The sequence below is a fragment of the Legionella erythra genome, from assembly GCF_001467615.1.
Lineage (GTDB): Bacteria > Pseudomonadota > Gammaproteobacteria > Legionellales > Legionellaceae > Legionella_C > Legionella_C erythra.
This window is the reverse complement of sequence record NZ_LNYA01000001.1, coordinates 57672-167585: the sequence shown is the minus strand read 5'-3', so window position 1 is coordinate 167585 and position 109914 is coordinate 57672. Positions and strand designations below refer to the sequence as shown.

Here is a 109914-nt window from a genome sequence, read left to right as displayed (position 1 = left end):
ATATTGTCAACACTATCCAGCGCCGACAGATTATATACTATGACTAATTACACAAAATTATTTACAGACCCTGGTCCTGCTGACACATTTGAGGTGTAGGCAGTGTCATTGGCTATCTCGGCCAGTGCTTCTTTAAAGTCCTGAGTACTGGTCGGCCTGCCATCGAATTCGTTAATGGCTTTATCCACTGCGCTTTGAAGATTCTTTAATACCCTTTCAGTTGCACTGTAAAATTTATGGGTATACCCCTCTTCTTTTAATCCTTTAATTTTCATATCGATATCATCTCTCAGTGCAATTAAATTATCTTTGCTTGGGGTATTTAAATCTTTAAGGGCAATTTCGAAACCTTTAAGTACGCTGATTTTTACCTGCAACGCCTCTATCTCTTCCGGGGACAATCGGCCTCTTTTTTGACCGGCATCCAATTCTTCTTTCAGTTTTACATGGCGGTTCCTGACGGCATCCACAGCGACTGTAATCTCAATTTCTGACGAGGTTTTAATATGAGGACGGATAATGACTTTTTTACTGTAATCTTCAAGGCTTAACTGGCTGTCCAAGAGATTTTTCTTATCCCCCTCACTTAACCGCCCTGCCTGCTTGTCATAGAGCCATTGTGAACTATTCGCCTGCAAAAATCGCCATTGGTCATAGACTCGCTGAGAAACCAACAACGCGCCCTGATCATGGATGGAAGCGGCAAGCCATTGTCGGGGGTTTTCTGGATCTTGTTTTAACCGAATCAAATCGTCAGGGCGAGTCACTTCCCTGCAAAAGGTTTTAAAATCCAGGTTTGCATAATATTTATCAGCAATGCTTAACGAGCGTCCATCGTCCACCTCCTGTAAAGACTGCCAATAGTGAAAGACCCGCTGTGAAATCAATTCCACACCTGGTTCGCCGGGTTCCGCCTCCTGCCATTGCTGAGATCCAGGCGGATGTTCCCTCACCAGCATCAAGTCATTGGTAATGGTCATTGAAAGCTTGTCTTTGCTATGCCGCTTAAACCATTTTTCCGCACCCTCAGATCCTTTCACACCAAAACCAAAACCCCGCGCACCATACGCTTTGGATTCGGATATGCGTTGATTATTCAAATCAAGATCGGGCTGTTGCTCAAACCCATCACGTTTCCAGGCCCGCCTGTTACCCATAAAATTGACAATTTTCTGGAACAAGGAGGGTTCTTCACCCACCACACGGCTAAACAGTTGTTTGGTTCCAGGCAAGGTGTCGATTTTTTTCATCAAGTCATGGATTTTATGAAAAGGGATACTCCACGATGAAAACGTTTCAGGAATAACAAACCCCAAATCGGATTTCATCACCGCTTCGCGCATACTATCCTTGGCTTTTTCAAGAATAGAACTGTGTTTGTGCAAATCCTGAATGCCTGAGAACCCTTTGTGATTAGCAGCCTGAATAACCAGTTTGCGCATTTGTGAAACCTCACGCGCTTTACCCCCGTCGATGGCGACAACATCGTTACCGGAATAATCCACGGGCTCGGCTTTTGGTAGAAAGCGTTTTGCCTGCTCAACAGCCGCCTGCGTGGCTACGGTTTTACCGCTGGCTGAGGGGCCGGAAACAATGATAGCTGGTCTTTCTGCCCATTTTTCTCCGGGATAATGTTCAGTGGAGGCATGGAAAAGGGCGTTGCGGTATTCCCTGCTGTTTAATTCCTCTTCAAGGGCCAGACGATAAAGTTTTACCCCTTCATCACCCAAAAAATCCTGCATGGAGATTGTAGCCGAAGCAGGATCGAGAGCCCGTTTACGCGCATCGCCTTTATATGACGGTTCTTTGCCGGCCTCAATGGCAGCAATGTGAGCAATGAACTTTTTTCGAAAATACTGCGGATCATATTGACCACTGTCATCCGCAGGCGCCTTGGGGTGATGCGCATCAAGCGGAACGCCACGGTATAATTCAGCCTGCGCGTCCTCATTCAATCGCCTACTTACGAATTGTTCGGTATCAATGTCAGTATAATGACCAATTTGTGAATTTAATCGTTGTTGAATGGTCTGTTGGTCTTCATTCAACACGTCACGCAGCTTGTCTTTATCAACGGCCAAAGTAAATCTCTGCAGCAGCACTATTGTATAAATATAGACCAATATGAAGTAAAAAAGCGGCCAACAAGCCGCTTCATTATCGTTTGAATCACGCTAACGGAATAATCGAATAGTCGGTAAAACGGTATGGATTAAACCAAAAAATTGCAGGATATAAAGAATTAATATAATTAACACCAAGACATTAAGCAGGGTTTTAATCGCGCCAGGCATGGGAATAAATACATTCACAAGCCACATCAGCACGCCGGTAATAATAATCAGTGCTATTAAATTGAGTAGTTCAGCCATGATAATTTCCCAGCAGTGAAGACATGTAAAGTATAGCAAAGATAAGCTACCGCGTCTAAAAAGGCAGTTATTCCTGGTCGTGAGCAAAGGGACCGGCCTGGCATGCAATAAATGGATTGTTGATTAATCGGATGAGTGGGTATCCTTGCGACTCAGCAAGTCGCGAATTTCGATTAAAATGGCCGCTTCACGGCTCAGTTTTTCCGGCGCTTCATCCTGTTTTTGCTGCAACAAATTAATGAGCTTAATAACTACAAAAATAGCAAAAGCAATGAGGGTAAAATCAATAACGGTTTGTAAAAACGCGCCCCATTTAACAACGGCGTCACCAATCTGAAAGGATTTATTGGCTACATTTATACCGCCTAACAGCAAGCCGATAAGCGGCATGACAATCCCATCAACCAGTGAAGAAACGATTTTTCCGAAAGCAGCGCCAATCACCACGGCCACGGCGAGATCAACCACATTACCACGCATGGCAAACTGTTTAAATTCGGTGAAGAAACCCATTATAAAATCCCTTTAGTCATGGACGGCCATTTCATCCATTAAATGGCCGAAACAGGGTTAAAGAGTGGCTGATTTCTCAGCATCCCCTACCATATTTTTAATTTCTGCCAGTTTGGCTGTCAAATCAGCTGGCACCGTGCCGCCTCCCTGGGCCATATCGTCACGTCCACCGCCCTTGCCGCACAAGTGCTTAACCAATAAGCCCGCACTGGGCACCTGGCCTATGAGATTTTTGCTAATTCCTGCCACCACATTCATTTTATCCTGATCAATGGCATAAAGCAGGATGACAGCATTGTCCAATTTGGATTTCAATTGATCCAGGGTCGTGCGTAAGCACTGGCTATCGGCATTGTCCAGCTTTTTAACCAAGAGGTTCACTTTGCCGACTTTAACTGCTTCTGACAACAGATCGTCACCGGATTTTGCAGCCAGCTTGGCTTGCAGGCGAGCCAATTCTTTTTCCTGCTGTCGCGTCTCATTCAGCAATTGCGTGAGTTTTTCAACTGCCTGCGGCGTGGTGGTTTTTAATTTCTTAGCCACTTCATCCAGGCTGTCTAACTGGCTATTAATCCAGTTTAAGGCATAAGCGCCCGTCATCATGTCAATGCGGCGTACACCACTCGCAATGCCGTATTCCGCGATGATCTTGAACACACCAATGTCACCCGTGCGGATAGCATGTGTCCCGCCGCAGAGCTCTTTGGAAAAATCACCCAGAGACAGCACCCGAACCTCGTCACTGTATTTTTCACCAAACAAGGCGACCGCACCGCTGCTTTTGGCTTCCTCTATGGTCATTAATTCAGTGACCACGGGATGATTGGCACGGATCTGAGCATTGACCAGGCATTCAATACGATGAATTTGTTCCGCTGTCAAGGCTTCATAATGAGAGAAGTCAAAGCGGGCGCGCTCCGCGTCAACCAGCGATCCTTTCTGCTGGACATGGCCGCCAACGACCTGTTTTAACGCGGCGTGCAACAAATGGGTGGCGGTGTGGTTTAAGCGAATGGCACCGCGACGCAGCGAATCCACTTTTGCTTCAACCGATTGACCAGCCGTGAATCTTCCCTTGAGCACCTCACCGTAATGAACAATGGCAGACCCGACCCGCTGCGTATCCTCGACCTGAAATAACGCGTCCTCACCCAGCAATTGCCCCTTGTCCCCGACCTGACCCCCGCTTTCAGCGTAAAAGGGTGTCGCGGCAAGAACAATAGCTCCCTTCATACCCGCCACCAGTACCTCCGTTGGCTGACCTTCGTTTAGCAGGGCCGTCACCGTACTGGTCATCGCTTCGACCTCGTAGCCATGGAAAGTGGATGTTTCCTGCAATTGTGCGGATTGAGAGTAATCGGTGGTAAACTGGCTAGCCGATTGGGATTGTTCCCGCTGTTGCTGCATACAGCGGTTAAACCCTTCAATATCGACCGTCAAATCCTGCTCACGGGCAATGTCTTGCGTTAAATCCAGAGGAAATCCGTAAGTATCATAAAGCTTAAACGCCACCTCACCACGGAGTTCGCGCCCAGCCATGGTTTGAATCTCGCCTTTAAGTAAACGAAGCCCCTGCTCGAGCGTACGGGCGAACTGATTTTCTTCCTGGGTAAGCACCCGCTCGATTTGTTCACGTTTATCCATTAATTCGGGATATGCATCGCCCATCACGTCAATTAAAGGAACAACCAGGCTTGAGAAAAACGGCGATTGCAACCCCAGTTTATTCCCATGCCGAACCGCACGGCGGATGATGCGCCTTAACACATAGCCCCGTCCTTCGTTGCCGGGCAAAACGCCGTCTGTAATCAGGAAGGAGCAGGCGCGAATATGATCAGCAATGACTTTAAGGGATGGGTGATTGGCTGCCGTAGACGGCGTTAATTTCTGTATGGCGCAGATAATGTGCTGGAAACTGTCGATTTCGTAATTGGTGTGGACACCCTGCACCACGGCGGCAATGCGCTCAAGGCCCATGCCCGTATCCACAGAGGGTTTGGGCAGAGGATGCAATTGGCCCTGTTTGTCGCGATTGAATTGCATGAAGACGAGATTCCAGATTTCGATGTAGCGGTCGCCATCGGCATCCGGACTCCCTGGCGGCCCGCCAGGGATAGACGGTCCATGATCATAAAAAATTTCGGTGCAGGGGCCGCAGGGTCCTGTATCGCCCATGGACCAGAAATTATCTTTTTCACCGCATCGGGAAAAACGCTCAGGCGATACCCCCATTTCCTTTAACCAGATATCCGCCGCCTCATCGTCGTCTTCAAACACGGTTACCCAGAGTTTTTCCGCAGGAAGTTTCAACACCCCGGTAAGAAATTCCCAGGCATAACGAATGGCTTCACGCTTGAAATAATCGCCAAAGCTGAAATTACCCAGCATTTCAAAAAAAGTATGATGCCTGGCCGTGTACCCGACATTTTCCAAATCATTGTGCTTACCGCCTGCCCGCACACAACGCTGTGAACTCACGGCCCGCGTATAGGGACGCGGCTCGAGACCTAAAAAGGTGTCTTTGAATTGCACCATGCCGGCATTGGTAAATAACAGGGTGGGATCATTACCGGGAACCAGGGAACTGGATTCGACGGCCTGATGACCTCGTTGGGCAAAATACTCAATAAATGCTTTTCTAATGTCTGAACTGTTCATGCTCTCACAACGTTTAAATTATCTTTAAAAACTCGAGCGATAATATCGCCAGGGAATCCGCGGTACAGTAAAAATCGTTGCTGTTTCTTAAGTTCAGCAAACGAGGCAGGCACACGGGCCTTAAATTTTTTCAGCCAGGCAGCCTCTGCATAACCTGGCCAATTGTCTTCTTCCTCGGCCAACACCGGGGCCATAATGTCCTCACTGATCCGCAGCGCCTCCAACTCCTGTCGAATACGCAAAGGCCCATATCCCTGATGGATACGGGTGCGGCACAGCTGCTCGGCAAAGCGGGCATCGCTTTGCAACTGGTGGTGTTGGCATAAACGAAGCGCTTCGTTGGCGTCGTCCCGGCTATGCCCCTTCTGAATTAACTTGTCAAACAACTCCTGCGCACCGTGCTCCCGCCTGGCCAGCAGGCGCAAAGCACAATCGAACGCCTTAGTCATCAGCCGTCTCGACCTCTTCTTCCATTGTAGTCACCGGCAGTTTCTTCACCAGCAGTTCAGCCCGGATTTGTTGTTCCAATGTCTGAGCAATGGCAGGATTTTCTTTCAGATAAACGCGAACGTTATCTTTACCCTGACCAATTTTTTCCTGTTTGTAGCTGTACCAGGCTCCGGATTTCTCAATCAGGCCTAATTGCGTGCCCAGATTGATGATTTCACTTTCACGGGAAATCCCTTCATTATACAGAATATCAAAATCCGTGGTGCGGAAAGGGGGAGCGACCTTATTTTTAACGACTTTAACGCGTGTCTCGCTGCCAAGCACCTCTTCTCCCTTTTTAATGGAGCCGACACGACGAATATCAAGGCGCACGGAAGAATAGAATTTCAAGGCATTACCACCAGTGGTGGTTTCGGGGTTACCGAACATCACGCCGATTTTCATGCGGATCTGGTTGATGAAAATCACCAGCGTATTGGAGCGTTTGATATTAGCTGTCAATTTACGCAGCGCCTGCGACATCAAGCGGGCTTGCAAACCCACATGAGCATCCCCCATTTCCCCTTCAATTTCTGCCTTGGGCGTTAAAGCAGCAACCGAGTCGATGATGATGACATCCACCGCCGCAGAACGAACCAGCATATCGGTAATTTCCAGCGCCTGCTCACCGGTATCGGGTTGAGACACCAGAAGCTCATCGACATTGACGCCCAGTTTCGCGGCGTAGCTGGGATCTAAAGCATGTTCCGCATCGACAAACGCGGCTGTACCGCCCATTTTCTGGCATTCGGCGATGACTTGCAGGGTCAGTGTGGTTTTACCAGACGATTCCGGGCCATAAATTTCAACGATACGTCCTTTAGGCAAGCCACCAATACCCAAGGCAATATCCAAACCTAATGAACCCGTGGAAATCGCTTCAATATCGCGTTCTGCGCTGCTGTCGCCCATGCGCATCACGGAACCCTTGCCGAACTGGCGCTCGATTTGAGCCAATGCAGCACTCAGCGCTTTTTGTTTATTATCTTCCATAGTTAATCACCTAGTATTCAAAGGGCAAATTATCACACAGATGGCCACTGGCAGCAAACGTCGCGATTACGTTTGAGGATAGGCTTGATTCAACAAAAAAATCATGCCATGCAGAGCCTCGACACAGGAAAGAAAACGAATCTGGCTGCGTGAAGACGGGGAATATAGACAGGAACGGGATTGCATCAGGCCTCCCCGCTCAGCAAAAGCGAAGCAAACCGTCCCGACCGGTTTTGCCTGTGTGCCGCCATCCGGCCCGGCAATGCCCGTGACCGCCAGGGCTACATGGGCATGACTATGCGTTAAGGCGCCTGCGGCCATGGCTTCCGCCGTTTGCAGACTGACTGCACCGTATTGCGCCAACACGACGGGATTAACCCCCAGCAACTCCTGTTTGGCCTCATTGCTGTAAGTGACAAACCCGCGATCAAACCAGGCCGAGCTGCCCGGCAATTCCGTCAGCAGGGAAGCAATCAAGCCGCCGGTACAGGATTCAGCCGTGGTAATGATCAATTTTTTTTCACGCAATAAATCGGTAAGGGATTTCAGCAAAGGCTCTATGACTTCATTCATCGTTTCTATGCCTTAAAAAAAACCCCGCATCATTGCGGGGTTTCTCATTCTTAAAAACCATTACTCAGGCTTGGAAGCATCCGTAGCTGCATTGTTATCCGTTGGCGTTGTCGTGGTTTGTTGGTTAGTGTTTTGATCAGCAGGGGCTGGCGCAGGCGTTGTGGTGGTTGTTTGCTCAACATTCGCAGCCGCATTGTCTTCCGCTTTCTTCTCAGCATTATCTCCACATGCAGTCAGTAATACCGCCAGGAATGAAGATACAGCCAAAAGGGCTAAACGTTTCATAGTTATTCTCCGTGTTTTTAACATTATTGTTGTTCTAGATCACCAGCTATAGTCTAGCAAAAATTTACCTTAAGTGAAGAAGTTAGCGTTGATTTACCGCAAATATGTTCATCTTGGCAGTGGTTCGACAATTTGCGGTCAGGCAAAACTGTTTTTATTATTTAATCTTGGGTTAAGAATAACGCATTAAAATGGCTGCATGATTCCAATGGTATTTAAACATGCATATGCAGCCTCCTCTTAATCAAGGCAAAATTATTGCTCATCTCAACCGCTACCGGTGCGCATGAATAAATCCGGGGTTTGCAATGGTTTGGCCGCCGGGTATATCAAATATGCGCTGCAAGGACAAATTGATCAATTCCAGACCATTTTAAACACCATTGCCAACCTGCCCCCCAACGCCGAATGGAATGAGGATGTTTATTCCTTCGCCAAAGACGTGGCGAAAAGCTTCATGCCCGAAGAATATGATAAAACCTTAAATCAATTAAACAACCTGGCCACCCTGGATATTGCAGGCAAAAAACTCGCACCCGCCTTTGATTTGGCCATGACGACCAGTGATACCAACTGGACTCAAATCTTAAAAGAGATTGCCCTGCGAGACGATGAAGCCATGATTGTGCGCAGCGTCAATCATGCCGTGGCCATCAGTAAAAAAGCAGGGAACTACATCATTTATGACCCTAATTACCGGGGCGGTTTCAAAGCATTCCGAAGTGAGCGGGAGGTCATTCATGAATTGCATTTTAATGTGTTTGGCTACACCGGCATGCTGGGATTTGTCACCGATTCATTGGATCTAAGCGATGCGCTTAGCCCCATAGCAGTCCCGCTTGAACTGTATGGTCCTTTAGGCCTGCACGTGCAGGTCGTCAGGCACCCGGAACAGAGCAACACCCCACGGTCTTTTCCTGACATAGGCGGCTTATTTGAAAAATACCTCAATACGGACCAGGCCGCATTAAGCAGCGCCGGCAATTATGGGATTACCAACATGTTCTGGGCTATTCTTCTTGACAACAAGGATGCGGTCAATGCCCTGTATGCCAAAGGATTTAAAAATGACAGGCATTTAATCAGCGCCTGCATGGTTGCGGCCGCCGTGAATGCAACCCGGGTATTGCCTCTTTTTCTTTCCCAAATCAAAAAAGAAAGCGACATTTCGCATCTGCCTGAAGTCTTCATGGAGGCATTAGGTGAAGGGCGTCAGGAAGCGCTGGCTATCCTCTTACAGGATAGCAATGGCAGGACGTGCTTTGAGGACATTATCCTGATGCGCGGCAATGCCGCTACTTACCTCCATGGTGCCGCCGCCGGCGGTAACAGGGATGTATTGCAGTATATGCTTGATGCCTACCAGCAGGAAGGAGCCCCACCACTGAATGAGAAAGCCATTGCTGAAAAAATTCTTGCCGGCAATGCCATCGGGGCGGCCATAGGCAGCAAGTCCGTCGCCTGCGTGAACCTGCTTTACCAACAATTAAAAAAAATTCCCGGCGAGATCGATGACCTGGTGTTACTGACCCATTTATTGCAGGCCATTCGCGCCAACCAACTGCCCATGGTCGAGTTTTTTATTGCAGAAATTCACAGGCTCCCCGAATGTCAGGAGCTTCTCTTTGAAGCGGTTAAATTAAACCCCAGCCTGGTTGCAAAAACAGATATTTCCATTTTGCGGCTTTTGCAGGCAAACCATGTCCATTTTTCACCGACTGCTCAAGCAATTATTGATAAAAAAGAATCCCATCCTGCTTCCTCCTTAAGCTTCCTCGACAGTTTGATCTATGAAATCACGGATTTCATAAAAGAAGTCCTGCTAAAACGCGACGAGACAGAAGAAAATATCCATCGTTTTAAAACCATGAAAAGCGGGTTATTCAAGCATAAATCCCCTAAGGCTGACGAGGCAATCGAGCATTCGCCTTTACCCCCTTCGCCTGAAATCGGGCAACCCTGTTAAATAATTGTTTTACAAAGCGCTTATAATTAATGCAAATGACAGCGGGACTTTTACTGACTTGCCGTGGTGCATTTGTTAAAATCGCACTATTTACCGCTTCGGATTGCCCATGTCAGCTACCCATACTCCCATGATGCAGCAATATTTACGCATTAAGTCCGATTACCCGGACATGCTGCTTTTCTACCGTATGGGTGATTTTTATGAATTGTTTTTTGACGACGCCAGGCGAGCCGCCGAGCTTCTTGATCTTACCCTGACCCATCGTGGTCAGTCGGCTGATAAACCCATTCCCATGGCCGGCGTCCCCTATCATGCGGTTGAAAATTACCTGGCCCGCTTATTAAAAAAAGGGGAATCGGTCGCCATTTGTGAACAGATTGGCGATCCGGCGACCAGTAAGGGACCGGTTGAACGGGAAGTCACCCGCATCGTCACCCCGGGCACTATCACCGATGAGGCCTTGCTTGAAGCACGCCGCGATAACCTGCTGTTAGCCATTTACCGGCAAAAATCCCAATACGGGCTCGCCTGGGTGGACCTAAGCGGCGGCCGTTTTCATTTAATGCAGGTGGCAGATGATTCTGCACTTGAGGCCGCTTTAGGTCATTTGCAGCCCGCGGAAATCTTGATTCCCGAAGAGAGTCAGTATGGCGGTTTAGGTCATTATCCGGTCAAAACCCGCCCCGCCTGGGAGTTTGATTTGCAACAGGCCTACCGCCTGCTTTGTCAACAATTTGCTGTCAGCCACCTGGAGGGAATCGCCGGCAAAGACTACCTGATAACCTATCCAGCGGCCGGTTGCCTTTTAACTTACTTAAACACGACCCAACGGCAAGCCTTACCGCATCTTAAGCACCTAACACTGGAAAAAAACGACGACTACCTGCAGGTCGACGCCGCCACCCAAAAACACCTGGAACTGTTTGAAAATTACCAGGGTGGGCAGGAAAACACCTTAATCGATGTTCTTGATCACACCAGCAATCCCATGGGCAGCCGTCTGTTAAAACGCTGGCTGGGGCGGCCTTTAAGCCAGCACGCGCTAATCCAGGAACGCCAGAACGTGGTAAAGGAATTCATCCATAACAAACAGGAAGCCATCCTTAAACCCCTGTTGCGGCAATTGGGCGATATTGAGCGCATTGCCTCACGCATCGCCTTAAAATCCGCAAGGCCGCGCGACCTGGCGCAATTACGCCATGCGCTTCGTTTATTACCTGATCTTCACAGCACCCTGGCCAACAACGCCTCGCCGCTTGGTGTCAGGATTCGTCGGGATCTCACCCCAAAACCGGCCTTGCTGGCTTTATTAACCCAGGCATTGGTTGATAATCCCCCCATGCTGATTCGCGATGGCGGCGTGATTGCAACTGGCTTTGATGATGAGCTGGACGAGTTTCGGCTGCTCAGTGAAAATGCCAACAGTCAATTGGCCGAACTCGAACAGCAGGAAAAAACACGCTCAGGCCTCTCTTCCTTAAAATTTGGCTACAATCGCGTGCAGGGATATTACATCGAGTTGTCCCGTTTGCAGGCCGAGAAAGCCCCAACTTATTACCAACGTAAACAAACCTTGAAAAATGTCGAGCGCTACATCACGCCTGAATTGAAGCGTTTTGAGGAAAAAGTATTATCCGCCGAGGTAAAAGCCCTGGCTCGCGAAAAATGGCTCTATGACAACCTGCTTGAAGAAATCCTGAATGATTTACCTGAACTGACAGCCCTGGCGGCAAGCGTTGCCCAACTGGATGTTTTAACCAATTTTGCCGAGCGCGCCGCCAGCCTGTCCTGGTGCTGTCCCGACTTGACCAGCGACGATATGATCGACATCGAGGATGGACGCCACCCAGTCATCGAGCAGGTCTTGCAGGAACAATTCATTGCCAATGATCTCAAGCTTGAGCCTCAGCAATCGATGTGGCTCATTACTGGCCCGAACATGGGCGGCAAATCGACATTCATGCGGCAAAACGCCTTGATTGTCCTGCTTGCGCATACCGGCAGTTTTGTCCCGGCGAAAAAAGCGCGCCTTGGCCGTATTGATAAAATCTTTACCCGCATCGGCGCCAGTGATGATCTGGCCTCAGGGCGCTCCACCTTTATGGTTGAAATGACTGAAACCGCCCGCATCTTAAGGCAGGCGACAGCCCATAGCCTGGTTTTAATTGATGAAATTGGCCGCGGCACCAGCACCCATGACGGCATTGCCCTAGCCTATGCCGCCTGCTCCTATCTTGCGGAAACCATTAAAGCCTACACGCTGTTTTCCACCCATTATTTTGAATTAACCACCTTACCTGAACAGTATCGGGGTATTCGCAATAAACACTTGCAGGCCGTGTTAAGCGCCAATCGCATCGCCTTTCTCTACCGCGTTGAAGACGGTCCAACCGACCGCAGTTACGGCCTTGAAGTTGCGCGCTTAGCCGGTATGCCGGAGGCAGTGTTAGGCATTGCCGCCCATCACCTGCAACAGGCGACGAACACCCTGGCCGCCCCGGCTGCACTGCCGCCCAAAGCCGCCCCCTCGCCGATGCAAGCCCTGCTCGCCTCGATTAACCCCGATGATTTGTCCGCGCGGGAAGCTCTGGATTTGATTTACACACTGAAAAGCATGGAGGAATCCGCCTTTGCAGTGAATAATCAGTTGACCATACCATGAAAAAACTGGCTTGCCTTTTACTTTTCGCTGGCAGCCTGACGCTGCTTTTTGCCGCCAAAGGACCTGACTCTGTTCAAATTAAAGGGGTTCGCGGCAAGGTATTGGAAAATATTCAGATGCGCCTGCTGGAGTACGCCAAATCCAAACCCTTACTCAGTGAAACCAATGAAAACCTCGAAAAGCAGGTCGCTGAGGCCGTTTATGCTTATGGTTACCTACGGCCGGTGATTCATATTAACCGCCGAGCCAATGGTAATTCCTTGATTATTAATGTCAACTTAGGACCTCCCTTATTGATTACCCGGCTTTCCCTGCAACTGCAGGGAGAAGGGGCTGATAATGCAAAAATTCAACGAAAACGCCATCATTTAACCATTCAACAAGGCAAGCCGCTCAACAGCGTGAAATACGAAGAAAGTAAGCAGATGCTCATTGATGCAGCCGAACAGGAAGGCTACCTGCATGCCAATTTTCAAAAAGCTGAAATCTTAATTGATCAAGCCAGCTACACGGCAGTCGTCACCCTGATTTTTGATACCGGCCCGCAGTTTTATTTTGGCCAGGTTCGTTTTGAGCCGACTTATATTTCACCGGCGTTGTTGCGCCGTTATATCCCCTTTGATTATGGCCAACCCTATTCCACGGAAAAATTGCTTGAGTTAAACAACAGCCTGGCCGGCAGCGGTTACTTCAGCCAGGTCAATGCCAAACCAGCGATGACTGGCAACCGCACTATTCCGATTAATGTCTACCTTAAAGCCGCAGCCAGAATCAATTATTCTCTGGGTTTAGGCTTTGGCACCGACACCGGCATTCGCGGGCGCCTCGGTTACCATGTGGTGCCGGTTAACCGTGCCGGTCATAAATTCAATGCCATCGCCTTAGGCTCTTTCAATCAGAATACGCTGCAAGCCCAGTACATTATCCCGGGTAAAAACCCGCTGACCGATGAATACGACATCACCGGCAACCTGTCGAATCTTGACTATGGTGCGGGTTACAGTAACTCCCTGCTGCTTTCCATGGGACAACGGCACAATAAAGACCGGTTTCAACGCATTCTCACCATAAACGGCCTGTATGAACGCTTTAATTATGATAATGCCCCCAAGCTTGAAAAGCTGACCTTTTTCCCCAAAGCGACGCTGGGATGGAAAAATACGTCCAACCAGCTTTTTTCGCCAACCGGCTATCACATCACCTTAAACGGTTTGGGCGCCAGCCGTGCGGTGCTGTCGGAAGTCAGTTTTGCCCAGGCATCCATCGATGCCCGCGCAGCCCTCACCCTGCCTTTTATCCGCACCCGGTTTTATGTTCATACCCTACAAGGGATTACCGATATCAATGATGTGAATCAATTGCCGCTGTCTTTGGCCCTGCTGCTTGGGGGATCGGACAATTTGAAAGCGTTTACCTTTAACTCCATCGGACCTGGTAAAATACTCACCTACGGCGGGTTTGAAATTCAAAAAGAAACAGTGGAACACTGGTACCTCACCGGCTTTTTTGATAGCGGCGATGTATACGATCCCAGCCCCAGGGTACTGCAAAATGATTTGGGCATCGGGTTGATGTGGGTTTCACCGGTAGGCCCTATTAAAATCGGTATTGCCCAAGCTGTGGATAGTCACTTTAACCGCATCAAAGACAGAAAACCCCGCTTTGTTGTTAATATGGGACCCGATTTATGATGCGCTTTCTAAAGAAACTCAGCAAGTCTATCCTATACAGCCTGCTTCTTGCCTTTGTGCTGCTAACCAGCATTGTTGTTTTTCTATCAACAACAACCCCGGGTCTGTACCTGACTGTTAAACTGGCCCATACCTTTTTACCCGGACAACTTCATATTCATCAGGCGAGCGGGCATTTAAGCGGCGCGTTGACCATTGACCAGTTAACCTATGAGAACAGGGGTCTGCTTATCCAGAGTCAGCATGTAAAAATCCGTTTTTCGCTCAGGCAATTGCTTTTTCATCACCGTCTTCTGTTTAAGACTTTGCAAGCAAAAGAATTCCTCATTCAATCCAAATCCGCAACCGGAACGGCATCCGCTACCCCGGTTATGCCACAACTTCCGATTCTTATCGTTGCAAAGCAGGCGCGCATTGACCAGCTGGTCATCCGCAGTCCCGCTGGCGACCAGGTGCTTAAGCAGGTTCAACTTAATAGCACGCTATCGGATGACAACTGGCAAATCAGCCGTTTTGACTTTCATTATGAAGGTCACCAATGGCGCCTCACCGCCAAGGTAAGCCCTCGTTTTCCCTACCCGCTGAATGCCCGTATTGAATTGAACCCCTTAAAATCAGACCAGGGATTAACCGGATCGCTTGGAATAAAAGGCAACCTCACCGCCTATCGCTGGCAGGGGCGGTTTCATGGCTTAAGCACCATCGACCTTACCGGCACGCTCAAAAATGGCCAGCGATTGGAGAGCCAACTTCAATGGCAATCATTACGCTGGCCACTGGCCGGCTTCAGTCAACCCGTCTCCAGTACCGAAGGTAAATTGCTCATCCAGGGGACTCTTCCGGATCTTGATTTGCAAGTCGATAGCCAATTCACAGCACCCTTGCCCTCTCACCTGAGCTTAAAAGCCCACGCCACGCGCGGAGAACGGCTTGACGGGACAGGTGTCTTTACATTCCCCCATCATCAGGTGCATTTTACCGTGGGTATTGATACCCAACGTACGCCTAAAATGAAGGGCAATCTCAGCGCCCAATCCCTCCCCGACAGCGATGCTGATTTTCTGATGCAACACATCAATGCCGAGGCCTCTTTTACTGGCGACACCGTCAAGGCATTGGCCGCAAGTGGTTGGCTTAGCGCACAATACAATGCCAAACCGCTCAAACTGACTGTTAATTATCAAAATCAGGCACTAAAGGCACAACTTCGTCTGGCTAACAATCAGCTCAACATCAATGGCTCGCCCTCATCGTCCTGGCAGGCCACAGCCACCATTCCCAATCCCGCCGTGCTTCACCCCGCACTAAGTCACTTACAATCGACTGTGTCGCTAACGGCTGAACTGAACAAAGGAGACAGCGGCCATCTGACTCTTAAGGTGGGTAAGGGACAATACCAGGATCCCGCATTGCAACCTCTGATGTTTAAAGGTGGCGAGTTAACAGCCGCACTGAATGCCCATGAATTGAAAGCCAACGGCCGGTTTATGATTGATGCGGATAAAAATGCCGCCTTCACCTTTACCTTACCGCAATTTAAATGGGGAAAGGTCATGGCCGGCCAACAAATGCTTGACAGTGCATTGACCATCAACATCAACTCGCTGGATTTCCTGAAGGATATCAACAGCGCCCTGGCCGAACCCGCCGGCCAGTTAAAAGCCCATTTACAGGCCAGCGGCTTGTTGCATCGCCCAATCTTAAAAGGCCAATTGTCGCTTAACCACGGCCGGGTGGCTTTACCGCAGTTGGGTATTCAGCTTAATCCCATTGATCTCACCATGGAAACCCATAATCAGCAGTGGGTTATCAACGGGGCTTTGTACAGCGGCAATCAACCGCTGCACGTCAAAGGCCAGGGGCAATTTGCACCGCATTTCACCGGGGCGCTTCATTTCAATGGCGACCATGTGCAAATCCTCAATCTCGATGAATACAAAATGGACTTATCGCCCAAACTGACCTTTGACTTTAAACCGTCATCCCGTACTTTAACCGGCGATCTGCTTATCCCAAAAGCCAGTATCAAACCGCATACCTTCGACAGCAGCGCCAGTTTATCGAGCGACGTGGTCTTTTCCGGGCAAAAACAAGCCGAACCCAATCCATTCCATATTGACAGTAATGTGCGCCTGGAGATGGGCGAGGACGTGAAAATCGACATCAAAGGTTTAAAAGGCTACCTTGAAGGCAGTCTGCAATTACGTCAATTGCCCTCAGGCCCCATGCGGGGAACCGGCGAGTTGAATGTGCGTGATGGAAAATACCATGCCTATGGCCAGGATTTGCTGATTCAACAAGGCCAGCTTATCTACACCGGCAGCCTGATTGACAACCCCGACATAAAAGTACGGGCTATTCGCCAATTTAATAATGCCAGCGCCTCTTTTGCAGGCTCCAACCGGTTATTTGATTTTAATACTGCAAACCTGCAATCCTATGATTTTGGCAACAAAACCACCGTCGGCATTGAAGTCAGCGGCCATTTAAACCGGCCAAAGACGCAGCTTTTTTCCATCCCATCCAACCTGTCGCAGGCCGATATCCTATCCATGCTTCTTTTGGGCAAACCAGCGAGTCAGGCCAATAAGTCCGGGGGGCAGCTTCTGCTTGCCGCCATTTCATCGATGAACCTGGATTCCGGCAGCAAGGGGACACAACTTCTTGAGCAATTGAAAAATACTCTTGGCTTTGATGTCAATGTGGAAAATAATACAGAATATAATCGTAAAACCAACGAAACAACGGACATGACGTCATTTGTCGTTGGGAAATCATTATCCAATCGCCTGTACTTGAGCTATAACATGGGCTTTTCGCAAGGAAGTAATAATTTGTTAACCCTTAAATATTTGCTAAATAAATTTTTCAGCATTCAAGTCAGCGCCAGTTTGAGCGGTAGCAGCGGCGTTGATCTTCTTTACACCCATCAAAAGGATTCGGAATGACTATGACAGCTTACCATTTACCCCTAAGACTTAAACGGCTAAGAAAAACGGCGGCAGCGCGCGACATGTTACAGGAAACGCGTCTGCATCCCAAACAATTCATTGCTCCGCTGTTTGTCAGCGAAACCCTGCCACAGAAAAAAGAAATTAAAAGCATGCCAGGCCAGTACCAACTGCCCCTGAACGCCCTGACCGAAGAGCTTGACAACCTCAGTACACTGGGTATTCCTGCTGTTCTACTGTTTGGTCTCCCTGCCCACAAAGATGCCAAAGGCAGTGGCTCGCTGAAAGACGATGGCATTATTCAACGCGCCGTGCAAAGCATTAAGCGCAGCCATCCTGACATGCTGGTGATCACAGACGTGTGTTTTTGCGAATACACGGATCATGGCCATTGTGGCATACTACACGGCGAGCAGATTGATAATGACGAGACCCTGGATTTGCTCGGTCAACAAGCGGTTAGCCATGCCAAGGCAGGTGCCGATTGGGTGGCGCCAAGCAGCATGACGGACGGCATGGTTTTAGCCATTCGTGAAGCCCTGGACAGTGAAGGGTATCAGGATACGGCCATTTTAAGTTATGCGGTAAAATACAGCTCGAGCTTTTACGGGCCTTTTCGTGAAGCCGCTGAGGGCTCACCGAAATTCGGCGATCGTAAAACCTATCAGATGAACCCGGCCAATTCGGCAGAAGCCCTGCGCGAAGCCGCCCTGGATATAGAGGAAGGCGCCGACATACTGATGGTTAAACCGGCGATGAATTACCTCGATATTATCCACCAACTCAAGCAGCATTACCCCGAAATGCCGCTTTGTGCCTATCAGGTCAGCGGAGAGTATTCCATGTTGAAATCAGCGGCCAAACAGGGGTTAATTCAGGAAGAACCGGCGATGCTTGAAAGTTTAATCGCCATCAAGCGGGCAGGCGCCGATTTGCTGATTTCCTATTTTGCCAAAGATTTTGCCAAATTATTTAACCGCCTATAAAAGCTTGAGTCCCAGGCAAGCTTCGCCTATAGTGTCATCGGTTGGTTGGCTTTGGACGACTCAATCAACCGATAACTGGTTGTATCTTAACAACTTAATCAATTAAGGAGTGAAATGTGAATGCTTTATTAAAAGGTGTAGCGGCAATGACCTTGGGCCTAACCACCGCAATCGCCTTTGCTGCCCCAAGCCATCTGACGACCGATAACCAGACGAATTATCAATCCAATGCGTTTATCAACGGCACCGTGCAATCCCCCTACCCTACGCCTAAAAAGACTAAAAAGAAGCTTTTGTGGTCTCTGGTACAATTGGCCTGTGCACCGTATGTCGACAGCCAGAAGCAATGTGGCGCTTTAATCAAAATGGCTACCGACACATCAAATCCCATCGAAGTAGGCTGGCTTAAAATGAACATGAGCACGGGCGAGATTACACCGAAAGAGCTCAGTGCCAATGGTTTTAAGATTACCGTAATTAATGCGGGAGAAGTCATCATTACGGAAGACAAAAACTGAGTACTTAAAGTAAAAAAGCCACGCATTGCGTGGCTTTTTTATTTGCAGCCGATTATTTACCGGCTCGGACAGGAGCAGGTTGATCAATCATCCACACCAGCTGCGCACCGATGAGATCGGCACGGGCTTTGCCAGTAGCGTTGACGTTAAAGGTGCTGCCTGGGCCAGCAGTGACTGTTTTGTTGATGAGCACATCATCAGCAAACAGATGGGTATAACCCACATCCACACCCAGATTCGGACGCCATTGATAATGAGCACCCACGGACAAGGCCCAACGATCCGCATCCGGCAAGCGAATGGTACGGAACGCATCTTGAGTTGGCGTCTCGTCATAACCACCACCCACTCGAATCATAAAGACATCGTTGACGTGATAGTTTGCACCGACAGCAAAACGCCAGGCATTGTCATAGTTCTCAACAGACGTAGAATTGACCAGTACTTGTCTTCCCAGATCCAGGGAGAACGCGGCGATATTATTTAACTGAATGGTTCTTACTGTATGCCATCCGGTATAAACCACAGACGCCAGTAAATCGACTTTGTCATTCAGGTGGTGGAAACCTGAAAGGGTCACCACATCCGGTAACTCAATGGGATTACTGAACAGGATGTCGCTGGTGAAGGAGGCATTATGGTTATTCAAAGCCGGACCAGACGCCAGGCGACCAGTCAACGTACTGTAGCCGTGGAATTCGTGACGCATAACCGATTGGTAGTTCAAACCAATGCGGGTGTTGTTGTCATTGAACATCCCCAACGCCCCCACGTGGAAGCCAGTACCGAATGAATCACCTTTATTATATGAATAGGAATCGAACAACATCGGGTTAGCACCGATAAACTGCAGGAAAGCCGGTGCACCGATAATGCTGTTGAATTTTACACGGGCATATTGCAGATCAACCCCGGCACCCAAAGCAAAATGTTCAGTGATTCTGCCGCCGATTTGCGGGGAAATATTGGTGGTGATCAACTCCGTGAATGTCGCCGCATAACGGGTGGGATAAAACGTGCTCCAATCGGTAGCCAAACCATAGGGAGAAGTCACACTGACACCGAATGTCGCGTTGTCGCCTAAAGGCAGCGCATAGTGGAAAGAGGGAACAAAGGCATCAACTTCACCTTTAATGTCACTGAATGATTGCCTGTAAGTCGATGTTAACCCCGGTGCAATCACCGTAGCAAACGTCGTGTTACCGGTTAATTTGGCTCCGGGAAATACGCCGACTCCGCCAAAGACAGCCTGTTGATCACGAATTAATACCAGCCCCGCAGGGTTATACCAGCCAATCGATGCATCGTAACCTTCAGCAGCAATACCTGCAGCGAAGTTACCTGTTGCCGCTGCGCTGCCCTCTGTGTACAGCGAAAAGCCCGCAGCATGCGCTCCGGTAGCCATTGCACTGAGAATGGCAGCACTAAGAATCGATTTCATGGGTTTTTGCATACCTTTCACTACACACTCCTTACTTTTTAAATGCACCCAAATGTTATAAATCAAGATGATAATAAATGAATTAAACGTCTTTTCAAATGAAATTAGAGAAAAATTTATCAATAGAATCAGATATTATCCATTCAAAATCCACTGTGAACATGCCATGTACAAATTGACAATTTGGCATCAGCAATCGTTCGCAGCTCCCTTGTATTAACCTTGCAGTCCATGTTAACGTGTTCTTTTTTTGTTCGGGTATTTTATGCAACAGCTCATTACCAAATTTGGCGGTACCAGCGTCTCATCCCGGCAAACCTGGGATAATATCGCAAAAATTACCAGGCATCACATTGACCAGGGTGCACAGCCAGTTATTGTTTGCTCGGCCATGACGCAAATATCCAACAAACTGGAGCAGGCCACCCATGCCGCTTTGCTCAATCAGCATCAAAATATCTACATGGATATCTGCAACAGCCACTATGAACTGGCAAAAGCACTGGAAATTTCCGATGAAATACTGACCAGGGAACTCACGCAACTCGACCAATTATTAACAGGCGTCGCCCTGCTTCGGGAAGCGCCGGCCAAAACACGCGCCCAGATTATGAGCCTTGGCGAAATCATGATGACGCGGATGGGTCATGCCTTTCTTCAAACCAGGGGCATTCAATGCCACTGGTTCGATGTAAAGGAAGCACTGGTCTCCACCCCGATTGCCGGGGGCGATTCCATCAATTATCTAGCCGCACGCTGCGACAGCCTCCCCAATCCCGAGCTGAGCCGCCGCCTGCTCAATACGGGGGCGGAGGCCATCATTACTCAGGGTTTCTTTGCGGCCAATGAACAAGGCGATACGGTCTTGCTGGGTCGCGGCGGCTCCGATACCTCCGCCGCCTTGCTAGCTGCCATCCTCGAGGCCAGCCTGTGTGAAATCTGGACGGATGTCCCCGGGATTTACACGGCCAATCCCCACCAGTTGCCTCATGCCCGTCTGTTAAAGCAGTTAAACTACGATGAGGCGCAGGAAATTGCCTCCATGGGCGCTAAAGTACTGCATCCCAATTGTTTGCCTCCGGTACGCAAAGCCGGCATCCCCATGGTGGTAAAGTACACCCGCATGCCCGAACACTCGGGTACGCGCATCTCCAAAGAAAGCGATGACAATGCGCCGCCCATCAAAGCTATTGAGGTGAAGCACAGCATCATCCTCATATCCATTGACACCTTGAATATGTGGCAGCAAGTCGGCTTTTTGGCCGACGTGTTCGCGGCGTTTAAAAAACACGGTTTTTCAGTGGATTTGCTGTCGTCTTCCGAATTCAACGTCACCCTGTCCTTGGACAGCAACGCGAAACTCCATGATCGCCGCACCCTGGGTGCCTTGATTGATGACTTAAACGGTTTTGGCCGCGCCCGACTCATTGAGCCCTGCAGTGCGGTGAGCCTCGTCGGCCATCATATCCGAACGGTGCTGCCGCAATTAGGTCCTACGCTTGAAGTATTTGAAGCCAAACAGATTTACCTCATGTCGCTCGCATCCAACGATTTGAATTTGACCTTTGTCGTTGATGAATCACAGGCTGAAAAGCTGCGTCAGAAACTTCATAATTTACTGATTGAAAGCAATCCCCAGAGTTTTTACTACTCCAAGAGCTGGCATGAGGAATTCGGCGAGCCGTCGCTTCGCCCCGCCCCCTGGTGGGAAACCGAACGCGAACCATTACTTCAACTCGCACAAACCGATTCCCCCTGCTACGTTTACCATCGCCCGACTTTAGCTGCAAAGGCGGATGAATTAGCCAGCATGCAATCCATCGATACCCTTTTTTATGCCATGAAAGCCAACCCGCATCCGGATGTATTACGCACTTTTTACGACAAGGGTTTAGGCTTTGAATGTGTCTCGATTAACGAACTGCAGTGCTTAATCGCCCTGTTTCCTGACATCGACCCCAAGCGCATTCTGTTTACGCCCAATTTTGCTCCCCGTTTCGAATACGAGTTTGCCTTTAAGCTTAAATGCCATATCACGGTCGACAGCCTCTATCCCTTGCAGAACTGGCCTGAACTGTTTAAAAAACAGTCTGTCATTTTGCGCATTGATCCAGGCAGCGGTGCCGGCCATCATAAATTTGTATCCACTGCCGGAAATGAATCCAAATTTGGCATTCCCCAAAGTGACCTTGGCATTGCCGTGGAATTGGTCAAAACGCACCAAATCAAGGTGATTGGTCTGCACTCCCATTCCGGCAGCGGGATTTTAACCACCGAACTCTGGCAAACCACCGCCCTGATGCTGACTGAATTAATTAACCATTTCCCGGATGTGCAGATTATTAATTTGGGCGGCGGCATCGGCATTGCCGAAAAACCGGGGCAACAACCGTTTGACATTGCCGCGCTGGATTCATCGCTACAGGCGGTTAAATCTCGCTTCAATCAGTTGTCTTTCTGGCTTGAGCCGGGACGTTTCTTAGTCGCCGACAGCGGCGTCATTCTGGCCAAGGTGACGCAATGCAAGGAAAAGGGTAAAGTCCGTTTTATCGGCATCGAAACCGGCATGAATTCCCTGGTACGCCCAGCCTTATATGGCGCCTACCATGAAATTGTGAACTTAAGCCGTTTGCATGAGGAAAAAATAGGCTTTGCCCATGTGGTGGGTCCTATTTGCGAATCAAGTGATACACTGGGCTATGATCGTCCTTTCCCACACACGGAAGAAAACGACATTCTGCTCATCGCCAATACCGGTGCCTATGGTCATTGCATGAGTTCTCATTATAATTTACGCCCTGCCGCCCGTGAAATTATGGTAGGTTAAAGCGCATGCTTGAAGATAGCCTGCAGCGCAGCTTAGCGACTGATCCCACCCAATCATTTATTGTTCAGGCCCCAGCGGGGTCTGGCAAAACTGAAATTCTGACGCAGCGTTTTTTGCGGCTGCTCGGCACGGTCAACGCGCCTGAACAGATTATCGCCCTCACCTTCACGCGCAAGGCAGCCAGTGAAATGCGCGAGCGGATTCTTGCCGCCATACAACAGGTTGCCGACAACAGGCCACCGCAGTCGCCCCATCAACGCCAGACATTTGCATGGGCAGAGAGTGCCTTAAAACAGGATGAAACCCTTGGCTGGCAACTCCTGAAACACCCGCAGCGTCTGCGCATCATGACCATTGACGCCCTGTGCCAGAATCTCACGCAGGCCATTCCTCTGCCTGAGAAGCAATTTCCCTATGCCGCCATTGCTGAACAGCCGCAACGTTATTACGAGCAAGCCGCACGCGCCTGCATAGAGCACGCGTTGTCAGATGAGCGGCTGAAACCAAGTCTTGCCATTTTATTGCAGCACCTTGATAACCGTCAGGACAGGCTGTATGAGCTATTAAGTGAGCTACTGGAAAAACGCGATCAATGGCTTGAGATCATCTTCGGCGCTAAAACGCAAGACCGGGCCTTGTATGAACAGGGGTTAAGCCTGATTGCGGCTCATGCCCTGCAGCGATTAATCCGAAGCATTCCGTCTGATTTGGCTGACGAATTACGTCAGCTTTGTCAGCAACTCGCCCAAACGGAAAACAACCCGCAATCACCCCGCTACCCGCTTCATGACTGGTCTTCCTTTAAGCAAATGAATAGCCAGCAGGCAGTGGCGCTGGCTGGTGTTTTGTTAAAATCAGACAATCAGTTGCGTCAGGGATTTGATCATCACGTGGGTTTGCAAAAAAGTGCTGTAAGCCCCACGCTTTACCGTGAACTCAAAGAAAAAAGCAAAGCCCTGCTTCAGGCCTTGCAAGACATCCCTGACTTTCGCGAGGCCTTATTGCGGGTCGCCAATCTTCCCGATCCGCATTATGATCCGGAACAATGGGCCGTGCTCCAGGCCTTAATGACCCTGTTGCCGCTTTTAGCGGCTCACCTGCAACTGCTTTTTAAAGAAGCCAATGCCTGTGATTTCACCGCCATTACCGAGCAAAGCCTGTTGGCCTTGGGCGATGAAGACAATCCCACGGATTTAACCCTGTATCTGGATAATGCTATCCACCATTTGCTGGTGGATGAATTCCAGGATACCTCCATACAACAATACAGGCTGCTGGAAAAACTGACCCAGGGGTGGCAGCCGGACGATGGTAAAACCCTGTTTGTAGTGGGCGATCCCATGCAATCGATTTACCGTTTCAGGCAGGCTGAGGTCGGATTATTCATTAAAGCCAAACACCAGGGAATTGGTGCAATCAGGCTTACCCCGCTGGAATTAAGCTGCAATTTTCGCTCATCAGCAACCATCGTCAACTGGGTAAATACCCGGTTTCAATCCATTTTTCCCGCTGTGGATGACATGGAATCGGGCGCTATTTCTTTTCATGCGTCAACACCTGTTCATGCTGCAGGCGAAGACAGCACCATTACCGCCTGGCAATGCGCCAATCGCCTGCAGGAAGCAGACAAGCTGCTGCAATTGATTGAATACGAGCTTTCGGCCTATCCTGAGGATGACATCGCTATCCTGGTGCGTTCACGCAGCCAGTTGAAAGACATTGTGAGCCTGCTCTCCCGAAAAAACATCCCGTTTCAGGGGGTTGATATTGAGCAATTAACGGCCTTACCCCATATCCAGGACATTGCCACGTTGACCAAAGCCCTGCTTTGTCCCGCCGATCGCATTGCCTGGTTAGCGCTGCTGCGAAGCCCATGGTGTGGATTGCCCTTAACCGATCTGTATTACCTGGCCAATCAGGACCGCAAACAATCGATTTATCAAGCCTTACAACATCTTCATCAGTTGCCTCAATTAAGTGAAGAAGGGCTGCTTCGCGCCCGCTATGTCGGTCAGATCCTGACACAAGCCCTGGAAAACCGTCACCAGCAATCCTTGGTAGACTGGGTTCGCGATACCATGAAACGCCTGCATGCCGAACAAATCCTGAATGCCAATCAAAGAAATGATCTCGAACAATTCTGGCGTTTGCTGGAAAGTCACTGTGAACAGGAGCAACTGCTGGATATGGGCCGCTTCGAAACAGCCATGAATCAATTGTATTCCAAGCAGTCCAGTCCCTCCCGACTGCAAATCATGACTATCCATAAATCCAAAGGCCTGGAGTTTGACAGCGTCATCCTTCCCGGCCTTGGCAGTAAAGCCGTCAATTCCGATCAACCCTTGCTGCGATGGCTTAAGTTGCCCAGTGAGCCTGATAACCTGCTGCTTCTCTCCCCTCTGCGCGCGGCCCATAAAAAAGAATGCCGTTTGTATAATTATCTCGCTTACCTTGATGCGGAAAAAGACGACTACGAATTGCAACGCCTGTTGTATGTAGCCGCCACCCGCGCCAAAAAACGCCTGCATTTGCTTGACAATCAGTCAAATGACAGCCGTAAATCCACATTCAGGGCACTGCTTGGTCAACAGGAATTCAGTGTGCAGGAAGAGGAATCTTACAGCGATCCGCTGGTGAAGCCACCCCCGCCCCTGACAAGGTTGCCGCGCCATTATTATCAACAAGCCATTATTGAAGAAAAAAAAGACAGAAATGACATTCATTTTCCTGAAACCAGTTCCCACGCACGACAAATCGGCCTGGTCGCCCATGAACTGCTGCAATGGATTTGCACTGTCCATCCGCACACCCTGGACGAATTACCCTGGCTGTTCGCAAAAAACCAGCTGTTGCTGGCTGGATTGACCTCTGTGCAATGCGAGGAAGCGATCCATCGGCTTCAGCAACAGATTCGCCTGGTGTTCGAACAAGACACCATTGCCCACTGGATTTGCAGTGCCCATGCCCAGGAAAAAAACGAATACGAGCTTCTCGCCAGGGAGCAAGGGCGCATCCGCACCTACATCCTCGATCGAACGTTTATTGCTGAAGGGTACCGCTGGATTATTGACTTTAAGACAGGCAGTGAGGATGAGCTGGCTCGCGAAGCACACCGTAAACAAATCAACACCTATGCCATGCTTCTTGCACACGAGGAGACACTACCCATTCGTTGCGGCGTTTATTACCTGGCCAGTGGCAACTGGCTTGGTTGGGACTTTCAACCGCAAACTCTGCCTGCCTAAGCAGGTCCTTGCGCTTCAGGCAACCACGGGGCAGCGATACGGCGCTGCGACCATTGGTAAATCAGGCGGCCAATAGCCAATCCGCCCGCCAGCAATCCGACAAGCCAAAGTTCATATTGCAGGATATGCGCCGCGTTCATATCCGAAGGCGGAATAAAACCAAACGCGAATGCAATCAGGCAACTTGCGCTCCCTACGACAACGACCAGGCTCATCACCCAGGGTTTGTGACCCACGCGAAAAGGTCGGGGGCGATGCCTGTGGTGATACCTTAAGCGCCAGGCCGTCATGAAGATAACCACATAATACAGCAAGGCGCATTGTGCCGCCGCGGCGGAAAACAGCCAAAAGGCGCTATTGACGGAAGGCAGGAAGACAAAGGCAAACGACAACAGACTGAACAACACCCCTTGCAGCATCAGCAGGCGAATAGGCATCTGTTTACGGTTTGCCTTTTGCAGCAAGGGTGGCAACGAGCCATCCTGCGCGGCAAGGAGTAAACAGCGGGAACTGGCCAAAAACCAGCTAAAGAAAATGCCAAAACTGCCTATCGCCACCGCCAGAATAACCAGAGGTTTGAGCCAGGCCAACTCAAACGCATTCAAAAAAGCGGTGAACGCGTCAATGACGCCCGATATCAGGCTGATGTCTTTCGCCGGCACCACCATCGCGATGGCGAGCGAGGCCGGGATAACCGTCGCGAGAATAATAGCGGCAGAAATCAACAAGGCGCGCGGAAAGTTTTTTTGCGGCTCGTGCACATCGCCGGCATGAGCGGCAATGATTTCCATACCCATCAAACTGTACAACAGGGTGATGAACAGCCGCAGCTTATCAGACCAGGCCATCGAGCCGCCACCAACAGCCGATGCGTGCATTTCGGAGGGATGCCCGGTTGCCATCCAGCCGATGGCCAGGGCAATAAAAAACAGCATGGGCATGATGACACCGATAACCGCACTGACGCTACTCAAACGGCTTGATACGGTTAATCCCTGACTGACCACCAGAATAGCCCCCCAATGCAGCACCTGGATGGAAACAAAAATATAAAGGGGATTAACGGCCAGTTCCGATGAGACAAGGTAAGCCAGGGTCGCGCTGATAAACGACAGGATAGCCGGGTACCACGACATGGCCATCAGCCATTGCATCCAGACGATGAGAAACGCCGCCCCCTTGCCAAAGGCTTCCCTTACCCAGACATAAATACCGCCGGTCTGAGGCCAGGCAGTGGCCAATTCAGCGGTAACCAACGCCGAGGGAATAAAAAAAGTCAGGGTGGCAAGCAGGTAGAAAATAATTAATTCAGAACCATATTGCGCATTGGTTGGCAGGTTCTTCAAGCTGTCAATGGCCACCACCGTCATCATAACAAGCTTAAAGAGGCGTAAATCAGCCTTGGACTGACTCATGGTATTTGGTCTTTCACCGTCAATAAAAGGTAACCATAGTTCACTACAATCTGCCTGCCGTCAAGCCGCATTTTTTATTTTAACGTTTGCGAATAGCGAAAGGTAGGCTATCATGACGCGATTTAATTGGTTTATTGCCTATCATGACTATCCACGACACTGTCATTGCCACGCTTGCGCCTTTGATTGACCCTTTTTCCGGACAAAGTTTGGAACAACTCGGCTTTGCGGCCGACATTGTCCCTGATGAATCAAGATTAACCATTGAACTGACGGCCGGGTTCCCCACCCATCCGCTGAAAGAAGCCCTGCTGTTAAAAATTAATCAGGAACTGTCCCAGGCATTACCCAATACCCTCATCGATACCCGCCTCGATTTTTTTATTCGCGCACACCGCACCCAATTGCCCGGGCGAGGATTGCGCGGCGTTAAAAACACCATCGCCATTGCATCGGGCAAAGGCGGGGTAGGTAAATCCACGGTAACCGTTAATTTGGCTGCCGCACTGGCCAAAGCGGGTGCCCGTGTGGGCATACTGGATGCCGACATTTATGGCCCCAGTATCCCCATGATGCTTGGGGGAAGCCAGGACGTGGCATTCAAAGACGAGCGGTATGTCCCGGTCAGCGCCCATGGGCTACAGGCTATGTCCATCGGTTATCTGACTGACAGTGAAGAAGCACTCATCTGGCGAGGCCCCATGCTGGCGAAATCCCTGCTGCAGATGCTTGACATGACCGCCTGGGATGAATTGGATTATCTCCTGATTGATTTACCGCCGGGCACTGGCGATATTCAATTGAGTCTTGTCCAAAAAATCCCCCTTACCGCGGCCATTGTGGTCACTACCCCACAGAATATTGCGACGCTGGATGCACAAAAAGCGATTAAAATGTTTGCCAAAACCAACATTGACGTGTTGGGGCTGGTCGAGAACATGTCCCTCCATTGTTGCAGTGCCTGCGGCCATCAGGAAGCCATTTTTGGTGAGGGCGGCGCCCAGAAATTAAGTGAAACATTCAATATTCCCCTGTTAGGTCAATTGCCTTTAAACAGCGAAATCCGAAGCTTGGCCGATGCGGGTTCCCCCATCGCCCTGCAAACCACCGCAACAGGCCAGTTGTTTATGAAAACAGCCATGCAGGCTGCCATCGCCCTGGCCAAAAAGCCCCTCAACTACGCCGACAAATTCCCTCCGATTGTGGTTGAGTAATTCGCATGCCGCCTGTGAAAAGCACAGACGGCAGATCCTAAAGTCCTGTTAATGCCGCGAAGGCAGGAACCGTCGTTCGTGCCTCTTAAGGAATGGGTCCCCGCCTGCGCGGGGGGTGACAGAGAAAAGGCGGAGATGATAGATACGCAGGTCTGTGGTGGTGGCCCAAAGTCCGCTTTTTTATGGTAAAATGGCAAGTTAAATAAACCTGAAGCGATCGATAATGACTGAAAATTACACAGCTGAAGCGATTGAAGTTTTAAGCGGTCTTGAACCGGTACAACGCCGTCCCGGTATGTATACCGACACGTCTCGCCCCAATCACCTGGCGCAGGAAGTCATTGATAACAGCGTCGATGAAGTCATCGCCGGTCATGCTACCTCCATTATCGTCACGCTTTTTGAAGACGGCTCCGTTCAGGTTGAAGACAATGGCCGCGGCATGCCCGTGGATTTGCATCCACAATTAGGCTTAAGCGGGGTGGAGGTCATCATGACCCGACTGCATGCCGGCGGCAAATTTTCTGACAAGAATTATAGTTTTTCCGGTGGCTTGCATGGGGTAGGCGTCTCTGTGGTCAATGCGCTTTCCGAGCGCGTCGAAGTCACCATTAAACGCAATGGCATTATTTATTACATGACGTTTGCCAACGGTGACAAACAGCAGGAACTCAATGAAATCGGTACCACCAAAAAACGTGATACCGGCACCATCATCCGTTTCTGGCCCAATGCCAAGTATTTTGATACCACCCGCATTTCAGTCAAACAGTTAATGCACGTCCTGCGTGCCAAAGCCGTCCTGTGTTCCGGGCTGTCCATGACCTTTATTAATCAGGCGACCAACGAGGAAACCCATTGGTGCTATGAAAAGGGCCTGACCGATTATTTAACCCAGGCACTGCCTGCAGACTATTTGCCAGAAGAACCCTTTACCGGTGAATTCAGCAGCGACGAAGGCACCGTGGATTGGGCACTCGCCTGGGGTCTCGATACCTCATCCGCCAGTCTCAGTGAAAGCTACGTCAACTTAATTCCCACAGCCCAGGGCGGTACCCATGTGAATGGCCTTCGTTCGGGCCTTTTTGATGCCATGGCCGCCTTTTGCGATCTGCGCAACCTGTTGCCCCGCGGCGTAAAACTCACAGCCGATGATTTATGGGAACCCTGCCAGTACGTGCTGTCCATCAAGATGAAAGAACCACAATTTGCCGGACAAACGAAAGAGCGTTTAAGTTCCCGCCAGACCGCCGCCTTTGTCAGTAATGTGGTTCGTGATGCGTTCGCACTGTGGTTAAATCAGCATCGCAATCAGGGCGAGCAAATTGCTGCTCTAGCCATCGAACGGGCTCACAAACGCTTAAAGCAGGCCAAACAAGTCGCTCGCAAACGGGTAAGCCAGGGCCCTGCCCTGCCCGGCAAACTGGCTGACTGCCTGCAACAGGACTTAAATCAGGCTGAATTATTTTTAGTGGAAGGCGATTCCGCCGGCGGTTCCGCCAAGCAGGCACGCAATAAAGATTATCAAGCAATTCTGCCTCTGCGCGGCAAGATCCTCAATTCCTGGGAAGTGGAGTCCAATCAGGTGCTTGCCTCCCAGGAAATTCATGATATTTCCGTCGCCATTGGCGTGGATCCCGGCTCCGATGATCTCACCGGGCTTCGTTATGGCAAAATCTGCATTCTTGCCGATGCCGATTCGGATGGCGCCCACATCGCTACCCTAATCTGCGCACTGTTCCTGCGTCATTTTAAACCGCTGGTGGAAGCAGGCCATATTTATGTCGCCATGCCGCCCCTCTACCGTATTGATCAGGGAAAAACCGTTCACTACGCCCTGGATGATGAAGAAAAAGAAAAAATCCTCGCCCATTTAGGCAAAAACAACAAAGGCAAACCCAATGTTCAGCGTTTTAAAGGATTGGGTGAAATGAACCCCATGCAACTTCGCGAAACCACCATGGATCCCGACACCCGTCGTCTGGTGCAGTTAACCCTGGAAGACAACGAAGGCACCATGGCGTTGATGGACATGATGCTGGCTAAAAAACGCGCCGCCGATCGTAAAACATGGCTTGAGACCAAGGGGAATCTGGCGGAGGTTTAAGAATACCAGCTACACTTATAGCCATGGACTGTGTGGCCTCGATCACAAACCGCTAAATCAAACGCTTCCGATTTTAGCTGCAATCCAGGCCACTCCTGATGAAGGAAAAACATGGACAAGCTTTTTGGCTGGGAAGGCCTGTTGGATTATGGTCTCTACATTCGCGCGGTGATCATAACCTTGTACGCCATCGTGTTATTTCGCACTACCTCCTCCCGTTTATACGGCCAACATTCGGCCCTTGATTTCATCATTTTTATTATCCTTGGGGCGATACTTGGGGAAGCCATTGTCAATAATATTCCCATGCTCGCCTCCATGCTGGCCTGTGCGCTAATTGTGGTTATTCATCGCTTTTTGGCGTTCCTTACTTACAGGAATCACTGGATTGGCAAATACATCAAGGGCGAGAAAATCTGTCTTATCAAAAATGGCCGCTTTGTGCACAACAATCTGCGCTGCTGTCGCATTACCCGCCATGACATTGAGCAGGCTTTACGGTTGCAGCATGGCACCCAGAAACTGAATCAGGTGAGAGAAGCCATTTTAGAACGCGGCGGGCAAATTTCTTTTATTTTAAAAAATTCATCGAAGCCCGCAGAATAGCGCGGCGTTCCTTCTCGGAAGAAGGGACGCATCCAGACAGAATTAGTGCGCGGGCATAAAGGAGAATGGTGAAGTCGGTTTAAATTGCCGAGACACCTCACCAGCATAAATTTGCCCTTTATCCAGAGGTAAGGACATAATCGGTGTGCCTTCCGTCCATTTTAATTGATCCAAAGAAACCCAGAAGGTATTGGGGCGGGTGGCCGAATCAAAATAGTAAATACGGTTTTTTTGATCAGCCGCAGTACGCCAGATGGTGGAGGCGATATTTGGTTCACCCGGTGTGGTAATACCCAAAGGCACACTCACTGCCCGCATAAGACTCATGACACTGGCAACAGCCTGGTAAGCGTAAGATTGCTCCGGCACTCCCTGAATATAATTTTTATCCAAGGACATCGGCAAAGCGCCGAGGAAGAAAGACGCACGCGCGAAACGATCGGCTGCCCGGTTGGTTCCCGGTAAAAACACAGTACCGCCAATGCTTTGCCAGTACTCATTCAAGGCCAGTTGTTTACTATAAATCGGTGAGTTGGTCATGATTTGGTATTGTTTGCCATGATGAACCACGAGATTGCCTTTGACGTATTCAAAAATGGCAGAATCTCCGCTGGCATCCGAAATGGACAAATGGATCGTGCTGGCTTTTCCATTAGGCAAATTGGGAGCGATGAGCTGCAAGGGTTTTGCTTGCAAGGCATCGACAGCCTCCTTGACCGTGGCGAAATTATCCAGCACATACTGCCCCCACAAACTAATTGACATGGGAGGATGGCCTGATTGTGGCTGACCATAGTCACTTTCTGCCAGATACAGCATATTCATCACCAGGCCTTTTTCATTCATGCCATCGGCACTGGCCAGCTGATACACGGAAGCCACCACGCTGCCGTATTTTGATTTCCACACAGGCGTTCCAGTCCCGGCCAGGCCCGAGCGTTCAATGCCGCGGGGGAAAACCCAAAGATTAGTCTGCATATCCTCGACCCAATCCATGGAGCGGCCAGTAATCACGGTTTCGTCACTGCCCACATATAGAGCCCTGCTGCAGCCATGGCTTTGCGGCAAACACAAAGCAGCTAAGGTAGCGAACAACAGCAGTTGAACCTTGTTCATGGACAATCCTTTCTTATGACACGAATAATTAACTTTTTAATCTAGAATAATTTTTCCCGCTTCACAAGCATTACTTTCTTAAAAAATTAGATGGATTTGTAATACACCCTTCGGTTGATGGCATGATGCGGGACAATTCCTTTATCTTAAACAAGGAGACCCCTCATTAGGGCATGTTGACAATTAGCCCCCACGCCCTAATCATTAAACGCATGCGAATTGCCTGGCTTTTTCCTCAGTTACAGCATTCGTCTCATCCTTTGAGGAGTGCCTTGACGCGGCCTGTACAAGCGCTTGTGCCTCCCCGGTTTCTGATTGTCTCAACAAGGTCTTCTCTTTTGCCTTTTTAAACTCAGGTTTTCTTTTGGTTGCGATCAGGCACTCTTGAAATGAAACAAAGGGGTTACTGTCGCTTAAGGTTTTCATTTCCTTAAGCAGTTGCTCATACTGAGCCATACACCGTTTGTGTGCTTTTTCTGAATGTAATTTCCTTGCTTCCTGACTCAGCTGCATCACGTCTATCTGCAAACTAACGGTCGCTACCGTATTTTTAAGCAGAGTCAGAATATTGTCTTTCAATGTTTCATAATCTTGTTTTGCTAAATCCAGAGCATCAACAAATGCCTCAAGACCCGCCTCCAATCCCGGTGTTAATTCCAGGTTTGCTTTGACCCGGCACTGTTTCGACAGCTCAAACATATGCTCGACATTCATGTCCAGCAATACCCCCAGTTTCTGAAACTCAGGCTCCATGTTCAAGCGCTTAATAACTTCATTTTTATCCGAATTAAGCAGATTGCTTGAACATTGATGGGCCAATTTTAAACCCGGGACATCTTTACAATGCTGCAGGATCTGAATCTCGCCCGACAATTCCACGAGGGCAGTCAGGATTAAACACTTCTCTGTGCTGTGAAACTGGCCTTGCTCAAGATAATTCATCAGTAGACTGGTCATGGGTTTTAAAAAGGAAAGCGAGTTGAGCAGGTTCTGCTCACGCAGCACCGTTTTAAACGGGTGGTTGCCAATTAATACAGGGACAAGAAGCGGTATGCCGCGTTTGTCGACAGCGAGGGGAGAGTGCCCGTGCTGAAGCAATAGGGCAAAACAACCTGCCAGGGACGGTTGACTGCCGCTTCGTGCGATGCAGGCATGAACAGGGGAAACATAGGTATGCTGCCCCAGGGTAATCTCCTGCTCCATATCAAAATCAGCATGGCGAAGCACAAATGCAAGGCGTTGTTGATCCCCCTGATGCAAAGCCAAGGCAAGATAGGTTGGGGTAATGCGGTGATAAAAGGACGGCATTTGCTCAGCCAGATCGAGTTGCCCGCTTATAAACGCCCGTTTGAAAAGGGAATCGCCCAAGGTAAATGCTTTTAAACGGAAATCCTGCAATTGCCTTAAACAATCCAAATCAACGACGTCCTCTTCATGCAAGAGGTTGAAATCAGCAATAAGCATTAATAATTCTTCAATTTTCTTTACCTGCTGCGGCACGTCCTTTTCATTTTCCAACGCATAAAACACGGCTTTAATGCGTTCGAACTCCTCTAACGGATCTGAATATCCATCCTTTTTATGGTTTTGAGGATTCTTGGCATGGCCTTCATGGAGTAAAGGTGGCGCTTCTGTCGATTGATTGGTTTCTTCCTCAGCCAGAGATGGCGATACTGGCAATGAATTAACGGCTTCAAGTAAGGGATGGTTACGATCCTGCAGTGATTTTTGCATGGTTTTAAGAAATCGATGGTCCTTAAGCAAATGATTTTTGTGGACCAATGGCATGAGCTCGGTTAACCATTGCAACGCATCATTCACCAAACACAGCATGCCCTGAAGACTGGTTTCCTCAAATAAAGCTTTATTGAGCGTGACCATGCTGGTTTCGTACACGGTCTCCAATTGCTTGACGCACTCGCCTTGTTGCTTCTTTAATGCCTCAATCAGCGGGTAAGTGAAACGAATGGCTAAGGCCGTGAACTGGTTTTCGAGTTCCGAATGATTGATTAGATTTTGATAATGACCTTGCCCGGCATTTTCCAGTATTGGATTTTTAGCCAACTGATTATTGCTATCAAAATACACGTGCAAACGATAAGTAGCACCGCTGACATCATTCAAATGGGCCGTGTAGTGATACTGGCTTAGGTTGGGGTTTTCCTTGTTTTCATATTCATACACACTGACATGGTGATCGGTGAGCATCAATCGTTTATTGCCCAATTCAAACCTTAACTTCTCTTTCACAGGCAGTTCAAGGCGGTAGTAGGCATTGTTATTGCTGTTCGTGCTGAGAACCCTGTCTTTTACGTCAGGCAAAGGGCTATTTTTTTGCCGCGATAAAAAATTAAATAGCGTATTTTCCGTCATGAGTATCTCTAAATTTAAAAACCCAGCACTATAGCATAGTCACTCGAGACGGAAAGATTTAAATCAATTAGCGTATTTATCACTTAGACATTGGCACTTGATGCCTTTTTGTTTCCTCACCCCCATCATGATAGAAAACAAATGCCGGGAGATGGTCACCTGTTGTGACCATCTCGCAGGAACAAGTCGCAGACCGTATAGCTGACCAGTCAATAGGTCCCCAAGCATTAAGAGAAAAAATTAAGAACAGGGCCTGCGCAATCGTCTTGTTCTTGTTCTGATGCCGGGAACGCGACGTCATCGAGTTCCTCCTTCGCCTGTTCGGCTGAATCTTCCGTATCAGGGTTATCTGAGGAGTCAAGCAATTCATCCTCCTGGGACATTTCAATCGCTCGCTCAACTGTTTTGAGCAAATTCATCATTTTTTCCAGGTCGCCTGCGAGTTCTTTTATTCCCTGCTGTATCTTGAAAAAAGAACCGTATCCCAAGGTCGATTGCGACCTGACCTCCTCCAATAATTGAATAAATGGATTTGATTGGCTAAGTTCCTTGATTTCACGCAGCAAAACGTTCTGTCTGTTCGCTGCTTTTTTTACAGCTTTCGAGCCGCTATAAGCCCCTTTATTGGTCGCGGATAAGGTTAATAACTCATTCTTTTTGTCGAGGATGGCTAATGAATTTTCAAGCATCGACATGACATTTGACTTTAATTCCTCATACGTGAGTTGGCTTAAATCAAGTTCATCGAGATAATCTCTTAAGCCTTTCTCCAATTTTGAGATGTCTTTTAAATTAACACTTAATTGATAAGGATTAGTACGCTGCAAAACACCTTGAGCCGCTCCCTCCAATTTCATCTGCAAAAGGGCAATTTCAGGTTCTTGTCGAATTTTTATGATCAATTCATTCTTGTTCAAGCGGTCAAACGCAGCATGACTATACTGTCTGAGACTTCGCAAACCTGGCGTCCATTTCATCTTCTGCAAGAAATTGATATCACCAGTAAAATCCTTAATTAATCCCTGGATTAATTCCCTCTCCTTGCCTGCAACTTGATGGCTCTGAAGATAGTTTTGCAGCACACTAACCATCGATTTTAGGAAAGGAAGGCAATCAAGGGTTTTGTCTCTAGCGGCCAGCAATGATTTTTTAAGGGGGTGATCACTGTCAAGCAAGACAGGAAGGATAACGGGTTTGCCCTGGTCATCAAGGGTCAGCAAGGATTGATCGTATTGAATCAATAACGAGAAACAATCACCCATGTCTTTATTACTGCTCAACGCGATGCAGGCATGCACGGCAGAAGCATAGGTTTGTTTACCGATACCAAGTGCCTGATGGCTGATATCAAAATCAGCATGACGCAATACAAACTCTAAAAGCGATTTTTTCTGCAGTTGCAAAGCCAATGCCAGCATAGACGGCGTTATCTGGTGATAGAATGACGGCATCTTGATGGCTAAATCAAATTGCTCTCCAATAAGCACTCGCTTAAACAGCAGACTTCCTGTTTCATAAACCCTCAATTTAAACGTTTGCAGCTGATTTAAAACATCCAAATCAACATGTTCCTTGTGAAGAAGAATAAAATCGGCAATAAGCGACAGCAAGGCTTCCATATTTTCAATCTGTTGCGGGGTATTTTTCTCTTTATTCACCTGACAGTATAAGCTTTTAATTGCTTCAAAGTCCTGAACATGATTAGACGAATGGTCTTTTCCATCGTGTTCTGGCGTGTTGTTATTGCTGATGTGAACGACAGGCTCCTCCTCATGTTCTGTTGACGATGAGTCCTCTTCCAGCTGAACCCCTGATAATTCAGATTTGACTGGTTTAGGCCCTTGTTTGGCGGATTCCTGCAGGGATTTATGCATTGCTTCGAGGAATCGATGTTCTTTCACCAGCGTATTGCTATTGACCAAGACGATCAGTTTGGCTGACAAGGCCAATGCGGGCATAATAAGAGCCTGCATGTCTTTAGAGGTTAGATGGGGGTTAAACCAGACCTCATTTAATTTGGCCATGCGGCTATCGTATTCATCGCGCAGTTCTTTAATGCAATCCTGCTGTTGTTTTTTTAAAGCCGCAATAACAGGGTAGGCAAATTGCATGGCCAACGTGGTGAACTGCTTTTCAGCATGGCTGATATCAATGGCTTTATTGTTGAGTGACAACATATCCAGACTTGGACTCCTGGTCAATTGGTTATTGTCGTCGAAATAAACGTGCAGGCAATAGTCGCTACCGCTTTCATCCTGAAAATAGGCCGTGTAGTGATACTGGCTTAAATTAGGATTGGCCTTGTTTTCATTTTCATAAACGCTGATGTGATGCGCCGTTAATGATAAGGACGCTTTATCAAGTTTAAACTTGAGTTTTTCGTTAACGGGCAGGTCAATGCAATAGTAGCGACTATTACTGCTGTTAACCCTTAAAACGAATTGCTTCAGATCGGCGCCTGAGGTATTTTTTTTCAGATGGGTTATGAATTGGAATAAGGTATTTTTGGGCATACTACTCTTCTATATTTGAAAAATTGACCAAATATAACCAAAAAAAATCTAAATGGAAATATTTGGATCATTTTTTCAATGAGAAATACATTCAGACGTGAAGCGAGGGCGCAGACTGCTGCTCCTCACCCTCTTTCAGGGTATGCAATCTGTCTTTCAATGATTCGAAACGACTTCGTATCCCCTGGCGTTCTTTGCAATTCAATTGCCTGGGCTCTTTTTCAGATTTAAAATTAAACAGGTTAATCAAAGCCTCCAATCCCCTCAAAAAAGAATTGGAATGCGAAAATTGTTTAAAGCTTGTTTCCGTGGATGTGATATGAATATTAAGGAATTGCTGCTGACCGGTTTGCAGTTCGTAGTTCATTTCCAATTCCCGTTGCGCTATCCTTAACAAATTAATATTGTTTTGTTCGCCCTTCGATAATTTTTTCCCGGCCCGCTGCTTAATTCGATCAATCTCTTCCGCATAATAATTATGCAATATGTGTATATTATTTTTAAAATCATCCTTGACCAAAGGCTCCTTGTGGGCCTGCTGCAGGGTAGTGGCAACCCGATTCATTTCCTGAGCGCTAAAGGTTTTGAGGTAATCGGCCAAGACAACCCTCTGTTTTTTTACTTCATCATAATTAAATGAAGCAAGGGCTTTTTTGATGGATTTCAATGAAGCAGCCAAGGTTTCATCGTCGACAATTTTTTCCGCACTGCTGATTATTTCCTGTAATTTTTTATCATAAAAACCTTGATTGAAGGTGCCTTTGTTTTTCACCACCCGTTCCGGATCCAAATCTTTTAAGGCATTCACCACGTTATCAAGATATGTCAGTTCCTTAACCACAGCCATGGGGTTTCCCTTGGCAATTTCCTGCCCAAGATCGCGAAGCAGGGTATCCGGTGCAACGGTATCCGGGTAATTATAGTTCTTGTCTGACAGGGATTCAGCGATTAAGTAGGCCAGGTAATCATAACCCGCAAATACCTTGGCCACGCTATCATTCAGCTTGGCTGCCTGTTGAAAATTTTGCCGTTTATCCGCCTCATCATTTAATAACTCCGCTTCCAGGCGGTAGGCTATTCCCACCTCCTTTTCCTTTAATTGTTGCAATATCGGCAAGGCGTTCTTTTTATAGTCAAAATCACCCTCTGCCGCGTTCAACACCCAGGAACCATCTGCTCTGGCATTCACATCGATGAAAAGGTGGGCTCGTAAGGTTTGAACCAGCACAACATCCTCCTGTTCAAACCGGTCGAGCAAATCATCCATTTTTCCCTTTAGCTGATTGAGTTTATCTTCAAAAACTGCTTTTTGCGCATCCCGATCAGGCAAAGCAAAAAAAGCATTTTCTATCGCTTTTCTATCGAGTTGCAATGTAAAATACTGCCGCAGCAAAGGATGGGTTGCAGGCGAAGCAAGAAGTCCACGCATGGCTTCTTCATGCCTGGATTCAGACATCAGCTGCTCCAGTAAACTAAATCGCTCAAGATTAGCCCGAGTTGGCAGTGTCATGATTATCTCCAATGCGTCAATACGCTCAGTATAGGTTATTCCATGCTGCTTTGGATGTCCTCTTGGATTTTGGCGCTACCCAGGATTTCCTGCGCGCGCTGCTGATCAAAAACCCCCTGCCATTTCGAAATGATAATGGTTGATATGCTATTGCCTATCATATTCGTCAGCGCACGCCCATCAGACATGAAGCGATCAATGCCCAGGAGTAGAACAATACCTGCCACCGGCACATGACCCACAGCCGCTAAGGAACTCGCCAACACAATAAAACCGCTGCCGGCCACACCGGCTGCTCCTTTGGAACTGACTATCATGACCGCCAGCAGCGACAACTGCTGCCAAAACGTTAAATCGGTATTGGTTGCCTGAGCAATAAAGAGCGCGGCGAGCGTCAGGTAAATGGCTGTGCCATCAAGATTAAACGAATACCCCAGCGGCAACACCAGCCCCACCGTTGATTTTTGGCAACCCAGTTTTTCCAGCTTTTCGAGAAGATTGGGTAACACGGTTTCGGAGGAAGACGTGCCGAGGACGATTAATAATTCCGTTTTTATATAGGCTAGCAGTGTAAATACATTAATCTGACAATAAAGTTTTAGAATAATGCCTAAAATCCCCACCACAAACCCAAAAGCGGTGACATAGAAACAAAGCAGTAACTCGAGCATGTTCAATAATGGCTTTAACCCGTACTGTCCAACGGTAAAAGCCATGGCAGCAAACGCGGCCATAGGCGCCAGGTGCATAACCAGGTGAATCATTTTAAAGAAAATTCGGGCAAGCACCTGCACACCCTCTACTATCAGCTTGCCTTCCTTACCGGCATACATTAACCCAATGGCAAATAAAATCGCCACCAGCAAGACCTGCAGGATTTCCCCTTCAACAAAAGCACTGAAAAAGGTCTCAGGAATAATATTCAATAAAAATTCGGTGGGCGTTGCTGCCGTCGTCGATTTACCCAGATAGGGCTGCGCTGTTTTGATGTCCAGCGTGGCCGGATCAATATGCAAGCCGGCGCCGGGCTCAACAAGATTGCCGACTATCAGGCCCATCAATAAAGCAAACGCCGTGGTGACGATGAAATACAACAAGGCAGCGCCCCCGACCTTGCCAACCGTCTCCAGGTTATTCATCGCCGCTATCCCCGAAACTAACGACAGAAAAATGATGGGGGTAATCAGCATTTTGATAAGTTTAATGAAGGCATCGGATAAAGGTTTTAGGGATGAGGCGGCATCCGGTAGGTATAGGCCAAGGATGATGCCGAGAAGAATACCAAGAAGGACCTGCACATATAATGGTTTTATATAGTTCATCAAACTCTCTCAAGTTGATCAAACTGCGGTCTTATAGTCCACTATAGGCGAAGTTACATCCAAGGTAAACCACCGTTCTTTTTCCATGGTATTGATTTGCTGGTATGATGGCAAGCATTACACCCATAGGAGCTTACCTGCAATGAACTTAAGGAGAATGGCGTTAAGTTGTCTGTTTGTTTCGCCGGTTTTTGCCGCACCCCATTTTGTGGAGGAATTACCTTCCACCAAAAGCCATTATCAAGTCGATGGCAGAGCCCTCTGTGAAACCGCCAAACAAACGCTGGCTTACTTGAATCACGAACCCGGTTACGATCCGCAGGTACTGCATGAGGGACAGGTTTTACCCATCCCGATGTGGCGAATCAAGGCCACCCTGGTTTTTATCTGCAAACATCAGGCTGAACTCAATAATCCCGAGTTCGTTAAGAAGAATTTTGAGTTTGTCCGCTGGCTGCCGGATATCAAACATGCTCGCCGCTACAGCAGCAAAGCCAAATTACGTGGTATACCGGATAACCAGATCTTAATGACGGAATATTATGTTCATCTGGCCAAAGCCTCAACCAAACCCACACCATTGATGCCTTACGCCATTTACGGGCTTCCTGGCGATGAACAATACCTGACGCTTGAAGAAGCCAATGCCAAACCCAAACTGACCCGTTTTCAATACGGTAAACAGGCTATCCTTGCCGGGGCCCTGAAGGATAAGCAGGTACCGGCTCTTGCTTATGTCAGCCGCACCGATCTGGAAGCCGCCCTGTTGCAAGGGACGCTGGTGGCTGATTTTGGCCATGGTAAACCCCGGTATTTTAATGTGCACCGTCATAACAATATTCCCTATAACACTGTCCAAAAGCCGGAAGATCAGGAGCGGTACTGGTATTTTAAGGAAGTAGACGGCGTCAAGGGTTATGGCAAAGATGCCGATCATAAAATCACTGTCAATTATGAAGTCACCTTTGCCGCTGATCTGGCGCAATTCGGATTAGGCAAATTGCTGTTGATCCAATACCGTGATAAGCGGGGTCAGGACATCACCCGCATGGGCATTATGGCCGATACTGGCGGTGCCTTTGCCGATAATCTCTACCAGATTGATTTTCTAACCGGTGCCTACACCGGTAAAGACACCTTTTATCAAGCCAATCATAACTTGCCTGACTACGTGAATGCTTATTTTATGGTGCTTAAAAGCAAGGAAAAAACAGAGAAGAAAACCTTGGCCGGCCTGTTTAAACGGGACAACACTCACCATTTCAGCAATGACACGATGTTTGAGTAATTGTCAGTCCATAAGATGCTTTCATTCTCTGTGACAAAACGCCAGCCCTCCCGGTTCATCAAGGACCGGGCCAGCGGTTCATTCGCTGTCAACAAGACCCACTCCGAAGGAAATTTACCCGTTTTGGCGTCTCCCGGGTAAACCGTATGCAACACCATCAAATCCAGTGATCTGCCTATGCCGTTTAACACCGGTAAAAGCCTGACGTGACGATTACTGATATTCACCAGGATAATCCCTTCCTCACGAAGTTTGCGTTGGTATAATAAAAACGCTTCCTGCGTCAGTAAATGCGTCGGGATAGCATCGGATGAGAACGCATCAATAATGACTAAATCAGCACGCCTATCCTGCTTTTGACCAAGAACCTGCCGCCCATCCCCTTCGCTTAGGGACATATGCGGCGGGCAATCCCTCAGGTAGGTGAAAAAGCGGGTATCCCTGGCAATATCAATCACCTGGGCATCGATATCAATGATATCGACTGAATCACTGGCCCTGAATTGGCAAGTTAACATGCCGGTTCCAAGACCAACCAGGAATGTCTGCAAGGCGGGTTGTTTTTCCTGCAGGGCCTTAAGCACCGGCTGCACCGGGGCATAATAAGCCATGGAACCGCTACTCACGCTCAAGCCCCCTGGGGATTGGAAACCATGAACCGTATTTTGACTGAGCAGCGCATAAACGCCTGACATAAACGTCACTTGTTTCACACCATAAAAATTACGCTGCAAATCAAGCGCCGGCAGCATCTTAAACCAGGGACTGAACAGGAAAAGGAACAACACGGCGAGGCTTGCGAATAAATTGATTTTCTCCTTGCCAGTTAAAATGATAACCACCAATACCCCTATTTCCACCATCCGATTGGTGCGAACCCACGCATACCAGGGGTAGGCGCTTAAAAAATGATTGGCCGTCAACACAAAAACCAGAATAAACGGCATCCACGTAAAGCGCTTGCTCACAGCAAACGGGATACACAGTGTGGCCAAAGCAAAGGTAATCGGGTATTCATAAGCCCCGTTAAACAGCCGAGGTGCCAAAAGCCCGTTAAACAGGCCCGCCAACACCCCGCCCAAAGCCAGGCAAAAATAAAAACTGGTCAGTCGGTTAGCGGGTGGCCGAAGCCTGACTAATTCGCCATGGCACAACAAGGCAAACATCATAAAGCAGGCTAAATGAAATGCAATCAACTGCCAGGCAGACAACAGGTTGGCGCCGAAAATAAACCCGATAACTGGAAAGATAATAAAAAACAAGCTGTTACGAATCAGCCAATCCTGTGCAATCAGTGGCTTTTTTGCAAAGGTCATGACAAACGAGAGCAGGTACAGGGCAAGCGGAATAACCCAGAACAAAGGGGTCGACGCAATATCGGTCGAAATATAAAAAGTAACGCCCAGCATCAGACTGCAGGGGATGAAGCTGTAGCCTATCCATAAGGCTTTCGTTTGCCAGGGGATAGAGGCTGATTGATATCTGTCCGCCCATGTCAACCGGCGGTAAGGCAGGCATAAAATAACAGCCAGTAACAGGCAGTAAACAGCAAACAAATCATTCCAAACCCCAAACTGCTGCTTAAGTCCAATCCATCGCTCAATAAACCACGGATAACATAAAAGAGCGGACAAACTGCCGATGTTGCTGGCTGCGTATAAAAAATAGGGATCATGCGCCTGCTTTCCTAGACTTTGGCTGTAGGCAAACTGCAAAAGAGGAGCGGAAGCGGCTACCACCAGCAAAGGCAGACCCAATTGGCTGGTCAAATCGCGCAAAATGCCGAGATCAGGCGCATCGGCGGCATGAACGGGAATGAAGTTCAAAGGCAGAAAAAACCAGGCGGCTATGACCAGGCCGGTGTGCACGAAACGCCAATACCTACCGCAAAAATAACTGAGTACCCACGCATACCCATAGGCTATTAATAGCAGAAATTGGAAAAAAAACATGCAAACAGTCCATACTGCCGGTGTACCGCCATAAACCGGAAGCAGCATTTTGGCCACCATGGGCTGGATCACAAAAAGCAGCACAGCGCTTGCAAATAAGCTGGATGAGAAAAGAATTTGAATCACAAATGATAGCCTGCCTGCGTTCCGCCGATTGATTCAATCAGCAGAACGTTCGTTGATATTCCTTTTCGATTGTTAGCGCTCCGCAGAGGCTGCCAGCATCCAGTGGGCTTTTTCATGGGCTGCAATTCGATCCCCGAGCAAGGTCGCAGTCCCTTCATCATTCTGCTCCTGGGCAAGCGCCAACGCACGATTCAAGTCTTTTACCAGGGTGCTGTGATCCTGGGCCAATTCAATCACCATCTGGTTGGCGTTCAGGCTCGAATCACCATCCTTGATGCGTTTTAAGCGTTCAAACTCTTTAAAGGTAGCCGGGGCTTTGTTGCCGGTAATTAATAAACGCTCTGCTACTTCATCCACCGCCTGGGCCAATTCCGTGTACTGCATTTCAAATAACCCATGCAGGGACTTAAATTGCGGACCACGTACATGCCAGTGGTAGTTTTGTGTTTTTAAATACAGGGCGTAGGTATCGGCCAGAATAATGGATAATTCGTTCGCTATACTCATGTTCATTCCTCCTAATCGGTTATGCTTTTACCTTAGTCGAAAATTAACGATTTTTAAAATCAATCGTTTATATTGAAATGATTGGTTTAAGCTATGATTGCCTGAGCGTTACTTATCATTTCCAAAATAGCACGAATACTTGGTAGAATCGATGAGTTTTTACTGAAAGAGAAGACCATGGTGAAACAGCTTTTTACTGTAGACACGGCGGCTTTAAGCCATTTAGACGCCCCTACCCGGCAAGCGACCCTGTCTGCCCTGGAGTCCGGGCAAGTTGTTTTTCTGCCGGGGTCTTTTTACAGTTCAAAAGAGGGTCTTGAGCGGGAGTTGTTATCGGACGCTATCCTTGATAGTAAACATAAAAACGTCAGTTTTAATTTTAAAACCCAGACCCTGGGTGTCTACAATCAACAGGGTATCAATCCGGATTTATCAGACAGATTAACCGCTTTTATGCGCGGCTATGCCCTTTATGCAAAGGACTTGATAGACACACTGTTTCCCTCCTACCAACCGCATTTGCTTTGGGGAAGAACGAGTTACCGGCCCGCTGAAATTGAGGGCCGGGTTTATAGTAAGCGCAAGGATGATACCCGCCTGCACGTCGATTCTTTTTCAGCCTCACCCGTTTACGGACAACGGATTTTGCGTGTCTTCTGCAACATCAATCCGTCTGGCCTGCCGCGAGTCTGGCACCTTGGCGAACCGTTTCCTGACGTCATGGCGCATTTTTCCAAACGCATTCCCAATTACAGCTACCTGAAAGCCTTGATCCTGAAATGGGTAAAAACCACTAAAACCCTGCGTTCCGCCTATGATCATTATCAACTGCAATTGCATGACCGCATGAAGCGCGATGATCAATACCAGGAACGTGTAGAAAAAATTCGCTTTGATTTCAAGGCCTTAAGTACATGGGTCGTGTTTACCGATCAGGTGTCTCATGCCGCATTGAGTGGGCAATATCTTCTGGAACAAACATTTTATTTACCCGTCTCAGCCATGGCTAAACCAGAACTATCACCGCTTAAACAATGGGAAGCGGAGAAAAAAAGACAATTAGTCTAGGACGTTTCAACGCTACCGCCCCGTGTGCCGCTGCTGTGTCCGCGGCAGAACAGTCGGTAAATCGAGAAATTCGCTGTAAAAAAACCCGCCATTCGGCGGGTTTTTTACAAGGGAGCAGGGGCAATTACATCATGCCCATGCCGCCCATACCGCCCATGCCGCCCATGTCGCCGGCACCAGCGCTTTCTTCTTTCTTAGGCAGTTCAGCAACCATGCACTCAGTCGTGAGCATCAGGCTGGCAACAGACGCTGCATTTTGCAGTGCTGTACGGGTTACCTTGGTTGGATCAAGAATACCCATCTCAACCATGTCGCCGTATTGGCCAGTCGCTGCGTTGAAACCAAAGTTGCCTTTGTTTTCTGCGACTTTGTTGACGATGACAGAGGACTCATAGCCTGCGTTAGCAACGATTTGACGCAGCGGTGATTCAATAGCACGGCGCAGGATATTGATACCCATTTCCTGATCAGCGTTATCGCCTTTCAGAGCATCCAGTGCTTTTTGAGCACGAATCAGGGCAACACCACCACCGGCAACGATACCTTCTTCGACAGCAGCACGGGTTGCGTGCAATGCATCTTCAACACGGGCTTTCTTCTCTTTCATCTCAACTTCGGTTGCAGCACCGACTTTGATCACAGCAACACCGCCAGCCAGTTTAGCCACACGCTCCTGCAGTTTCTCGCGATCGTAGTCAGATGTCGTTTCTTCCATTTGAGCACGGATTTGAGCAATACGATCGTTGATGTCTTTCTCTTTGCCTTCGCCATCAATAATCGTGGTGGTTTCTTTGGTGACCACAATGCGTTTTGCAGTACCGAGATCATCTAACGAAGCACCTTCAAGGTTCTTGCCCACTTCTTCAGAAATGACCTGACCGTTAGTCAGAATAGCAATATCCTGAAGCATGGCTTTACGTCGGTCGCCAAAACCAGGGGCTTTAACGGCACATACTTTAACAATACCACGCATATTGTTGACAACCAGAGTAGCCAGGGCTTCGCCTTCAACGTCTTCAGCAATGATCAGTAAAGGACGTCCGGATTTGGCAACGCCTTCCAGAACAGACAGCATGTCGCGAATGCTGGAAATCTTTTTGTCAACCAACAGGATGAATGGATGCTCAAGCTCCGTGCTCATGTTTTGCTGGTTGTTGATGAAGTAAGGGGAAATGTAACCGCGGTCAAACTGCATCCCTTCAACCACAGACAGTTCATTTTCAAGGCTGTTACCGTCTTCAACAGTAATAACACCTTCTTTACCCACTTTTTCCATGGCTTCAGCAATGATGGAACCAATTGCTTCATCAGAGTTGGCAGAAATAGTACCAACCTGAGCAATGGCTTTGCCGTCTTTGCAAGGCTTGGACATGGATTGCAGTTCTTTTGTGATGGCGATAACGGCTTTATCAATGCCGCGCTTCAGATCCATCGGATTCATACCGGCAGCAACCGCTTTGTGGCCTTCAACCAGAATAGCGCGGGCCAGAACAGTCGCAGTCGTCGTACCATCACCGGCTGTGTCAGAAGTTTTGGAAGCCACTTCTTTAACCATTTGCGCGCCCATGTTTCTGAAACGGGACTCCAATTCAATTTCTTTGGCAACGGAAACACCGTCTTTAGTGACCGTTGGTGCACCAAATGATTTTTCCAGTACCACATTACGGCCGCGAGGACCCATGGTGACTTGTACGGCGTCAGCCAGAGCGTTGACACCAGCCAGCATTTCCTGACGAGCACTGTCGCCAAAACGTAATTCTTTAGCCATTCTTACTATCTCCTTCGATTCGTTAGATTACTTCTCAATCACACCCATGATGTCGTCTTCACGCATCACAACCAATTCCTGACCCGCTACTTTCACCTCAGTACCAGAATACTTGCCAAACAGAACAGTATCACCAACTTTAACAGCCAGGGCACGTACATCGCCGTTGTCTAAAACTTTGCCAGCGCCGACTGCAATGACTTCACCGCGCATGGGTTTCTCAGTCGCACTGTCTGGAATTAAAATGCCACCGGCTGACGTTTTCTCTTCTTCCATACGGCGGACAACAACGCGATCGTGTAACGGACGAATTTTCATACTTGTTTTCTCCTGGTTATTTATTCATCAATCAATAGTCAGAATTCTCTGATGATTCGGGCATTCAATGCCTGACAATGAATACCGATGTCAGGCATATGGGGACGGCAAATCAGGTTTCAAGGGTTTTCACAAAAAAAAATTTTGGTTTTCTTAAGCCTGGTTCTACAATGCAAATATATAGAGGTAATTAATCAGGTATTGCATGAAAAAGTGGGCTCTCTTTCTGGCGCTGGCATTCGCCTTTTTAACCGGCCATACCGCCCCTCCCCCTGCTGCGGATGTGTTTGGCGTGTCAGTAAAGACTATTGACCCCAATACGTTTGCCATCACCTGGCTCATCAAACCGGGCTATTTTCTCTATGCTGATCGCATCAAACTCGATGAAAGCCCCGACAGCAATGTGCATATAGGGACCCTGCGCTTTCCGCAGACCTTAAGCAAAACCGACAAACAAGGCCGCACCTACCGCATTTATCGTAACGACATCACTCTGCCGGTCGCTATTCTTGGCAAGGAAGCCGGTGAATCGCTATTGACCCTGCACTATCAGGGTTGTGCAGACGATGGTTTCTGCTACCCACCGGAAACACAGAAGATCAAGTTAACGATTGATCAGCAACTGGCCCTGGTCAGTACCACCCTGGAATCGGACGTGGCCGCAATCCCACAAACTGCGGCGCCTGAACCGGACAGCGCGAAGGGACTGTTTGACCAGGCGCATTGGACCATGATCATGCTGAGTTTTTTCAGCTTCGGGTTATTGCTCTCGTTTACTCCCTGCGTATTGCCCATGGTACCCGTCCTGTCGGGCATCATTGTCGGCCACAGCCACACGATGACCACCCGCAAAGCGTTTCTCCTGTCGCTAAGCTATGTGCTTAGCATGGCCGCAACCTATGCCGCAGTAGGCGCTATTGTGGCTGTTTTGGGCAGTAATCTGCAGATTGCCATGCAGGCACCGCCTGTCATTGTTCTATTCAGCCTGGTTTTTGTCGTGTTGGCTTTGTCGATGTTTGGTTTTTTTGAATTGAAACTCCCGGTCAGCTGGCAAGCCGCACTGGCCAGGGTCAGCCGCAGTCAGAGCAGTGGGCACTACCTAGGAGCCGCCATCATGGGCTGTCTGTCGACGTTGATTCTTTCCCCCTGCGTCACCGCCCCCCTGATTGGCGCCCTGGGTTATATCGCCCATACTGGCGATGTCGCCTTGGGCAGCCTCGCCTTGTTTTTTCTGGGTTTAGGTATGGGAACCCCTTTGCTGGTTATCGGTACATCTGCCGGTAAATGGCTGCCGAAAGCGGGCGGCTGGATGAATGCCGTTAAATCATTTTTTGGCGTTATGCTGCTCGCGGTAGCTATCTATCTATTGAGCCGCATCATCCCGGGTGCGGTCAGCATGAGCCTGTGGGCCGCTCTGCTGGTCTTTTGCGGCGTCTTCATCGGCGCCTTCCTGCCGGCTGAAAGTAAAACCGCGCAATTTCACAAAGCCTTGGGCATCCTTCTCCTTGTCTATGGCCTGCTGATTTTAATCGGCGCCAGCATGGGTGAAACCAATCCCCTGCAACCATTGGCACGCTTTCAAATGACGACCGTGAGCCATGACAGGGCGCCGATTACACTGGTTAAAACGATCGAGGACGTCAATCTGGCGGTGAGTCAGGCACAGGGTAAACCAGTCATGCTTGATTTTTATGCCGATTGGTGTACGTCCTGCAAAATCATGGAGAACACGACATTCAAAGATCCTGCCGTGTCCAAAAAACTCAAACAATTTATCCTGTTAAAAGCCGATGTCACTGCCAACAATCAGGCTGACCAGTTGCTGATGAAAAAATTTGGCGTGGTTGCGCCGCCCACCTTTGTTTTTTTCAATCCAAATGGCAAAGAATTAACCAACCTGCAATTGGTCGGCGAACAATCACCACAGCGTTTCTTACAGCAATTGCGACACATCATGACCGGTGCAAATTAGCATTTAAAATTAGACAAATTGCCCTGCACAAGCGTATAATTAGCCCACTTTTTTTACAGTTAGCCAATTGCCTATCAGCTTGCCTTGGGAAAAGGCAACCTTGTCACACAGTATTGAGGAATAAACATGAATCATCGCGTGGGTTTTGTCAGTCTGGGTTGTCCCAAAGCCTTAGTGGACTCTGAACGCATCATCACCCAGCTGCGGGCGCAGGGCTATGATCTGGTATCCACCTATGAAGATGCCGGCGTCGTTGTCGTTAATACCTGCGGTTTTATCGATGCGGCCGTGACTGAATCGCTCGATACCATCAAGGAAGCCATGGCCGAGAATGGCCGGGTGATTGTGACCGGTTGCCTTGGGGCCAAGGCAGATTTAATTCGTGAGGCCTGCCCTGACGTGCTTCACATCAGCGGTGCCCATGCTTATGAGGACGTGGTTCGTGCGGTCCATCGCCATTTGCCGCCTCCGGCTGATCCCTTTACCCAATTGGTACCCCCGCAAGGCATCAAATTAACCCCGCGCCATTATGCCTATTTAAAAATTTCAGAAGGCTGCAATCAAAAATGCACATTCTGCATTATCCCAACCATGCGCGGCAAATTGCAAAGCTATCCCCTGGCTCAGGTTTTATCGGAAGCGAAACGTCTGAAAGAAGCCGGGGTTCAGGAATTGCTGGTGATTTCTCAGGATACCAGTGCTTACGGTGTCGATACCCGTTATCAGGCCGTTGAATGGCAGGGCAAAAGCGTCCAAACCCGTTTTTATGACCTCTGTCAGCAGTTGGGTGAGTTAGGCTTGTGGGTTCGCCTGCACTATGTTTACCCCTATCCTCATGTCGATGACATTATTCCCCTGATGCGTGACGGGCTGATTCTTCCCTATCTCGATATTCCGTTGCAACATGCCAACAGCCGGGTGTTAAAAGCCATGAAGCGGCCTGCCAGCAGTGAAAATACCTTAGCCCGCATTAATGCATGGCGGGACATTTGCCCAGACATTACCCTGCGCTCCACCTTTATTGTCGGATTCCCCGGTGAAACCGAGGAGGAATTCTCCGAGTTGCTCGATTTTCTCAAGGAAGCCCAGCTGGATCGCGTGGGTTGTTTTAAGTACTCCCCCGTCGAAGGCGCGAAAGCCAACCTGTTACCCTCTCCAGTACCGGAAGAAATTAAGGAAGAACGCTACCACCGCTTTATGCAGGTTCAGGCGGAGATAAGCCGCAGCAAACTTGAAGCCAAAATCGGCAGCCGCCAAACCGTTCTGGTGGATCGCGTTGAAGACGATGGGATTATTGCCCGCAGCAAAAGCGATGCCCCCGAAATCGATGGCCTGGTTTACCTGCCCGCTAACGAATCCATTCAAGCAGGAAGCTTGGTCGAGGTCACCATTGTTGACAGCGATGATTATGATTTATACGCGGAATTCGATTAAGCCGCAGCGCCCTGAGGGCGCCATCTACACTTCATAAGCTGACGTAATCGTGGTTGCTCCGCAATCTGTTTCAACTTTTGAATCGCCGGTGTTGTGCGCCGGTTGATAAAATAACAGACCGGGAGCGCTTTCGGATGTCCATTTTACACCCGTCGAGTTCGGACTAACTGTTAAAAACTCTTTTTCAAAGGCGAGTTTATCGTCCGCTTCAAGAAAAGGACCAGGTCCCAGGGTTTTCATAATGGCCTTTATCGAATGATCTGTCATTACATGCAATTGACTGGGTTCGCCTTGCTCTAAATTGGTTTGAATAGAGAACACGGGTTGTAAGATATGAACGCAATGAGCCACCTCTTTTTGCGTTTTTAAATCACCGATACTATGGATAATATTGGATGGATAAGCAACAATGTCCATATCCTGATAAACGTTTCGAATGTGGCGAAACGTGGCTTCATCTCCCCAGCTTTGCTTGAGAATCAGAGCGTCAGTGACTAACTGCTTAAAACGCAAAAACCCGCATTGATCAATAAGTCCAAGTAAAAAAGGATGTAAGTCCTGAGAATCCCCGTCCATGGAAAATTCATTGGATTTATTTTTCTGTAACATCTTGCAAAACCCGTTTACAAATTGTTCGGGTTGGGTTTCTGTACTGGTCTTAAAATAAGCTTTAATCAAATCCCAACTCCTGGCGACCTGATGGCTCAGATCAACAATAACCACTTGTGGCGGGGTACTTAGTTTTTCTCCTAAATGACCAGCAAGGGCAATGGCGCCAAAAATAGAGGTTCCAACCAATACAAAAGGTTTAGTTGCCTGATAAGGGCTAAAGTCGAATTCCTGGATTGGGTCATTACCCATAAAAAACGAAAAGCAATCCATCAGTTCATCCTGCTGCAATTGCTTAATCGTTGATAATAGCTGTTTGCATCTGATTGCCTTATCAACACTAAGAATGCCCGAAATGTTGGATGCAACACTCATATCAATAGCTCATTCAATCAACACAGAACACATATTATAAACTATTTGATCAAAAAAAGATTATAAATTCGTTGAAAATTTCTGGGCTTTACGTAGCAGGCAAATTCCGTCCGGCTCAATCAAGGATTTAATTTCGATTTATAAATGGCCGCGCTGATTTTCTGCACGCGTTGTTGATGGTTTGTCAAATGTTTACTGTCAACATGCAATCCGAGTAATTGATGATGCAGCAATTTGTGATAGGCTTTGTAGGCCTCTTGAAGCCGATTAAAACGATGGGGGCTTATTTTTTTGGCAAGGGCCAGTTGTTGAAGAAGCTGCAGGGTGTTCGTGTAGCGCGCTAAAGGCGGCTGCGCACTGCATAACACTAAACATTGCACCACAAACTCCAAATCAATCAGCCCTCCCTGAGCATGCTTGATGTCATTACCCCCCTCTTTCGCCAGATTGCGGCTCATTTTTTCCCGCATGGCTTGTACTTCCTCCGCGGTTTTCTGACGCTCGCGCGGCAGAAGCAGGATGTCCTTTTTTAATTGATTAAACAATTGTCGGCTTTTTTTATTCCCATAGATTACACGGCTACGAATCAAGGCCTGATGCTCCCAGGTCCATGCCTGTTTGCGCTGATATTCCAGAAAAGCCGTCAAGGGGCTCACCAATAATCCGGCAGAACCGGAGGGTCTAAGGCGCGTATCCACCGCATATAGAACGCCAAATTGGGAACGCGTCGTTAACATGTGAATGATTTTTTGCGACAGGCGGTTAACCAGGCCTTCCTGTTCAAAAGGGACATCATGGACAAATACCAAATCCAAATCGGAATTGTAATTCATTTCCATACTGCCGAGTTTGCCATAAGCAATCACATCAAAACGGTTTTTGATACTGGCCATTTCCGGATAACGCAGGCTCAATTCGCGGCAGGCATGATGAAGGACCTGAACCACAATCACTTCCGCGACATCAGCCAGGAAACGTCCGGCCTTGACGGCATCCATGCGGCCATCCATTTCAGCCCGGGCAGCAAGCAGCCATTGGGTTAGCTTAAATTGCCGCAGTGCATCCTCCTGTGCGTCAATTTCACTGGCATGACTCAATTGAATAGCCAATTGTTGAGCCAATTGATTACGGCTCGGCGCACGCCAATCACGCTCTTTATCCAGCAACACTTCCATTAAAAAAGGATGATTCACCAACAGCGCGGTAATAAAAGGGCTCTCTCTGAACCAATGCAGTAATTCCTTTAAAGCCTGAGGATTTTCAGTCAGGAGCGCAAGATAAGCACTTCGACCGACAATGTTTTCAAGCAGATGCATGACCTGCAATAAAACGGTTTCGGCATCAGGAACCTGGGTTAATTCCTGCAATAGCAACACAATAAAACGATCAAGCCGCATGCGCGCTGCCTGATTAAGACGCCGGCATCGCGGCGAATGACGGAAGGCATGAACCATCTGATAGCAGCGTGCTGCGTTCTGATAGCCTAAACTGGATAGCAGATTCACCGCCATCCCGCTTTCAATATGCCCTTGCCAAAGACTCATCAATTGATGGCTGAGCAACCGTTCGCCATCGTCATAAGCATCCATACGGCCTAAGGCCGTATGAAACGTGGTACTGACTATCCGTTGAAATTGATGCAGGCGACTCAGCAGATCAGTGAAGCCGGCATAACCCATCGCCAGAGCAATTTGCGCCTGTTTAAGCGGGTTAGTGGGTAAAGCATGGGTCTGTTGGTCATTTTCACTTTGTAAGCAATTTTCCAGTTTGCGCAAAAAAAGATAGGCTTCACGTAAAATGCCCGTGCGCGGCAGCAGCTTGCAACGCCGTAAAGCCTCCAGGGCTTTGAGCGCATTCTGCTGGCGCAGGGGCGGCAGGCGTCCACCGCGAATGAGCTGGATATTCTGAATCACAAATTCAATTTCGCGAATCCCGCCTAAACCCCGCTTAATGTCATTGAGTCTGGGGTTAAGCTCGATTTCGCGCTCGATTAAAGCCTTCATGCTGCGCAGGGATTCGATGACGGAAAAATCCACATAACGACGATAAACAAACGGTATAATCAGACGCTCAAACCAGGCCGGGGGCTCTTCATTTGGCCGAGCGATAACCCGCGCTTTGGCCATGGCATAACGCTCCCAATCCCGCCCCTGCTCCTGATAATAGGTTTCAAGCGCCGTCAGAGAACTCACCAATGCCCCGCTTTCTCCATTGGGACGCAGGCGTAAATCCACACGAAACACGAAGCCTTCAGGCGTTGGCTCCTGAAACAATTGCATAAACAGTTGCACTACTTTGGTATAGTACTGCTGATTACTGATTGATTGCGGTCCATTCGTATAGCCGGACGCCGAGTAAGCAAAAATCAAATCAATATCGGAGGAATAATTGAGCTCCTGCCCACCCAGTTTTCCCATCGCAATCGTATAGAGGCAGGCTTGATTGCCAGCGGGATCGCAGGGGAAACCAACCCGTGGTGCCAGTTCCTGATAGCAAAATTGCAACGTGATTAAAACCAGAGCATCCGCACAATGAGACCAGCTGCTCATGGTGCTTTCCGTGCTGGCAAGACCTGCATACTCACGCAGCATAAGACGCAGAAAATGCCGGTGGCGGAACTGGCGAAGCTGGCGCGGGAAGGAACCAGGCGTTGCTTCAGGCAGCAATTCGTTGGCCAGGCGGTGATAATCCTCACAGGATAACTCATGAAGGCCATCATCGGTTTTTAATAGCTCAGTCAGTGTATCCAATTGACGGCAGGCGTAATCGCTGACCACCAGCAATTGACAGACAGTGGTCCGCAAAGGGTGATTGAGCGAAGCAAAATGCCGCTCAAACAAGGCTGCCCGGTTGTGCAGTAATGGAGAAATATCGCCTGGAAGCAAGCTGCCTGCATCCACGCTTAATCCATCTTTTTCATATCATTCGGCATGGCGCTCATGTCCATGTAGAAGGGCTCCCAGACATGGCCATCGATATCCTGAAAGGCGCGGCCGTACATCCACCCCATATCTTGCCTGGGTCGATATTCCTTACCGCCGGCAGCAATCGCCTGTTTCATCATGGCATCCACGGCTTCACGGCTTTCCAGGGACACAGCCACCAGCACTTCCTTGCTCAATTGTGCATCGGCAATCTCATGGTGCGGTGTAAAACCCTTGAAAAATTTCTCCGTCAACAGCATGGCAAAATTATGCTTGCCAATCACCATACACGTCGCGTTTTCATCCGTAAACTGCGGATTAAATTCAAATCCCAGTTGTTTGAAAAAGTGGATGGTTTTAGACAACTCTTTAACCGGCAAATTAACAAACATCTGGCGTTCCTGATTGCTGTCCATTGCGCCTGCTCCTTATTTTCTGCATTCAAAAAGAATCGATGCATCGTTTTGACCCGGTTTTTCATTGCGGTCATAAGCCTTCATCATTTTAATTTTTTTAAAGCCAACCTGCCTTAGAATTTCAATCAAAATGGACGGATTATCATAAAGCCTGAGTTTAAATTCTTCTATTTCAGTGTGGATAATCGAATTCATTTCCACCAATTCATAGCGGCCAACGGCATGGCAGATGGAATTGTTGAGATTGACAAGCTGGCTTGCAATGATGGTGTTGCCATCCGGTCTTTCCCATATTGAGCCGCGCCAAATGCCTAAAGGCGGCAGGGAAAAGGACGTTTCCACTTCAAACAGTAAAATACCTTTGTCTTCGAGGTGTTCATACAGGGTCTTTAACGACCGCTCAATTTTATCAATGGGCGTAATCAACCCAAAGGAGCCAGTGGGTATAAAAATAAGGTTGTACTGGGTCGGACGCGACAATGTCTCGACAAAATCCATCCAGACAAATGGTTCGAGATTTTTAATTTGCGCCTTGGTATTTAACGCAGTCACCATGTGTTCGCTGGCGTCAAATCCATGGACATTAAACCCTTCCTCTATCAGAGGCAGTAAAAAACGACCCGAACCGCACATGGGTTCGAGAATAAGCCCTTTGGCTTCTTTCACATAGGCACGGTAAAACTGATAGGCATCTTCAGGGGGAACGGGTCGGCTTAAATCATAAAATTGCGTGCAAAGATTCAGGTAAGCTTCACGGTTTGATTTTAGCATAAATTCCTTGGTATCGGTTGCAGTTCGCCTTGCATTTCAGCGAAAAATGATTATTGTAAACAAACAACAATTTACAAAATTGTTCTGGCAAAAATCAAGCGCTTGCAGGATTTTTATTTCTGTCACAAAGACCGCATTATTGCCGGGTACAGGATAAACCCCCACGCCCGATGAGGCGATTTTTCAATCGTTAAGCCCACCAGGCAAGTCCATAAAATCAAGGCATTCGTCTCCTGAGTCATGGTTGTTTTTAGCTGACGTTTCACATGGTACAGCCTTTAAGATAACGCTATACTGACTAGATGGAACAGTCAATGGAGTTTAAAACAGATGATAGCCCGACTACTGCTTACCTTTTTGCTGTTGCTGGCATTGCCTGTGCACTCGGCAGGGCCGCCTTTGGTTGTCGCGGTTGATAATTTTTCCCCACCGTTTGTGCTTCGCGGAGCCAATTCGCAATTGTATGGTTTTGATATAGCCATGATGGAAAATATTTGCCAGCGCATCAATCGCACCTGCCAATACAAACCCATGCCTTTTAATCGTTTATTAGATGCCGTCGAAAGCGGCCAGGCGGAAGCGGCGGTGGGATCCATCATTATTACATCCGAACGGTTGACGAAAGTGAATTTTTCTATCCCCTACCTCATCAGCGAGTCGCGTTTTTTAGGCCGTACCGAACTGGCAAAAGAACCGTTTCAAATTTCCCTGTTTAAAGATCGTAAAATTGGGGTCGAGGGGGGAACCGTATTCCCGGATGTGCTGGCCAGCCTGATAAGCAACCCGCAAATTGCTCTCTATGATAATTTGGATGATGTCATTGTCGCTTTACATGATGGCGAGATTGAATTGGCTTTAATGGATGCCCCAACCGCCCTGTATTGGCAAACTCAGTCTTCGGGCGCCTTGACAGCCTTGGGTAAACCGTTTGCCTATGGTTTTGGTTTAGGTGTCGCCGTGAATCGCAACAACTTGGTATTATTAAATGAAATTAATCGGGCAATAGCGGACTATGAGGCAAGCGAAGCCTTCAAGAGTGATTACCAAAAATACATGGCGTTTTTTTAGGCCGGCCTCAGGAATTCGCCGCGACGGCACAGTGTAAAAAACTGTGCCTCAAAAGCCTGATCAATGCACGGTTTGCCCCTGAATCAGACAACGGGTAATAACCTGACGGGTGACAAAATCACCCTGCGTGTCGCCATAAAGTGATTTAAAATGCTCAGCCAAGGTTAATACCCAAGCGGATAAACGAAAATTCATCCGCTTTTCTTCCTGATTTACCACCAACTCAAATAAGCCTAATGAGTCGCTGTTATGCTCATTGGCATATTGTTCCATGATTTGTTGCGCAATATGCATGTCTCGGTCGCGCGTGGGCCAATCTTTATTCATATTTACCTCTTGAAGCCATTGAACGCAAAAGCATTCGCCCCCTTTATCTACTCCCTACATGGGGGTTAGCGTATAAAATACAAGGGGCTGATGTTAACTGTTATGCCTGACGTGCGTGCAATTCCTGAGGCTCCTGCCACAAGGTGATGAACAGCACCATGATCATTGGTCCGATGAATAGTCCCAACAGGCCTAAAGTTTCAACCCCGCCGAGAATACCAAAGAGAACAGCCAGAAAGGGAAGCTCGATTGCTCCGCCTATCAATACCGGTTTAACAAAATGGTCTGCGACAAACATAACAATGGTTCCCCAAACCAACACAATAATTGCGCTGATCATGCTGCCGCTGGCAATTAAAACCAAGGCCACAGCCACAAAGACCACCGGAGCCACAAAAGGAATCATCGCCGCCAATGCAGTAATAAAGCCAATGAGTGTCGGGGCAGGGAAATTGACCAGTTCATAACAAATACCCATTAACACACCCACGCCCAATCCCACGACAATTGTCCCGTTTACCGTTCCCCTGAGTGCTGACGGCAGGCGAGCTGAAAAACGAAACCAGCGGTCCCCCAGACAGTATTCGCCAATATGGCTAATCTGTTTATATAATTTGTCTCCATCACGGAAAAAGAAAAACAGAGTCAGCAGGGTAAACCCAACCTGAAAACCACGATGCGCCAGATTAATACCAATCTGCTTGATGTAGTAGCTCGCGGGGGTAAGCGACAGATGCATGTTGGACAACAGGTTTCGGACACTGCCGGGTTTGCCGATCTTATCATTCCAGTAAGCTGTCAAATCACTGCCGATGATTGGAATCTGCCTTAGCATGGCCGGTGCTTCGCCGCCCTCTTTATTTAACGTCTGCAGATAATTGATGAATAATTGGGACTCCTTGACCAAAAGGCTTACTAACCAGCTTAATGGCAAGATGAACAGCAAGGCCAACAACGTCGTAAACAGCAAGGCAGCCCAGGTATCCTGGGAAGCAAAAAAATGGCGCCAGCGTTTATAGAGGGGGTAAGTGGCAATAGCAATGATGGCGGCCCAGATGATGGATGGAATGAAACGGTGAATAATAAAGAGTGCCAGCAACACAATACTGATGGTCAAGCCAATACTGATTAATTCTTTATGGTTATCATTCATGCGTTAAATACCCATACAAGCGCCTGCATCACCAGCCAGGCAGGAATGGCGGCCAGGGCATCATCCAGCATGACGCCGAAACCGCCTTTAATGCGTTCATCAAAAAACCGGATAGGCCATGGTTTTAGGATATCAAACAGACGAAACAGCAAAAAGCCGGCAACAATCCAGTAAAATCCCACAGGAACTGCCGTCATGGTGAGTAAAAATCCAACCACCTCATCCCAGACAATACCACCAAAATCATCAACGCCCAATTCCTTTGAAACGATGTCGCTAACCCATACGCCAAGCAGAAAGGCCAATACGGTAAACCCCAAATAAATCCCCAGTGAGGATGACGCGGCAAGCAGATAAACCGGGATGGCCGCCAGCGTTCCCCAGGTTCCCGGGGCAACCGGCATCAGCCCGCTGCCGAAACCAAAGGCGATGAAATAGGCGGGATCCTGCCAGACTTTGTTGCCAAGTTCGATTCTATCCATCCGTTTTTCCTTAAAAATGACTATAGCCGCGGGGTGATAATGCCACGCATTGTCCCTGCCGTTGCGCATAGAGCCCCTCGCCTTGCTCAATTACACCAATCGGGAAACAGGCAAGGCCCGCTTGCTTCAGTGCGTCGTTAAAGGCCGTTTCATTTTCCCTGGGCACCGTGAAACACAATTCATAATCATCGCCGCCACTCAAAGCAAAATCAATGGCCTTGGCCTGCTGATACTTTACTACCAAAGGATGCACGGGTATAGCGTCCAAGTCCAGTACAGCACGGACACCGCTTTGGGTGCAGATATGATTTAAATCCGCGCTTAAGCCATCGGAAATATCAATGGCTGCCGACGCATAAGTCCGTAGCCATGGCGCTAAATCCACACGCGGCCTTGGATGCATCAGAAGATGCATCAGGGTTTCTTTATCCTGCCTGTCAATGCGGTCATTGTTTAAAAAAGCGACTGCCTGCGCCGCGGCTCCCAGCATGCCGCTGACAAAAATCCGATCGCCAGGCTTGGCCCCTGAGCGCTTAACTGCCTTGCCTTTTTCGATTAACCCATGGATGGTTAACGTCATGCTCAAGGGGCCACGCGTGGTATCCCCGCCAATCAGCATGATGTTGTATTGTTTTAATGAATCATGAAACCCTTTGGAAAATCGGGTTAGCCATGCTTCATCCAGCAAAGGCAGTGTTAAGGCGAGGCTCATCCAGCAAGGGTCTGCTCCCATAGCTGCCATGTCGCTGACATTAACCATAACCGCCTTGCAGGCGATATCATAAGCATCCCATTCGTTTAAAAAATGAACACCAGCAACCAGAGTATCGGTACTGACCAACAATTGACAATGATGAGGCACCTCCATGCAGGCTGCATCATCGCCAATACCCACTATCACCTCTGACCGGCCAATAGCGGGCTGCTTGAAATAAACATCAATGAGGGAAAATTCATTCATTGCCAGAATTGATTTCAATCGCTCTGACTTGCCGTGCCAGCCCGTTCAGCACACCGTTAACATAACGGTGGCCATCCTGCGAGCCAAATTCCCGAGCTAGGGAAATGGCTTCATCCAGCACAACGCGGTAAGGAATTTCAAGGCAAAAAAGTAATTCATAGGCACCGAGACGCAACACCGCCAGTTCAACCGGATTTAATGTGGTCATCGGTCTGTCCAAAAAGGGCGCAATAGCAGACTCTATCTCAGTGATTCGTTCAGGAACCCCGTATAAAAGACGACAAAAATATTCGCTGTCTACTTTGTCCATGTTGTTAGCCACACGGAATTGGGTTTCTATTTCTGAACGTTCATGGCCTGACATGGACCATTGATAGAGCGCCTGCACGGCTAATTTTCGGGCGCGTCGTTTACCGCTTATTGATTGTTTGTCCACAACTACCTCATGACGAATGGTCGTCTTTCATTTCATCGATGGTTTGTCTGAAATCACTGACATCTTTAAACCGTTTATAGACGGAAGCAAATCGGACATAAGCGACATGATCAAGTCGATACAGCTGCTTCATGACCCATTCACCGACCTGGCGGGAATCAATTTCCCGCTCCCCGCTGCGGCGGATGTCTTGCATGATGCTTTCTACCGCCTCTTCCAGCGCATCGACACTGACGGGTCTTTTTTCCAGTGCCCTGAGCATCCCTGAGCGCAGATTATTGATATTGAACGGCTCCCGCCGCCCATCACGTTTGACAATCAACGGCATGATCAATTCCGCCGTCTCAAAGGTCGTAAACCGCTCGTGGCATTCAAGGCACTGGCGTCGCCTGCGTACCTGAGCGCCATCGGCGATGAGACGCGAATCGATCACTTTGGTTTCTTCTGCCTGGCAAAATGGACAATACATGATTAACGATACACCGGGAATTCATGGCATAAATGAATCACTTTTGATTTCACCAGCGAAATCAGGCTTTCGTTCTGAATGTCGTCCAGAATATCACAAATCCATTCCGACAATACTTTGATTTCCCTTTCTTTAAAGCCGCGCGTTGTCACAGCGGGTGTTCCTAAACGCAGGCCGCTGGTCACAAAGGGTGAGCGAGGATCGTTGGGAACCGCATTTTTATTGACCGTGATGTTGGCGCGACCCAATGCCGCATCGGCATCTTTACCCGTGATGTCTTTGCCAATCAAATTGACGAGCAATAAATGATTTTCCGTACCGCCCGACACGATCGGGTAGCCGCGGCTCATCAATACCTCGGCCATGGTTTTTGCATTCGCTAAAACCTGTTGCTGATAGGCTTTGAATTCAGGCTGCAACGCTTCTGCAAATGCAACCGCTTTGGCAGCAATCACATGCATCAAGGGGCCGCCCTGCATGCCTGGAAAAACAGAAGAGTTCAATTTTTTTTCAATTTCTTCGTTGGCTTTGGCAAGAATCATACCGCCGCGAGGACCACGCAATGTTTTATGGGTGGTCGTGGTCACCACATCGGCAAAAGGAATCGGGGAAGGATAAAGTCCGACCGCAATAAGCCCCGCCACATGAGCAACATCAGCCATCAGGTAAGCACCGACTTTATCAGCAATAGCCCTGAAACGCGGCCAATCAAGAATCTGGGAATAGGCCGAAAAACCGGCAATGATCATTTTCGGTTTATGGGTGAGGGCAAGCTGCTCCAGCGCATCGTAATCGATCAAGCCCGTATCAGGGTCAAGGCCATACCCCACCGCTTCATAAAGCTTGCCCGAAAAATTGACTTTCGAACCGTGCGTCAAATGGCCGCCATGCGGCAGGGACATGCCTAAAATCAAATCGCCCGGGTTAAGCAGTGCCATCATCACCGCTGCATTCGCCTGCGAACCCGAATGAGGCTGCACATTAACATAATCCGTGCCAAACAACTGTTTGGCACGGGCAATGGCTAAACTTTCCGCCACATCAACAAATTCGCAACCACCGTAATACCGTTTACCGGGATAGCCTTCCGCGTATTTATTGGTGAGCACCGAGCCTTGCGCTTCAAGGACACGCGGACTGGCGTAATTTTCCGAGGCAATCAGCTCAATGTGATCTTCCTGACGCTGTTTTTCGGCCTGGATGGCTTGCCACAGTTCCTCATCAAATCCTGCGATAGTAAACTGGTTATCAAACATTCGTTGTCCTCAATATTAATGATTAGACTATTATAGCCGCTGTTTTTTAAAGCACCTATGCCTCATTCACTGCCCTGGGTATTTTACCCGGTTGAGACTGAATTTTGCGACAAACCCATTACAGACCATTATTTGACAATAATATCGTTTCGTACATGCCTGACGCCATTTAAGCTGTCGGCAATCTGGCCAGCGCGCAGTTTCGTCCGTTGGCTGTCAACAAAGCCGCTCAACTGCACTTCATCTTTAAAAGTTTTAACCTGAATTGAAAACCCTTTGGTTCCCAACTCATCAATCAAGCTGGCTTTTACTTTGGCTGTCAATGCTGAACTATCCAGGTATTCGCCCGTGCTTTCGCTGCCAGGCGTCGAAGAGCAGGCGACAAGCATTGCTGCAGAGAAAGCCAGGATCAGTTGTCGTGTTGTCTTAAACATCCATTCCTCCATTATCTACAAACTACAAAAGAGTACCACACGGCAATGAACTAGTCATGGCCGTGAATGGTATTTCCCTGATTGTCATTTGCCGGTGAAACTACAGCCTGCTTAATCTGCCCCTGGGCATTGCCTGCAGCCTGCGGCTGATAGCCTCCATAAGGATTCCAGGCTCTGCCGCGGGATCCGCGCACGCTTCCCTGACTGGGATGGCCATGGCTATTGTCTGCCTGACCCTGGCTGGGATGGCCGTGGGTATTATTTCCAGGCTGTGCCTGGCTGGAATGACCATGCACGTTGGCAGGCCCCCGGACATTGCCTGGTGTTTGTACTATGACAGGATTGTTATTGCCATAGTGTCCATGATAACGGCGATAAGCGCTTTGATGACCGTGATAATGGCCAGATCCTTCATAGCGGGGAGCAGCATAGTAGGGTGTTTCCAGACGAGCCTGCGGCGGCGGATAACGATAATCATACATATAATAATCATCTTCAATGCCACATGAACTGAGCACGGGCAACGCCAGTAACAACAAAAATGAACGCTTCATATAACCCCCTGCTTTAAAAAAGAAAGGCACGATTAAGTCATCATGCCTTTCCGATACAACATAAGAACCTCAGCTTAGTTGGTGCTGATTTCAGCCTTGATTTGGTTCTTGAGATAAGGAACCACGCGAATTGTACTGTTGACGGGTGTATAACCGGCGTAAACAGAGTAACCGCTGAATGTTTTGATATACAGGTTCATCCAGGCATGGCAATAACCATAATAATACAGGCTCACATAGTGAGGCGCATCAAAACGGTAAATGTTAAAGCCGTTCAGATAACTGCCATCATCGAACTGGCCAAAAACCGATAGATTGTCGTAACTGTCGTTGATGATTTCAATTTCGCAATACCCAGGGAGCATCGCGTTTTTCGCACCGGCGACAGCTTTGACATCAGCAGGCTTGGCTTGCGGATGAACATGGCGATTTTGAGCAAAGGCAGAAGACAACAAACCCAAACAACAAACGAACAGCAATGATTTTAACTTCATGGTAACTCCATTCATGGATTGGAGAGCAAATGGTAACAAAGGATGGTATTTAGTCAACAGGTTTTTTTAATGTTCATGACCAACGTGTCATTGACGGGATTAACGCATTATAACCGCTCCGCTCTATTGCCATTTTTTCTTGTCGGGGCGAGAATTGATCGATTATACGGGGTAACGCCGTAACTTTAATCACAGGCTTAATCGACATCAAGCTTCAGGGGACACCGCATGAAAAAACGCATGACCATAATGATTACTGCCCTCGTCATTGTTTTCGGAGGTATCGTTGCGTTTAATCTATTTAAAAACTTCATGATTAAACGCTTTTTTGCCACCTATGAACCCCCTGCTGTCAGTGTGTCCTCGGTCACGGCAGTGAAACGGGAATGGCGTCCCACTATCCCTGCCGTCGGAAATTTCGTGGCGACCAACGGGGTAGAGGTCAATTCGGAAGCATCTGGCAATGTGGTTAAAATCCATTTTGAATCCGGGCAGTATGTGTCCGAGGGCAGCAGCCTCATTGATATTGATGACAGCGTTGATCAAGCCACCCTGAAATTTAACAAGGCACAACTGGCTCTAAGGCAGCTCAGTTATCAGCGTCAGGTGGATTTGAATAAAAAGGGCGCCGCCCCTGTGTCCAATGTGGATGAAGCAAAGGCCAATCTTGAGCAAAGCGAGGCAGACGTTGAAAAAACCGAGGCGCAAATCCGGCAAAAACACATCACCGCCCCCTTTGCGGGCAAACTCGGTATCCGGCAGGTCAACCTGGGCCAATACATTACGCCGGGCCAGACCTCCATTGTTACCCTGCAATCGCTCGATCCGCTTTACCTGCAGTTTTACCTTCCTGAGCAATACTACAAACGCTTGCACATCAATCAAGGCATTGAATTCAGTGTTGAAGAATTTGAAGGCCTGGTCTTTCAAGCCAAGATTACAGCCATTAACGCCAAGGTCGATCCTAACACTCACAACGTGCTGGTGCAGGCAACTTTGCCCAACTGCCCGTCCGAAGCGTTAAGCGATTTGAAAAACTCGACCCTGGTCAAGACGTCCAAAGATATCGATACTGGTGAAACCATCGTCACCTGCAGCACGAAAGACAATTTAAGCAATCATATTTCGCATTTTGTTTTCATTCCCGGTATGTTTGCTTCCATTGCCGTTGAACAACCGTCGGTCTCGGATGTTATCGTCCTGCCCTCCACCGCCATTTCTTACAGCTTGTATGGGAATTCCGTTTTTCTAATCCAGAAGGGTACCAAGGGAGAAAAGGATGAAAACGGTCAGGATAAACTCTATGTCAAACGCGTTTTTGTCACCACCGGGGAGCAGTCAGGTAATTTCACTGTGATTAATTCCGGCGTCAAGGAAGGCGATGTGGTCGTCAGCTCCGGTGAGTTGAAGCTGCAAAACGGCACGCGCGTCGTGATTAATAACAGCGTCAAGCTCAATGCCGTCAGCAATCCTGACACCATGGGACAATAATACTGGTTTGTGTGAAGCAGCCTTTACGCTGGCTTCACACGCATCGCAATCGTCAGCAGGTATACTATGAAATTTACTGATATTTTCATTAAGCGGCCCGTTTTAGCCACTGTCGTGAGTCTGTTAATTTTCCTCTTTGGTCTTAACTCAATCATGACCATGCAAATCCGACAGTACCCTAAAATGGATAATACGGTGATTACCATCACCACCGCCTATCCCGGCGCGGATGCAAACCTGATTGCAGGCTTTATCACCACACCGCTTGAATCTGCGGTAGCCAGCGCGGAAGGCATTGACTACATGACCTCATCCAGCACGCAAAGCTTAAGCACCATCACCTTGACCATCAAATTAAATTTTGATCCACAAGTCGCATTTACCGATGTCATGAGTAAGGTTCAGCAAACGCTAAACCAGTTGCCGCCGGAATCGCAACAACCCGTAATTGTCAAAAGTTCAGACACCTCGACGCCATTGATGTACATCAGCCTTGACAGTACCGCCATGACACCGCAACAGATTACCGACTACGCGGTGCGGGTCGTGCAGCCTCAACTTGAAACAGTCGATGGCGTGGCCAAGGCTGAAATTTTAGGCGGGGCGACTTATTCGATGCGTATATTCCTTGATCCCATCAAAATGGCGGCGTTGAACATAACACCGGCGGACGTTTCCGCCGTCCTTGCCCGCAACAATTTCCTAACAGCGGCCGGCAGCACCAAGAGTGAATACGTGGCCATCAACATGACCGCAAAAACGGATTTAAACAGTGCTGAAGAATTCAGCCGCCTGATTGTCCGCAGCAACAATAACTCGATTATCCGCCTGCGTGACATCGGCAAGGTTATCCTGGGTTCACAGGATTACAACACAACCGTTACCTTTAACGGCAAAAAGGCGGTCTTCCTCGCCATCACGCCCACCCCAACAGCCAATCCTCTAACCGTGATTACCGACGTCAGAAACATGTTCCCTTCGGTCAAGCGTGAATTTCCCCCCTCATTGACAGGCACCATTGTCTATGATGCCACTGACTTTATCCGCGCCTCCATTAATGAAGTGATCACAACCATCGTTGAAGCGGCATTAATCGTGATTGTCGTTATTTTCCTTTTCTTGGGCTCTGTGCGTTCGGTCATTATTCCAGTGGTTACCATCCCTCTGTCGCTCATTGGCGTCTGTACGCTGATGATGGCTCTGGGCTATTCCATCAATTTGCTGACCTTACTCGCGTTTGTTCTTGCCATTGGTCTCGTGGTAGATGATGCCATCGTCGTGGTCGAAAACGTGCATCGTCATCTGGAGGAAGGTAAAACACCCTTTCAGGCCGCCCTCATCGGTGCGCGTGAAATTGCCCTGCCAGTTATCGCCATGACCATTACGCTAGCGGCGGTCTATGCCCCCATTGGCTTCATGGGTGGGTTAACCGGTGCCTTGTTTAAAGAATTCGCCTTTACACTAGCCTCTGCTGTCATTATCTCAGGCATCATCGCGCTGACCTTAAGTCCCATGATGTGTTCTAAAATTCTTAGCGCCGACACCGACAGCAGCCGCTTTGTCCGCTTTCTTGATGACAAATTCGCCAAGCTTAAAGATCGTTATAAACGAAGCCTCCACAGTTTACTGAATACCCGCATCATCATGCTTGTCTTTTCCGCCGTGGTTTTGTTGATGCTCCCCTACCTTTATAGCACGACCCCCACGGAAACAGCCCCAGAAGAAGATCAGGGGTTTTTCTTTGTGATTGCCACAGCGCCTCAGTATGCCACCATCAACTACATTGAAGCCTTTACCAATGAATTTAACAAAATTTACAGCAGCTTCCCGGAAACTGAATACTACTTTGCCATTAACGCCAGCACGCCAATGTCAGGCATGGTATTAAAACCCTGGGATGAGCGCCAAGGCAGCCAGTTTAAAATGAAAGAACCCTTGCAGAATAAGCTCAATATGGTCACAGGCCTTTCCGCTTTTGCAGTCATACCGCCGCCTTTACCGGGTGGGGGTTCAGGTACGCCGATTCAATTCGTCATCAAAACCACCAATGATTTCCAGACTCTGTTTGACGTGTCTAACCAGCTTATCGAAAAAGCCAGACAAAGCGGGCTGTTTATTTTCCTCGACAACAGCCTTAAATTTAACCAACCCGAAGTGGAGTTTCAGATTAACCGCTCCAAGGCGTCTGATCTGGGCCTCGACATGCAGGCCATTGGCAGCAGCCTCACCAGCGCATTGTCAGGCAATTATGTCAATTATTTTAACCTGCAGGGACGAAGCTATGAGGTTATTCCGCAACTGGAACGGCGCTACCGCCTGACGCCGGATCAACTGGGCCAGATTTATGTGAAAACCATCAGTAACGAAATGGTCCCCCTTTCGACCGTGGTGACGCCAAAAGCCATCACGCAACCGAATGCGGTCTCCCACTTTCAGCAGCTCAATTCCGCCACCATTCAGGGGGTGATGATGCCCGGCGTGACCTTGGGTCAGGGTATTGCTTACCTTCAACAACAGGCGGATGAATTATTACCTCGCGGGTTTACCTATGATTATGGCGGTCAGTCGCGTCAGTTTATTCAGGAAGGCAATGCGCTGATTTTTGCGTTCTTCCTCGCGGTCATCGTCATTTTCTTAGTGCTTGCCGCCCAGTATGAAAGTTTCAGGGATCCGCTTATCGTATTGATCAGCGTGCCCATGTCGATTTGCGGCGCGTTGATTCCATTAAATCTGGGCGCGGCCTCGATTAATATTTATACCCAGGTTGGATTAATTACCCTGATTGGCTTAATCAGTAAGCATGGGATCCTGATTGTTGATTTTGCCAATCAGCTGCAGCGTGAAAAAGGGCTTGATCGACGGGCAGCCGTTGAAGAAGCAGCCTCCATTCGCCTTCGCCCCATTCTGATGACCACAGCCGCCATGGTGTTTGGCGTATTCCCGCTGCTTATTGCCACCGGGGCCGGGGCTGTCAGTCGCTTCGATATCGGCTTGGTCATTTCAGCGGGTTTGCTCGTGGGCACCTGCTTTACTTTATTCGTTGTGCCAACGATGTACACTTACCTGGCTGCTGATCATCGCCATGATCGGGACAATGAAAAGGCGGAAGCAAATGAAGAGGAAGCAGCCAAACCGCGTTAACCGTTTTTCCCTGATTCGCCTCGCTAAAGTCAACTTCAGCGAGGTGAATCAGGAAGCAGTTGGACATACCCTTTTGATTAGAGCAGGCTCGCCAAAACCTTGTCCAGATTATCCACCAGAATATCAGCTTCCTCGCAACCAAAAACCAGCGGCGGTTTAATTTTTAATACATTATGATAAGGGCCATCGCTGCTTAACAGCACGCCCTGCTCTTTCATGCGATTGACAACTTTGCCAGTGAGTTCCCTGTCCGGCTCAACGCTGCCGCCCTGTTTTACCAGCTCCACACCTAAAAACAGCCCCAAACCGCGTACATCGCCAATGCATTCATAGTGATCGTTAAGCGCCAGTAATCGTTGCTTTAGATAATGGCCAGTTGACCAGGCTTTTGCCTGCAAATCTTCCTCGTGAATGACATCAAGTACCGACAAGCCAATAGCACAGGACACGGGATTGCCACCGAATGTACTAAAGTACTCCAGGCCATTGTTGAAAGAGGCTGCAATTGCACGCGTGGTCACAACCGCCCCTATTGGATGACCATTGCCCAGAGGTTTACCCATGGTCACAATATCGGGAACGACACCCTGCGTTTCAAAACCCCAGGTGTGTGATCCGACTCGCCCAAGGCCAACCTGAATCTCATCGGCTATGCACACGCCGCCTGCGGCGCGTACGGCAGTATAAATGGATTGAAGGTAACCAGGTGGTAACTCAATCTGCCCGCCGCAGCTTAACAGGGATTCGGCGATGAATACCCCGGGTTTTGAGCCATGAGGGAGGAGAGGGGTCAAGTTGCCGCGTAGAGGATCCGGCATGGCAAAAACATCGACCCAATCCGGTTGTCCCGACCCTCCCCGTTGCTTGAATTTATATGGACTGATGTTGATTAACGTGCTGGTATTGCCATGGTAGGCCTGATCAATAACCCAGGTCTGCCGACGGCGTGTATGGGTATAGGCAAGCCGTAAAGCCAGTTCGTTCGCCTCACTTCCGGACGAGACAAAAAAACAGACCTCAAGCGGCAACGGCAAGGTTGCGAGCAGGCGCTTGGCATAATCCATCAGATTAGGATGCAGATAACGGGTGTTGGTATTTAATAGAGCCATTTGCCGCTGCCCCGCTGCCACAACCTTTGGATGGCAATGACCAACATGGCATACATTATTGACGCAGTCGAGATAGGCGCGCCCCGTCTCATCATAAAGGTAAGCCCCTTCACCCCGAACAATCGTTAAGGGTTGATGATAAGAAAGTCCGACGTTGTCAGCGATAACTTTTTTGCGAATGAATAACAGCGCATCCTGTTTGGATAACAACTGATCCGGGAAGCCGCATGCCTGTCTGAAGCATAGCAATGCCCATGAAGGATCAATGCTTTGCCACTGCTTTAACAATGTCCAGGCCGGTTGTTCTGAAATGGTGAGATAGGCATTGTCAGGATTTTCCTTTTTACGCAAAGCCGAATTCACCACACTGACGCAAAGCCTCATGGCAACCAGATGATAGAGCACGTCAACTTCCCGCTCCTCTAACGGGAAAACCCGATGATAGGCACGAATCATTTCCATGGCAGCAGCCAGCGGATCGTCGCGATGCATCAGGGTATAAGCCAAGGCAATCGCCAATTCACAAATGGTGGCTGTTTGCACCAAATCACCAAAATCAATAAAACCAATCTGATTCGGACGCACAACGATATTGTAATCATTCAAATCGCCATGGATTATGCTTTGCCGCAAATCAGGCAAAAGAGGCGCGGTATGCCCCTTAAATTCAGCCAGGAAATCAGAAACCAGCCGTCGATCTTCGGGGTCATCAATGGCTTGAAGTTCGGTTTCAATCCAGTCTGCCTGTCTTAAATCCCATTTTAAACGGCGGTTGGCAGCTGGATGCCTGAATTGTACGAGCGCCTGGGTCAAGTACCCGGCCTGCCGCCCCAGTTGATGCAAAAGAGCAGTAGAACAAGGCATTTTTGCCAACAATTGACCCTGAATAAACGTCAGGAGACGAACATGGCAGGGCTCGCCCTGAGCCGAAACGGCATGACCGGTTTCACCACCTGCTGCCAGAGGCAGTAACTGAGGAAAATCAAACGGCCTCTGTGAACGCTGCAACCAGGCCAGAGCGCTGTTTTGCAATGGAATGAGGGCATCCTGCCCATGCGCTCTGGATAATTTTAAAAGGTACTCGTCACCGGTATCGGTTTTGATATGAAAATTGCAATCGCTCTCGCCCGGTAAAGGCGTGGCAATGGCCTTAAGGTGATATTGCGCCAGTAACAGCTGCTCGGCATCTCGGGGAGTAAACATCCTCGTCCTTTTCTATCCTTAAACGAAGGCCCTACGATACCACTGCCACCTCCCCCTGGGTAGCCTTAAGTCTTCATTTCCGGATGGACTATGTTAAAATCTTTAATTTTATCAGTACAGGCAAAACCAATGGATAAGACGTATTCCCCCCAGGCGATCGAGCAGGCTTGCTATGAGAAATGGGAAAGTCAGCATTATTTCAAACCCCAGGGAGAAGGAAAAAGCTATTGCATCATGCTGCCGCCGCCCAATGTGACGGGCAGTTTACATATGGGCCATGGCTTTCAACATACGTTGATGGATACCCTGACCCGCTATCAACGCATGCGGGGAGCGAAAACTCTGTGGCAACCGGGTACGGATCACGCGGGGATTTCCACCCAGTTAGTCGTCGAACGGCAATTGGAGAGTCAGGGACTTTCCCGCAAAGACATGTCTCGTGAACAGTTTCTTGAAAAAGTCTGGCAATGGAAAGAAGAATCAGGCAGCCAGATTACCCGGCAAATGCGCCGCATCGGCTCATCCGTCGATTGGACCCGTGAACGTTTCACCATGGACGAAGGCCTGTCCGCCGCCGTTCAAAAAGTGTTTATTCAACTGTATGAGGAAGGATTAATTTATCGCGGCACACGCCTCGTCAACTGGGATCCAAAACTCGGCACTGCCGTGTCTGATCTTGAGGTGCTCGCCGAGGAGGAAGATGGATTTCTATGGCATATCCGTTACCCGGTAGTCAACTCCAATGAATCCCTGGTAGTAGCCACAACCCGCCCGGAAACCTTGTTAGGGGATGCCGCCGTCGCCGTTCATCCTGACGATGAACGCTACCGCCATTTAATTGGTCAATCCGTGCATTTACCCCTGTGCGATCGGGAAATTCCCGTCATCGCCGATGAGTACGTAGAAAAAGACTTTGGCAGCGGCTGTGTAAAAATCACGCCGGCTCATGATTTTAATGATCATGAAGTCGGCAAACGCCATGACCTGCCCCTGATTAATATTTTCACCCGAAAAGCCACCATTAATAAAAACGCCCCTGTCGCCTACCAGGGCATGGATCGTTTTGTCGCCCGCGAACAAATCATCAAGGATTTGCAGGCAGCCGGTTTATTGGTAAAAACGGAACCCCATAAACTCAAGGTCCCCCGCGGTGAAAAATCAGGCGTTATTATTGAGCCCTTGTTGACTGATCAATGGTATGTCAAAACCAAACCGCTGGCAGAGCCCGCGATTGAGGTGGTTAAATGTGGCGACATCCGCTTCGTTCCTGAAGCCTGGAATAAGACCTACTTCCAGTGGATGGAAAACATCGAAGACTGGTGCATTAGCCGCCAACTCTGGTGGGGGCATCGTATTCCTGCCTGGTATGACAGTCATGGGCATGTGTATGTGGGTTACAGCGAGAATGATGTCCGCTTTAAATATAAAATTGATGATTCCATGCCGCTGAAACAGGATGAGGATGTCCTTGATACCTGGTTCTCTTCTGCCCTGTGGCCTTTCTCTACCTTAGGCTGGCCAGAGCGCACCCCGGAATTTGAGCAATTTTACCCCACGTCGGTTTTAGTCACCGGCTTTGACATCATTTTCTTCTGGGTCGCCCGCATGATCATGATGGGACTCAAATTCACGGGCAAAATACCGTTCAAGGACGTCATCATCACCGGCTTAATCCGCGACAGCGAAGGCAAAAAAATGTCGAAATCCAAGGGTAATGTCCTTGATCCCATTGACATCATTGACGGCATCGATCTGGAAAGCTTGGTCGCCAAGCGCACATCCAACATGATGCTGCCCTCCCTGCGCGATAAAATCGCCAAAGCCACCCGCAAGGAATTTCCAGAAGGCATAAGCGCTTACGGAACTGATGCACTGCGCTTCACGTTTTGTTCACTGGCATCCACCGGTCGCAATGTTCGCTTTGATATGGGGCGCGTGGAAGGGTATCGTAATTTCTGCAATAAATTATGGAATGCCGCACGCTACGTGCTGCTGAATACCGACGAAGATCAGATTGATCTCGGCGATGGCGCATTCCAATACAGTCCGGCGGATCTATGGATTTTGTCACGCCTGCAACGCACCATTGCAGAGACCAATCATTATTATGAAACCTACCGCTTTGATTTGCTGGCCAATGCCCTGTATGACTTTGTCTGGCATGAATACTGCGACTGGTATCTGGAATTATCCAAGCCGGTCCTGTATGCGGAACAGGCTTTGGCCGCCATGAAGCGAGGCACTCGCCGGACGTTAATTCATGTCCTTGATCAGATTCTACGCCTGCTGCATCCGATTATGCCTTTTATTACAGAAGGAATATGGCAGCGCACCGGTAAATTAATCAGCCAAAACGGTGAAAGCGGCGAGAGTCTGATGCTGAGCGCTTATCCCCAGGTGGCGGAGAACTACATCAATGACGAACTGGAAGCAGAGCTTGAATGGCTGAAAGACGTGATTCAATCGATTCGTACCATTCGAAGCGAAATGTCGATTTCACCGGCTAAATTAATTTCTCTGCATTTAAAAAATGCCGATGATGTCATCAAAAGCCGACTGGACAAATACGCGTCCATTCTTCTGTCTTTAGGCAAACTCACCAATATTCATTTCTTAAGCGAGAATGAACCGATTCCAGTCTCGGCTTCTGCGGTCGTTGGTAGTCTGGAATTGTTAATCCCCATGGCCGGCTTGATTGATAAAAATGCGGAGTTGTCTCGTCTGCAAAAGGAAATCGGTAAACTGGATAAGGACATTCAGCTGGCTGAAAGCAAGCTGAATAATCCTAACTTTGCCGACAAGGCCCCGGCTGACATCATTGCCAAAGAAAAGGAGAAACTCACTCAGGCAAAAACAGCCAAAGATAAACTCCTCGCTCATCAAAAGACAATAGAGACCTTATAAGTCCTATTGTCTTTTCTGGTGTAGAGGCATTTGGCTATTTGCCTAATTTCGCGCGTTTTATGCGCGGAATCCAGACCTCTTGATTCACCTTCCGATGGATGCTGTGCATAAAGCACAGCACGTCGTCGAGAACCTTGTTGTACCCGACACGTTGATCAAGACCTGTCCTTAAAAACGGACAAAGGTAATTCGACCGCCTCCTTCAAGATAAGCGCGTTTGATTTGTTTAAAATCATCGCAATGCAATTGGCTGCGCAGTTCGCTCAGCAGATCCTCGGTGGTAATGTGCGTACGCCTCAATTCCTTGTCGCACAACTCACCCTGTTCAATCAAGACTCGTGGCCTGCCCTTAAAAAATCGCTCCAGATTTTTAGAATAACACGTCACTACCGCTATCAGGCGGTGTAAAAAAATAAGGGTGAGTAGTGCAGTCACTGTCGATAATAATGAAGGCGAACCATGAATACCTCGGCTGATGAGGCCGCCCAGGATGATGATTAACAGGTAATCAAACGTGGTTCGCAGACTATATCGCCTGTTCCCGTAACGAATAATAAGAATACCCAGTAAAAATAAAATAGTGCTTCGCCCGATTACATAAATAAAAGCAGGATTGGTATTGAGGTTATCCATCAACTGCACACTGGTCATCCTTGATTCCTTTTTAACGAAAAATTATCTTATTTTATCGTGATAACAGCGTATAAAAAAAGCAATTGGTTAACACCTTTTCACGGAGATTAACGCTACTTTTGCAAAATATTTTGTATATTTTTTGGACAAAATCATTCTCGTGAACTATACTAAAAATGAAGGATACGCGAGACTTCATGTCTCGACGAACTTCACAAAAGCCACCTCGTGTGGCTTTTGTCTTATTAAGAAATGCTATTTTAGTCAAATACTTACCTGAACAATTACTATTATTTTCGCTAAAAAAATCATAAAAAGAAATAATAGAAAACAGGAGAATAATTATGGATAATTTTTTGGTGCTTGTTGCTAACGCCTCAAAAGCCAATTTTTATGTACTGAAATTGCAAAATTCCAACACGATTTTTTCATTAAAAAACGTATTTGTCCACCCGGAAAGTCAGGAAAAGCGAAGCGAATTGATTGCCGATCGCCCCGGGCATTATCAAAGTGATTATGGCACGGGCGGGGCGTATGAATACCGTAGCGATCCCAAAAAGGTGGAAAAAAATAAATTTGCTCAGGAGTTGGGTCATTATATCAATGAGACCATACACAATGGCACGAAACTGATTATTATCGCCCCATCCACATTCTGGGGGATGCTCGATAAAGTACTCAATAAAACGGCCTTAAATGGACTGTATCGTCTCATACAAAAGGATTACACCCAATACAGTGAACAGGCGCTTAAAGAGCTTGTTCTTCATGCAGTCAAAACCCCAGCATTATAAACCAAGGAGAAACACATGGACCAGTGTATCGTTTGCGGTAATCATTACCACAATTGCTTTGAGGTTCGCCAACAGGGAACCCGTTATCTGTTTGATTCCTTTGAATGCGCCATTCAAAAGTTGGCCCCGATATGCTCACATTGCTCCTGCCGCATCATCGGCCATGGTGTGGAAGCAGGAGGCAAGTATTTTTGCTGTGCGCATTGTGCACATGAAAGCGGCGTGACCGACGCGACAGACCACGTGATGGAACACGAAGAATAAGTTTAGCCTTCACCTGGATTTGCAAAAACGTTGCGGGCTGAATGGCGCGGGATTCAGCAGAGGCTCTTCCTGAAGCAGCATTTCAGCCAGCAACCGTCCGGTAACTGGCCCCAATGTCAAACCATGGTGCCCATGACCAAAAGCGAGCCACAATTTGGCGTGACGCGGAGCAGAACCGATGATCGGCAACATATCCGGCGTGCACGGCCTGCATCCCATCCAGGGGGAGGCTTCCAGTCTTTCCGTAATGGGGAACAGTTGACGAGCCACCGGTTCAACGGCCTGCAATTGTAAGGGTGTTCTTTGCGCATCAAGCCGGGCAAATTCAGCACCGGTCGTCAAACGAATACCTTGCGTCATGGGAGCGAGCAAATACCCTTGCTCAACATCCAATACCGGATGATGGAGAAAAGTACCTTCTTCTTTGCCGTAATGCATATGATAGCCTCGTTTTATCCCCAGCGGAAAACGATAACCTAAACGTGCACACAGGATTTGGGACCACGGCCCCAGGCAGATGACTACCGAGTCAGCCCGGATGATGCCCTCTTCGGTCTGCAGACGCCAACCTTCGGCTAAAGAAAACGCATCCCCCAGAAAAAAGCGTCCTCCCAATCGTTCAAAATAGGCGGCATATCCTGCTACCAACGCCTTGGGGTCATTAACTGTTTCTGCACCGCTATAGCGTAAGGCACCTAATAATGAATGCTTAAGATGAGGCTCGAGCCGTTGCAGCGCCGGGGCATCCAGCGCATCAAACTGCACGCCAAACTCGGCCATCAGGCGTTCAGTGAAACGGGTTTCACTGTCTTGTCGCCTGGCTGTTCTAAACAGCTTAAGCCAACCTCCGCTTTTTAATGCCTGCCGACAACCGGCACTGTCAGCCAGGGCATGATGCTCCTTCACACTATGCTCGATGAGGGTCGCATAATCACGTGCAATCGCTGCATGACGTGAGGGTTTGGAATAAAACCAGTACTTCCATAGAAAGGGAGCGAGCCTTACCAGATCTCGCCAATGATAATGTACATCCGGGGAGCGGTTCAGCGCGTATTTAGCGAATAAAGCCATGTCGCGGGGAAACGCATAGGGATAGACCCCCTCGCGCTGAATTAATCCGGCATTGCCATACGAGGTTTCACTGCCCGGGTATTTGACATCCACCAAGGCTACAGCTTGCCCCCGTTTTTGCAGATGGGCCGCCACAGACACCCCTATAATGCCAGCACCTAGAACCAAGCAATCAAACTTCATCAGCGTGATTATCCCAAACGTCGATTTTTAAAATTATATACCGCCTCGTGCATGGATAAAACCGCCCATCGGCCTTGCTGGCTATTTTATCGTTGATGGTGAATTAAGCGGGCAAATTGTTTAAAATAGCATCTTTTTTTAAACCGAGTTCCTGTATGCAAGATAAGCAAGAAGAAAAAATAGACAGTTTTTCACCCGTTGTTTATGCCCCTGCCGCTTTTTTAACCTTGTCATTAGCCCTGTATAGTTCCATGCGCAAAGGCAATTACCGTGTTGCACTTGAATTTTACAAACGCGGGGGCGGAGGCTTCAATTTTTATCAGGGCAAGAAGCGCCTGGCTGGTGTGGATTACCATCCTTTTTGGGATAAAAAATCAGGCGAATTGGTTACCCGTTTACATTATCATCGCGGTGAAGGCGAAGAAATTAAAAAGCACCGTCCCTATGATGGTTGGTAAATCATGACCGGTCCGTGCCAGTAATGTATTTCTGATTTAACTTAATCACTAACGAGCTGATAAGGATAAGAATCACGCCAATGATGATTAAGGTGATGGGCCAGCCCAGAGTATCCGGGAAATGCTTGCCGGTAAAATAACCAATGTATAATAAGGTTGCCAGAGTCGAAATCACCAGCAGCGTACGGTTTTTAGCCGCTATGGCCACGAAAATCATGGCACAGGTGAGTCCCAGGTAGAAAATTTCATAAGGCTCATTTCGGACGATATCGAACGTGACAGTAAAAAAAGCCAATGAGGCAATAAAAAACAGCAGGGACGCAATGGCCTGATAGGGTGAATGATTAATAACCCAGGTAACACAAAGCAGTGAGACGCTAAGCACCAGCCAGGCTGTACGGTAAGGCACCTCGAGCAAATCAAAAGCGGCAACGAAAAAACTTAAACTGAACATGACTGTGGTGAACAGCAAGACTGTTTTTCGCGTGGCCAAAAAGACTAATCCCTGCTGCAGCATGAAAATCAAACTGACCAATAACACCCCTTTGGAGGGGTTGTCGACTTCGGCGTATTCGCTTAGAAAAACAGCGATACCAATGGGTTGGAGTAAGGCCGCAATCAAAAACAGTGGCGTAGCGGCCCGCTCATAATGGATAAAACGCGTACAGGTAATGCCCATGACAAAAAGGCAAAAGCCAACGCCCAAGGTCAGCATGATGCGGCTCGGTACGGTGATATCCGACCATTTCATGGCGATGAAAATACAAATCCCGGCGAAGATTAAAATGCCGCCCAGGTAACCCAGCATGTTTTTAAGGATTTGGCTGGATGCTTCCTCCTGTTGCTGCTTAAGCGGGGATTTGAAGGCAGAAGCGATTTCATCAGGGGTTAAATGATGCCGTTTGGCAATCGTCACGATTTCGGTTAAAGCCTCATCGCGGTTCATGGTATGACCCAACCAATGAATTGCACATAACCGGGATAATAATAACCACGGTTATCACTGCCCAGAAGTTTGATGCACTGGCCACCCTTACGAAGGCACGCCTGGTTATTGTAACTACCCCCCCATAATAATTGACCAAATAACCCGCCCGAATTGGAATAGCCACGATAAGACAATTGATAGCCGTCCGGCGATTGAAGTGTTGTATCCAGTTTCATTCCCTTTGTTGCGTCCACAGGCTGCTCCACCATGCCTTGCATGGTTTGAGCGTTGCTTGGAAACGGAAACGCTAATTCACGCACTGTCTGGGTTTTTGCCTCATACAGATACAGTTTTTTCCAGCCATAGGCATTGACGTTGGCACTTTTCGTGTATTGCGCCGTCAGAATCCCGTTTTTAACCACCAGGTTAACGTTAACCGGTGCGGCGGCACTGGAGGAATAATCCTGGATGGCAAAAACCATATCATAACGCGGCGGATCGCGGACAACCGTCGGAATCAGGGTTGACAGCATGAAGATAACCATCAGCAAGACTGGCAATACCAAACCAATGATTAACAGCAGATTGTGTTTAACCCATTCGCCGCGGCTTGCCATATCATGATCCTGGCTGTCCTTATCCAAGTTAGTATCAGTATACTATCAAATCCTCTATTCTGCTTTTGAGGGATGGCCGTTTCTGACGACACGATGCTGTATCCACCAGGCTAACAGCAAGCTGGATACCATGCCGAGCACAATGCCATAGGCTTGCCAACCATCACTGACAATACTTAAGGCATCTGGCGTATGCAAAATAGAGAATGGAACCGCTAAAATCACATCGACCAGGGCAGAACCGGCCACCAGCCCGCAGGCAATTAACACACCCGTTTGTTTGCGCTGATTTCGTTCCTCGCCAATAATGGCTTTGCGCGTGAGTTGCCAACGTACGAAAAGTGCAATCATCCCGCCCAAGAACAGAGGAAACGATGAGGCAATGGGTAAATACATGCCAATTGCGACACCCAGAATGGAAATATGGATAAACCGTTCCAAACGAAACACCCGGTTAATGATGATAAGGGACAGGATAATGGCTGCGCCGACAAACATCATCGTCCAGGGCAAGGTATTACGAAAAACTGCTTCGGTAATCGCTGCCATCAAGGCCGCTGTGGGTGCCGGTAAGGATTGACCGGGATCCATGCCTTCATGAGGCATGACCCCGGCAATGCCATATACATCAAAAAGAATTTGCATGACGGGTGGGATTACCAGGGAAGAAATCACGACCCCCAATAACAACATCACCTGTTGACGCCAGGGTGTCGCCCCGACCAGTTGGCCGACTTTTAAATCCTGGGTATTGTCATTGGCAATGGCCGCAATGCCGGTCACCACTGAACCGATAATAATGGTGATGGCTTCCGCCGCCCGGATTTGCCCATTGGTGAGCGGCAAAGGCAGGGTATTGTTGACAATGGTTAACAGCAACCAGGCTGCAAACAGCATACCTGCAATTACGACGGAACTGCCAGGACTTGCCGTCACCCCAACCATGCCGGAAAAATACCCGGTTATCACTGAAAACAAAAAGCCGATGACTAAAACATAAATGACGGCTGCAAAAACCAGGGTTGGGGCAAAATCACTGTCAAGGCCTGCCTCGTCTAAAGGAAAAATGAATTGAAAGAATAAAAACAGCACCGCGGCCATGATTAAGATCCCGATTAAAATATAGGGCATGGGAATATCACGATCGGTCCGCGGTAACTGGGATTCCGCGTGATTTTTAGCCATGAAGGCACGAAAGGAAATGTGCATGCTTTTCGCCAAGGGCTTAATTAATTTCAGGAAAGTCCAGGTCCCTGCAAACAGCATGGCGCCAATGCCCATGTATCGCATTTCACTGTTCCACAACATGACAGCGGCCTTCTGGGCCGGGTAATGGGCAACAAATTGAGGATAAAACTGACTGGCAATGGGTAAAGCCACCAACCAGGAAATAATGGCGCCCAAAAAAATGCAAATGGCCATTTCATGCCCGACCAAGTAACCGGCGCCTATCATTGTCGCTGAAAAACCGGCCCCAAACCCGAAGAGCGAGCGCTTGGCGACAAACCAGAAACTCCAGTTACTGGCGATGATTTTAAACCCGGTTTGCAACAGCTCCAGTAAACCGCCAATCGCCCCGCCAATGAAGATATCCTTAATGCCCGAGCGCTCCGCCGACGATTTTAAAACTTCAGCAATGGCACGACCCTCCGGAAAACGCAACACAGGCTCATTGACCAATACCCGGCGCAGAGGAATTGAAAACAGCACGCCGAGTATGCCGCCGCAGACAGCTATAAAAAAGTTAGTCAGGTAATCAAAACCTTGCCAATACTGGATAATAATCAACGCCGGAATCGTATAAACAATGCCCCCTGCCACAGCCTCGCCCGCCGAAGCGGCCGTTTGCACCGCATTGTTTTCAAGAATGGTCGCATTTTTAAACAGACGCAAAATGCCCATGGAAATAATGGCTGCAGGAATGGATGCCGACGTTAAAATGCCCAATTTTAATGCGAGATATGCATTAGACATCGCCAAAAGCACCGTCAAAACAATGGCGAGAATGACACTGCGTACGGTTAACTCCGCTATCTTTTCATCCGCACGGATATACGAACCATTCGTTGTCATTAATTACCCCACACCGCTTTGGTTACATCAGAACGCATGGCGTCTTGCATGACCGCCAGAGGAATTGTGACTGTTTGCGGTCCATACACATAGGCTGCCACTTGATAGGGATCAAATACGATGGAAATACCCTTTGAGTTGAAGTACCAGTTTTTGTAATTATCCGCGACCGCCTTGGTCCCCTCCCGTAACCACTGCTCATCCTCATTGATGGCTTTCTTTTTAATCGCTTCATAAGAATAATCAGCCATCGTTTGCAGGGCGTTGGTGTTTTCTTTAAATAATTCAGCCAGGCTAACGGGTTTGCCATTGATAAAATTCAGGGTCTGGACGGTATTATTGGGGTGCGCGGCGCCACGACGATAGGCTGAGATGGAGAACAGGACGCTGACAGCCTGCTTATTTTCAAAGGCTACCTTATAGGTAATGGTCAAACCATCTTTGCCCGGTACATCAGCCGGGAGATTTTGCGCATCCGGATCCGGTTTTTCAAACGATTGCCGGATAGTTTGAATCAGGTGTTCAATGGTCGCATTAATTTGCGGATTGGCAAATCCCTGGGGGTACTGGATATCAATAACCTGTTTGGCATTTTCATTTTTAATGGTCACGGCTTTCAGCGTAACCGCATGCGGTTGCGGGGAAGCAGCTCCGGCCGTGCCTGCGGCTAACAACGCAATAAGAATAAATTTTTTCATGCCTGAAGCTCCTGTGTCGTTGTTGAATGAGTAAGCCACTTGCCCGCAATCATGGTTCGTTGCGGTACAGGGAAACCAAAATGATAACACAAAACCGCGCTGTCATTGACGGACCATTGGACCAGATCCGCCTGCAAACCGATTTGAATACTGCCCAGTTCATCAGCGAGGCCCAAAGCGCGAGCCGCCTGAAAGGTCACGCCAGCCAGCGCCTCCTGCACCGTCAGTGAAAAAAACCGGCAAGCCATGCTTAACATGAGCAGCAGGGATGTCGTGGGCGACGAGCCGGGATTGCAATCTGTGGCCACGGCCATCCCCACACCGGCCTGCCGCAAGAGGTCGACGGGCGGTGCTTTTTTTTCGCCTAGAAAATAAAACGCTCCGGGCAGTAATACCGCCACGGTACCCTGACGCGCCATGGCTGCGGCGCCGTCTTTGTCCAGGTATTCCAGATGATCACAGGACAAGGCCCCCATACGGGCAGCCAGTTGACTGGCACCCAGCAGGGACAATTGTTCAGCATGGCATTTGATGGGCAAAGACAATTCCTGGGCTTTTAAATAAATCTGCTCGGTTTGCTGCAGGGTAAAACCGATGGTTTCGCAGAATACATCCACTGCATCCACCAGACCTGAATCAACTGCCGCCGGCAACACTTCGTTGATGAGATAATTCACATAGCCCTGGGCGTTGCCCTTGTATTCTAAAGGAACCGCATGGGCCCCTAAAAAGGTCGTCTTCACTCGCATACCGGTCAATTGCCCAAGACGGCGGGCGACCCGCAGCATTTTCAGTTCATTTTGCAAATCAAGGCCATAGCCCGATTTAATCTCGACCGTGGTAATACCCTGCTGCTGCATGGCCTTAAGCCTCTGCAACGATTGTTCCAGCAATTCCTGCTCGGAGGCGGCACGTGTCTGTTTTACGGTGGATACAATCCCGCCGCCTGCCGCAGCAATTTCTGCATAAGTCGCACCCTGCAGGCGTTTTTTAAATTCATCTGCCCGGTTTCCAGCGTAAACCACATGGGTGTGGCAATCGATCAAACCCGGCGTCACCAGTTGGCCCTGGCAATCTTCAATTTGTCTCGCCTGCCGATAATGGGCGGGCAAACCGTCTGCCGCACCGCACCAGCATATGCGCCCATCGGCAATGGCAATGGCTTGAGCCGCCTGTTCTTCGCCGCCGGCGTTAATGGTTGTAACATTCATTAACAGGATGTCGCAGGTCATGATTATTCCCACTCCGGCACATGGTGGGGTGGGAATAACCAGGACGCATGATGGGACTTGTCATAAATATCCCATTCTTGTGACACATAAGTGAGTGGATTAATCTCAAGCAGCAGCCAGGCTAAGAACGCAGCGACTGTTTCCACTGAAACCAGGCGGTTTTGCTCATACAGGTTTTTAAAGAAATCAACTTTCTCGCTTTCCATGAATTGCGACTCGCGAATGAGCCGCTGCATGTCGGTATCAATGATGCCTGGCATGACGCTGGCAAAAGCCGTTTTTTCACATTCAAGCTGCCAGCAGCGCGTCAGCATCGAAAGCCCGGCTTTGGAAACACAATAAGCCGCCCAGCCGCTTACTGGAAAATAAGCCACGCCAGAGCCAATGTGCAAAACGCGACCACCTTGAAGTTTGTGCAATAACGCCTGGCTCAAGAAAAGCGGAGCATTGAGGTTAGTGGCGAGCGTTTGCTCCCAGGCCGCTTCATCAATCACGGATATCGGCATGATGGGCTCAATCATGCCGGCATTGTGGACCAAGCCTTCAATTAACGGCACGTGATTTAAAGCCGCGGTAATACGGGCTCGGCCTTCGCTAGTGGACACATCGGCATTACAGCCTATAATCAACGAGGAAAACTGCGCGGTTTCGGCTAATTGCTGCTCTCGACGTCCTATCGCCAACACGGATTTTCCACGACTGGCGAGCTCAAAGGCCAGGGCACGACCAATGCCGCTGCCGGCACCTGTAATGACAAACATGGTCCTCTCCGGGTGTAATCAAATTGCAGATGATAGCAGACCTGGTTTGGCTAAGCACGAATTGTCTTTAACGCCGCAATTTAAAAAAAAGCGCATACCCTTTATCATGGTGAGATACAGTATCCAAGGAGACAGGATGTTAGCCGGCATTTCCCATTATATACCCCCAAGCCCCTCACTCTGGCGGCAAGGGCGAACCGACAGTTTAGCCGGGGAGCGTTTTTTCCAGCATGTGACCTGCATTGATATTCAGTCGCGATCGCTTCCTGACCAACCGGGTACTGTGATTGCAGGTTTTGCCAGTGATGAGGGCATCCGCCGCAATCTCGGGCGCACCGGCGCAAGCCAGGGCCCTCAATGTCTTCGTCAGGAACTGGCCAAACTGGCCTGCCACTCCCCGTTGTCAATCTTTGATGTCGGCGACATTGCACCCAGAAGCGAGTTGGAACAGGGCCAACAGCAATTGGCCGCACTGCTTGATTATTGCCATCAGCGAGGCTTTAAAACCCTGGCTTTAGGCGGCGGCCATGAAATAGCCTGGGGACATTATCAGGGACTGAGCCGGCATTACCCGCGACTTGGCATCATTAATTTTGACGCCCATTTTGATTTGCGCATCCCCCACCAGGGCAGTACGTCGGGTACGCCCTTTCAACAAATCGCTGAATATTGTCAGCAAAAACAACGTCCCTTTGATTATTGCTGTCTCGGAATCCAGCCTTTGGCCAATACAGAAAGCTTGTTTAGCCTGGCCAATAAGTATAAAGTCTCCTATCTGACGGCGGCACAAATGAGTCAAAACAGCTTCGCCTGGCAAACGGCCTTTCTGGATGATTTTATGCTGAATCACGAAGCGATTTATTTGTCCGTTTGTCTTGATGTGTTTGCCGAAAGTTTTGCTCCCGGGGTCAGTGCGCCTCAAGCCTTGGGTTTAACCCCCTGGCAGGTTTTACCCCTGTTGAAATACATTACGCAAACTGGCAAAGTGGTAAGTATCGACATAGCCGAATTATCGCCCTCGCTTGATCAGGGACAAAAGACGGCCCGATTGGGCGCAGCACTTGCGGCCCATCTTCTCGAATTTAATTAATGCAAGGAGTGTTACGAATGAAAAAATCCATGCTGTGTGCAGGATTACTGACTATTTTAGGCACATCAGATTACGTCAACGCGGCCGATCCCGCAACGGTAACAACAACTCCACCCCCGATTCAGGGTTCTAATACCCCCACGGAAGGGACGACCCAGCCCAACACGAATATCACCCAACCTATAAGTTCCGGTGTCCCGCAACCCACTACGCCGGGTGCGACCCAACCCACCACATCGGGAACCCAGCAACCGCTGCCAACTCAGGCCACACAGCCGAGCACGTCAGGCACACCGCAACCGACAACCCCCGGCGCTACCCAACCGACTACCTCCGGCTACCCGCAATCGACCACTCAACCGACGGTTCAGCCTGAAACTCAGAATCAGAATACGACAACACAACCGGTAACCGTGACGCAACCTTCAGCCGCCGTTGCACCCACTAATCTGGATTGCAATTATAAAATCCCGGCGACAACGACAACCATCGAAGAGGCCTTGGTCTCCAAGTGGGCTGAACATGCAGCCGAACAGGCCTTTGATTTCGATTTCAATACCATTGATACGCAATTGTCCGCGTTAAAAAATTGTTTCACGGATCAGGGATGGCAAAGTTTCAATGACGCCCTGCAAAAATCCGGCAATCTCAATGCTATCCGTACGGAAAAACTGACGGTGAGCAGCATGGTCGATGGCACGCCCACGGTGACTGCGATAAAAGACAACCAATGGAAAGTTACGCTGCCTTTGCAGGTCGTTTATCAAAATGAGAAAGAAAAATTAAACCAGCCCTTAACCTTGAGTCTGATTGTGGGCCGTAAAATCACGGGCGACCTCGGCATCATGCAAATGATTGCCATGCCGCGGCAACCCATGACCAATGCCCCCACCGATGCCACGGCGACAGATTCGGCTACTCCGACGCCGCAACCAGCTCAAACAACCACCAATCCAGCCACTAATCAATAAAAGTAATCTCGAAGCGCATTCCGGATGAATGCGCTTCCCTTTTTATGAGATCATTATGCGCTATCCAATCATTACCGTTTGTTGTTTAGCCAGTTTCAGTACTCAAGCCAACGTCTTACAATATTTTGCCGGCATCAGCTACAGCAACCCGGCTGAGTTATTCAAAGTCAAAAAAAATGAAGTCATTATCGGCGGCAGCGGTTTTTATATTGATGCCCGCTTTTCAGGAAGTGTGTTAAATTTTAATACCTTTCAATACGGCAACGGCAGCAGCGACTCCAAGCGGGTCAGTCTTCTGCCTTATGGCCGCATTGCCAAACGCGTGGACAGTAAAATGGTTTTTGCGGTGGATATCACCGAACCCTTCCATTCCAACCTGGTTTGGGGCGCGCGCGACTTTACCCGCTATGCCTCCACCGAAACCTTAATGACCGATGTCGACGTCAGCCCGCGTTTTTCTTACAGTATTACCCCCAAACTGTATGCTGGCGGCGGCTTGAACTTTAATTTCCTGAAAAACAATGAAACCAACTGGGCACTGCCGATTAGCCCAACTCAATCCAGCACACTGATTAACCGCACCGCCGGTTTTGGCGTGGGGTATAACACCGGCTTGTACTACATGATAAATCAGACCAATTTCTTTGGCTTGGCCTATTACGCTTCGATTAAACAAAAAACCAAAGGGGAAAGTTTGCTCAATGGCATGGTCAATCCCAACCTGCAATTCAATTTCCGCATGCCAGCCACGACTATTTTTAATTACGTGCATATTTTCAATCCCACGTGGCTGGTGAGTTTGCAGGCCTTCCGTACGGAATGGAATGCGAATCAGTTTGCCAAAATCCGCAATACAGCCGCCCCGCCGCCGGTGGGACCTGATTTCACCTTTGTCATGAAGTATGATCCCTCCTGGGCTTTCGCCGGCGCTCTGCGTCGTCAGATGTCTGAAAAACTGGGCTTAACATTCATTGCCATTCAGGATAATGGCCCCGAGCAGGATCGCCTGCGAACCATTAATTTCCCGTCCGATACCATTTACTTTGGCGGGTTGGCGGCCGATTACCGAATTGGCAAAAACGCAACGGTGGAATTACTGTATGCCAGAGTTTTTTCCAAAACCCTGTTTAATAATACGGTCAACGTGAATAATCAACCCATCCCCTTTACAACCGGACGGGTTCGCATCCACGCTGACGTGGTGGATTTGAGGTTGAAAATTCAGGCTTAATTCACCTTTTTCTCATCTTCATCGGCATATGGCAGAATAGTAACCTGTGTGCCGATGGTCATGAATTGTTCATTTAACCATTTGGCTGCACTGGGGAATACACGAACGCAACCGTGGCTGGAATTGCCATAGGGCACCTCATAAGCCGCATGAACGGTATAACCCTGGTAGAAATACATGCAATAAGGCATTTTTGCCCCGCCTTTGGTATCTACCGGGTATTCACCGGAACGGCATTCCAAACCGCGCTTGTTGTAAACTTTGAACGTACCGGTGACCGTACGGCAAGGCTCGCCCACATCTTCACAGAAATCCTGGCCGCCTGACGCCGCACCCGTCATTACACGATTACCCTCTTCGTCGTAAGCCGCCCAGGCATAGGCCTTGGGATCAAAAATAAATTGTTTTTTGCCGGTAGCGGGCGCCTTTACAGGAAAATAATCACGGCCGCGCTTATCCCTTAAATAATGAATAGTGCGATGCACATAGCCATTATCATCGGTAATTAAAGTTGACTCATCCATTTCCACGCACCCGGTGAGTGCAACAGAGGCGACAGACAAGCCTGCCCAAAACAACTTATTCATGGTAAAAGATTCTCCCGCTTGGAATCAGGCCTGTTTTTTCAGGCCCGGTTTATACTAATTTTTCTTATCACACCTTGTCAGGCACTTAAACGACGATACTTGATCCGGGTGGGTCTGGCGGCTTCATCGCCCAGACGGCGCTTTCTATCCGCTTCATAATCACTGTAATTCCCTTCAAAAAAGACAACCTGGGAATCACCCTCAAACGCCATCAGATGCGTACATATTCTATCCAGGAACCAGCGATCATGTGACACAACAATTGCACATCCCGGGAAATTTAAAATCGCTTCTTCCAGGGAACGCAGGGTTTCCACATCCAAATCGTTACTGGGTTCGTCAAGCAAAAGCACATTGCCGCCGCTCTTAAGCAGTTTGGCCAGATGCACGCGATTACGCTCCCCGCCGGACAGCTGGAACATTTTTTTCTGCTGATCAGCGCCTTTAAAATTAAAGCGCCCCACGTAAGCTCGCGAGGGCATCTGAAAGCTGCCAATCTGCATGATATCGTGACCATTGGAAATTTCTTCCCAGACTGTCTTGTTATCATCCAGATGATCGCGCATCTGATCCACATAAGCGAGATTCACCGTGTCACCGATGATGATTTCACCGCTGTCAGGGTTTTCCCTACCGGTAAGCATCTTCAGGAAAGTGGATTTCCCCGCGCCATTAGGACCGATGATACCTAAAATACCGCCTTTGGGTAATTTGAAATTCAAATCGTCAATTAACAGCCGATCGCCAAACGCTTTACGCACATGACTTCCCTCGATGACCAGGTCACCTAAGCGCTCACCAGGAGGAATATATAACTCATTGGTTTCATTGCGCTTCTGGAATTCTTTAGAATTCATTTCTTCAAACCGGGCAAGACGCGCTTTATTCTTGGCATGACGGCCTTTGGGTGAGGTGCGAACCCATTCCAGTTCGGCCTTGATGGCCCGCTCATGGGCAGCCTGTTGTTTTTCTTCCATGGCCAAACGCGCTTCTTTCTGCTCAAGCCAGGCGGTGTAATTGCCTTTGTAAGGAATACCCTCCCCTCTATCCAGTTCAAGAATCCATTCCGCCGCATTATCCAGGAAATAGCGATCGTGGGTAATGGCGACGACTGTGCCCGGGAATTCTTCAAGATAACGTTCAAGCCAGGCCACACTTTCGGCGTCAAGATGGTTAGTCGGTTCATCGAGAAGCAGCATGTCGGGATTGGATAACAACAATCGGCAAAGGGCTACGCGGCGCCGCTCTCCTCCCGACAGTTGGCTGATGACCGCGTTCCAGTCCGGCAGACGCAAGGCATCGGCTGCCACATCCAGCCGCCGGTCCAAATCCCAGCCACCATGCGTTTCAATGTAATTCTGCAAATCGCCCTGCTTGGACAGCAGGTCATTCATTTCGTCATCACTCATGGGTTCGGCAAAGCGCATGCTGATTTCATCAAACTGACGCAGTTTGTCTTTAATTTCGCCCACGCCTTCTTCAACCACATCGCGCACGGTTTTGTTTAAATCAAGCTCAGGTTCCTGGGCCAGATAGCCAATTTTGGTGCCGGGTTTGGGCCGAGCCTCGCCGTTAAACTGGGTATCAACCCCTGCCATGATGCGTAACAAGGTGGATTTACCAGAGCCGTTTAAGCCGAGGACGCCAATCTTGGCGCCTGGGAAAAAACTCAAGGAAATGTCCTTGAGAATAACCCGCTGGTTCTCCACGACCTTGGTCACCCGATTCATTGTAAAAATATAATCCGACATTCATTCCCCGCTTATTATCAAACGCTGGCCCGCAAGGTAAACCAAAAACCCCGATTACTCAAGCCATGCACGTTGTGAATGGTTTAATTCCAGTCAAGAATCACTTTGCCTGATTGCCCCGAGGCCATAATCTGGAAAGCATCCTGGTACTGATCCACAGGGAAATGATGAGTAATCACGGGTTCAATATTCAAACCGCTTTGCAGCATGGCAATCATCTTGTACCAGGTTTCAAACATTTCACGCCCGTAAATGCCTTTCATCACCAGGCCTTTAAAAATCACCTGATTCCAGTCAATCGGAGTTTCCTGCGGTGGAATGCCAAGGATAGCCACATGCCCGCCATGATTCATAGCGCGAACCATATCATTTAACGCCATGGGATTGCCTGACATTTCAAGGCCGACATCAAAACCTTCGGTCATGCCCAATTCCTCCATCACATCCTTGATGTTTTGGTATTTCACATTGATGGCGCGGGTCGCACCCATTTTCCGGGCTAATTCCAGGCGGTGATCATTGACATCGGTAATCACCACATGACGTGCGCCGATGTGCCTGGCAATGGCCACAGCCATGATGCCGATTGGGCCTGCTCCGGTAATCAGTACATCTTCCCCCACCATATCAAAAGCCAGGGCGCAATGGGTGGCATTGCCGAACGGATCGAGTATGGACGCCTGATCCGCCGTAATGTTATCCGGCAGAACCAGCACATTACTGGCAGGGAGAGAGAGGTATTCGGCAAAACATCCGGGACGATTGACACCAACGCCCAGCGTGTTGCGGCAAAGGTGGCGCTTGCCCGCACGGCAATTACGGCACATACCGCAGGTGATGTGGCCTTCGCCTGATACACGCTGACCGGCCTTCAAGCCTTTCACCTCTGAACCGACCTCAGCGATGACGCCATAAAATTCATGGCCTACGGTCATCGGGACAGGGATAGTGGCCTGCGCCCATTCATCCCAGGAATAAATGTGAATATCAGTCCCGCAAATGGCTGTTTTTTCAATTTTAATTAACACGTCATTGACGCCATACTCAGGCACTGGAACATCTTCCATCCAGATACCCGGTTCTCTTTTTGCCTTCACTAATGATTTCATTGAGTTCCACCTAATGCGTTAACAACACAAACTGTTTAAATAATACCTAATTCTTTACCCACTTTCCCAAATGCTGCAATGGCTTTATCCAGATGGACAATCTCATGAGCAGCGGACATTTGGGTACGGATTCTTGCTTTACCCTTTGGTACAACCGGGTAAGAAAATCCGACGACATAAATCCCTTCGTTAAGTAAACGTGACGCCATTTCGCCTGCCAGGGCAGCATCACCCAACATCACCGGAATGATCGGATGTTCGCCAGGAACCAGGGTAAAGCCCAGTTGGCTCATTCCGTCACGGAAATAGCGGGCGTTGCGTTTTAATTTGTTGGCCAACGCCTGATTGGCGGAGAGCAGTTCCAGCACTTTAATGGACGTATCGGCAATGACTGGCGCTAATGTATTGGAAAACAGGTAAGGCCGTGAACGTTGGCGCAGCCAGTCGACAATGACGGCGTTGGCGCTGGTATACCCGCCGGAAGCCCCGCCAAGGGCTTTGCCCAGCGTACCGGTGACGATATCAATCCGCTCAGCCACCCCGCAATACTCCGGCGTGCCGCGCCCAGTCTCGCCCATAAAACCGACAGCATGCGAATCATCGACCATGACCATGGCATCGTAGCGATCCGCCAGTTCGCAGATCGCTTGCAGATTTGCAATAATGCCATCCATGGAAAAAACGCCATCAGTGGCAATCAGACGGAAGCGGGCATTTTTAGCCTCAATCAGCCTGGCTTCCAAATCGCTCATGTCATTGTTGTTGTAACGGTAACGGGCGGCTTTGCATAAGCGGATGCCGTCAATGATGCTCGCATGATTCAGCGCATCGCTGATGATGGCATCCTCAGGTCCAAGGAGGGTTTCAAACAACCCGGTATTGGCATCAAAACAGGACGAATAAAGAATCGTGTCTTCCTTGCCGAGGAAACGGCTGATGGCGTGCTCCAGTTGTTTATGGGGCGTCTGGGTGCCGCAAATGAAACGTACGGAAGCCATACCATAGCCATATTTCTCCAGGGCCTTTTGCCCTTCGGCGATTAATTGCGGATGATTGGCCAACCCCAGGTAATTGTTGGCGCATAAGTTAATGACTTCTCTGTCTTGTACTTCAACCGCTGCCTGCTGTTGACTGCTAATCACACGTTCTGATTTATACAAACCTTCCTTTTTAAGCGTATCAAGCTCGGATTGCAGGTATTCAGTAAATTGTTCAAGCACAACACTCTCCCAGGTTTAAAAAATTGAGAAATGATAGCAAATTTTAGACAAATTCACCATGAAATCATGCACAATTACCGCTTAACACTGTGCAAAAAAAAGCGAATGCCGCGCAGCTCCCTGCTGCAACAGACTGACGCTTACCGCTAAAGGCTTTGTTATTTCATTTTTTATTTCAACAGTATAAACAGCCATACCTTCCTATCGAAGGTAAAAAATTACTTAATCATTTAAATAGACACTTGAACCATCGCACCTTTTCGCAATTCTTGCTAAAATGTCCGCAACGCTTTAACCTAAACAGCTAAGGTAATGGTAAGTACTGATGAGTAGCCAAAACGCACGAATTAATATGATCAAACAGCAGCTTCGTACAGGCGATGTCCTTGAAGAAGCCATTCTCGACCTCTTTGACATGTTTCCGCGTCACGAGTTCGTGCCGCCAGTCATGAAAGAATTTGCCTATTCCGATATGCAGATTCCACTGGCCCACGAGCAACGGATGATGACCCCGCTGGAAGAAGGCACGCTGCTGCAGGCATTAGCGCTGGATGGTCACGAAACAGTACTCGAAGTGGGTACGGGTTCTGGGTATTTTACCGCGCTGTTAAGCCGCCTGTGTCAGAAAGTCATCAGCGTCGATTATTATGCCGATTTTACGCAAGAAGCCCGCACCAAACTCGAAAAATACCATTGTCATAATGTCGAATTCATCACCGGCGATGGCAGCCGCGGCTGGCTGGATAAGGCACCTTACGATGTGGTGTTGCTGACTGGTGCAATCGATGCGGTGACTGAAACCCACCGCCTCCAGGTTTTGCCCGGTGGAAAGCTCTTCGCCATTGTTGGCCGGGACCCGGTCATGCAAGGCCGTCTGTACACCCTGGATCATCAGGGCAACTGGTCGGATCGGTTGTTGTTTGAAACCAATCTTCCGCCCTTAATTGACAAATTAAAACCCAAAGAATTTGTTTTCTAGGATGCTGACCGCATGAAGAAAAAATTACTTTTATGCTTTACGTTGGTTACCGGTATCACTCAGTCTGTTCATGCGACGGATTTGATGGATATTTACCAGCAGGCTCTGGAAAACGATCCAACCTTCAAGGAAGCATATAGTACTTACATGTCGAGCAGTGAGGCGATTCCTCAGGCACGCGCCGCCTTGTATCCGCAGGTGACGGTCGGGGGGACTACCGGCCGTAATGTACAGGACGTGACCACCCTTGCCCGTATTCAGGAAACGTTTAACAGCAATCAATGGACAGTAACCGCCTCGCAGGCTGTATTTAACTACCAGGCCTGGTCGCGTGTGCAACAGGCAAAAGCGTCGGTCAAAGCCGCACAAGCCACGTTTAATGATGCGGCTCAGGATTTGATTGTACGCACGGCCAAGGCCTATTTTGACGTGCTGTTTGCCAAAGACACACTGAATTTTGCCGAAGCCAAAAAGCGCGCGAACAAACGCCAGCTTGAGCAGGCCGAGCAACGGTTTAAAGTGGGCCTCGATGCCATCACCTCTGTTTATGAAGCAAAAGCTGCCTATGACCAGTCCGTCGCCGAGGTTATTTCCGCCCGCAATAACCAGATTAACCAAAACGAGAATCTGCGGAAATTAACCAACCACGTGTATGAATTTTTAGCCCCTCTGCGCGACAGCCGCATCCCATTGATAAGACCGGAACCGGACAATGTGGACGAATGGGTTGATACCGGGCTTAAACAAAATTACCGCCTTTTTTCCGCCAAATTCGGCTTGCAGGCTGCCCATGAAAACATCCGGGCTAATGCGGCAGGCGCCTGGCCAACGCTGGCGATTCAAAGCAATGCCCTGCAAACCCATAACAGCGGCGGTTCGACGTCTTTCTTCGTGCCCCAGCGCCAAACGACAGCCAACGTTGCCCTGGCCCTGAATTTTCCTGTTTTTCAAGGCGGTCTGGTCCAATCACAAACCCGCCAGGCCCAGTACGATTATCAAACATCCAGTGAACAGCTTGAGCAAACTTACCGCGATGTTGTAGTCAATAGCCGCATTGCCTTTAACACCATTGTGGATGGCATCAGCAAAGTGAAAGCCGACCGCCAAACCGTGATTTCTCAACAGAACTCCCTGGAAAGTACCGAAGCCCAATTCCAGGTAGGAACACGCACCATGGTGGATGTTGTTAACGCACAACAACGCCTGTTTGAAGCACAGGAACAATTGGCCCGCGATCAATACAATCTGATCAATGCCATGTTGCAGCTTAAATACCTGGCTGGAACGCTGAATGTGAATGATCTGGAGGAAGTCAATTCCTGGTTGTCAACCTCACGCGTTGCCGGCTTTCCCCCATCGCAAGCGGTTCCTGATACCCATCACTAGTTTATTATTAGGTTGTTAAATGATGTCCACCACGCCCTCTCAAGTTGAAAAAAAATTATTGCATTATACCGGCAAGGCTATTGCTGATTTTAATATGATCCAACGCGGCGATCGCGTCATGGTCTGCCTGTCAGGCGGTAAAGATTCGTTCACCCTGCTGACTTTGCTGCATACGCTGCGCAAACGCTCCAACAATAAATTCGACGTCTTTGCCTTTACCCTTGATCAGGCTCAGCCGGGTTGGGATGACAGCCGCCTGCGCCAGTGGCTCTCCGAAAGAAACATCCCGCACGAAATTCTGACCCGCGATACCTACAGCATTGTGAAAGAAAAAATTCCTGAAGGAAAAACTTACTGTTCACTGTGCTCACGGTTAAGACGGGGGATTATTTACCGTTATGCGGAAGAACATGGCTACACTAAGATTGCCCTCGGACACCATCGCGATGATTTAATCCGTACCCTGCTGATGTCCATTCTATATAACGGTGATACACGCTCCATGCCGCCCAAATTATTGAGCGACAATAAAAAACACATCGTCATCCGCCCTCTCTGCTATGTTCAGGAACGCGACATCATTACCTTTGCGAACGAGCAGGCTTACCCGATTATCCCCTGTAATCTTTGCGGTTCGCAGGAAAATTTAATGCGCAAACGCGTGGGTAAACTCATCGATCAATTGGCAGAAGAAAACCCCAAAGTACCCAGTAATATTTTGCATGCCCTGCAAAGCATTAAACCCAGCCAGCTCATGGATCAGGACTTGTGGCATTTTAAAAACCTGGAGAAAGAATTAATCACTGACACGTTACGGGAAACAGATGCTGTGTTTTCTCATGATGAATTGCCAGACCCGGAAGAAAACGAAGCTGTTTTTTAGCATGACATCAGGCGTCTTTCCCTGTAACCTGTAGGATGGCGTGTCATTCTTTATGTAAAGTAATTTTACTTTACTGTAAAGGCTTGGTAATTATACACTCCGAACTCTTTTAGTTTAATATGACGAGGTTACGCATTATGACTGAAGCCATGACAAACGGCCTGCGCAAGCTACGCGTTTATAAAAGCAGACATCTCAAGTTTGATTTTATTGCAGCGATTGTTGTCTTTTTAGTCGCGGTTCCTTTATGTCTGGGGATTGCTCTGGCCTCAGGAGCCCCTCTTTTTTCCGGCATTTTAAGCGGCATCATTGGTGGTATTGTCGTAGGTTCCCTAAGTGGCTCCCAGGTAAGCGTGAGCGGACCGGCCGCCGGTATGGCGGCTGTCGTACTGACCGCCATTTCCCAACTCGGCGATTTTAATACCTTTCTTCTGGCCCTGACCTTAGCCGGGATTTTACAAATCATCGTCGGCGGCCTGCGCGCAGGTCTTGTTGCAGATTATGTGCCTTCCAATGTTGTGCAGGGCTTATTGTGCGCCATTGGCATCCTGCTTATCATCAAGCAATTGCCCTTAACCTTTACCCACTCCACCGACTTGACCGAATTAAAGGCCCACTTGCTGGAGACCACCGAAGGTTTTAATTTAAACCCATTTTACGATTTGTCGTATCACATCAATTATGGGGCCTGTCTGATTTCGTTGATTTCCTTTGCCATACTGATTTTTTTCGATAAAGTGAAAATTCAGTGGCTGCAAAATGTACCCGCACCCATTATCGTCGTGATTGCCGGCATTCTCATTAATGAATTGTTCAATCTGACTCAGTCGTCATTGGTGCAGGATAACCCGCATCTGGTGAACATCCCTCACACCAACGGCTACACCAATCTGTTCAGTCAGTTTACTTTTCCCGACTGGGCAGCCTGGAAGAATCCAAAAGTCTATCTCTATGCCTTTGTCATTGCCATTGTCGCCTCGCTCGAAAGTCTTTTGAACGTTAAAGCCGGGGAAAGGCTGGATAAAAAACACCGTTATTGCTCCAAGGATCAGGAGTTGATTGCACAGGGCGCAGGGAATTTGGTTGCGGGTTTAGTGGGGGGTATTCCGGTAACCTCCGTTATTGTCAGAACATCGGTTAATATTCAGGCCGGCGCCCGATCAAAATTATCCACCATTTTTCACGGTTTCTTCCTGCTTTTTGCCGTAGTGCTGATTCCTGAATTACTGAACAAAATTCCTTTGTCATCCTTGGCCGTCATTTTGATCTTCACCGGTTACAAATTAACGAAACCCGCTATCTATCGACAGATTTATGCCCAGGGAATGGACCGCTTCATCCCCTTTATTGCCACCGTCTTCAGCATCGTGGTATTCAACCTGCTGGCCGGTATCATGATTGGATTGGGGGTAAGCCTTTATTACATTCTCAAATCCAACAGCCAGGCACGCCTTGACATTGTCAAGGAATTTTATCCCAATGGCGTCACCAGCCGGCTCATCCTGCCGCAGCAGATAAGCTTCCTGAACAAAGCCTCGCTGATAGCCGAATTAGATTCCATTCCCCGGAATTCACAATTGATTATTGATGCCCGCCACTCCACCTATATTGATAAAGAAATTATTGAGTTAATTAAAGAATTCCAACAGGAGCAGGCGCCTTTAAAGCAAATCTCGCTGAATTTAACGGGCTTTAAAGATCATTACGACATCCATAACTACATTGATTTCATCAACGTCACGACTTACGACGTGCAAAGTAACCTCTCGCCCGCGGAGGTTTTGGTGGTATTGCGCGAGGGGAATCAACGCTTCTTGAGCGATACCCGTATCCATCGCACCACCCAAATTGATATTCAATACACGGCCAAGACCCAGCACCCCATTGCCGTCGTCCTTGGTTGTATTGATTCCCGCGTCCCGGTGGAAACGATTTTCGACATGAGTTTTGGTGATTTATTCTGTATCCGTATTGCCGGCAACGTGATAAATAACGATATTTTAGCCAGCATGGAATACGCTTGTCATGTCGTGGGTGCCAAGCTCATCGTCGTGTTAGGCCATACCCGCTGTGGAGCAATCCAATCAGCCTGCGATGGCGTTAAAAAGGGCCATATCACGGAATTACTGGATAAAATCAAACCTGCTGTAGAGGCGGAATCAGTGACCCGTGAGCAGCGAAACGGGCAGAATGGTGAATTTGTAAGACACGTCACCGCCTTGAATATTGCCAATACGCTGGAACAAGTCTATACCCGAAGCGACATCCTGCGCGGCATGATTGATGATGACAGCATCGCCTTGATCGGCGCGGTCTATGATGTGGAAAGCGGCCGGGTACAGTTTGACGATTTTGGCACCGAACTATTGCAGCTCAGTCACAAATCCGGCCCTGTTCTTGGTGAAAAAATCAAACAATTAATGCATGATGCGGATAACGTCCATGCTAGAGAAACGCAGGAATATCACGACTCATCGCCTGAACCCACAACTTAATCTTGGGCTGCAAAAAACGGCCGGGATGGTAGTAAAGAAAAACCGGAATAACCGGCAGCCTTTGCTCAGGCAATACTTCAAGCAACTGCCCGCTGGCCAGCGCGTCGGCCACCTGATAGTGATGCAAGAACGCAAGCCCCATCCCACTCATGGCAAAGGCCGCCATGGTGGCGGCGTCGTTGACATAAACCGCCGGCTTAAATACCAGGGTTTCGCCGTTCAGGAAAGTCCAACTGTCATTCGGCATCCTCATTTTATGGGTAATGAAACGATGATGGTTTAGATCATCAACCTGTTTTGGGTAACCGTATTGACGCAGATAATCCGCTGAGGCGCACAACACATAACGCGTAGTGGTTATTTTTTTCTGTACGGCATTGGAAGCCACGGCGGCTGACATACCAAATACCACATCCAAGCCTTCTTCCAGCAAATGCGGAACTTCTTCGGCAATCTGCAAATCAAGACTGACTTTCGGATAGCTCTGACTAAAGGCCGGCATGCGAGGTAAAATGATGTGCTCGGCAAAATAGCGGGAACTCATCACGCGCAATAATCCCTCTGGCTGCGATTTATAACCCGCAATCAAATTATTGGATTGTTCAAGGGCTAACAACACAGCCTGTGCCTCGGCATAATAGGCCTCTCCGATAACAGTCAAGGCCACTTTACGCGTGGTGCGCTCAAACAAGGTCACGCCTAAAGACTCTTCGAGCGATGTAATCTGTTTGCTGACTGCCGCAGGCGAGATACCCAGCGCTTTGGCCGCTGCATTAAAGCCACGATGTTGGGCCACCTTGCAAAAAGTCTGCATTAGCAGTAGGGTGTTCATTGATTTTCTCCATGGCTAGGGTTATTGCCTGTGGGGGTATATAATGACCGTTTTTAAATTAATCGTCATCAGGAGTTGGTATGCGTGTGTCGCAATGGTTTTTAAACACCTTAAGAGAAACCCCAAACGATGCAGAAATCGTCTCTCATCAATTAATGCTTAGGGCCGGCCTCATCCGCAAATTAGGATCAGGACTCTATACCTGGATGCCGCTTGGTTTAAAAGTCATGCGCAAGGTTGAACAAATCGTACGTGAAGAAATGAACCGCAGCAACGCCATGGAGGTGTTGATGCCAGCCGTTCAACCGGCTGAACTCTGGCAGGAGACCGGACGATGGGATACTTTTGGCGGCCTGCTGTTAACAATGACCGACAGCAACGGCCGCGATTATTGCTATGGCCCCACGCACGAAGAAGTCATTACCGACATCATGCGCAATGAACTCCGCTCCTACAAGCAATTACCGGTTAATTTTTACCAGATTCAAACCAAATTTCGCGATGAAATCAGGCCGCGTTTCGGTGTCATGCGCGCGCGCGAATTCATCATGAAGGATGCCTATTCATTCCATTTGACGCAGGAATCACTGCAGCAGACTTACGATGACATGTATTACACTTATTGCCGTATTTTTGACCGATTGGGTTTGAAGTATCGCGCTGTTGAAGCCGATACCGGGGCCATTGGCGGTTCAGCCTCGCATGAATTCCAGGTGCTCGCGGATTCCGGTGAAGATTTAATTTTTTATAGCGACCAAAGCGATTACGCGGCCAATGTTGAACAAGCGACCAGTTTAAAACCCGAGCCAGTACGTCATGCGCATACGGAAGCCTTGCGTCTTATGGATACCGTCGGCAAAAAGACTATTGAAGACGTGTCAGCCCTGCTCGCTGTTCAACCGGAAGAGATGGTAAAAACCTTGATTGTTGAAGGCGATGAACACCCGCTGGTTGCCCTGGTGTTACGCGGTGATGATGAATTAAATGAAATCAAAGCGGCTAAACATCCCCTGGTTAAATCACCACTTCGCTTCGCTGATGATGAAACCATTAAAAAACAATTGAAAGCCCCAGTGGGTTCCCTAGGACCCATTAATCTGCCTATCCCGATCATTGTTGATCATCACGCTTTTGCCCTACCCGTCTTCGCCTGTGGTGCTAACCATGCCGATAAGCATTACCTCAATGCCTCCTGGGCACGTGATGCGGCTTCGGTCGAAACCTTTGATTTACGCAATGTCAAAGAAGGCGATTTAAGCCCCGATGGCAAAGGCCGTTTGCGTGCCTGCCGCGGTATTGAAGTAGGCCATGTGTTCCAGTTGGGCGATAAGTACGCGAAAGCGATGAAGGCAGCGGTATTGAATGAAGAAGGGCAATTACAGACCATGATCATGGGCTGCTATGGACTTGGCGTATCGCGCGTCGTCGCCGCTGCCATCGAACAGCACCATGACGAACGCGGCATCATCTGGCCGCAAGCCATGGCGCCTTTCCAACTGGTTCTCATCCCCGTCAATGCCGCCCGTTCTGAACAAGTGCGTGAAACCACTGAGCAATTATACCAGGCGCTTAAAGCGAAGGGCGTTGACGTTTTACTGGACGATCGCAATGAACGGCCTGGCGTCCTTTTTGCCGACAGCGATTTAATCGGCATCCCACACCGCCTGGTTATCAGTGAACGCCATTTACAGGACGACTCGGTGGAATACAAGGCCCGCAACAGCGAGGCGATTTCCACCATTAAACTGAACGATTTGCCTGCTTTTATTGAACAAATCACAGCTAACTGACGAAGCAGCCGTATCGGAGCACCGCCCCCGATACGGCATATTACAGCTCATATTGTATAATATTTGATATAAATTTAAATGATTTTATTAATCGTCCAGAGCAAACATGGCCCCCAGACTACACCCACTTTTTCCAACCCTTGACGAAGTAAACAGCAATCCCGATCTTGCCTATTCGGATCATTTACCCCTATTGACCAAGGTGCCTCTCGGGAAAGGTAAAAAATCTTTGACGCTGATTTCCCTTAATATTCTCGGCACATCAAGCTGCCCGGGTATCCATACAAAAGACTCCAAAGAAGATACACCAAAGCGCTATCAGCAAATTATCGCCGGTTTAGCCAAGGGTGTAAAAAAACAGGCGGCTGATGTTCTTTTTCTGCAGGAAGCAGGCGAGGAAGTGGTCGAGGATTTACGCGTCGCTCTGGGAGAGGACTGGGAGATTAAAGTCGAGTTTAGAACCGGGCTGGTCACCTGCTACTCTAAAAAGCGGTTTGAAGAACAGGCAACCCGATTGGATCGTAAAGCAAAAATACGCTCCGTGACGGTAAAAGATAAGGAGAACAAGGGCTTAATCCTTGATCTTCATAATACCTGTGGTTATTACAGCCCTTTCCCTGACGGCAACGAGAAATTGTATGGACAGCTGTTAACCGAAACCACCAGTGATCTATCCATCATTCTCGGCGACACCAACTCCCGTATAGCTCCGCTTGATGATAAACCGCACAATATCATTACTGGCATCATTCCCGCTGAATTGAATGAACAATACGGATTACCACCCGGTGCTCAAATTGGCGACCATCCAGACGGCGGTTTCTATCGCGATGCCACGGGTATCCATCAATTGGAAACGCAGGTACTTGATTTCGCCTCAGGCCATCCTGTTGTGGATTCCCGCTCATTAGAAGAAATCAATCCGCATCTTGAATACCGCATGATCATGTGTCTGGATGATAGCTACAAAGTAAGCCGGGAGATTAATGATCAAACGGTCTTTGATTATGAGCAAGACTTGCAAAAACGATTAGCAAAGCCAGACATTTTAGTGCGCATGGCCGCTGACACGTTCAATAATAAAGCCATTGCTATTCGTTTTCCGCAATACATGATCGGCCAGCAATCGTTGCCTTCCAAAGACTTTGCCTTTATTAAAGCGACGTTACCCGGCTATCAATTCCAAACCATTGACAACCAGGGGAAGCGTTTTGATTGTGTATTTGTGCCTCTTCTGGATGCCGATAAACTTCATGCAGCGATAGAGGCCATTCCCCTGCAAGCAAAAACCCAAAAAATGGAGGTCCTGCAGGCCATAAACAAACGCTTGACGGAGCTTGGTGCGTGGCAGCAACGCGTCCTGCGCGATCCCTCTGCAAAGATTGCAAGTTTAAACGCCTTACATACCAAAATTAAAGAGTCAGAGCTCTCTTCCCTGGATGACATTAAAGGCATTATTGAGCAATGGGAAAAAGAAGAGTCCACGTTAGAAGTTAATGGTAAAAAAGTACAAAATGGCACATTGATGAGCATGCATCGTAATCTTTTTTTCAAAACTCATCGTCCGGATACCAACACCAAAAGCGCCGAGTTATTACACAGCATCAAGACATTATAGAATCTTGAACATTCAATGGGAGGCATTGCTGCATGAACAGAACGCCCTCGGGCTTGTCATCTGTTGGAAAAACCAGATCGCGACACTTTAAATCTCTAACACGCTGGCTAACAATTGCCGGGTATAGGCCTGCTCTGGGTGCTTAAAGATGGCTTCGCAGGATCCTTTCTCCACACAACGCCCTTTGCGCATGACCATGACGTCATCGGCCATATAAGACACCACGGCCATATTATGGGTGATAAATAAATAAGCCATGCCCAACTCCTGCTGCAATTCCTTCAGCAGGTTTAATATCTGCGCCTGCACCGAGACATCGAGAGCACTGGTTGGTTCATCGCAAATGAGAATTTCAGGTTCAGTGGCCAAGGCGCGGGCAATGCAAATCCGTTGCCGCTGCCCGCCTGAAAATTGATGCGGGTAACGATCCAGACTCTTTTGCGGCAAATTAACCCGTTCCAGAAGCCAATGCTGTTTTTGTGCAATGGTTTTAGCCGCCATGCCCTGAGCCTGCATGCCCTCGGCAATGATCTCGCCGATGGTCATGCGCGGGTTCATGGAGGAAAAGGGATCCTGAAAGACTATCTGCACTTTTTTACGATAATCGCGTAATGCCTTGCCTCGCAGCGCAGAAATATTCTGCTCCTGGTAAAATACCTCACCCGAAGTAATGGGCAATAGCCGCAACAAAGCACGGCTTGCCGTTGTTTTACCACAGCCGGATTCGCCGACTAAGGCTAAGGTTTTACCGCGGCGCAGCGTCAACGACAGATTATCCACAGCATGCAGCACCTGACCTTTATGAAAGAGGCGCTTACCAAGGATAAAATCAACACAAAGATTTTCCGCCCGCAGTATCACGTCTTCGGCCACCGCCTTCTTTTCCCATGTTTGCTGAACCTCATGAAGCGGCGGCGGCTCACGATGCTCAGGGTAGAGATGACAACGCACCAGGCGTCCATCCACATCCTGAAGCGTCGGTTCAATGTCAGCACAGGGAGCAAAACGGTGTGCACAACGCGGGTGGAAACGACAGCCAGACGGCATGGCATCGAGACCCGGCACACTCCCTGCAATCGTCTGCAGGCGATGGCCGCGTTTATTAAAATCAGGTAAAGAGGCGAATAACTGTTGCGAATAAGGGTGTTTAATCTGAGTGAAAAATTCGTCCACTGTCGCCTGCTCAACCAATTGGCCCGCATACATCACACACACCCGATCCGCCACAGCTTTCACTACGCTTAAATCGTGGGTGATGAGCAACATGCTCATATTGTGCTCATTTTGCAATTTTTTCAGTAATTGCAGGATCTGCGCCTGAATGGTTACATCCAGTGCGGTCGTCGGTTCATCAGCAATCAGAATGTCGGGTTGATTAGCCAAAGCCATGGCAATGACAACCCGTTGCTTTTGGCCGCCTGACAATTGATGGGGATATTGGTTAAGGCGTAAGGCAGGCTCTGGCATTTCCACTTCATTCAACAAGGAAATCATGCGCTTTTGCAAGGCTTTCTTGTCAAAAGTTTTGCTCCCTTGCCGCAGGGCTTCGGCCAATTGCTCACCTATTTTCAAGACAGGATTTAACGCCGTCATCGGTTCCTGAAAAATAATCGCCAAACGCCGGCCCCGTAATTGGCGCATGACCGATTCAGGCAGGCGTAATAAATCATTGCCCTCCACCTGCACTTCACTGTCCTGGCCATAAACGCCATAAGGCGGCAGCAAGCGCATCAATGACAGAGAGGTTAAGGATTTACCACAACCCGACTCGCCAAGCAGCGCCATGGTCTCGCCAGGAATTAAATGAAAACTGATGTCATCGACAGCAGTAATCGTACGTTCAGCAGTTTCAAAGCCAACACGAAGATGTTTAATTTCAGCAGGTTGCGGCATAGAGAATCAGCAAAGAAATCAAGCTTCCACTCTAGCAAGAGAACACGGCAGACAGCAATAAGTCTTTAGAAAAATCATGGATTGCCAGGTGGCAGGATAGTGACCATCTTATCACTAATAAAATCGCCAATGGCTTCGAGGCAGCGACGCTTGGCACTGCTGCCACGCCAGAATAAGGCAATACGCCGAGAGGCGCCGGGATTGGCAAAAGGGAGGATTTTTAATTCACTCTCGGCAATACCACGCACCGCCAGGGCCGGCATCAGCGTGATTCCTCTACCCGCCTGAACCATGAGACGCAAGGTTTCAAGGCTTGTGGCTGTAAAATCAACTGTGGTTTCCGCTTTCACGGTCTTACAAATCGACATCGCCTGTTCACGCAGGCAATGCCCTTCTTCGAGAAGCATGACCGGCTGCCCTGCCAACTGTTCAAGCTTGACTGCCTGCCCCGCCGGTAAGGGATAATCCGGTGAACAGGCAAAATAAAACGGTTCTTCATAAAGTAGTTGATAGTCAAAATCCAGAGCCACGGGTAAAGCCATGATCGCGGCATCCAGTGTTCCCTCCTGCAAGGATTGCACCAGTCGATGCGTTTTATCCTCGATAAGCCAGATTTTTAATTGCGGAAAATGGCTTTGAATACCCGACATAATCAGCGGCAGCAGGTAAGGTGCCACCGTTGGAATAACACCCAGGTGCAATTCACCGGCGAAGGGATCGCGGGCGGTATTGGCAATCGCTTTCATTTCAGCAACCTCTGCCAGGATTGAGCGAGCTCGCTCAAGCAGCAAGCGGCCAGAATCAGTCAGCATCACCCGTTTGTTATCGCGTTCAAACAACTGCACGCCCAACTCATCCTCCAGTTTTTTAATCTGCATGCTCAAGGTCGGTTGGCTGACAAAACATTGCCTTGCGGCTTCGCCAAAATGTTCCGTTTTGGCTAACACCACAAAATACTGCAGATCGCGTAAATTCATATTTCCTCGCAAACATTGCTCGATACCACGTTAGGCGGTATATTCAGCACTTTTTTAGTCTAAATTGAGATTAATGTCTTCTCATAGTATACCGCTCTCCCTGTCGACCCGGCGCCTGTTAATCTGGCTGGTAGGGGTTTCTTTTGTATTGTTTCAATTTTTTCTGCAATTGTCATCGGGCGTCATCATTGGCGCCATTATGGTAGAAATGAAACTGTCGGCGCTCATGGCTGGTTTTTTAAGCAGTTCGTTTTATTATGTTTACACCAGCCTGCAAATACCCGTCGGCATTCTTTTTGATCGTGCCAATCCACGTTTTCTTTTAACGATAAATGCCCTGCTCTGCAGCCTTGGTTGCTTTCTTTTTGCACAAAGCGAACAATTATGGGCGCTTGTGCTGAGCCGTCTGCTGATTGGCGCAGGCTCCTCTTTTGCCTTTGTCGGACTTTCTCATCTACTGCGTGAGCATTTCCCTATTCGGCAATTCGCCTTCATGATTGGCCTTTCAGAGACTTTAGGCTTTTTAATGACCATGCTCGGTATGATAAGCCTTGGCGGGCTCATTACACATTGGGGTTGGCGTTTTTTTATTCATGGCGCCGCCATCGGCGGGCTATTAATCGCCTGCTGCTGTTGGCAGTTTATTCCGCCGAAACGCGGACAAGCCATCAAGTTATCGCAACTGAAACCGCTACTCATTATTCTCAAATCACCCAAAGCCTGGTTTAATGGCTTGTTTGTGGGGTTAAGTTTTACTGTCATTACCGTTTTTGGAGCTTTGTGGGCTATCCCTTTTTTACAAATCAAGCTGGGTTTAAGCCTTAAGGAAGCCAGCCTCGTGGACGCCTTTGTTTTCCTTGGCGCCGCCGTGAGTTGCCCACTTTTTGGTTATTTAGCCGGGTATTTTCAACGCCGCACGCCACTCATGCTGTTTTCCTGCCTGTCGACTGCTCTGTTTTTAGGGATCACCCTGTTTATGCCCATCCATTCTTCCGTGAGCATGGCGTTTTTGATGTTTTTGATTGGTGTCTGCTGCGGCGCTTACATGTTGTCTTATTCCATTGCCAATGAACTGGCCCCGCAGGATACGTTATCCACCTGCACTGGCTTTACCAATACCCTCGCCATGTTGACTGCACCCTTGCTGCAACCGCTGGTTGGGTATTTTCTCGATTTTCTACGCGGCACCCGCGATGCTTATACTCTGGCTGATTATCAGTGGGCTTTAATTCTTGTGCCCTGCGGTTTGCTTATTGCAGCAGGGCTTGCTTTGTTACTGCCGGATAAACATGGCGTTTAGGCGGTCTTTTGAGCGGGCAAAACAGAAGGTTGCCCAATGTCGTGGAGACTAATGGCACAAAAACCAGGCTTTACTCCTTTAACCAACCCGGCCACCAATTGATGACTGGTATCCAGTTGCTCGAGCATGTCCTTAAGCGTTAAGGTGAGCCGCGGCGATGGAATATGAATGACCCATAAGCCATCCTTGTCTTTTTTGACTGTCACAAATTGCGACACCGGCACAGCTGTACCTTCCTGGTCGCGAAAACCCGCCACCGCACCGCGCAAGGCATCGGCTTCTTTAAGATTCACCGCATAAAATCCGCCACCGTCGTTGAATTCGCACAGAACGGCAGTCATCGGGTGACCAAGCGTTTGCGGCTTGCTGACCCATACTTGCCTGAACCAGGCTTTTTTAGCGGTAACAAACTGCTCCTGGTTATTTTCGCCGGTTTGTAAATGACCATTTAAACGGCCAGTCTGGTTAATCAGCAATTCAATGCCATTGCGGATATCCTGTTGTCTGGAATAGTTATTGCCCGAAAGCCCCAGCATATCGACCTTAAAATTAAACCCCTTGTCTTTTCCTTTAACACCAAAAATCCAGCTGTTATTGATGGCGTTAAAGCGCAGGAAAGCCTTGCCTACCCGCCATTGACTGCTTTCAGGAGCGTCAATTACGCTGTCGCTTTGCTCATGCAACACCAACTCACCAGTCTGCGCATCGACCAAAATCGCCTGGGCATGAAATTGCTGGTCATTCCGTTGCAACTCAAAGTAGTAATTATAACGCTCTCCGCTCTCATTGGTCACGGCACCGGAGAAGACCCAGTCAGCCTGCTTTGCACTGAGGGAGAGGATATTGGCAACGGGTGTTTCGGACTCCACGGCTTCTTCTGACTTGGGCACAGCTGTCTTGTCGCTGGCGAAAGCAGCCGTCATGAATAACCCAAGGAGCAGGAATCCATAAAATTTAACGTGTCTCATGTGGAAATTAACCCTTTTAATTGTTCTTGTGACCATAAGGCTTGCCAGAATAAATCAGGTAAGGTGGCTTCAACCGGTAAGACATACCAGCCTTCTCTCGCGAAAGCATGGCATTTCACCGCATCCTTTTCGGTCATAATGACCGATGATTCGGAGAATTGTAGCTCATTTGCTGTAAAAAAGTGATGATCGGGAAAAGAATATTGCTGAAAAATCAATCCCATTTGTTGCAGTGTCGAAAAGAAGCGTTGCGGGTTACCAATTGCAGCCATAGCCGCGATTGGCGCTTTCAGTTCCTCCTTTGCCACCGCCTGCCAGGAAGCAAGGTGGGTTAATGGTCCAGGGGTCATCGTCATGGGGTAAGCCCCGGGCCACTGACCCTGATTAACAACCACAAACGTTGCCTGCTTCAGGCGAGCAGGCGGTTCACGCAAAGGCCCTGCCGGCAGACACCGACCATTACCCAGGCCGCGCTGGCCATCAATGACGACAATTTCAATGGCTCTCCCCATGGCATAATGCTGCAAACCGTCATCGCTGATAATCACCTGCGGGTGATGATGGTCGATTAGGTAACGCACGGCCTGCACCCGTTTCGGAGCAATCACCACGGGACATCCGGTTTTTTGACGGATGAGCAGGGGCTCATCCCCGACATCCGCCGCCGTGTTGTCGAGAGTCACCTCATGAGGAAAAGCAGCCAGACTGGCACCATAGCCGCGGCTGACGATGCCGACACTGATGCCTTTCTCCTGGAGCTTTCTGGCTAAGGCAATCACGAATGGGGTTTTACCCACGCCCCCAACAGAAAGATTACCGACGACGATAACCGGAATGTTAAATCGCTGCTGGCAAAAGCGTTGCAAAACATGGCGACGGCAGGCACTGACAGCCCGATAAACCCAGGCTAAGGGAAGAAGTAACCAGTAAGCTCTATGGCCTCCATACCATAGTTTTTCGAGGATGGCAGGCATTACGTCACCCTGTCTTTCAGCTCATGGTGCAATGTCTGCGCACGATACAATTGCGCATAGTGGCCATTGCATTCAAGCAACTCCTGATGCGTTCCCTGCTCCACAATACGGCCTTTATCCAACACCACGATTTTGTGGGCACGCTGAATGGTGGACAGGCGATGGGCGATGACCAGCGTCGTGCGGTTTTTCATGACATGCTCCAAGGCCGATTGGATAGCCTGTTCTGACTGGCTATCGAGCGCGGACGTGGCTTCATCCAGGATCAGGATGGGCGCGTTTTTCAAAATAGCGCGGGCAATGGCCAAGCGCTGGCGTTGTCCGCCTGAAAGCAGAAAGCCGTTTTCGCCTACACGGGTGTCATACCCTTCTGGCAGACGCTGGATAAATTCATCGGCAAAAGCCAGTCTGGCGGCGGCTACAATATCATCGCGGCTGACATCAAAACGGCCATAGGCAATGTTATTGGCCAGGGTATCGTTAAATAAGGTCACATGCTGGCTGACTAAGGCCATTTGTTCGCGCAGGCTGCTGGGTTTTAACTGGCTTATGGGTTCGCCATCCAGGCTGATCTGCCCTTCCGTCACCTCGTAAAAGCGAGGCAAGAGGCTCGCCAAGGTGGTTTTACCGCTGCCGGAATGCCCCACCAGGGCCACGGTCTGCCCGGCCGGAATGAGAAGATTAATGTTATCAAGAATCATCTGCCCCTGACGATAGGCAAACCCCACTCTCTCAAAACGGACCTCACCCCGTGCCCGTGCCGTCAGAACCTTGCCTTCCTCGGTCTCAACCGGGCTGTCCAGCACAGCAAAGACGCTTTCAGCCCCGGCAAGCCCCTTTTGTATCGTGGCGTTCAAGGTGGTCAGGGTTTTCATGGGTTTAATTAATTGCAGCATGGCGGCAATAATGGCCACAAACGACCCCGCTGAAATAGTAATCACTGCCGCCAAATGAATGGCGGTATACAGGATGGCTGCAATACCAATTGCCAAAACAAACTGCACGCCCGACACATTAATGGCCTTGCTGACAGCCACTTTCATGTCATTAATGCGCGACGCTTCGGTGGCGCGGTTGAATTTGGTTGTTTCATACGCTTCACCGCCAAAAATACGCACCACCCGGTACCCTTCAATTGCCTCACTGGCAATTTCAGTCACCTCGCCCATGGATTTCTGCACTTTGTGGCTGATGCGCCTGACCCGCTTGTTGGTGTAATTGACAATCAATCCCACGAAAGGCACGGTCAGCAGGAACATCAACGAAAACTGCCAGCAAATCACCATCATCACGGTGAGCAGCCCGGCGACTAAAAAAGCGTTCTGAATAAAATCCGTGAGCGCATCAGCGCTGACCTGAGCGACCTGCTCTACATTGTAAAGAATTTTGGACAAAAGTTGACCGGACGTCGCCTCGTCGTAATAATCGGCCGGCAAGCGGATAATATGAGCAAACACCCGCTGCCTTAAGACCTGCACCACCGATCGGGATACCCAGGTCATGCAATAACTGCCGAGTGAACTGACCACAGCCCGTGACAAAACACCTAAAAGAACAAGCAATGGTATTTGCTGGACAAAGGCCATATCGATATTGATAAAACTTTTATCAAGAAAAGGGCGCATCAGGTAGGTAAACGTGGCATCAATGCCTGAATATAAAATATTGGCAACAATCCCCAGCGCCAGCACCATCCAGTAGGGTTTGACATACGTGATGAGGCGGCGGTACAAGGCTTTGGAGCTAGCAGGCGCTTGATTATTCATGAGGTTGAGCTGTTTTTGACCTTAAAAAAGCCAAATTGTACCCCTAAACCCAAGCCTGCGCCAAGCATTCCACCGCTTTAGCGGCATTAATCGTTTTTTTTCAGTCGGTTATGAATGTCCATAGCAGCAATAGCCCCCTGCCCCTCAGCCACAACCAATTGATTTAAACCCGCGGTAATATCCCCTGCCGCATACAGACCTGGAACAGATGTTTGCTGATGACGATTCACCACCAGATCACCCTTGTCTTCCCGCGCGCCGAGATCAATAGCGAGTTTATTCTGCTGATTTGTACCCAATGCCGCATAGAGTGTGTCGAGGAGAATGTCTTGTTCTCCCTTGATCTTGCTCTGAATGCAAGCTTGCTCGAAATCAAATTGAATGCCAGGCTTTAGCAGGAAGCGAAGTCCAGCCTGCCTCATGCGCCGCCTGTCATAGTCTGAAAACACGCCGTCTTTTTGCGTCAGCACAAACACTTCGGCAGAATAATGGCGGAGAAAAAAGGCTTCATTTAATCCTTTTCTATCCTGAACAAGCACGCCAATGCGTTTGTTTTTCACTTCATAGGCGTCGCAAACCGGACAATAACGCAACAAGCCTTCAGCAATGGCCTGATCCGCATCCGGTAAATCAGGACTGATATCAATAACCCCTGTCGCTACAAGAACCATCTGCGCAAGATAACGCGCACTGTCCGTAAAAACCTCAAATAACCCACCCTGCTTTTTTAATTGCGCCACTTTCTCGACCGTGACTTTGGTTTGATAATGGGCCAACTGCGCTTTTAATAATTCCAATAGCCTGGCGCCCGCTATGCCTTTTACAAATGCCGGATAGTTATGGGAAACCGGAATGAGGGCAGCCCGGCTTTCGCCGCTGTCAAAAATTTTGAAATGACGGCGAAAGCGCGCCAGATAGAGCGCCGCTGTTAAACCGGCGGGTCCGGCACCAATAATCACGCAATCATAACAATCCCTGTTTTGTTTCAAGATGGCTTCCTCGTTACTGTGTATGAGTATAGTG

86 protein-coding genes are annotated in these 109914 nt (G+C 48.7%); 32 read left to right on the top strand and 54 right to left on the bottom strand.

Annotated elements, in window-relative coordinates; translation table 11 throughout:
- Nucleotides 1–47: 47 nt before the first annotated feature.
- From Lery_RS00710 to Lery_RS00675, 8 genes are all read right to left on the bottom strand, one after another.
- Complete coding sequence (locus tag Lery_RS00710) at nt 48–2081, bottom strand: hypothetical protein (RefSeq protein WP_131750974.1); 2034 nt, start codon at nt 2079–2081, stop codon at nt 48–50.
- A gap of 93 nt (nt 2082–2174) precedes the next feature.
- Nucleotides 2175–2372 carry a Thivi_2564 family membrane protein gene (locus Lery_RS00705; RefSeq protein ID WP_058525324.1) on the bottom strand — a complete coding sequence of 66 codons (198 nt, stop codon included), beginning with the start codon at nt 2370–2372 and terminating at the stop codon, nt 2175–2177.
- A 123-nt stretch (nt 2373–2495) separates the two neighbouring features.
- Nucleotides 2496–2885 carry a large-conductance mechanosensitive channel protein MscL gene (mscL, locus tag Lery_RS00700; RefSeq protein ID WP_058525323.1) on the bottom strand — a complete coding sequence of 130 codons (390 nt, stop codon included), beginning with the start codon at nt 2883–2885 and terminating at the stop codon, nt 2496–2498.
- Between the two features lie 57 nt (nt 2886–2942).
- Entirely contained in the window at nt 2943–5543 is a 2601-nt protein-coding gene (gene alaS, locus Lery_RS00695) for an alanine--tRNA ligase (protein ID WP_058525322.1), read from the bottom strand.
- Complete coding sequence (gene recX / locus Lery_RS00690; protein WP_058525321.1) at nt 5540–5992, bottom strand: recombination regulator RecX; 453 nt, start codon at nt 5990–5992, stop codon at nt 5540–5542. The genes alaS and recX overlap by 4 nt, the downstream gene beginning before the upstream one ends.
- Entirely contained in the window at nt 5985–7025 is a 1041-nt protein-coding gene (recA, locus tag Lery_RS00685; RefSeq protein WP_058525320.1) for a recombinase RecA, read from the bottom strand. The genes recX and recA overlap by 8 nt, the downstream gene beginning before the upstream one ends.
- A 66-nt stretch (nt 7026–7091) precedes the next feature.
- The gene (locus tag Lery_RS00680) at nt 7092–7598 is read right to left on the bottom strand and encodes a CinA family protein (protein WP_058525319.1); all 507 of its coding nucleotides are present in this window, start codon (nt 7596–7598) and stop codon (nt 7092–7094) included.
- A 60-nt stretch (nt 7599–7658) separates the two neighbouring features.
- On the bottom strand, nt 7659–7883 hold the full coding sequence (locus Lery_RS00675) for a hypothetical protein (protein WP_058525318.1): 225 nt from the start codon (nt 7881–7883) through the stop codon (nt 7659–7661).
- Between the two features lie 286 nt (nt 7884–8169).
- Here Lery_RS00675 and Lery_RS00670 point away from each other — a divergent pair, with 286 nt between their 5' ends.
- From Lery_RS00670 to Lery_RS00645, 6 genes are all read left to right on the top strand, one after another.
- Entirely contained in the window at nt 8170–9849 is a 1680-nt protein-coding gene (locus Lery_RS00670; RefSeq protein ID WP_058525317.1) for a YopT-type cysteine protease domain-containing protein, read from the top strand.
- A gap of 109 nt (nt 9850–9958) precedes the next feature.
- A complete protein-coding gene (mutS, locus tag Lery_RS00665; RefSeq protein WP_058525316.1) occupies nt 9959–12514 on the top strand; it encodes a DNA mismatch repair protein MutS in 2556 nt (851 codons plus the stop codon).
- Nucleotides 12511–14205, top strand: a complete 1695-nt coding sequence (locus tag Lery_RS00660; RefSeq protein WP_058525315.1) for an autotransporter assembly complex protein TamA — start codon at nt 12511–12513, stop codon at nt 14203–14205. The genes mutS and Lery_RS00660 overlap by 4 nt, the downstream gene beginning before the upstream one ends.
- The gene (locus tag Lery_RS00655) at nt 14202–17153 is read left to right on the top strand and encodes a translocation/assembly module TamB domain-containing protein (RefSeq protein ID WP_058525314.1); all 2952 of its coding nucleotides are present in this window, start codon (nt 14202–14204) and stop codon (nt 17151–17153) included. Before Lery_RS00660 ends, Lery_RS00655 begins: the two co-directional genes overlap by 4 nt.
- A 2-nt stretch (nt 17154–17155) precedes the next feature.
- Nucleotides 17156–18142: a porphobilinogen synthase gene (gene hemB, locus Lery_RS00650; protein WP_058525355.1), complete on the top strand. Its 987-nt coding sequence runs from the start codon at nt 17156–17158 to the stop codon at nt 18140–18142.
- A 116-nt stretch (nt 18143–18258) separates the two neighbouring features.
- Nucleotides 18259–18660 (top strand): hypothetical protein, encoded by a 402-nt coding sequence (locus Lery_RS00645; RefSeq protein ID WP_058525313.1) that lies wholly within the window; start codon nt 18259–18261, stop codon nt 18658–18660.
- Nucleotides 18661–18712: 52 nt separating this feature from the next.
- Here Lery_RS00645 and Lery_RS00640 read toward each other — a convergent pair whose 3' ends face one another.
- Nucleotides 18713–20122 carry an OmpP1/FadL family transporter gene (locus Lery_RS00640; protein ID WP_058525312.1) on the bottom strand — a complete coding sequence of 470 codons (1410 nt, stop codon included), beginning with the start codon at nt 20120–20122 and terminating at the stop codon, nt 18713–18715.
- Between the two features lie 244 nt (nt 20123–20366).
- Between Lery_RS00640 and Lery_RS00635 the strand changes: the two genes are divergently transcribed.
- Nucleotides 20367–22928 (top strand): bifunctional aspartate kinase/diaminopimelate decarboxylase, encoded by a 2562-nt coding sequence (locus tag Lery_RS00635; protein WP_058525311.1) that lies wholly within the window; start codon nt 20367–20369, stop codon nt 22926–22928.
- A gap of 5 nt (nt 22929–22933) precedes the next feature.
- The gene (locus Lery_RS00630) at nt 22934–26173 is read left to right on the top strand and encodes a UvrD-helicase domain-containing protein (protein WP_058525310.1); all 3240 of its coding nucleotides are present in this window, start codon (nt 22934–22936) and stop codon (nt 26171–26173) included.
- Here the strand turns inward: Lery_RS00630 and Lery_RS00625 are convergent.
- Entirely contained in the window at nt 26170–27588 is a 1419-nt protein-coding gene (locus Lery_RS00625; protein ID WP_058525309.1) for an amino acid permease, read from the bottom strand. The two genes, Lery_RS00630 and Lery_RS00625, sit on opposite strands and share 4 nt — an antisense overlap.
- A gap of 143 nt (nt 27589–27731) precedes the next feature.
- Here Lery_RS00625 and apbC point away from each other — a divergent pair, with 143 nt between their 5' ends.
- From apbC to Lery_RS00610, 3 genes are all read left to right on the top strand, one after another.
- Complete coding sequence (apbC, locus tag Lery_RS00620; RefSeq protein ID WP_058525308.1) at nt 27732–28802, top strand: iron-sulfur cluster carrier protein ApbC; 1071 nt, start codon at nt 27732–27734, stop codon at nt 28800–28802.
- Nucleotides 28803–29025: 223 nt separating this feature from the next.
- Nucleotides 29026–30909 carry a DNA topoisomerase IV subunit B gene (parE, locus tag Lery_RS00615; protein ID WP_058525307.1) on the top strand — a complete coding sequence of 628 codons (1884 nt, stop codon included), beginning with the start codon at nt 29026–29028 and terminating at the stop codon, nt 30907–30909.
- Nucleotides 30910–31020: 111 nt separating this feature from the next.
- Nucleotides 31021–31515: a DUF421 domain-containing protein gene (locus Lery_RS00610; protein ID WP_058525306.1), complete on the top strand. Its 495-nt coding sequence runs from the start codon at nt 31021–31023 to the stop codon at nt 31513–31515.
- 42 nt (nt 31516–31557) lie between these two features.
- Here the strand turns inward: Lery_RS00610 and Lery_RS00605 are convergent, their stop codons facing one another.
- The 5 genes from Lery_RS00605 to dctA form a co-directional block, all read right to left on the bottom strand.
- Nucleotides 31558–32631, bottom strand: a complete 1074-nt coding sequence (locus Lery_RS00605; RefSeq protein ID WP_058525305.1) for a linear amide C-N hydrolase — start codon at nt 32629–32631, stop codon at nt 31558–31560.
- A 204-nt stretch (nt 32632–32835) separates the two neighbouring features.
- Complete coding sequence (locus Lery_RS00600; RefSeq protein ID WP_058525304.1) at nt 32836–35004, bottom strand: hypothetical protein; 2169 nt, start codon at nt 35002–35004, stop codon at nt 32836–32838.
- 227 nt (nt 35005–35231) lie between these two features.
- Nucleotides 35232–37517 (bottom strand): hypothetical protein, encoded by a 2286-nt coding sequence (locus tag Lery_RS00595; protein ID WP_058525303.1) that lies wholly within the window; start codon nt 37515–37517, stop codon nt 35232–35234.
- A 91-nt stretch (nt 37518–37608) separates the two neighbouring features.
- Complete coding sequence (locus Lery_RS00590; protein WP_131750973.1) at nt 37609–39027, bottom strand: hypothetical protein; 1419 nt, start codon at nt 39025–39027, stop codon at nt 37609–37611.
- Nucleotides 39028–39062: 35 nt separating this feature from the next.
- A complete protein-coding gene (dctA, locus tag Lery_RS00585; RefSeq protein ID WP_058525301.1) occupies nt 39063–40349 on the bottom strand; it encodes a C4-dicarboxylate transporter DctA in 1287 nt (428 codons plus the stop codon).
- Nucleotides 40350–40491: 142 nt separating this feature from the next.
- On the opposite strand from dctA, the gene Lery_RS00580 reads away from it, so the two are divergent.
- Nucleotides 40492–41637, top strand: a complete 1146-nt coding sequence (locus Lery_RS00580) for a hypothetical protein (RefSeq protein WP_237759115.1) — start codon at nt 40492–40494, stop codon at nt 41635–41637.
- Here the strand turns inward: Lery_RS00580 and Lery_RS00575 are convergent.
- Together Lery_RS00575 and Lery_RS00570 are read right to left on the bottom strand one after the other, a co-directional pair.
- Nucleotides 41604–43715, bottom strand: coding sequence for a spermidine synthase (locus Lery_RS00575; RefSeq protein WP_058525300.1), 2112 nt, complete (start codon nt 43713–43715; stop codon nt 41604–41606). The genes Lery_RS00580 and Lery_RS00575 overlap by 34 nt on opposite strands.
- A gap of 72 nt (nt 43716–43787) precedes the next feature.
- Nucleotides 43788–44222, bottom strand: a complete 435-nt coding sequence (locus Lery_RS00570; protein ID WP_058525299.1) for a Dps family protein — start codon at nt 44220–44222, stop codon at nt 43788–43790.
- A gap of 177 nt (nt 44223–44399) precedes the next feature.
- On the opposite strand from Lery_RS00570, the gene Lery_RS00565 reads away from it, so the two are divergent.
- Nucleotides 44400–45290, top strand: a complete 891-nt coding sequence (locus Lery_RS00565; protein WP_058525298.1) for a Kdo hydroxylase KdoO — start codon at nt 44400–44402, stop codon at nt 45288–45290.
- 124 nt (nt 45291–45414) lie between these two features.
- Here the strand turns inward: Lery_RS00565 and groL are convergent, their stop codons facing one another.
- Nucleotides 45415–47058, bottom strand: coding sequence for a chaperonin GroEL (gene groL / locus Lery_RS00560; protein WP_058525297.1), 1644 nt, complete (start codon nt 47056–47058; stop codon nt 45415–45417).
- Between the two features lie 27 nt (nt 47059–47085).
- On the bottom strand, nt 47086–47376 hold the full coding sequence (gene groES / locus Lery_RS00555) for a co-chaperone GroES (RefSeq protein WP_058525296.1): 291 nt from the start codon (nt 47374–47376) through the stop codon (nt 47086–47088).
- Between the two features lie 205 nt (nt 47377–47581).
- On the opposite strand from groES, the gene dsbD reads away from it, so the two are divergent.
- Together dsbD and rimO are read left to right on the top strand one after the other, a co-directional pair.
- The gene (gene dsbD / locus Lery_RS00550; protein WP_058525295.1) at nt 47582–49348 is read left to right on the top strand and encodes a protein-disulfide reductase DsbD; all 1767 of its coding nucleotides are present in this window, start codon (nt 47582–47584) and stop codon (nt 49346–49348) included.
- Between the two features lie 126 nt (nt 49349–49474).
- On the top strand, nt 49475–50782 hold the full coding sequence (gene rimO, locus Lery_RS00545; RefSeq protein WP_058525294.1) for a 30S ribosomal protein S12 methylthiotransferase RimO: 1308 nt from the start codon (nt 49475–49477) through the stop codon (nt 50780–50782).
- 24 nt (nt 50783–50806) lie between these two features.
- Here the strand turns inward: rimO and Lery_RS00540 are convergent, their stop codons facing one another.
- From Lery_RS00540 to Lery_RS15175, 5 genes are all read right to left on the bottom strand, one after another.
- The gene (locus Lery_RS00540; protein ID WP_058525293.1) at nt 50807–51766 is read right to left on the bottom strand and encodes a hypothetical protein; all 960 of its coding nucleotides are present in this window, start codon (nt 51764–51766) and stop codon (nt 50807–50809) included.
- A gap of 119 nt (nt 51767–51885) precedes the next feature.
- Nucleotides 51886–54666 (bottom strand): bifunctional [glutamate--ammonia ligase]-adenylyl-L-tyrosine phosphorylase/[glutamate--ammonia-ligase] adenylyltransferase, encoded by a 2781-nt coding sequence (glnE, locus tag Lery_RS00535; RefSeq protein ID WP_058525292.1) that lies wholly within the window; start codon nt 54664–54666, stop codon nt 51886–51888.
- A gap of 2 nt (nt 54667–54668) precedes the next feature.
- Nucleotides 54669–55106 carry a VOC family protein gene (locus Lery_RS00530; protein ID WP_058525291.1) on the bottom strand — a complete coding sequence of 146 codons (438 nt, stop codon included), beginning with the start codon at nt 55104–55106 and terminating at the stop codon, nt 54669–54671.
- Between the two features lie 12 nt (nt 55107–55118).
- Entirely contained in the window at nt 55119–55877 is a 759-nt protein-coding gene (locus Lery_RS00525) for a class I SAM-dependent methyltransferase (protein WP_058525290.1), read from the bottom strand.
- Between the two features lie 122 nt (nt 55878–55999).
- The gene (locus tag Lery_RS15175) at nt 56000–56143 is read right to left on the bottom strand and encodes a hypothetical protein (protein WP_156412463.1); all 144 of its coding nucleotides are present in this window, start codon (nt 56141–56143) and stop codon (nt 56000–56002) included.
- A 64-nt stretch (nt 56144–56207) separates the two neighbouring features.
- On the opposite strand from Lery_RS15175, the gene Lery_RS00520 reads away from it, so the two are divergent.
- On the top strand, nt 56208–56945 hold the full coding sequence (locus Lery_RS00520) for a transporter substrate-binding domain-containing protein (RefSeq protein ID WP_058525289.1): 738 nt from the start codon (nt 56208–56210) through the stop codon (nt 56943–56945).
- 60 nt (nt 56946–57005) lie between these two features.
- On the opposite strand, the gene Lery_RS00515 is transcribed toward Lery_RS00520, so the two are convergent.
- The 10 genes from Lery_RS00515 to Lery_RS00470 form a co-directional block, all read right to left on the bottom strand.
- Nucleotides 57006–57272 (bottom strand): hypothetical protein, encoded by a 267-nt coding sequence (locus tag Lery_RS00515; RefSeq protein ID WP_058525288.1) that lies wholly within the window; start codon nt 57270–57272, stop codon nt 57006–57008.
- Between the two features lie 100 nt (nt 57273–57372).
- Entirely contained in the window at nt 57373–58425 is a 1053-nt protein-coding gene (locus Lery_RS00510) for an AI-2E family transporter (protein WP_058525287.1), read from the bottom strand.
- Nucleotides 58422–58907 carry a phosphatidylglycerophosphatase A family protein gene (locus Lery_RS00505; RefSeq protein ID WP_058525286.1) on the bottom strand — a complete coding sequence of 162 codons (486 nt, stop codon included), beginning with the start codon at nt 58905–58907 and terminating at the stop codon, nt 58422–58424. The genes Lery_RS00510 and Lery_RS00505 overlap by 4 nt, the downstream gene beginning before the upstream one ends.
- Nucleotides 58908–58917: 10 nt before the next feature.
- Nucleotides 58918–59868 (bottom strand): thiamine-phosphate kinase, encoded by a 951-nt coding sequence (gene thiL / locus Lery_RS00500; RefSeq protein ID WP_058525285.1) that lies wholly within the window; start codon nt 59866–59868, stop codon nt 58918–58920.
- Complete coding sequence (nusB, locus tag Lery_RS00495; RefSeq protein ID WP_058525284.1) at nt 59861–60304, bottom strand: transcription antitermination factor NusB; 444 nt, start codon at nt 60302–60304, stop codon at nt 59861–59863. The genes thiL and nusB overlap by 8 nt, the downstream gene beginning before the upstream one ends.
- A 7-nt stretch (nt 60305–60311) precedes the next feature.
- A complete protein-coding gene (nrdR, locus tag Lery_RS00490; RefSeq protein ID WP_058525283.1) occupies nt 60312–60773 on the bottom strand; it encodes a transcriptional regulator NrdR in 462 nt (153 codons plus the stop codon).
- Nucleotides 60774–60775: 2 nt separating this feature from the next.
- Nucleotides 60776–62029, bottom strand: a complete 1254-nt coding sequence (glyA, locus tag Lery_RS00485) for a serine hydroxymethyltransferase (RefSeq protein WP_058525282.1) — start codon at nt 62027–62029, stop codon at nt 60776–60778.
- Nucleotides 62030–62157: 128 nt separating this feature from the next.
- Nucleotides 62158–62463 (bottom strand): BON domain-containing protein, encoded by a 306-nt coding sequence (locus tag Lery_RS00480; protein WP_058525281.1) that lies wholly within the window; start codon nt 62461–62463, stop codon nt 62158–62160.
- 50 nt (nt 62464–62513) lie between these two features.
- Complete coding sequence (locus Lery_RS00475; RefSeq protein ID WP_058525280.1) at nt 62514–63017, bottom strand: hypothetical protein; 504 nt, start codon at nt 63015–63017, stop codon at nt 62514–62516.
- 74 nt (nt 63018–63091) lie between these two features.
- Nucleotides 63092–63511, bottom strand: a complete 420-nt coding sequence (locus tag Lery_RS00470; protein ID WP_058525279.1) for a hypothetical protein — start codon at nt 63509–63511, stop codon at nt 63092–63094.
- 228 nt (nt 63512–63739) lie between these two features.
- On the opposite strand from Lery_RS00470, the gene Lery_RS00465 reads away from it, so the two are divergent.
- Nucleotides 63740–65002: an efflux RND transporter periplasmic adaptor subunit gene (locus tag Lery_RS00465; protein ID WP_058525278.1), complete on the top strand. Its 1263-nt coding sequence runs from the start codon at nt 63740–63742 to the stop codon at nt 65000–65002.
- Nucleotides 65003–65068: 66 nt separating this feature from the next.
- The gene (locus tag Lery_RS00460) at nt 65069–68143 is read left to right on the top strand and encodes an efflux RND transporter permease subunit (RefSeq protein ID WP_058525277.1); all 3075 of its coding nucleotides are present in this window, start codon (nt 65069–65071) and stop codon (nt 68141–68143) included.
- A 77-nt stretch (nt 68144–68220) separates the two neighbouring features.
- Here Lery_RS00460 and Lery_RS00455 read toward each other — a convergent pair whose 3' ends face one another.
- Nucleotides 68221–70455 (bottom strand): aminotransferase class III-fold pyridoxal phosphate-dependent enzyme, encoded by a 2235-nt coding sequence (locus tag Lery_RS00455; protein WP_058525276.1) that lies wholly within the window; start codon nt 70453–70455, stop codon nt 68221–68223.
- Nucleotides 70456–70584: 129 nt separating this feature from the next.
- On the opposite strand from Lery_RS00455, the gene Lery_RS00450 reads away from it, so the two are divergent.
- Entirely contained in the window at nt 70585–73359 is a 2775-nt protein-coding gene (locus Lery_RS00450) for a valine--tRNA ligase (RefSeq protein WP_058525354.1), read from the top strand.
- 168 nt (nt 73360–73527) lie between these two features.
- Here the strand turns inward: Lery_RS00450 and Lery_RS00445 are convergent, their stop codons facing one another.
- The gene (locus tag Lery_RS00445) at nt 73528–74010 is read right to left on the bottom strand and encodes a DUF421 domain-containing protein (protein WP_058525275.1); all 483 of its coding nucleotides are present in this window, start codon (nt 74008–74010) and stop codon (nt 73528–73530) included.
- Between the two features lie 326 nt (nt 74011–74336).
- Here Lery_RS00445 and Lery_RS00440 point away from each other — a divergent pair, with 326 nt between their 5' ends.
- Both Lery_RS00440 and Lery_RS00435 read left to right on the top strand, forming a co-directional pair.
- Nucleotides 74337–74786 carry a host attachment protein gene (locus tag Lery_RS00440; protein WP_058525274.1) on the top strand — a complete coding sequence of 150 codons (450 nt, stop codon included), beginning with the start codon at nt 74337–74339 and terminating at the stop codon, nt 74784–74786.
- 15 nt (nt 74787–74801) lie between these two features.
- Nucleotides 74802–75050, top strand: coding sequence for a hypothetical protein (locus Lery_RS00435; RefSeq protein ID WP_058525273.1), 249 nt, complete (start codon nt 74802–74804; stop codon nt 75048–75050).
- A gap of 9 nt (nt 75051–75059) precedes the next feature.
- Here Lery_RS00435 and Lery_RS00430 read toward each other — a convergent pair whose 3' ends face one another.
- Entirely contained in the window at nt 75060–76304 is a 1245-nt protein-coding gene (locus Lery_RS00430; RefSeq protein WP_058525272.1) for an NAD(P)/FAD-dependent oxidoreductase, read from the bottom strand.
- A 155-nt stretch (nt 76305–76459) separates the two neighbouring features.
- On the opposite strand from Lery_RS00430, the gene Lery_RS00425 reads away from it, so the two are divergent.
- The gene (locus tag Lery_RS00425) at nt 76460–76762 is read left to right on the top strand and encodes a hypothetical protein (RefSeq protein WP_058525271.1); all 303 of its coding nucleotides are present in this window, start codon (nt 76460–76462) and stop codon (nt 76760–76762) included.
- A 1-nt stretch (nt 76763) separates the two neighbouring features.
- On the opposite strand, the gene Lery_RS00420 is transcribed toward Lery_RS00425, so the two are convergent.
- Genes Lery_RS00420 through Lery_RS00395 form a run of 6 tightly spaced genes read right to left on the bottom strand, consistent with a single transcriptional unit; the run spans nt 76764 to nt 83071 of the window.
- Complete coding sequence (locus tag Lery_RS00420; protein WP_058525270.1) at nt 76764–77708, bottom strand: DUF2157 domain-containing protein; 945 nt, start codon at nt 77706–77708, stop codon at nt 76764–76766.
- Nucleotides 77705–78334, bottom strand: a complete 630-nt coding sequence (locus Lery_RS00415) for a hypothetical protein (RefSeq protein ID WP_131750972.1) — start codon at nt 78332–78334, stop codon at nt 77705–77707. Before Lery_RS00415 ends, Lery_RS00420 begins: the two co-directional genes overlap by 4 nt.
- Before the next feature lie 27 nt (nt 78335–78361).
- Nucleotides 78362–80380 carry an OPT family oligopeptide transporter gene (locus tag Lery_RS00410; RefSeq protein WP_058525268.1) on the bottom strand — a complete coding sequence of 673 codons (2019 nt, stop codon included), beginning with the start codon at nt 80378–80380 and terminating at the stop codon, nt 78362–78364.
- Nucleotides 80380–81078 (bottom strand): DUF3298 and DUF4163 domain-containing protein, encoded by a 699-nt coding sequence (locus Lery_RS00405; RefSeq protein ID WP_058525267.1) that lies wholly within the window; start codon nt 81076–81078, stop codon nt 80380–80382. Before Lery_RS00405 ends, Lery_RS00410 begins: the two co-directional genes overlap by 1 nt.
- Nucleotides 81075–82313 (bottom strand): imidazolonepropionase, encoded by a 1239-nt coding sequence (gene hutI / locus Lery_RS00400; protein WP_131750975.1) that lies wholly within the window; start codon nt 82311–82313, stop codon nt 81075–81077. The genes Lery_RS00405 and hutI overlap by 4 nt, the downstream gene beginning before the upstream one ends.
- Nucleotides 82313–83071: an SDR family NAD(P)-dependent oxidoreductase gene (locus Lery_RS00395; RefSeq protein WP_058525265.1), complete on the bottom strand. Its 759-nt coding sequence runs from the start codon at nt 83069–83071 to the stop codon at nt 82313–82315. Before Lery_RS00395 ends, hutI begins: the two co-directional genes overlap by 1 nt.
- Before the next feature lie 136 nt (nt 83072–83207).
- On the opposite strand from Lery_RS00395, the gene hutG reads away from it, so the two are divergent.
- Genes hutG through Lery_RS00380 form a run of 3 tightly spaced genes read left to right on the top strand, consistent with a single transcriptional unit; the run spans nt 83208 to nt 86363 of the window.
- The gene (gene hutG, locus Lery_RS00390; protein ID WP_058525264.1) at nt 83208–84161 is read left to right on the top strand and encodes a formimidoylglutamase; all 954 of its coding nucleotides are present in this window, start codon (nt 83208–83210) and stop codon (nt 84159–84161) included.
- Between the two features lie 17 nt (nt 84162–84178).
- On the top strand, nt 84179–85132 hold the full coding sequence (locus Lery_RS00385; RefSeq protein WP_058525263.1) for a DotI/IcmL family type IV secretion protein: 954 nt from the start codon (nt 84179–84181) through the stop codon (nt 85130–85132).
- A gap of 55 nt (nt 85133–85187) precedes the next feature.
- Complete coding sequence (locus Lery_RS00380; RefSeq protein ID WP_058525353.1) at nt 85188–86363, top strand: OmpP1/FadL family transporter; 1176 nt, start codon at nt 85188–85190, stop codon at nt 86361–86363.
- Here Lery_RS00380 and Lery_RS00375 read toward each other — a convergent pair.
- The 4 genes from Lery_RS00375 to Lery_RS00360 form a co-directional block, all read right to left on the bottom strand.
- Nucleotides 86360–86950, bottom strand: a complete 591-nt coding sequence (locus Lery_RS00375; RefSeq protein ID WP_058525262.1) for a L,D-transpeptidase — start codon at nt 86948–86950, stop codon at nt 86360–86362. The genes Lery_RS00380 and Lery_RS00375 overlap by 4 nt on opposite strands.
- A 77-nt stretch (nt 86951–87027) precedes the next feature.
- Nucleotides 87028–88701, bottom strand: a complete 1674-nt coding sequence (ettA, locus tag Lery_RS00370) for an energy-dependent translational throttle protein EttA (RefSeq protein WP_058525261.1) — start codon at nt 88699–88701, stop codon at nt 87028–87030.
- Nucleotides 88702–88784: 83 nt separating this feature from the next.
- The gene (gene tdh, locus Lery_RS00365) at nt 88785–89810 is read right to left on the bottom strand and encodes an L-threonine 3-dehydrogenase (protein ID WP_058525260.1); all 1026 of its coding nucleotides are present in this window, start codon (nt 89808–89810) and stop codon (nt 88785–88787) included.
- Between the two features lie 35 nt (nt 89811–89845).
- Nucleotides 89846–91030 (bottom strand): glycine C-acetyltransferase, encoded by a 1185-nt coding sequence (locus Lery_RS00360; RefSeq protein ID WP_058525259.1) that lies wholly within the window; start codon nt 91028–91030, stop codon nt 89846–89848.
- A 325-nt stretch (nt 91031–91355) separates the two neighbouring features.
- Here Lery_RS00360 and Lery_RS00355 point away from each other — a divergent pair, with 325 nt between their 5' ends.
- From Lery_RS00355 to Lery_RS00340, 4 genes are all read left to right on the top strand, one after another.
- Nucleotides 91356–92009 (top strand): protein-L-isoaspartate O-methyltransferase family protein, encoded by a 654-nt coding sequence (locus Lery_RS00355; RefSeq protein WP_058525258.1) that lies wholly within the window; start codon nt 91356–91358, stop codon nt 92007–92009.
- A gap of 12 nt (nt 92010–92021) precedes the next feature.
- Entirely contained in the window at nt 92022–93395 is a 1374-nt protein-coding gene (locus Lery_RS00350) for a TolC family outer membrane protein (RefSeq protein WP_058525257.1), read from the top strand.
- A gap of 22 nt (nt 93396–93417) precedes the next feature.
- A complete protein-coding gene (ttcA, locus tag Lery_RS00345; RefSeq protein WP_065230215.1) occupies nt 93418–94278 on the top strand; it encodes a tRNA 2-thiocytidine(32) synthetase TtcA in 861 nt (286 codons plus the stop codon).
- Nucleotides 94279–94415: 137 nt separating this feature from the next.
- Nucleotides 94416–96773, top strand: a complete 2358-nt coding sequence (locus Lery_RS00340; protein ID WP_058525255.1) for a bifunctional SulP family inorganic anion transporter/carbonic anhydrase — start codon at nt 94416–94418, stop codon at nt 96771–96773.
- Here the strand turns inward: Lery_RS00340 and Lery_RS00335 are convergent.
- Nucleotides 96724–97605 (bottom strand): LysR family transcriptional regulator, encoded by an 882-nt coding sequence (locus Lery_RS00335; protein ID WP_058525254.1) that lies wholly within the window; start codon nt 97603–97605, stop codon nt 96724–96726. The genes Lery_RS00340 and Lery_RS00335 overlap by 50 nt on opposite strands.
- A gap of 80 nt (nt 97606–97685) precedes the next feature.
- Here Lery_RS00335 and Lery_RS00330 point away from each other — a divergent pair, with 80 nt between their 5' ends.
- Both Lery_RS00330 and Lery_RS00325 read left to right on the top strand, forming a co-directional pair.
- The gene (locus tag Lery_RS00330) at nt 97686–99395 is read left to right on the top strand and encodes a proline--tRNA ligase (RefSeq protein WP_058525253.1); all 1710 of its coding nucleotides are present in this window, start codon (nt 97686–97688) and stop codon (nt 99393–99395) included.
- A gap of 106 nt (nt 99396–99501) precedes the next feature.
- Nucleotides 99502–101013: an endonuclease/exonuclease/phosphatase family protein gene (locus Lery_RS00325; protein WP_058525252.1), complete on the top strand. Its 1512-nt coding sequence runs from the start codon at nt 99502–99504 to the stop codon at nt 101011–101013.
- An 87-nt stretch (nt 101014–101100) separates the two neighbouring features.
- On the opposite strand, the gene Lery_RS00320 is transcribed toward Lery_RS00325, so the two are convergent.
- A complete protein-coding gene (locus Lery_RS00320; protein WP_058525251.1) occupies nt 101101–102906 on the bottom strand; it encodes an ABC transporter ATP-binding protein in 1806 nt (601 codons plus the stop codon).
- A gap of 74 nt (nt 102907–102980) precedes the next feature.
- A complete protein-coding gene (locus tag Lery_RS00315; protein ID WP_058525250.1) occupies nt 102981–103883 on the bottom strand; it encodes a LysR substrate-binding domain-containing protein in 903 nt (300 codons plus the stop codon).
- A 73-nt stretch (nt 103884–103956) separates the two neighbouring features.
- On the opposite strand from Lery_RS00315, the gene Lery_RS00310 reads away from it, so the two are divergent.
- A complete protein-coding gene (locus tag Lery_RS00310) occupies nt 103957–105183 on the top strand; it encodes an MFS transporter (RefSeq protein ID WP_082657079.1) in 1227 nt (408 codons plus the stop codon).
- Here Lery_RS00310 and Lery_RS00305 read toward each other — a convergent pair.
- The 4 genes from Lery_RS00305 to Lery_RS00290 form a co-directional block, all read right to left on the bottom strand.
- Nucleotides 105180–106151, bottom strand: coding sequence for a hypothetical protein (locus Lery_RS00305; RefSeq protein WP_058525249.1), 972 nt, complete (start codon nt 106149–106151; stop codon nt 105180–105182). The two genes, Lery_RS00310 and Lery_RS00305, sit on opposite strands and share 4 nt — an antisense overlap.
- Nucleotides 106148–107125, bottom strand: a complete 978-nt coding sequence (gene lpxK / locus Lery_RS00300) for a tetraacyldisaccharide 4'-kinase (RefSeq protein ID WP_058525248.1) — start codon at nt 107123–107125, stop codon at nt 106148–106150. The genes Lery_RS00305 and lpxK overlap by 4 nt, the downstream gene beginning before the upstream one ends.
- Nucleotides 107125–108891 carry a lipid A export permease/ATP-binding protein MsbA gene (msbA, locus tag Lery_RS00295; RefSeq protein ID WP_058525247.1) on the bottom strand — a complete coding sequence of 589 codons (1767 nt, stop codon included), beginning with the start codon at nt 108889–108891 and terminating at the stop codon, nt 107125–107127. Before msbA ends, lpxK begins: the two co-directional genes overlap by 1 nt.
- An 86-nt stretch (nt 108892–108977) precedes the next feature.
- Complete coding sequence (locus Lery_RS00290) at nt 108978–109880, bottom strand: NAD(P)/FAD-dependent oxidoreductase (protein WP_058525246.1); 903 nt, start codon at nt 109878–109880, stop codon at nt 108978–108980.
- Nucleotides 109881–109914: the final 34 nt, after the last annotated feature.

What these genes read in the sequence shown, in the direction of transcription:
- groES (WP_058525296.1), bottom strand. Translation starts at nt 47,376, where the DNA reads ATGAAAATTCGTCCGTTACACGATCGCGTTGTTGTCCGCCGTATGGAA.
- Lery_RS00385 (WP_058525263.1), top strand. Translation starts at nt 84,179, where the DNA reads ATGAAAAAATCCATGCTGTGTGCAGGATTACTGACTATTTTAGGCACA.
- Lery_RS00375 (WP_058525262.1), bottom strand. Translation starts at nt 86,950, where the DNA reads ATGAATAAGTTGTTTTGGGCAGGCTTGTCTGTCGCCTCTGTTGCACTC.
- Lery_RS00405 (WP_058525267.1), bottom strand. Translation starts at nt 81,078, where the DNA reads ATGAAAAAATTTATTCTTATTGCGTTGTTAGCCGCAGGCACGGCCGGA.
- dctA (WP_058525301.1), bottom strand. Translation starts at nt 40,349, where the DNA reads ATGAACTATATAAAACCATTATATGTGCAGGTCCTTCTTGGTATTCTT.
- ettA (WP_058525261.1), bottom strand. Translation starts at nt 88,701, where the DNA reads ATGTCGGATTATATTTTTACAATGAATCGGGTGACCAAGGTCGTGGAG.
- Lery_RS00335 (WP_058525254.1), bottom strand. Translation starts at nt 97,605, where the DNA reads ATGAACACCCTACTGCTAATGCAGACTTTTTGCAAGGTGGCCCAACAT.
- hutG (WP_058525264.1), top strand. Translation starts at nt 83,208, where the DNA reads ATGTTAGCCGGCATTTCCCATTATATACCCCCAAGCCCCTCACTCTGG.
- Lery_RS00705 (WP_058525324.1), bottom strand. Translation starts at nt 2,372, where the DNA reads ATGGCTGAACTACTCAATTTAATAGCACTGATTATTATTACCGGCGTG.
- lpxK (WP_058525248.1), bottom strand. Translation starts at nt 107,125, where the DNA reads ATGCCTGCCATCCTCGAAAAACTATGGTATGGAGGCCATAGAGCTTAC.
- thiL (WP_058525285.1), bottom strand. Translation starts at nt 59,868, where the DNA reads ATGAATGAATTTTCCCTCATTGATGTTTATTTCAAGCAGCCCGCTATT.
- Lery_RS00505 (WP_058525286.1), bottom strand. Translation starts at nt 58,907, where the DNA reads ATGGATAGAATCGAACTTGGCAACAAAGTCTGGCAGGATCCCGCCTAT.
- Lery_RS00455 (WP_058525276.1), bottom strand. Translation starts at nt 70,455, where the DNA reads ATGTTTACTCCCCGAGATGCCGAGCAGCTGTTACTGGCGCAATATCAC.
- Lery_RS00350 (WP_058525257.1), top strand. Translation starts at nt 92,022, where the DNA reads ATGAAGAAAAAATTACTTTTATGCTTTACGTTGGTTACCGGTATCACT.
- Lery_RS00625 (WP_058525309.1), bottom strand. Translation starts at nt 27,588, where the DNA reads ATGAGTCAGTCCAAGGCTGATTTACGCCTCTTTAAGCTTGTTATGATG.
- Lery_RS00420 (WP_058525270.1), bottom strand. Translation starts at nt 77,708, where the DNA reads ATGAACCGCGATGAGGCTTTAACCGAAATCGTGACGATTGCCAAACGG.
- Lery_RS00325 (WP_058525252.1), top strand. Translation starts at nt 99,502, where the DNA reads ATGGCCCCCAGACTACACCCACTTTTTCCAACCCTTGACGAAGTAAAC.
- Lery_RS00655 (WP_058525314.1), top strand. Translation starts at nt 14,202, where the DNA reads ATGATGCGCTTTCTAAAGAAACTCAGCAAGTCTATCCTATACAGCCTG.
- mscL (WP_058525323.1), bottom strand. Translation starts at nt 2,885, where the DNA reads ATGGGTTTCTTCACCGAATTTAAACAGTTTGCCATGCGTGGTAATGTG.
- Lery_RS00605 (WP_058525305.1), bottom strand. Translation starts at nt 32,631, where the DNA reads ATGAACAAGGTTCAACTGCTGTTGTTCGCTACCTTAGCTGCTTTGTGT.
- recA (WP_058525320.1), bottom strand. Translation starts at nt 7,025, where the DNA reads ATGGAAGATAATAAACAAAAAGCGCTGAGTGCTGCATTGGCTCAAATC.
- Lery_RS00630 (WP_058525310.1), top strand. Translation starts at nt 22,934, where the DNA reads ATGCTTGAAGATAGCCTGCAGCGCAGCTTAGCGACTGATCCCACCCAA.
- Lery_RS00475 (WP_058525280.1), bottom strand. Translation starts at nt 63,017, where the DNA reads ATGAAGCGTTCATTTTTGTTGTTACTGGCGTTGCCCGTGCTCAGTTCA.
- Lery_RS00305 (WP_058525249.1), bottom strand. Translation starts at nt 106,151, where the DNA reads ATGAGACACGTTAAATTTTATGGATTCCTGCTCCTTGGGTTATTCATG.
- Lery_RS00480 (WP_058525281.1), bottom strand. Translation starts at nt 62,463, where the DNA reads ATGTTTAAGACAACACGACAACTGATCCTGGCTTTCTCTGCAGCAATG.
- msbA (WP_058525247.1), bottom strand. Translation starts at nt 108,891, where the DNA reads ATGAATAATCAAGCGCCTGCTAGCTCCAAAGCCTTGTACCGCCGCCTC.
- Lery_RS00680 (WP_058525319.1), bottom strand. Translation starts at nt 7,598, where the DNA reads ATGAATGAAGTCATAGAGCCTTTGCTGAAATCCCTTACCGATTTATTG.
- Lery_RS00395 (WP_058525265.1), bottom strand. Translation starts at nt 83,071, where the DNA reads ATGTTTGTCATTACAGGTGCCGGCAGCGGCATTGGTCGTGCCCTGGCC.
- Lery_RS00320 (WP_058525251.1), bottom strand. Translation starts at nt 102,906, where the DNA reads ATGCCGCAACCTGCTGAAATTAAACATCTTCGTGTTGGCTTTGAAACT.
- Lery_RS00470 (WP_058525279.1), bottom strand. Translation starts at nt 63,511, where the DNA reads ATGAAGTTAAAATCATTGCTGTTCGTTTGTTGTTTGGGTTTGTTGTCT.
- Lery_RS00530 (WP_058525291.1), bottom strand. Translation starts at nt 55,106, where the DNA reads ATGGACAGCAATCAGGAACGCCAGATGTTTGTTAATTTGCCGGTTAAA.
- Lery_RS00525 (WP_058525290.1), bottom strand. Translation starts at nt 55,877, where the DNA reads ATGCTAAAATCAAACCGTGAAGCTTACCTGAATCTTTGCACGCAATTT.
- Lery_RS00580 (WP_237759115.1), top strand. Translation starts at nt 40,492, where the DNA reads ATGAACTTAAGGAGAATGGCGTTAAGTTGTCTGTTTGTTTCGCCGGTT.
- Lery_RS00315 (WP_058525250.1), bottom strand. Translation starts at nt 103,883, where the DNA reads ATGAATTTACGCGATCTGCAGTATTTTGTGGTGTTAGCCAAAACGGAA.
- Lery_RS00310 (WP_082657079.1), top strand. Translation starts at nt 103,957, where the DNA reads ATGTCTTCTCATAGTATACCGCTCTCCCTGTCGACCCGGCGCCTGTTA.
- Lery_RS00445 (WP_058525275.1), bottom strand. Translation starts at nt 74,010, where the DNA reads ATGACCAGTGTGCAGTTGATGGATAACCTCAATACCAATCCTGCTTTT.
- Lery_RS00540 (WP_058525293.1), bottom strand. Translation starts at nt 51,766, where the DNA reads ATGAGTGTTGCATCCAACATTTCGGGCATTCTTAGTGTTGATAAGGCA.
- ttcA (WP_065230215.1), top strand. Translation starts at nt 93,418, where the DNA reads ATGTCCACCACGCCCTCTCAAGTTGAAAAAAAATTATTGCATTATACC.
- Lery_RS00515 (WP_058525288.1), bottom strand. Translation starts at nt 57,272, where the DNA reads ATGAATAAAGATTGGCCCACGCGCGACCGAGACATGCATATTGCGCAA.
- Lery_RS00610 (WP_058525306.1), top strand. Translation starts at nt 31,021, where the DNA reads ATGGACAAGCTTTTTGGCTGGGAAGGCCTGTTGGATTATGGTCTCTAC.
- Lery_RS00590 (WP_131750973.1), bottom strand. Translation starts at nt 39,027, where the DNA reads ATGACACTGCCAACTCGGGCTAATCTTGAGCGATTTAGTTTACTGGAG.
- Lery_RS00600 (WP_058525304.1), bottom strand. Translation starts at nt 35,004, where the DNA reads ATGACGGAAAATACGCTATTTAATTTTTTATCGCGGCAAAAAAATAGC.
- Lery_RS00520 (WP_058525289.1), top strand. Translation starts at nt 56,208, where the DNA reads ATGATAGCCCGACTACTGCTTACCTTTTTGCTGTTGCTGGCATTGCCT.
- Lery_RS00595 (WP_058525303.1), bottom strand. Translation starts at nt 37,517, where the DNA reads ATGCCCAAAAATACCTTATTCCAATTCATAACCCATCTGAAAAAAAAT.
- mutS (WP_058525316.1), top strand. Translation starts at nt 9,959, where the DNA reads ATGTCAGCTACCCATACTCCCATGATGCAGCAATATTTACGCATTAAG.
- apbC (WP_058525308.1), top strand. Translation starts at nt 27,732, where the DNA reads ATGACTATCCACGACACTGTCATTGCCACGCTTGCGCCTTTGATTGAC.
- Lery_RS00675 (WP_058525318.1), bottom strand. Translation starts at nt 7,883, where the DNA reads ATGAAACGTTTAGCCCTTTTGGCTGTATCTTCATTCCTGGCGGTATTA.
- Lery_RS00340 (WP_058525255.1), top strand. Translation starts at nt 94,416, where the DNA reads ATGACTGAAGCCATGACAAACGGCCTGCGCAAGCTACGCGTTTATAAA.
- Lery_RS00440 (WP_058525274.1), top strand. Translation starts at nt 74,337, where the DNA reads ATGGATAATTTTTTGGTGCTTGTTGCTAACGCCTCAAAAGCCAATTTT.
- tdh (WP_058525260.1), bottom strand. Translation starts at nt 89,810, where the DNA reads ATGAAATCATTAGTGAAGGCAAAAAGAGAACCGGGTATCTGGATGGAA.
- Lery_RS00460 (WP_058525277.1), top strand. Translation starts at nt 65,069, where the DNA reads ATGAAATTTACTGATATTTTCATTAAGCGGCCCGTTTTAGCCACTGTC.
- Lery_RS00330 (WP_058525253.1), top strand. Translation starts at nt 97,686, where the DNA reads ATGCGTGTGTCGCAATGGTTTTTAAACACCTTAAGAGAAACCCCAAAC.
- Lery_RS00570 (WP_058525299.1), bottom strand. Translation starts at nt 44,222, where the DNA reads ATGAGTATAGCGAACGAATTATCCATTATTCTGGCCGATACCTACGCC.
- Lery_RS00510 (WP_058525287.1), bottom strand. Translation starts at nt 58,425, where the DNA reads ATGAATGATAACCATAAAGAATTAATCAGTATTGGCTTGACCATCAGT.
- rimO (WP_058525294.1), top strand. Translation starts at nt 49,475, where the DNA reads ATGAATCATCGCGTGGGTTTTGTCAGTCTGGGTTGTCCCAAAGCCTTA.
- Lery_RS00465 (WP_058525278.1), top strand. Translation starts at nt 63,740, where the DNA reads ATGAAAAAACGCATGACCATAATGATTACTGCCCTCGTCATTGTTTTC.
- Lery_RS00380 (WP_058525353.1), top strand. Translation starts at nt 85,188, where the DNA reads ATGCGCTATCCAATCATTACCGTTTGTTGTTTAGCCAGTTTCAGTACT.
- groL (WP_058525297.1), bottom strand. Translation starts at nt 47,058, where the DNA reads ATGGCTAAAGAATTACGTTTTGGCGACAGTGCTCGTCAGGAAATGCTG.
- nrdR (WP_058525283.1), bottom strand. Translation starts at nt 60,773, where the DNA reads ATGTATTGTCCATTTTGCCAGGCAGAAGAAACCAAAGTGATCGATTCG.
- Lery_RS00435 (WP_058525273.1), top strand. Translation starts at nt 74,802, where the DNA reads ATGGACCAGTGTATCGTTTGCGGTAATCATTACCACAATTGCTTTGAG.
- Lery_RS00565 (WP_058525298.1), top strand. Translation starts at nt 44,400, where the DNA reads ATGGTGAAACAGCTTTTTACTGTAGACACGGCGGCTTTAAGCCATTTA.
- Lery_RS00450 (WP_058525354.1), top strand. Translation starts at nt 70,585, where the DNA reads ATGGATAAGACGTATTCCCCCCAGGCGATCGAGCAGGCTTGCTATGAG.
- Lery_RS00425 (WP_058525271.1), top strand. Translation starts at nt 76,460, where the DNA reads ATGCAAGATAAGCAAGAAGAAAAAATAGACAGTTTTTCACCCGTTGTT.
- Lery_RS00670 (WP_058525317.1), top strand. Translation starts at nt 8,170, where the DNA reads ATGAATAAATCCGGGGTTTGCAATGGTTTGGCCGCCGGGTATATCAAA.
- Lery_RS00410 (WP_058525268.1), bottom strand. Translation starts at nt 80,380, where the DNA reads ATGACAACGAATGGTTCGTATATCCGTGCGGATGAAAAGATAGCGGAG.
- dsbD (WP_058525295.1), top strand. Translation starts at nt 47,582, where the DNA reads ATGAAAAAGTGGGCTCTCTTTCTGGCGCTGGCATTCGCCTTTTTAACC.
- Lery_RS00635 (WP_058525311.1), top strand. Translation starts at nt 20,367, where the DNA reads ATGCAACAGCTCATTACCAAATTTGGCGGTACCAGCGTCTCATCCCGG.
- hemB (WP_058525355.1), top strand. Translation starts at nt 17,156, where the DNA reads ATGACAGCTTACCATTTACCCCTAAGACTTAAACGGCTAAGAAAAACG.
- parE (WP_058525307.1), top strand. Translation starts at nt 29,026, where the DNA reads ATGACTGAAAATTACACAGCTGAAGCGATTGAAGTTTTAAGCGGTCTT.
- Lery_RS00430 (WP_058525272.1), bottom strand. Translation starts at nt 76,304, where the DNA reads ATGAAGTTTGATTGCTTGGTTCTAGGTGCTGGCATTATAGGGGTGTCT.
- Lery_RS00355 (WP_058525258.1), top strand. Translation starts at nt 91,356, where the DNA reads ATGAGTAGCCAAAACGCACGAATTAATATGATCAAACAGCAGCTTCGT.
- alaS (WP_058525322.1), bottom strand. Translation starts at nt 5,543, where the DNA reads ATGAACAGTTCAGACATTAGAAAAGCATTTATTGAGTATTTTGCCCAA.
- recX (WP_058525321.1), bottom strand. Translation starts at nt 5,992, where the DNA reads ATGACTAAGGCGTTCGATTGTGCTTTGCGCCTGCTGGCCAGGCGGGAG.
- Lery_RS00660 (WP_058525315.1), top strand. Translation starts at nt 12,511, where the DNA reads ATGAAAAAACTGGCTTGCCTTTTACTTTTCGCTGGCAGCCTGACGCTG.
- glyA (WP_058525282.1), bottom strand. Translation starts at nt 62,029, where the DNA reads ATGTTTGATAACCAGTTTACTATCGCAGGATTTGATGAGGAACTGTGG.